The sequence below is a fragment of the Micromonospora sp. DH14 genome (assembly GCF_029809455.1).
In the GTDB taxonomy this organism is placed as follows: domain Bacteria; phylum Actinomycetota; class Actinomycetes; order Mycobacteriales; family Micromonosporaceae; genus Micromonospora; species Micromonospora parva.
Map to the genome: position 1 here is coordinate 57672 of NZ_JARVKT010000013.1, position 115343 is coordinate 173014.

Below are 115343 nucleotides of genomic sequence, written 5' to 3' on the forward strand. Positions count from 1 at the left end.
CTCGGTGACCGCGCACGGCAGCGAGAGTGAGAACCCGGCGATCGACTCGCCGACCCCGAAGACCGGCGGTCGTCCGCGCACCAACCGGGACTGGTGGCCCAACCAGCTCGACCTCTCGGTGCTGCACGCCCACTCGTCCAAGGGCAACCCGCTGGGCGCGGACTTCAGCTACGCCAAGGAGTTCGCGAAGCTCGACGTCGAGGCGCTCAAGCGCGACATCGTCGAGGTGCTCACCACCTCGCAGGACTGGTGGCCGGCCGACTTCGGCCACTACGGCGGCCTGATGATCCGGATGAGCTGGCACGCCGCCGGCACGTACCGCATCGAGGACGGTCGGGGCGGCGCCGGTGACGGTGGTCAGCGGTTCGCACCGCTGAACAGCTGGCCGGACAACGCCAACCTGGACAAGGCCCGCCGGCTGCTCTGGCCCGTCAAGCAGAAGTACGGCCAGCAGATCTCCTGGGCCGACCTGCTCGTGCTCGCCGGCAACGTGGCCCTGGAGTCGATGGGCTTCAAGACCTTCGGCTTCGGCTTCGGTCGCGAGGACGTCTGGGAGCCCGAGGAGATCTTCTGGGGTCCGGAGGACACCTGGCTGGGCGACGAGCGCTACGCCTCCGAGAAGGAGATGGCGGCCGGCGTCGGCTCGACCGAGATGGGGCTCATCTACGTCAACCCGGAGGGCCCGCGCGGTAACGCCGACCCGGCCGCGGCGGCGCACTTCATCCGCGAGACCTTCCGCCGGATGGCGATGAACGACGAGGAGACCGTCGCCCTCATCGCCGGTGGGCACACCTTCGGCAAGACCCACGGCGCCGGCGTCGCCGACAACCACGTGGGTCCGGAGCCCGAGGGCGCCCCGCTGGAGGCGCAGGGCCTGGGTTGGCTGAGCACCCACGGCAGCGGCAAGGGCGGCGACACGATCACCAGTGGTCTCGAGGTGACGTGGACCGACGTGCCGACGCAGTGGAGCAACCGCTTCTTCGAGATCCTCTTCGGCTACGAGTGGGAGCTGACCACCAGCCCCGGTGGCGCGAAGCAGTGGGTCGCCAAGGACGCCGAGGCGATCATCCCGGACCCGTTCGACCCGGCGAAGAAGTACAAGCCGACGATGCTCACGACCGACCTGTCGCTGCGCGTCGACCCGGCGTACGAGAAGATCTCCCGCCGTTTCCTGGAGAACCCCGACGAGTTCGCGCTGGCCTTCGCCAAGGCGTGGTACAAGCTGCTGCACCGCGACATGGGCCCGATCGAGCGCTTCCTCGGGCCGTGGGTGGCCGAGCCGCAGCTGTGGCAGGACCCGGTGCCGGCCGTCGACCACGAGCTGGTGGGTGACGCCGACATCACCGCGCTCAAGGCGAAGGTTCTGGAGTCCGGGCTCACGATCGACCAGTTGGTCTCCACCGCCTGGGCCTCCGCCGCGAGCTTCCGTCACACCGACAAGCGCGGTGGCGCCAACGGTGCGCGCATCCGCCTGGAGCCGCAGCGCAACTGGGAGGTCAACCAGCCCGAGCAGCTGGCGACCGTCCTGACCGCCCTGGAGGGCATCCAGCAGGAGTTCAACGCGGCCGGCGGGGCGAAGATCTCGCTCGCCGACCTGATCGTGCTGGCCGGTTCGGCCGCTGTGGAGAAGGCGGCGCGTGACGCCGGCGTCGAGGTGACTGTGCCGTTCCGGCCGGGCCGCACCGACGCGACCCAGGAGCAGACCGACGTCGAGTCCTTCAAGGTCATGGAGCCGCGTGCCGACGGGTTCCGCAACTACCTGCGCGCCGGCGAGAAGACCCAGCCGGAGGTGCTGCTCGTCGACCGCGCCTACATGCTCAACCTCACCGCGCCGGAGATGACCGTCCTCATCGGCGGTCTGCGTTCCCTCGGCGCCAACGTCGGCGGCAGCCGGCACGGTGTCCTCACCGACCGGCCGGGCGTGCTCACCAACGACTTCTTCGCCAACCTGCTCTCCCCGGGCACCCGGTGGAGCGCGTCGAAGTCCGAGGAGCACGTGTACGAGATCCGCGACCTGGCCACCGATGAGTTGAAGTGGACCGCCACCGCGGTCGACCTCATCTTCGGGTCGAACTCGCAGCTGCGCGCCCTCGCCGAGGTCTACGCCAGCCAGGACGCCCGCGACAAGTTCGTGGCCGACTTCGTGACCGCTTGGACCAAGGTCATGGAGCTGGACCGGTTCGATCTCGTCTGACAGGTAGCACCGAGAGCCCCGGCCGATCCGCTGTGATCGGCCGGGGCTCTTTCGGCATATACGCCCGGTATGGCCGTTTTCCCGTCTGTCAGGTGGCAGGATGGGTACCCCCGGGGGTATGGTTGCCTCCAGGAGGTGCCGATGAAGCTTCGACCGGAGATGACCTCGGATGCCCTGACCCGGCTCAAGCGGGCGCGTGGGCAGCTGAACGCGGTTATCGAGATGATGGAAAACGGTCAGGATTGCCGCGAGGCGCTGACCCAGCTGGCGGCGGTGTCGAAGGCGATCGACCGTGCGGGTTTCAAGATCATTGCGTCGGGCATGCGGCACTGTGGGGCCGCGCGTGACCGTGGCGAGGAGCCGGAGATGACCGAGGAGGAGCTCGAGAAGCTCTTCCTGGCTCTCGCCTGAGGCGTCCCCGGGCCCGCCCTCCCCCGGGGGTGGGCCCGGACCGTCCCGTCGAGGTGTGGCGCGGCGGCGGGCCTGTCGTGCCCGAAGGGCCCGCCGCGCCGACTGGTAATGCGGTGAGCGGGTAACAGCGTGGGTGAAGAACCGGGTAGCAGTGTGTCATCTACATACCCCCCGGGGTATTTTGAAAGGAGCACAGGACATGTCAGTTGAGGTTTCCGTCGTCGCCACGTCCGCCCTCGGCGATCGCAGCTACCTGGCGTCGGACGGCCAGGTAGCGATCGTGGTCGACCCCCAGCGCGACATCGACCGGATCATGTACCTGGCGGGGGAGAAGGGCGTGCGGATCACCCACGTCCTGGAGACGCACCTGCACAACGACTACGTTTCCGGCGGGCTGGAACTCGCGCGGATCACCGGCGCGCACTACCTGGTGGCCGCAGCCGACGAGGTCGGCTTCGCGCGGACGTCGGTCGCCGACGGCGACCAGGTGAGCGTCTCCGACTCCCTGCGGCTGCGGGTGATCGGCACGCCGGGCCACACCTTCCACCATCTGTCGTACGTCCTGGACGTGGCCACCGACGGCGCCTGGGAGGCGACCGGCGTCTTCACCGGCGGGTCGCTGCTGTTCGGCACGACGGGCCGCACCGACCTGCTGGGCCAGCAGCACGCCCACGACTTGGCCCAGCAGCAGCACGCCTCGGCGAAACGGCTGGCGGATCTGCTGCCCGACGGTGCGCAGGTGTGGCCCACGCACGGGTTCGGCAGCTTCTGCTCGGCCAGTCAGGCCGACGCTCCGGAGTCGACCATCGGCCGGGAGAAGGAGAAGAACCCCGTCCTGCGCCTGGCCGCTGACGACTTCGTCACCGAGACCCTCGCCGGCCTCGACGCCTACCCGGCGTACTACGCCCACATGGGGGTGGCCAACGCCGCCGGCCCGGCCCCGGTCGACCTCACGCCGGTGACCCGCGCCGACGCCGCCGAACTACGCGAGCGGATGACCGCAGGGGAGTGGGTGGTGGACCTGCGCCACCGCAAGGCGTACGCCGCCTCGCACCTGGCCGGCACTGTCAGTCTCGGTCTGGACGGTCCGATGGCCACCTGGCTCGGTTGGCTGATCGAGTGGGGGGTGCCGATCACCCTGCTCGCCGAGACACCGCAGCAGGTCGCCGACGCCCAACGTGAACTGGTCCGCATCGGTATCGACCGCCCCGCCGCGCAGGCCACCGGCGACGCCGCGCGGTGGGCGACCGACCCCGGTCAGCTGCGCGAGTTGCGGATGGCGGACTTCGGGGCCCTCGCGGCGGCGCGCAACGGCCAGGTCCCGGCCGGTCTGCCCGGCGTGGACGTGATCCTCGACGTGCGGATGACCAACGAGTGGCGGGCCGGCCACATCGACGGCGCCGTGCACATCCCGCTGCCCGACCTGCCCCGGCGGCTGGCCGACGTACCGACGGGCACCGTCTGGGTGCACTGCGGCTCGGGCTACCGGGCCAGCGTCGCCGCCTCTCTCCTGGCGAACGCCGGCCGCGAGGTGGTCGTGGTCGACGACGCGTTCGGGCACGCCCAGGCCGCCGGCCTGGACCTGGTCACCGCCGCCTGAGCGGAACAGTCCGCACCACCGGCCGACGCCACCGCCGCCGGCCGGCTTCCCCTGCCGTGACAGCTGACACCCCTTCCAAGAAAGAGGAGAAATGAGTACGTCCGAGACCGCGCGCCCTGCCACGCTCGACGCCACCGGCCTTCGCGAACTGATCGAATCCGGTCGTGCGCCCCGGGTGCTGGACGTGCGTACCCCGGCGGAGTTCGAGACGGCGCACATCCCCGGCTCCTACAACGTGCCGCTCGATCTGCTCAGGGAGCACCGCCGGGAGTTGCGCGACCATCTGGACGAGGACGTCGTCCTGGTCTGCCGCTCCGGTGCCCGCGCCAGCCAGGCCCAGCAGGCCCTGGCGGGGGTCGGCCTGACCAACCTGACGGTGCTGGACGGCGGCATCATGTCCTGGCAGGCGGCCGACGCGCCGGTCACGCGGGGCGTGCCCCGCTGGGACCTCGAACGTCAGGTCCGCCTGGTGGCCGGCTCGATCGTGCTGGTCAGCATTCTCGCCTCGGTGTTCGTGCCGCAGCTCAAGTGGGTGGCCGGGGCCATCGGCGCCGGCCTCACCGTCGCCGCCGTCACCAACACCTGCGCCATGGGGATGTTGCTCGGCAAGCTGCCCTACAACCGGGGTGCCAGCCGCGACCTCGACACCGTCATGGGCCAGCTGCGCGGGAGCGCCGTGGAGCGGGCATGACCGCCACAGTGGCGCTGACCGTCGGGATGGCCGTGCTGATCGGGGTCAGCCTCGGGCTGTTGGGCGGGGGCGGCTCGATCCTCGCCGTGCCGCTGCTGGTCTACGTCGCCGACCTGCCCGCGAAGGAGGCCATCGCGACGTCGTTGCTCGTCGTCGGGGCCACCAGCCTGGTGGGCGTCATCCCGCACGCCCGCGCCCACCGGGTGCGCTGGCGTACCGGCCTGATCTTCGGTCTCGCCGGCATGACCGGCGCCTACGCCGGTGGTCGCCTGGCCGGGCTCATTCCCGCCGGAATCCTGCTCACCGGGTTCGCGGTGATGATGCTGGCCACCGCGGTAGCGATGATCCGTGGGCGAAGCGAGGCCGCCGGCACCATGGTGCCGCACGAGCTGCCGGTGCCACGGGTGATCCTCGACGGTGTGGTGGTCGGACTGGTGACCGGCCTGGTCGGCGCGGGCGGTGGCTTCCTGGTGGTGCCGGCCCTGGCGCTGCTCGGTGGCCTGCCGATGCCGGTAGCGGTCGGCACCTCGCTGGTGGTCATCGCCATGAAGTCGTTCGCCGGCCTGGCCGGCTATCTGGCCAGTGTGGACATCAACTGGGGCCTCGCGGCAGCGGTCACCGTCGCTGCCGTCGCCGGCAGCCTGGCAGGTGGACGACTCACCGAGCGGATCCCGGCGGACATCCTGCGCAAGGCGTTCGGCTGGTTCGTGGTGGTGATGGGCGTCTTCGTCCTCGGTCAGCAACTGCCCGACGACCTGCGGACCAGGCCGCTGCTCTGGGCCGGCGTCGGCGTCGTCGCCGCGATCACCGTGACGCTGACCGTCCTGCACACCAGGAGAGCGTCCGAGCCGACCGGATCGTCGCCGCGCCCCTGACACCCGGGCGGCCCGGGCGCGCACGCTGTTCATCCGCTGGTCGACCTCGTTCCACAGCCGTCCACGTAGATGTCATCCGGATGGCATGTCACGAGCCACGTATCCCACCGATGATTTTTTTGTCTGGATGATCGGCTGGCGGACGGGTCCGTTCGTGGCAAGGTGTTGATCTGCCCGGGCGCGGGCGCGCACCTAGTCACGCAGGGAGTCATCGTGGCCTACCCCGACCTGCAGACCGACAATGTGGACCAGGGCACCGGACATCCTGCGATTCCCCGGCAGCGGGGCGAGGGTGTCGCGGCGCGGCAGGCGCTCGACGCGTGGGCCGCCGGACGGGACAGCGGCGCAGCGGACGCGAGCTGGCGTCCGCTGCGGATCGCGATGATCGGCCAGAAGGGGATGCCGGCGACCTACGGCGGGATCGAACGGCACGTGGAGGAGATGGCCAGCCGGCTCGCCGGCTACGGGCACGAGGTGACCGTCTACTGCCGCCGCAGCTACGGCGAGACACCCGCCGACGGCTACCGGGGGGTGCGGCTGCGCCAGACCCACACGATCGCGAGCAAGCACCTCGACGCCATCGTGCACGCGGCGACCTCGACCATGGCGGCGATGACGGCGCGGCCCGACATCGTGCACTACCACGGGCTCGGGCCGGCCCTGGTCGCCCCGCTTCCGCGCGCCCTGTCCCGGGCGCGGGTGGTGCTGACCGTGCATGGACTGGACAACCAGCGGGGCAAGTGGGGGCTCGCCGCCCGGGCGGTGTTGGGCAGCGCCCACTGGTTCAGCGGGTACGTCCCGCACCAGCGGGTGGCCGTCTCCCAGGGGCTCGCCGCCCACTACAGCACCCGGTTCGGCAGCCCGACGACCTACATCCCGAACGGGGTGAACCCGGCCCGAACGGCCCGGACCCGGCAGGTCCAGGACCGGTTCGGGCTGACCCCCGGCGGCTACCTGCTGCTGGTCGGTCGGCTGGTGCCGGAGAAGGCGGCCGACCTGCTGATCCGGGCCTTCCGGCGCACCGAGACCCCGATGCGCCTGGCGATCGTCGGCGGGTCGTCGTTCACCGACGACTTCGTGGACCGGCTGCGCCGTGAAGCCGGGGCGGACGACCGGATCGTCTTCACCGGCTTCGCCTACGGTGACCTGCTCGCCGAGCTGTACTCCGGTGCGGCCGGATTCGTCCAACCGTCCCGGTTGGAGGGGCTGCCGTTGACGTTGCTGGAGGCCGCCGCGTACGGGCTGCCGATCGTCGCGAGCGACATCGCGCCGCACGTCGAGGTGCTGAGCGCCGACGCCCCCGGAGGACGGTTGTTCCGCGACGGCGACGAGGACGACCTGGTCCGGGTGCTGACGTCGCTGCTCGCCGACCTGCCGGGTGAACGGGCCGGTGCGGTGGCGCTGGGCGAGCGGGTCACCGGCAGGTACAGCTGGGACACCGCCGCCCGCGAGTTGGAGCAGCTCTATCTTCGCCTGGCACCGCAGCCGGGGCGACGGGCCAGGGCACGACGCGCGGCGGCCGCCGACTGACCCGGCGGTGTTCGCCGGGGGAGCGGGGGATCAACCCGGCGGAGGACGCAACAGTCGGCGCAACGGCCCCTTCTACCGTCGAGGGGACAGGGCTAGATTGAACCGATCTTGTGCCGGGAGGACATCGGTTGGCCGCGCCCGGCAGCGGCCGGGCAGCGCCGATTCAGTTCAGTGGGATCAGTGGAACAACACACACAGCAGGTCACTCCGCTCATGACCAGGCGGCTCGACCCGACCCGCCTCCTCACCGGCGGCGCGGCGCTGGCCGCCGCGGTCGTGGCGGTGGTCGCCGGTGTCTCCATGGCGGCCGGTGACCGTCGGGGCATGGTGCTGCCGCTCGCGGTGGTAGCGGGGATCGCGGTGGCCGTGCTCGCGTTGACCCGGTTCGCCGGGTACGTGCTGCTGATGCTCGCGGTGCGTTCCTGCGTCGACCTGTTCAAGCTGACCGGACCGAGCGCCGGCCAGGCCAACTCCGCCGGAACGGCCCGGGCCGCCGACCCGTCCACCCTGCTCGCGGTGCTGTTCCTCCTCGCCGCCGGGCTCTGGTTGGCCGCACAGCTCAGCCGGCACGGGCGGCTGCGCGGTTCCCCGCTGAGCTGGGCGATGCTGCTCGTCGGCGCCAGCAGCGTGGTCAGCGCCCTCGGCGCCAGCCGACCGGCGAACAGCCTGTTGGAGGCGCTGCGGATCCTCACCGTGGTGGTGATGTTCGTGGTGCTGGAACAGCTCATGCCGGACACCGCGGCGATCCGTCGGGTCCTGCTCGCCTGCTACGCCTCGCTGGTGCTGGCGTTGGGCTACACCGTCGTCCTGTCGCTGCTGGGCAACCCACCGGCCGAGGTGAAGGGCGACTTCACCCGGATCAGCGGCACGTTCAGCCAGTCGACCACGTTCGGCCGGTACCTGATGTTCATGGTGATCTTCGGGTTCGCGGTGTACCGCTTCCTGGACCGTCGACTGCGGGCGTCCCTCGGCGTGCTGCTCGCGCTCTCGCTGCTGTTCCTGCTGCTCACCAACACCCGAAGCGCCCTGCTCGGCGCGGCGATCGGCCTGATCGTGGTCGCGGTGCTGCATCGCAGCAAGCGGATGCTGGTCACCCTCTGCGTGGTGGCGGTCGCCGGGGTGGCACTGGTGCCCGCCGTCGGCGAGCGGTTCGCCCAACTCGGCGCGTCCCGCGCGGTCGGCGGCGACCCGACCGGAAACACCCTGCAGTGGCGGATCAGCTACTGGACCGAGATCGTCACGCTGGCCGACCGGAACCCGGTGACCGGCATCGGACCGAACATGACGCAGCGCGAGACCGACGAGGCGAAGAAGCCGCACAACGACTTCCTGCGGGCGTACGTGGAGACCGGGCTGCTGGGTCTCGGGGCGTACCTGCTGATGCTGTTCGCCTTCCTGTACACCGCCCGGACCGCGCTGCGGCGGGCCCCTCCGGGCAGCTTCGAGCGTGGCGTCGCGGTCGGGTTCACCGGCTGCGCCGCCGCCTTCGTGGCGGTCAGCGCCGCCTCCAACGTGATATCCAACGTGGTCACCCTCTGGTACTTCGTCGCGTTCGCCGCGGCGGCCAGCGTGATCGCCCGCCAACCGGCTCCGCACCTGACCGGCGAGCAGCCACGACGCACGTCCGTCCCGGTTTGACTGAACGACAGCATTGGGGAAAAAGTGGAGATCGTCGACTACCTGCGGGTCGCCCGGCGGCGCCTCTGGGTACTCGTGGGGGTGCCGGTACTCGCCACCGGGGCCGCGGCCGCCATCGTCCTGCTCGCGCCACAGCAGTTCAGCGGGACCGCGTACGTGGCCGCGCCGGCCCTGGTGGGTGGCACGGCCGGGACGCAGTACACCGGTACGCAGGCGGCGAACCAGTTCGTCGCGGCGTTCGGCGCGGCGGTCACCTCACCCCGGGTCCTCGCCGACGTGGGCGCCGACACCGGGGTGCCGCCGGAGCGGCTGCGTGACGGGCTCGCCATCAGCCAGGTCGGCGCGAGCAGCCAGTTGGAGGTGACGTACACCGCCGGTGACCGGGCGACTGTCGCGCCGGTGCTGACCGCCACCACCACCCGGGCGCTGGCGTTCCTCTTCTCCTCCCAGGTCGGCATCGCCACCGGTGAGGTCGAGGCGGCCAACGCCGACGTCACAGCGGCGACCAGGGCGATCGGCGAGTGGGAGAAGGCGAACAAGGTCTCCCAGCCGGACCGGATCTACCAGGCGACGCTGGGCGAGCTGACCAGCCTGCGCCAGCAGCAGCTCTCCATGCAGGCGGTCGGCAACGGCCGAGGCGTCGACGCGGCGACGACCGCGATCACCGCCGCCCAGAAGAAGCTCGACGAGCTGGGGCCGAAGCTCCCCGACTACCAGGCGCTGCTCGCCCAACGGGACGCGGCGACCAACGCGCTGTCCCAGGCGCGGGAGGGGTTGCAGGCGGCGCGGGCGCAGGCCCAGGCCGCCGACCCGAAGCAGGTGACCAGCATCGGCGAGGCGCACGAGGTGAGCCGGCTGGCCGAGCTGGTGCGTACCGCCCTGCCGGTGGGCGGTGCGGGTCTGCTGCTCGGCGTGCTGCTGGTGGGCGTACTCGAACTGCTCTCGCGGGGTCGAGCCGCCACCCGCCCGGCGGCCGCGAGCACCGCGGCCCCCGCGCTGCCGGCGGAGACCGTGACCGCGGCACGGCCGTGACCATCGGCGAACGGGCCGCCGGGTGCGCGAGGTGACCGGCCGCCCGCCGGCCGCGCCGGAGGCCGGCGACCAGCAGGTACGCGGCATGGCCCGCGGCGGTGTGCTGAACCTGGCCAGCGCCGTGCTCAGCCAGGTGGCGCTCTTCCTGGTCATGCTGGTGCTGGCCCGGGCCCTGGGGGTACCCGAACTCGGTCGGTACGCCCAGGTCTACGCGGTGTTGTCGTTGCTGGGGTTGCTCTCGCTCTCCGGTTTCCGGGCCGGGCTGACCCGGTTCGTGGCGGTGCATCTCGCCGACGACGAGCCGGCCGCCCTCCGGGGCGCGGTCCGGCTCGGGATCGGCATCTCGGCCGCCGCGTCCACGGTGATCGCTCTCGGCCTGGCGGTCGGCGCGCCGTGGCTCGCCGACGCCCTGCACGACCCGCAGCTCACCACCGGGCTACGGCTGGTGGCGCTGTGCCTGCCCGCCAGCACGGTGTGCGAGGCGGCGCTCGCGGCCACCCGGGGGTGGCGCACCCAACGGGCCTACGCGCTGATCGGCCAGGTCTACGAGCCGGCCGCCCGGTTGGCGCTCACCGTGCTGGCGCTCGCCCTCGGGGCGGGCCTGACCGGCGCGTTCTGGGCACTGGTGGTGGCGAGCTGGAGCGCCGCCGCGTTCGCCCTGGTGGCGCTCGCCCGGATGGTGCGCCGGGTGCCCGCCGCCCGGCCCGCGTACCGGCCGGGGGAGCTGTTCCGGTTCTCCACCGTCAGCTGGGTCTCCTCGCTGTCGTCCACCGGGCTGATCTGGGTGGACGCGTTGCTGCTCGGTTTCTTCGACTACGGTCCCGACGCGATCGGCGTCTACCACGTGGCGACCCGGCTGGTCACCATCGCGGTGTTCGTGCTGGCACCGGTCAACGCCTCGTTCGGTCCGCACCTGGCGCACCTCTACCACCAGGGTCGACTCGACGAGGTGCGCCGCATCTACCGGGTCGCCACCGGTTGGGTGCTGCGGCTGTCGCTGCCGGCCTTCGTGGCGTTGCTGGTCTTCCCGGAGCAGTTGCTGCGGCTGGTCGGCGGGCCGGGCCTGGCCGGCGGCGCGGCGGTCACCGTGGTGCTGGCGCTCGGTCAGCTGGTCAACGCCGCGACCGGGCCCTGCGGGACGTTGCTGAACATGTCCGGCCGGGTGTCGGTGAACATGATGGACAACCTCGCCGCCCTGCTGCTCAACGTGCTGCTCAACCTCTGGCTCATCCCGGCGTACGGCATTCTCGGCGCGGCGGTGGCCTGGGCGGTGTCGTTGGCGGCGGTGAACGTCGCCCGGGTCTGGCAGGTGCGATCGCAGGTGCACACGGTGCCGGTGACGGCGGGCATGGTCAAGGGCCTGTTCGCCGCGCTGGTCGCGATGGGTGTCGGGTTCGGTGTGCGCTGGCTGGTCGAGGGGTGGACCGCGCAGCTCGCCGTCGGCCTCGCCGCGATCGTGGTGGCGTACCTGGCCGTGGTGGTCGCCCTCGGGCTCAGTCGGGAGGACGTCATGGTGCTGCGCGCGGTGACCCGCCGAGGCGGTCGACGTGCCGCCGCCGACGCGGCCGACCCCGCCGACGGGGTGGGTGCCGCTGCGGGTGCCGGCCAGCGCGGGGCGCGCTCGTGAGCGGCGGCGCGCGGCGTCAGGTCACCGACCGGCTGCGCCGGGGGGTACGCACGGCGCGGGCCTGGGCACGGGCGGCGCGACCGGGGGAGCCGGGGCCGCTGCCGGACTTCCTGGTGATCGGCGCGCAGCGCTGCGGCACCACGTCGCTGTACCACCACCTTGCCGCGCATCCCCGGGTCCGGGTGCCCACCGGCAAGGAGTTGCAGTACTTCAGCGTCCACCACGCCCGTGGGGTGCGGTGGTACCGGGGGCACTTCCCGCGCCTCGCCCCGGGGGAGCGCACGTTCGAGGCGAGCCCCTACTACCTGTTCCATCCGAGCGTGCCGGCCCGGGTCGCGGCGACCCTGCCGCAGGCCCGCTTCGTCGTCCTGCTGCGCGACCCGGTCCAGCGGGCCTACTCGCACTACCTGCACACCCGCTCGTACGGCGCGGAGCCGCTCTCCTTCGCCGACGCGTTGGACGCCGAGGAGGAGCGGCTGGCGGGGGCGACGCGGCGCGGCCCGGACAGCCCGGCCGCGCACCGGGCGTTGCGTAACCACTCGTACGCGGCCCGGGGCCGCTACGCCGAGCAGCTGGACCGGTGGTTCGCGCACGTCCCCCGGGAGCGGATCCACGTTGCCCGCACCGAGGACCTGCACGCCGACCCGGCCGGCACGTACGGCGACATTGTGCGTTTCCTCGGCCTGCCGGCCTTCATCCCGGAGGCGTTCACCCGGCACACCCGCCGGGTCGACCCGGGTGTCTCCGAGCTGACCCCGGCCCTGCGGGAGCGCCTGAGCGAGCAGTTCGCGCCGCACAACGCGCGCCTGGCCGCCCTGTTGGGCTGGCCCGAAACCTGGCCCGGCTAGCGGACGGCGGCGAGGATGCGGTCCACCGGCTGGTCGGCGCGGAGCAGGACGGGCACGTCGGTGACCGTGGTGCCGCCGCCGGCCACGCCCAGCGGGGAACCCACCGCCCCGGCCCGGGCGCCCGGTGCCGCCGGCACCGTCACCGGCGTGTTCGACGCCGACCAGAGCACCAGCGTGCTCTGTCCACCTCGGACGAACGCGACCCCGTTCAGCCTGCCGGCCACCGAGGCGGGTAGCGGCGTGACGGTGGCGTCCCGGGCGGCGTCGGCCAGGGCCGCCAGCATCCGGCCGGCCTCCCGCTCGGTGCCGTCCGGGTCGAGCAGGCCGTAGCGGACCTCGCTGCCGGCCGCGTTGTTCGGGTTGTACGCCAACGGCAACCAACTGATCTCGCCGATCCCGCCGGCCACCAGCAGGGTGACCGTCTTGACCATCTCCGTGGCCCGGCTGGCCGGGTCGCCGTCGCCGTCGCGCCAGAACTGACCGACCTCCCACGCCTGGATCGGGGTGCCCGGAGGTGTGGCGGCGCGCAGGTAGTCCAGCAGCGGGGCCACCCCGCTGAAGTGCTCGTAGAAGTGCACCTGCCGGACGTCGGCGGTGCGGTCGGTCAGCAGCGACTCGGTCACCGCCAGGAAACGCAGGTTGCGGCTGTTGGTCTCGGTGCCGAGCGCCCGGCGTAGCTGCGCCTCCCCGGTCACCGCCGGGATCTGCTGCCCCCGGGTGCCGACCCGACGCTGGAAGTACGCCTGATAGGCGGCGACGGCCTCGGGCACCCGGTCGGCGCGCAGCAGCCGGTCGGCGACACCCATGCCGTACGCGACACTGCTGATGCCGGAGTCGACAACCCGCGCCTTCGGGTCGGTCGCGCGGATCGTCTCGGCGGCGGCCCGGACCAGCCGCGCGTAGTCCTCGGGGCTGCCGGCCCAGTAGCTCGGCGCGTTGACCTCGTTCTCGATCGCGTACTCCCGTACCCCGTACGGGCCGTAGCGGCGCACCACCTCGCTGACGAACCGCTGGTACGCGCCGAGGTCGGTGGGCATCGCCGACTCGGTCTTGTTGGCCGCGCCCCGGGTGTAGCGGGCGGTGCCACCGGTCGCCCAGCACACGCCGGTGCGGATCTTCAGGTGCAGTGTGATGCCCAGTTCCCGGCTGCGCGTGGCGATCTCGTCCAGCCCGGCCCAGTCCGCCTTACCCGGGGTCCGTTCGATCTCGCACCAGGAGATCTCCTCGTACGTCGCCGAACCGGCGAGCCGGCGCAGGTACGGCCCGAACTGCTGGAACCGCGACCAGTCCCAGTGCGCGCCGAACGGGTTGCTCACCTGCTCGCCGGTGCGTGCCGGCGCGCCGGTTGCGGGTGCCGCCGTCGCGGAGGGGGTGGCGGCCGGCGGCGGATCGTCGCCGCCGCCGGTGCAGCCGGCGGTGAGCAGAACGGTGGCGGCGATGGCGGCGGTGGCGATCGCGCGCCACCGGCCCGGGCGGGTCACCGGTAACCCAGGGCGCGCAGGGTCGGACCGGAGAAGACCCAGACCAGCAGGCGCAGGAACGGGTCGAGTTCGCGGCGGTAGGTGCCCACCCGGGAGCCGTAGATCGGTTCGGTGACGCTCGCCGCCGCCCGTCGTCGCTCCGCCTCGGTGGTGTACTTCTGGGCCACGTCGTGCTGCTTGCTGTCGTAGTCGAGGATGCCGTCCTCCCACGGTTCGCCGAGGAACTCGAACAAGGCCCGCATCGTCTTCTCCGGCTCGCTGACCGCCTGCTCGTAGCGCAGCTCGTAGTAACGGTCCGCCGGCAGGGTGGCGCCGACCTCCCGCGCGGCCCGGATGTAGCGCGGCCACTTCACCACGCACTTCACGGCGGACCAGTAGCCGAACCGTTTGCGGTGCGAGACCACCACGTCCCGGCCGTCCCGGATGAGGTGCACGATCTGGGCGTCCGGGAAGACCTCGGTGACGAAGTCCAGCGACATCGCGTACAGCGGGGTCTTGTCGGCCCACCGGGCCTTGCCCCGGGCGGCGGCGTAGTCGGCGTGCACACCGCCGAAGAAGTCCCGGATCCGGCGCAGCCAGTCCTCGCGCGGAAACCCGAAGCGGGCCAGCCGTTCCCAGTCCCGGCCGACGATCCGTCGCAGGTCGGGCAGGAACCGGGTCTCCGGGCCGCAGCTGATCCGCGAGTGTGAGTCCAGGACGAGGCGCACCATCGTGGTGCCCGACCGCTGGCAGCCGACCAGGAAGATCGGCGCGGTACGGGTTCCGGTCTCAGCCACTGTCGGCCGCCTTCGTGGTCTCGGGTCGGGCGTCGGCCGCGGCGCGGTCGAGCCGGTCGGTCAGCTCGTCGCAGCGGGCCCGCACGCGCCTGTCGATCGGCAGCCGCCGGTGCTCCGCCGGACCGTGTGACTGACGGGGGCCGATGTGCGCGTGCAGCCGTGGGTGGTACGGGAAGTCGAGGAAGGCGCAGAGCCGGCGGAGCTGTGCGGCGGGGTCCGCGACCAGGCTGTCGTAGCGGCAGAGCAGCACGTCGGCGCGCCGGTCGAGGCCGAGCTGGAAGACCAGCGAGTTGCGGACGTACCAGAACAGCGCCGCGCCGCTGTGCGGATCCAACCGCTGCGGGTCGTGGGCCCGGATCAGCTCGACGGCGTCGGCGTCGAGGCGCTGCCCCTGCCACCGTCGGCCGATGCTGCCGTCGGCGATCGCCCGCAGCGCCAGCAGGTTGGCGTCACCGAACTTGGCGACCTCGGAGCGGGCCCGGTCGTCGACGTCGCGGTAGACCCAGAGCGCGCGCCCGGGGGTCAGCCCCGGCAGGGCCAGCAACTCGTCCACCCGGTGACTCTCGCAGAGCGGCTTGACCAGCACGTACGCGTGGCGGCTGCGCTTGATGACGGCGGTCAGCACCGGGTCCGGGCGGAGTTGGAAGCGGTGGAAGAGGGTGCTGTCGTTCTCGTTGCGGACCTCGACCTCGGGTGCGGCGTCCAGGCCGCGGACCAGCATGTTCGTGCCGGAGCGTTGCAGACCGACAAGGTAGACCGGCATCGCCGAGCCGGGCGTGCGTCCGGCCCGCCGCCGCCAGCGTCGCTTCGCCAGTGCCGTGCCGATCCGGTCGACCGGGTTGAGGCGGTCCTCCTCGATCAGCCGTCCGACCCCCTCGGTACGCGCCCAGCGCAGATGCCGCCGGACCCGCCGCGCGGTGTACGCGAGCGCGGAGACCTCGTCGTCGGCTGCCACGGGTCCTCCTTGTCGGGGCACCGGCCCGAGCCCGCGGCAGAGCGGGTACGACCGGCGGCAGCCAGGCTATCGGGAGATCATGGCGGGAGGCCAGGCTGCGGACCGCACGGGCAGACGAAGATCACCCGTTCAGCCACATGGCCAATGTGAACTGGACTCGCTGACCCGGCCTGCATACCGTGGGCCGTGGCCGGGGCGGGCGGATCTCGGTCATCACCTCCGGGCCCGATTCGCCCGATCGACGTGAGCAGGCCGAGTCGATGCGCGTGCTGCATGTGAACAAGTTCCTCTACCGCCGTGGCGGCGCCGAGGGGTACTTGCTCGATCTCGCCGACCTGCAACGGGCCGCCGGCGACACTGTCGCCTACTTCGGCATGAGCCACCCGGAGAACGAGTCGCCCCTGCCGTACGCCGCGCGGTTCCCGTCCGAAGTGGAGTTGGAGCCGGCGCCGAGCGGGGTTCGGCCCCGGGCGGTGGCCGCCGGGCGGATGCTGTGGTCGCCGACGAGCCGGCGCGGGCTGGCCCGGGTGATCGACGACTTCCGGCCGGACGTGCTGCACCTGCACAACATCTACCACCAGCTCTCCCCGTCGGTGCTCGCCGCGGCCCGCGCCGCCGGGGTGCCGTGCGTGCTGACCATGCACGACTACAAGCTCGCCTGCCCGAGTTACCAACTGCTGGACCGGGGTCGGCCCTGCCAGGCGTGCGTCACCGGTGGCCCGTTGCAGGCGGCCCGCCGTCGCTGCAAGGACGGCTCGCTGGCGCGCAGTGGGCTGCTCGCCGTCGAGTCCTGGTTGCACCGGCAGCTCAACGCGTACGACCCGGTGCAGCTCTTCGTCAGCCCGAGTGGGTTCCTGGCCGACGTGATGCGCCGCGCGGGCGTCTACCCGGACCGGTTGCGGGTGGTCAACCACTTCGTCGACCTGACCGGTGTCACAGCCAAGCAGACGCCCGGCGGCGGTGTCGTCTTCGCCGGCAGGCTGGCTCCGGAGAAGGGCGTCGACGTGCTGATCGAGGCCGCCGCCGCGCTGCCCGACGGGGTCGGCGTGGACGTCGCCGGGGACGGCCCGGCCCGCCCGGAACTGGAGGCGCTCGCCGCCCGGCGGGTGCCCGGCCGGGTCCGGTTCCACGGTCGGCTCGACAAGCCCCGCCTGCACGAGCTGATCCGGTCGGCGGCGGTGGTCGCCGTCCCGTCCCGGTGGCACGAAAACCAGCCGATGGCGGTGCTGGAGGCGTTCGCCTGCGGTGTCCCGGTGGTGACCACCGATCTGGGTGGGCTGCCCGAGCTGGTCGAATCCGAGGTGGACGGGCGCATCGTCGCCGCCGACGAGCCCACCGCCCTCGCCGCCGCGCTGACCGACATCCTGGCCGACCCACAGCGGGCGTACCGGATGGGTCGGGCCGGCCGCACGAAGATCGCCGCCCAGTTCGCGCCGGACCGGCACCTGGACCGCCTTCGCGGGCTGTACGCCGAGGCCGCCGCGGCGCTGCCGGCGCGGCGGCGGACCGGCCGCGCCACGGCCGGTGGGGGAGCGGCCCGGTGAGCCGGGTACGGGTGCTCTACCTCGCCGGCAGCGGTCGCAGCGGCAGCACCCTGGTGACCACCGTCCTGGGCCAGTTGCCGGGCTTCGTCGCGGCCGGCGAGCTGCGGTACCTGTGGCGGCGCGGCATCCTGGAGAACCGGCAGTGCGGCTGCGGTTCCCCGGTGGTCGACTGCCCGCTCTGGGCCCGGGTGCGCGCCGACCTGAGCGACGCCGACCCGGCCGGGATCGCCGCCCGGTTGGCCCGGCGCCTGCGGCTGCGGCGGCTGCCAGCGCTGCTGCGCCGCCACCGACGCGGCCAGTCGCCGGTCCCCGGCCACCCCGATGACGGGCACCTGGCCCGGCTCTACGCCTCGATCGCCGAGCACGCGCTGCCCGGCCGGTCCGACGGTGTCATCGTCGACTCCTCCAAGCTGCCGCCGTACGGCGCCCTGCTCGGCAGTCTGCCCGGCATCGACCTGTACGTCCTGCACGTGGTGCGTGACCCGCGCGCGACCGCGTACTCCTGGCGTCGTCGACGCCTCCTGGACGGTCCCGCCGACGACCAGCTGATGAGCCGGCCACCCGTCGGCAAGGCCGCGCTGCTCTGGCTGGTCTGGAACACCGCGACCGTACGCCTGTGGGGTGGTCGCCGCGGCGCGCCGGGCCGCTACCTGCGGGTGCGGTACGAGGACTTCGTGGCCGACCCGGCGGGCACCACCGCCCAGATCGCCGGCTTCGTCGGCGCGACCCCCGACGAGCTTCCGTTCCCGACGCCGGCCACGGTGCGGCTCCGGCCCACCCACTCGGTGGCCGGCAACCCCTCGCGGCACCGCACCGGGCTGGTCGAGGTGGTCGCCGACACCGAGTGGCTGACCGGGCTCACCACCCGCGCGTACGCGGTGGTGACCGGGCTGACCGCCGTGGCCCTGACCCGCTTCGGCTACCCGTTACGCCGCCCGGCGGCCACCTCCTCAGCCGTCCGCCGCGCCGCGGACCCGGCCGTCTCCCCGTCACCCGCCACCCGGCAGGAAGGCTGAACGATGCTCTCACTGGTGGTGGGCACCGGTCGCTGCGGTTCGACACTGGTCCAGGAGTTGCTCTCCCGGCATCCCGCTGTCGGCTTCGTCTCCGGCCTGGACGACAAACTGGCCCGGCTCAACCCCAAGGGCAGGTTCAACGGCCTGCTCTACCGGCGCTCGGCACCACGCCCGGCGGGGATGACCTCGCTGCGACACAGTCGACGGTTGCTGGAGCGGGGTCGGCTCCGGGTGGCGCCGTCGGAGGCGTACCACCTGCTCGACCGGCAGGTGCTCGCCGGCTTCTCCCGGCCGTGCCGGGACCTGGTCGCCGAGGACCTGACGCCGTTCGTGTCCCGGCGGTTGCGGGCCTTCTTCGACGAGCGGATCGCGCGGCAGGGCTGTCAACAGCTGGTGCAGCACGTCACCGGGTGGCCGCGCACCGGTCTGCTGCACGCCGCGTACCCGGATCTGCGGGTGGTCAACGTGGTCCGCGACGGCCGGGCGGTGGCCAACTCGTGGCTCCAGATGGGCTGGTGGGACGGGTGGCGCGGGCCGGACAGCTGGATCTACGGCCCGCTGCCGTCCGACCTGCGGGAGGAGTGGATCGAGTCCGGCCGTTCGTTCCCGGTGCTCGCCGCGCTGGGGTGGAAGATGCTGATGGAGGCCTTCGCCCAGGCCCGGCTGCGCCACCCGGCCGACCAGTGGCTCGACGTGCGCTACGAGGACCTGGTCGAGCAGCCGCGTGAGCAGGTCGCCCGGATGCTCGACTTCCTCGGTCTGCGCTGGTCGACCGCCTTCGAGAAGGGCTTCTCCCGGTACGACTTCACGGTGGGCCGGGCGGAGGCGTACCGGGACGAACTCAGCCCGGCGCAGGTCACCGCCATCGAACGGGTGCTGGAGAAGCCGTTGGCCGAGTGGGGCTACCCGGTCTAGACCCCCGCGGCCTGCGCCGCCCGGCGGACCTATCGACGTACGCGTTGGAGGACCGCTACCCTGTGGCCCCCAGACCATCGATGTGAGGAGATGCGATGGCGCGTCGCACAGGCCGGCCTTCCTACCTGTCGGACAGAGCCGACGAACGCCGTCGTCGCACAGCGCGCACCGTGGCGGTCGCGGGCGCCATCGCACTGGTCACCGCGCTGCTGGGCGGGCTCGTCGGCTACCAGGTGGGCCGTCCGGACGCCACCGAGGCGACGATCGCGAGCATCCAGGAAGCCGACGCGAAGCGGGACGCCCAGCAGATCGTGGAGCTGACCGAGACGGCCCGCCGCGTCCGCGACCAGATTGCCCCCGTCCTGGCAGCCGTCAAGGAGGAGAAGTCCGCCGGACGGGCGCCGGACGCGGGTCGGGCGCGCACCTGGCAGGAGACCATGCGCAAGGCCGCCGAGCCGTTCGCCGACCCGCCCTCGGGTAGCACCGCCACCAACGTGGCCCGGGGAGGTCTGCGCGGAGCTGTGCAGCAGGCGTCGCTCGCTGTCGACACCTACGCCTTGGCGGCCGGCGTCCCCGCCGCACACCAGGCGGCCCTGCTGGACCTGAGCACGCGGCAGGCGGACGAGGCGGCCACGGTCTGGTCGGTGGCGGCGACCCAGCTCGACCAGGTCAGCGTCGATGCCGGGCACGGCCACCAGCACGTGTTCCTGGACACAGACCCGCACGGTGGGGCCCTCACCCCGGACGGGGCGGCCGAGGGAACCGGTGGTTGAGGCAGGTTGCTGCGTGAGTGTCCGGTTCGCCGGCGGTGACTCGAGTGTCGCGCCGCCCGGGTGGCCACGGCGTGATCTGGGGGCGACGCGCCGGATCGGGTACGGTCGCTTATCGCAAAGTCTATGAACCAGATTGGCTTTCTGTGCAAGGGAAGCCGAACCGGAGGGACACAGCCGTGAGGTTCCCAAGCGCCGTCCGTCAGGCCGGCCTCGTCGTGGCCGTCGCCGCCCTCGCGCTGACCGCGGGTTGCGCGAAGAAGGACGACAGCGAGGTCCAGGCCAGCGGCGTCAAGCTGGTCGCTGCGGGCAAGCTGACCGTCTGCACCCACCTGCCGTACCCGCCGTTCCAGTCCAAGGACGCGAGCGGCAAGGTGACCGGCTTCGACGTCGAGATCATGGACCTGGTCGCCAAGGAGCTCGGCGTCGAGCAGACGATCATCGACACCCCGTTCGAGGGGATCAAGTCCGGTCAGGACCTCAACACCGGCAAGTGCGACGCGGCTGCCGCCGGCATGACGATCACCGAGGAGCGGCGGAAGGTGATCGACTTCTCCGATCCCTACTTCGACGCCACCCAGGCGATGCTGGTGAAGACCGGCAAGACCTACAAGTCGCTCGACGACCTCAGGGACAAGAAGCTCGGCGTCCAGGCGGCCACCACCGGTCGTGACTACGCAAAGAAGCTCGAGGCGGAGAAGGGCCTGAAGCTCGTCGAGTTCGAGGACCTCGCCGCCCTGCAGCAGGCCGTCGCCAACGGCCAGGTCGAGGCCGCCATCAACGACCTGCCGGTCTGGACCGAGTACCTGAAGAAGAACCCGGGCGGGTTCGAGGTCGCCGCCGAGTTCGACACCGGCGAGCAGTACGGCTTCCCGGTCAAGAAGGACGCCAACCCGGAGCTGCTCAAGAAGATCAACGAGGTGCTGGCCAAGGCCAAGCAGGACGGCACGTACGACACGATCTACGAGAAGTGGATCGGCAAGCGGCCGAGCGCCTGAGCCGCAGAGCGGCCGAGTGCCTGAGCACCGCGTAGTACCGGAGGGCGCGCGTCCCGCGCGCCCTCCGTGTCAGTAGACCTCCGGGAAGGCAACGAGCCAACGTGAAGCTGCGACGCCGCCAGCGGGAGCGGCTGTCCCTCGGGATCCAGTACCTGGTCTTCATCGCCGTCATCGCCGTGGTGGCCTTCGCCGCGGACTGGGGCCGGCTGGCCGACGCGTTCTTCCGCGTCGACATCATCAGGTCGATGTTCCCGACGATCATCACCGTGGCGCTGCGCAACACGGTCCTCTACACGCTCGGCGCGTTCGCCTTCGGCCTCGTGTTCGGCACCATCCTGGCGCTGATGCGGCTGTCCCGGGTGGCGCCGTACCGCTGGGTGGCGACGGCGTACATCGAGCTGTTCCGGGGTCTGCCCGCGCTGCTGGTGCTCTTCCTCGTCGGGTACGGCATCCCGATCGCCTTCCCGGAGCGCGAGATTCCGGGCGGTGTGTTCGGTTCGATCGCGATCGGCCTCGGGTTGACCGCCGCGGCGTACATGGCGGAGACCATCCGGGCCGGCATCCAGGCCGTGCCGAAGGGGCAGATGGAGGCGGCGCGGACCCTCGGCATGTCGCACTTCACCGCCATGCGCACGATCGTCATCCCCCAGGCGTTCCGGATCGTGATCCCGCCACTGACGAACGAGCTCATCCTGCTCACCAAGGACTCGTCACTGGCCTACGTGCTCGGCGTGACGGCGCAGACCATCGAGATCACCAAGTTCGGTCGGGACATGCTCAACGACCGGGTGAACGCGACTCCTCTGCTGGTGGCCGGCCTGGCCTACCTGGTGATCACCCTGCCGCTGTCGCAGGTGGTACGACGCCTCGAACTCCGCTACGCCAAGGCCCGGTGACCCCATGACGACCACCCCTTCCCGCCCCGCCGTGGAAATCCGGGACCTGCACAAGTCGTTCGGGCCGCTCGAGGTGCTCAAGGGCATCGACTTCGAGGTCGGCCAGGGCGAGGTGGTCTGCGTCATCGGGCCGTCCGGCTCCGGCAAGTCGACACTGTTGCGCTGCGTCGACCTACTGGAGCAGCCGACGGCCGGCACGATCTGGGTGAACGGGGTCGAGATGACCGACCCGGACGTCGAGATCGACCAGGTCCGCCGTGGCATCGGCATGGTCTTCCAGTCGTTCAACCTGTTTCCGCACCTGACCGTCCTGAACAACCTCACCATCGCCCAGCGTCGGGTGCTCCGGCGGGGCCGGGCCGAGGCCGAGCGGATCGCCCGGGCCAACCTGGAGCGCGTCGGGCTGACGGACAAGGCCGACGCCTTCCCGGCCCAGCTCTCCGGTGGGCAGCAGCAGCGCGCGGCGATCGCCCGGTCGCTGTCGATGGAGCCGAAGCTGATGCTGTTCGACGAGCCGACCTCCGCGCTCGACCCGGAACTCGTCGGCGACGTGCTCACCGTGATGCGCAAGCTGGCCGAGGACGGCATGACGATGATGGTCGTCACCCACGAGATGGCGTTCGCCCGTGACGTCGCCGACCGGGTCGTCTTCATGGACGGTGGGGTGGTGGTCGAGCAGGGGCCGCCGGAAGAGGTGCTGGGCGCGCCGAAGCACGAGCGGACCCGCGCGTTCCTCTCCCGGGTCCTCGACCCGACCCACGTCGCGCAGCTCGGCCAGCCGGACCAGGCGCCCGAGCCACCGCAGGCCCCGAGCCTGCCCGCGGACGACCGCCACCAGCTCTGACAGACATCTTCCGTACGGCTGACGCCGGGTTGCCGCAGTGACGGCAGCCCGGCGTCCGCTTGTGTGTCAGCTTCATGTCAATCGACCGACGTCGTGATGTCAAGGTAATCTTTTTGCAATCAGAGCTGTACTTTCGTCGATGGATTACATAAGTTGCTGTCATCCATCGAAAGCTTTGAGTCTTCCGAGCAAAGTACGCGACGAGCCTCACCCTCAGTCGTGCCACCGCCCCCGTGCTCGGGTCGATGCACCCTGTCCTCGTCGCGTCTTCGCCCGGTCGGGAACGGAGACCAATGGACGATCACGCTGGTGGCCCTCACCGCCACCTGTCCCGTAGATCGCTGATCGCCACCGGTGCGCTCGCCGCCGGGGCACTGGGCGCGTCCGCCCCGGCGATCGGCAGCGCGTTCGGCGGCAGCCCCGCCCGGGCCGCCGCCGGTGTCACCAAGAAGGTCACCATCTACGCCGAGCAGCTGCCCGGCAACCTGTTCGGCTACGGCCTGGCACCCGGTCAGGCCACCGTTCCGGGCCCGGTCCTGGAGATGTACGAGGGTGACACGCTGGAGATCACCCTGGTCAACACCACCGACCAGCGGCTGTCCATCCACCCGCACGGGGTGGACTACAGCACCGAGTCCGACGGCAGCCCGTTCAACGCCTCGTTCAACAATCCCGGCGAGACCCGGACGTACGTCTGGCGCTCGCACGAGATGGTGGCCGCGGCGGGCCGGCGGTACATGCCCGGCAGCGCCGGCTACTGGCACTACCACGATCACGCGATGGGCACCGACCACGGCACCGGCGGTGTCGCGAAGGGACTGTACGGCGCGCTGATCGTCCGGCGGCGCGGCGACATCCTGCCGTCGAAGCAGTTCACCGCCGTGTTCCACGACATGATGATCAACAACAAGATGGCACCGGCGACCCCGATGTTCGAGGCGAACCTGGGTGAGCGCGTCGAGTGGATCGCCATCGGCCACGGCAACCTGTTCCACACCTTCCACCTGCACGCGCACCGGTGGGCGGACAACCGCACCGGGATGTTGGAGGGGCCGAGCGACCCCAGCCTGGTGGTCGACAACAAGGACCTCAATCCCGGCAGTTCGTTCGGCTTCCAGGTGCTGGCCGGGGAGGGTGTCGGACCCGGCGCCTGGATGTACCACTGCCACGTGCAGACGCACTCCGACGGCGGCATGGCCGGGATCTTCCTGGTGCGCAACGCCGACGGCAGCATGCCGCCGGGCGCCGAGGAGGCCATCCACCGGTTCCAGGGCCACACCCACACGCACGGAAGCTGACCGAACCGAAAGTGGGGACGGGCATGACCAGAAACCTACGACGAACCCTCGCCGCGGTAGCGGCCTTCGCGACACTGATCCCGGCGACGAGCGCTGCGGCGGCACCACGACCGGCGGCCGCACCGCAGGCGGCGCAGCCCCAGAAGACCGCTGTCCTGGTGTTCCACGGGCCGGTGGCCGAGCAGCAGGACCCGGTGTCCCGTGCGGTGGACACCATCAAACAGCTCGCTGCCGGTCATGACATCGATGTCACGGCCACCACGGACCCCGGTGTGTTCACCACGGCGGGGCTGTCCGCGTACCGCAGCGTGGTTTTTCTCTCCGCGACGGGCGCCGCGCTCAACCGCGACCAGGAGTCGGCGCTGCAGAGCTACATGAAGGCCGGCGGCGGTTTCGTCGGCATCGCCGACGCCGCCCGCGCCCAGGTCGACTCGACCTGGTTCACCGGCCTGATCGGCACCCGACCGGCCGGCGCCATCCCGGTGGCCGAGCCGGTGGCCCGGGTGACCGCCAGCGGTGAGAACCCGCCCAACGAGACCAAGGAGAAGCTGACCGACGGCGACGCCAACACGAAATGGCTGGTCCGCACCCCGACCGGCTGGGTGGCGTACGAGTTGGCCGCGCCGAAGCGGGTTACCGGGTACGCGCTCACGTCGGCCAACGACTCCGCCGGCCGCGACCCGAAGGACTGGACCCTGCAGGGCTCCACTGACGGGCAGAGCTGGACCGACCTGGACCGTCGCACCGGGCAGACCTTCCCGGACCGGTTCCAGACCCGCCGGTTCGACATCGCGACGCCGCAGGAGTTCACCCGCTACCGGCTCAACGTCACGGCGAACAGTGGAGAGCCGCTGGTCCAACTCGCCGACCTGCGCCTGTTCACCGGCAGCACCACCGCCCCGGAGCCGCCCGCGGTGAACCGCGCGGTGGTGAACATCCTGGACCGCAAGCACCCGGCCACCGCGTCGCTGCCGATGACCGTCACCCGGTCCGACCGCTGGGAGAACTGGGACCCGAACCCGATCGGTACGGTGCACACGCTCGCCCAGGTGGAGGAGCGGCACTACAACCCGGGGGCGGCCGCCAACGGCCCGTTCCACCCGGTGTCCTGGTGCCGGGACTACGACGGCGGTCGGTCGTTCTACACCGGCATGGGCCACACCGAGGGCAGTTACGGCGAGGAGGCGTTCCGCGCGCACCTCTCCGGCGCGCTGAACTGGACCACCGGTCGGGTACGCGGCGACTGCCAGGCCACCATCGCGTCGAACTACAAGGTGGAGCGACTCACCGCCGCCAACCAGACCGGTCAGCTGGACCAGATCGGCGAGCCGCACGGGCTCACCATCACGCCCGACGGCACCGTCTTCTACGTCGGCAAGGCGGCCTGCCCGAGCGGCCCGATCGCGGACTGGAACAACCCGAAGGTCGGCCTGGGCTGCGGCACCATCCACTCCTGGGACCCGCGGACCAAGCAGGCCAAGCTGCTCACCACCCTGGAGGTGATGGGCAACCGGGGCAGCGGTTCCGAGCTGGTGAAGAACGAGGAGGGCCTGCTCGGCATCGTGCCCGACCCCGCGTTCGCCGAGAACGGCTGGCTCTACGTCTACTGGATGCCGCACGACTCGGTCGACCGGGTGAAGCGGGTCGGTCAGCGCACCATCTCGCGGTTCACCTACGACCGTCAGGCGCAGACCATCGACCAGGCCACCCGCAAGGACCTGTTGCAGTTCCCCGTGCAGGTCCACAGCTGCTGCCACGCCGGTGGCGGCATGGCGTTCGACGCCAAGGGCAACCTCTACGTCGGCTCCGGCGACAACAACTCCTCCGAGGGGTCGCAGGGCTACGCCGGCAACAACTGGACCCAGGAGTACGAGGGGATCTCGTTCCAGGACGCCCGCCGCACCTCGGGTAACACCAACGACCTCGCCGGCAAGATCATCCGGATCCATCCGGAGGCGGACGGCACGTACACCATCCCGGAGGGCAACCTGTTCCCGCCGGGCACCGAGAAGACCCGACCGGAGATCTACGTGATGGGCGTGCGCAACATCGCCCGCCTCCAGATCGACCCGAAGCACCAGTGGCTGACCGCCGGCTGGGTCGGCCCGGACGCCTCGTCGCCCAGCCCCACCCTCGGCCCGGCGAAATACGAGACGGCCACCATCATCACCTCGGCCGGCAACCAGGGCTGGCCGTACTGCATGGGCAACCGGCAGCCGTACCGTGACCGCAGCAACACCGACGCCACGGTGCTCACCGGCTGGTACGACTGCGACAACCTGAAGAACACCTCGCCGCGCAACACCGGACTGGTGGACATCCCGGCGGCCCGGGACAACATGATCTGGTACTCACCGGACGGCGGCGGCCCGGTCTTCCCGAAGCGCACCGACGGCAGCGGTCTGCCGACCTACGTCGCGGCCGACGCCACCTACACCCAGCCGTACCTGCGCGGCGGCGGCCAGGCCATCATGTCCGGCCCGACGTACCACCGCGACCTCGTCGACACCGACAGCGGCGTGGCGTGGCCGGAGCACTGGGACGGCAAGTGGTTCATCGGCGACCAGTCGAACGCCGCCAACCGGGTGGCGGTCACCGTCGACCCGGCCGGCGTGCCACAGGCCGCCCCACCCGTGTACGCCGAGTCGCTGCGGGCCATCATCCCGGGCGGCAACGGCGACACCAGGTTGCAGAGCTGGATGGACGCCAAGTTCGGCCCGGACGGCGCGCTCTACCTGCTCGACTACGGCGGCGGGTTCTTCAGCCTGCACGCCAACCAGAAACTGATCCGGATCACCTACACCGGCGGGGCGCCCACCCCGGCACCGGCGGCGACCTCGGTCGCCGTGCAGAACAAGCCGCTGACCGTGGCCTTCACCGGTTCCCGCTCCGGCGGCGTCAGCCACCGCTGGGAGTTCGGCGACGGCACCACGTCGACCGAGGCGGACCCCCGGCACGTGTACGCCCGGGTCGGCACCTACACCGCGAAGCTGACCGTCACCTACGCCGACGGTGAGACGGCGACGGTGCAGAGCACTGCCACGGTGGGCTGCGCGGTGCCCGACGACCGGCCCACGGTGTGGCTCGGCGACACGGACAGCGGGGTGCCCAGCCGCACGGTCGGGCAGGGCTGCACGGCCAACGACCTGATCGACGACGAGAGCACCTGGGCCGACCACGACGGTTTCGTCCGGCACGTCAAGGCGGTGGCCCAGGCGTTGCAGGACGACGACCTGCTCAGCGCCCGGGAGGCCGGCACCCTCACCCGCCTGGCCGCCGCGTCGGAGATCGGCCGGGACGGCCACACCGGGTACGAGCCGCTCTACGACGGCACCGCCGAGTCGCTGCGCGGTTGGCAGCAGGCGCCGACCGGATCGTTCGCGATCCAGCCGGACGGTTCGCTGCGGCCCAGCGGAGGTCTGGGCATGCTCTGGCACACCAGGGAACTCGGCGACTTCTCGCTGCGGCTTCAGTTCAAGGACATCGCACCGGGCACTGGCCGGGCCAACACCGGCGTCTTCACCCGGTTCCCCGACCTGCGAACCCCCCTGGAGCAGCGACCACCGGGCAGTTGCGGAACCGTCGGCTCGGCCCGGACCTCGACCGCGTGGATGGCGATCTACTGCGGACACGAGATCCAGATCTACGACGGGGACACCGGTGAGCCGCAGAAGACCGGCTCGGTCTACAACTTCGACCCGGTGCCGCTCGCCCAGGCCGGCATCACCCCGAAAAACGAGTGGAACGACTACGAGATCCGCGTCGTCGGGCAGCACTACACGATGATCCGCAACGGCGTGGTGATCAACGAGTTCGACAACACACCCGGCAAGCAGTCGTCGCGTGCCGGCGACCCGCCGACCGACCTGCGGCAGTTCCTGCGTGGCTTCATCGGTCTGCAGAACCACGGTGACAACGACCTGGCCGAGTTCCGCAACGTCCGCGTACGGGAACTCTAGGAGAGACGATGACCCGACGACTGAAGGCCGCGCTGGCGGCGCTCCTGCTCACGGTGATCCCGTTGGCAGCGGTGCCCGCCTCCGCCGCCCCGCGCGTCGCCGCCGACCAGGTGCTGACCTGGACCGCCGACGACAGCATCACCCGCTACAAGTCCGCGCCCACCACGGCGGTGGCCGGGGCGACCACGATCATCTGGGAGAACAGCGCGGCCACCGGCAACACCACCGGGATGCCGCACACCCTGACCTTCGACACCAGCACCGAGGGCTACAACCACGACGTCACAGTCAACATCCTGGCCAGCCCGTTCGATGCCAACGACGGCCGCCACCAGGCGACAGTGACGCTGACCCCGGGACGGTACCGGTACTTCTGCTCGATCCCCGGCCACAGCGCGATGGTCGGTGAGCTGGTGGTCACCGACGACGGTGGGGGCGGCGACACCACTGCGCCGACAGTGACCGGCACCGTCTCCGGCGACCAGGACCCCGACGGCAACTACCTCGGCGCGGCCACCGTGACGGTGACGGCCACCGACGCCGACTCGGGGGTCCAGACCGTCGAGTACCAGGTCGACGACACCAGCTTCCACCCGTACACCGAACCGGTGCGGGTGACAGCGGTCGGCGACCACGCGGTGCAGTTCCGCGCCACCGACCAGGCCGGCAACACCAGCGCCGTCGGCTCGGTGCAGTTTCGGATCGTCGAACCGGGTCAGGAGGACACCACCCCGCCGGAGGTGAAGGCCACGCTGGCCGGTGACCGCGACGGCGACGGCAACTACGTCGGTACGGCCACCGCCACGCTCACCGCCACCGACGCCGGATCCGGTGTCGCCACCATCGAATACTCGCTGGACGGCGCCGCCTTCACCGCGTACACGAACCCGATCGTGGTGAACACGGTCGGGATGCACATGCTGCACTTCCGGGCCACCGACGTCGCCGGTAACACCTCGGCCGAGCAGATGTCCCACTTCACAGTCGTCGAGCCGCAGGCCGAGGACACCACGCCACCCACCGTCACCGCCACGGTGGCCGGCGACCGGAACGACGACGGCGCGTACGTCGGCGCCGCGACGGTGACGATCACCGCCACCGACGCCGACTCGGGTGTGGCGACCGTGGAGTACGCGCTCGACACCGGCGCCTGGACCGCGTACTCGGCTCCGGTCACCGTCCGCGCCACCGGGGCGCACACGGTGCGCTTCCGGGCGACCGACACCGCAGGGAACGCCGCCGCCGAGCAGTCGACGACGTTCACCGTGGTGGCCGACGGCACTGACGCCTGCCCGGAGTCCGACACCCGGGCCACGGTGGTCATCGACGGTGACGACACCGGGGTCCGCAACGTCGACACCGGCAACGGCTGCACCATCAACGATCTGATCGACGAACACGCCGACTACCCCGGCCACGCCGAATTCGTCCGGCACGTCGAAGCGGTCACCACCGCGCTGGTGACCGGTGGCACGCTCGACCGGCGGCAGCAGGGCGCCATCGTCCGGGCCGCGGCCCGATCGGACGTCGGCGCATGAGTCCTCGAACCTCATCGACAGGGAGAAACACGATGCCCGGACGTACCGTCGCCAAGCTGGCCACCGTGAGCGCCGTCATCGCGGCCTCGGTGCTGGCCGTGGCGCCCACCGCACACGCCGACCTGGTCACCCACTGCATCGGCACCGGCGGTGCGGTCACCGTGCCCAACGACCTGCTCGTGCCCGCCGGCGAGTCCTGCGCGCTGACCGGCACCACCATCACCGGCAACGTCACCGTCGCGGCCGGCGGCAACCTGGTGGTGACCGGTGGCCGGATCAGCGGCGAGGTACGCGTCGCGGCCGACGGGTACCTCGACGCGACCGAGACGACAGTCGCCGGTCAGGTGGTGCTCGCCGCCGGGGGCTACGGGATCTTCCTGAAGGACGCGAGCACCGGCACCCTCACCGTCCGGCCGAAGGGCTCCACAACCATCGACAGTTTCCTCTTCGCCGAGGCGTCCACGGTCACCGGGAACGTCAACGTCAGTGCCGGTGAGGTCCGGCTCGACCGGGGCACCCAGGTGCAGCGCAACCTGAGCAGCACCGGCACCTACTACACGGACCTGCACGACTCGTTCGTCGATGGCACGCTGTCGGTGCTCAACAGCGCCACCGGCAGCGTGGTGTGCGGCAGTGCCGTCCAGGGCCGGGCCACCTTCGCCGGCAACCTGGGTGGTGTGCAGCTCGGCCCGAACGGCACCCTCGACAGCTGCGCCTCCGGCGGTTACTGGGGTGGGGACGTGAGCATCACCAGCACGACCGGTGGCGTCACGGTCGACGACAACATCATCAACGGTCAGCTGGCGGTGACGTCCAACGACCCGGCCGCACAGGTCGCCGCGAACAACCGGATCCGTGGCGGCGTGACCGGTGACCAGGCCGCGGCCACCGCCAACCGGGCGGCGCGGGTGGCCGCCCCGGACCGCGAGGAGGCCGGCGACGAGCGCGCCGAGGTACGCCGTACCTCGGCCGTACAGGAGGCCACCGAGGCGGGCGCCGCACGGCTCTAGCTCATCGACGCGACGGTGGCCGGTGACCCGATAACGGGGGTGACCGGCCACCGCCGTCGTATCGGGCCGGACCGTCGCGAGCTGCGCTTGCGTGGTGTTTCCAGGGACTTGGTGATCGGCGTGGAGGGTGGTGTTGGCAGCGCGCGGGTTGTGTCGGGCTATCAGGCGGCGGACAGCCCGCTAGTGTTTGGTGACGGCGGCCTGGCCGCCGATGGTCTGTCCTGCGCTACGAGGAGGCCCGTGATGGATTCCTTGCCGGAGTTGACTTTCGGGCAGCGGTTGAAGGTCTACCGGGAGCGGTCGGGGAAGACCCGTGCGGTGCTCGGCGGGTTGGTGGGGCGCAGCGCCGAGTGGGTCAAGGCAGTGGAGACCGATCGCATCCTGCCGCCGCGTGTGCACATGCTGGATCGGATCGCGCGTGCACTCAAGGTCGAGGTGGCTGCCCTGGTCGGGGAGTTGAGCGCTCGGTCTGCTGTGGTCAATGGGCCGGAGCATCCGGCGCTGGCGTCGGTCCGGGATGCGGTGAACCGCTTCGCGGTTTCCGACGAGGTTTCCCCGGAGTCGTTGACGAGCCTGAGAGGTCGGCTTGCGATGGCATGGCGGGCGCGTCATCAGGCGTCGGATCACCGTACGGTGCTGGGCGGGTTGTTGCCGGGGCTGTTGCGCGACGTGCAGCGCGCCGCGTTGGCGTACGAGGGTGATGAGCGTCGGCAGGCTCAGGCCCTGTTGGCGGAGACGTTCGGGTTGACGCAGATGTTCCTTGCCTACCAACCCGCTGCGGAGTTGTTGTGGCGGGTCGCGGACCGGGCGATGGTGGCGGGGCAGGAGTCCGGCGACCCGGAGGCGCTGGCGTGCGCGGGATGGTTCCTGTGCCAGGTGCATCGGGATGCCGGTGACTGGGACACCGCGATGGCGGTGACAGTGGATCTTCTGTCGGTGCTGGAGCCGCGTACGGCCGATGGGAACACCAACCTGTTGGCGCTGTGGGGTGCGTTGAACTTCGAGGCTGCCTACACCGCCGCCCGTGCTGGTGAGGAGGGGCGGGCCTGGCGATACTGGGATCGAGCGGACCGGGTGGCGCAGCGCCTGCCGCAGGGCTTCTACCAGCCGCAGACGTCGTTTTCGCAGGTCATCATGGGCGCTCACGCGGTGACCGTGGCGGTGGAGTTGCAGAAGTCGGGTGAGGCGGTTCGGCAGGCGCGCCGCCACGATTCGGCGGCGATTCCGTCGAGGCCGCGCCGGGCACGCCATCTCATCGAGGTCGCGCGGGCGCACTACGGCAAGGACGACACCGAAAGGACCGTGGCGACCCTCCGGGAGGCGTACGAGTCGGCGCCGGAGACGATCCGCTTCAACGGGTACGCCCGACAGATCACCCTGGACCTGCTCGACGGTCCGCGGTCCACCCGCGATGATGCCCGTGACCTCGCGGTGAAGGTTGGCCTGGTCGCGTGATCTAGGGGGTAGGAACCTTACCCATTCCGCACTGCGACGGTACGTAGCGTCGCCCTCACGGGATGCGGCGGGCGGTGCGGCAGTCGCCTGGTCGCCGCGTCCCCCTCAGCAGAGGGCGATGATGCCGCCCTCCTGACCGACGAGGGAGGGCGCATGCGACGCGTCTCGTACGACGAGTACCTCTCGGCCACGGCGTTGACTTTTGCCCGGCGGCATCGGCCGGTGTGGTCGTGGCAGCTCTGGCGGCGTATCTGCCGCTGCGGAGCCGACCTGCCCTGTCGTGGCCGGCACCGGATTCCGATCAGTCGGGGTCACTGGCCGCAGGTGGGCGAGCAGTGAACAGCGGCCAGGAGCAGACGATCCTCGCGGTGCACGTCCAAGGGTTGGACGGCATGTGTGTTGGTTGCCGGGCGTGGTGGGCACGGCTCACGCCGTACCCGTGCTGGCAGGTGGACTGGGCGACCAGCCGGCAGGCACGGGCGATCACGGATCGCTTCCTGGTGGGTGTGCGGTGACCGTCCACGGCCCGGTCCTGCCGATCTGGAGCTGCGGTGGCTGCGGCCTGCCCTGGCCCTGCCGGACCCGCAAACGCGAGCTGCGCGCGGAGTATGCGGATGCCCCAGTGTCGCTGGCTCTCTACCTCGGGTCCTACCTCGTGCAGGCGACCGAGGACATGCCGTGGACACCGGCCGGCGTGCTGCACCGCCGGTTCCTCGGCTGGACCAGGGATGCCGAGCTGCCGAATCCAGCAGTACCGCAACAGTGCCGGTCCGCCCGAGCCGAGCCCTAGTCGACCGACGCCCTGGCCGGGCCCGTGCCGCCGCCACCCAGCCTGTGCTTGTGTGGCGGTGCCGGCATTGGAAGAATCCCGGGTCATGTCGGAAGATCATCAGCCGGAGCCCGGCGAGGACGAGACGGACATCGAGAGCTGCGTCGCCGAGTGCCCGATCGACGCGGAGTTGGCCGGTCAGCTCATCGGGCTGGCCGACCTGCCGTGGCACGACCCGGGTGTCACCAGCCAGGCGATGCGGGACCTCGGCTGGACCACCGACGGGGTGCCGACCGACGAGGCGCGATTCGTCACCGCGGCCGGTCACGCCGTCTACACCGACTACGGGCTCTACCTGCCCTTCGTCCACTACTACGTGGTCGGCGGAGAGCTGTGGCCGGACGACTTCTGGGGCTCGCAGCCGGGCTGGTCGAGCCATCGGGGCGCCGGCCGTCCGGAGTTCGAGGCGTCCGTCGACGCGGCCATCGACCGGTTTGCCGAGCGGCTCGGCCCACCGGAGTGTGACGTCCGGACCGAGGGCAGGTACCTCGCCATCGGCAGTTACTCCTGGCGGTACGCCGCCTGGCGACGGGGCGGCACCATCCTCGTGGTCGGGCCGGCCCTGGACGGCTACTCGTACGGCCAGGACGAGGAGGCCGTCGTCTACGTCGGCGAGTTCGCCCCGGACAGGCCGTTCCCGGCGGCCGCCGACTTCCTCAACCTGCTGCGCAAGTAGGTCGGCGGGGCTCAGGTGCTCCGGCGGCGGATAACCTGATCTGCGGTGTCTCGAAACGGGTGACCGGAGGAGTCGATGCGGGGATGACGACTGGGCGACCGATCCCGACTGAGGACGACGTGCTCGGATACTTCGACACGCTGTCGAACTGGGGACGGTGGGGCGACGACGACGAGCGCGGAACGCTGAACCACATCACCGACGACGTGCGGCTGGCGGCGGCGCGGGCCGTACGCCACGGCAGGAGCGTGTCCTGCGCGTGGGAGGTCGCCGTACCGAGCGACATGGACCGGTCGACGACGGTCTGCCCGTGCGCCGCCGACATGCCGGGCGCCGAGAACATGCCGGCGCACTTCCACGCCGACCGGCGCTGGGGTTTCTCATCCGAGCGGCTCGGCATCACGTTCCACGGCAACACCCTCACCCACCTCGACTCGCCGTGCCACATCTTCTGGGACGGCGCCCTGTACAACGGACGGCCGCACTCGTCTGTCGACGCCGCGACGGGTTCGGCGTGGGCGGCCGTCACGGCGGCGGCGGACGGGATCGTCACCCGGGGTGTCCTGCTGGACGTGGCGGCGGCCCGCGACGTGCCGTGGCTGGCACCGGGGCAGGGGGTGTTTCCCGACGATCTCGACGAGGCCGAGCGTCGCCAGGGCGTGCGGGTGCGACCCGGCGACGCGGTACTTCTGCGCACCGGCTACGGCCGTTTCCGGCACGAGAACGGTGCGGCCAGCGGTTTCACCCAGGCGGGCTGGCACGCGTCCTGCCTGCCGTGGCTGCACGAACGCGGCGTCGCGCTGATCGGCGCCGACACCCCACAGGACGTTCAGCCGTCGGGGTACGACGCCGTGTTGATGCCGGTCCACGCCGTGAGCCTGGTGGCGATGGGCCTGTGGCTGCTCGACAACTGCGATCTGGAGGCGTGCGCGGCGACGGCCACCGAACTCGGCCAGTGGGACTTCCAACTGGCGGTCGCGCCGGTCCGCTTCGCCGGCACGTCCGGCAGCCCGGTCAACCCGATCGCCACCTTCTGACCCGGCGACGCGAGGTCTCCGGCTCGCGTTTCGGCCTGGTCGCCGAACCGTCCACCGGAGACCTCGCTACTCTCGATCGCCAGCCGGCGACGATTCGCGGGTCAGGTCAGAAATTGCCGGCCGAGTTGCACTTCACGCCCTGGTCGAGGCAGTTGCGCACCCGTGCGGCGAGCGCCTCGTCCTTCCACGCGTTGAAGAAGTCCGCGTGCATGGAGAAGGACGTGCCGGAGGCGAGGGTGATGCCGTCGGTGTTCGCGCTCAACGGGTACGAGATCACGAAGGAGACCGACGGGACGGGCACCGGGTGGCTCTTCGGGCACGCCCCGGTGTGGTCACCGTTGGCCATGTGCGCCTTGTGGTCCGGGCTGTCCAGGTGCTTGCCGTCCCAGCAGTCCGGGAAGGTGATCTGCCGGACGATGTTCGCGGTCTTGGCGCAGACCGGGAACGTCTTGTCGGCGCTGCGGCCGATTTCGCCGCCGATGCCGGCACACCAGAAGTGGTTGCCCTGCTTGTCCGGGGTGTCGACCTGGTTCTTGGCGTTACCGGTGATCATTCGCAGGCCGAACGGGAAGGGCTGGGTCTTGCTCGGATCCTTCAGGCGGGAACCGTAGTAGACGGTCACCTCCTTCGGGTCCACGACCTTGCCGTTCTGGTACATCGTCGGCACCCAGTAGGCGGACTGGTCGTCCGGTGAGTTGCAGGTGGTCGCCTTCGCCGCCCGCAGCGATGCGGCGGTCGAGTTGGCGTCGGTCGACCTGTTACCCCAGAACGTGTGGTTGTGCGAGCCGCCAACCAGCTTGGGCAGCACGATCGGGTCGTCGCTGTTGTGGTGGCTGGTCGTACAGCCGACGTTGAACTCGGGCACTGTGACCGGGTTGCCGGTCACCGGCTTGGGCTTGCGGGCGAAGAAGGCCTTCGTCGCGGCGGCCTGCGCGGCCGCGTCGATGGTGATCCAGCCGCCGGAGACGGTGGGTGGGGCGGTGCTGGTCGCCGGGGTCGCCGGTTTGCCCGGCACGGACGGGGTGGCCGACGGGCCCGGGGCGCCCGGGGTGGCCGACGGGTCGCCCGGTGCGGTGGCCGTCGGCGCGGCCGGGCCGGGCGAGCCGGTGCCGGTGTCGCTGGACGGGCCGGACGCGCCAGGAGCGGCAGGTGTTTCCTTGCATCCGGCGGCGAGCGCCACGCTCACCACCAGCAGGGCGGTGACCCAACGGCGGTGTCGAGGGGTGGATGGATGATTCATCAATGGGGGCGCACCTTTCTTCCGAGCCCGAAGAATACGAGTCGGCCCCCTGCTCGTTTCCCACTGAAACGATTAATTCTCGCTTAAATAGCGCTCAGCGATTGCCTGGTCGGCTTTGTGGAGTCGTTTCGATGTCGACTCCATCTCAATTCTCTGTCTCTCTTCGAAAAACTGTAATCGGCGGCTGCGGCGGCACTCCACCTTCCGGGCCGGTCGGCGGGGCCCGGTCAGCAGCTGTCGCGCGCCTTGCGCAGGAACGTGTCCCGGGAGACGACCTTCGTCGAGTCACGTCCGTGCGGAGCGAGCACCTGGTCCGGCCCGAGGCGCGGCAGGTCCGCGAGGGTGAAGTCCACCGAGATGGCGTCACGGCGACTCGACCCGCTGACGCTGTAGGTGACCTCGGGTCGAAGTTCGGTGAGCGGCTCGACGTCCACGTCCATGCCTGCCTCGGCCGCAGGGAGGTCGACAGGGTCGGCGACCTTCCAGCCCTGTGGCGGTTGGCCCAGCAGGGCGACCTCCACGACCTCGGTCGTGGGCCGGCCGTTGACGCTCCACCTGATCAGGGGGCGAGCGGACGCATCGTTGGGGTGGTCGTTCTCGAACACGCCGAGCTGAGCGAAATCGTCGTCGCAGGTGACCAGCACGCCGACCGGTCGGCCATCCTGGACGGCGAGAGCGACCAGCGGCTCATCTGCCGGGGTGCAGGCGGTCAGCAGGATGAGGGGAAGCGGTAGCAGAATCCATGGACGTCGTCTTCTCCGCATGTCGGCAGCATTCCATGACACCATCACGCTTCGCTGTCCCGCCGGTCACGAAAGGGCGGCGCACCGGCGGATCCGCGTCGGGTGTCTTCCTGCGGCACAGTCCCACCTTCGTTGCGTGATTCCGAGAAACAGCGCACCGCGTCGCCGGCGCGGAGAGAATTGCCGCCACGGAGAACACGAAAGCCGGGGGACGTTGGATGGGGACACGAAGGCGCGTGGCGCTGGTGGCGGTGACCGTCGCGGCGACACCTCTGGTCCTCGGCGGGTGCACCGCCGAGCGGAAGCCTGCCGCCCGCCCCGGCGAGCACGTGGCCCCGGCACCGGAGCTGACCGTCGCGCCCGCCGACCTGTCCCGGGACGTGCCGCTCAGCGCCGAGGTGGTGCCGCTCGTCAGGGGCGGGAAGATCACCGCCGTACGTCTGGTCGACGACACCGGCACGCTGGTCAGCGCGGAGCCACGGGAAGACCAATCGGCCTGGGTGCCGACCGCTGCGCTGCGGCCGCGGCACACCTACACCGCGATGGTGACCGCCACCGCCGACTCGGGGCGGACCACCACCCGCACCACCACCTTCACCACTGCGGCGGCGTCGACGAAGCCGCAGGTGACCAGCACCTTGTCGATCGCCGACAAGCGGACCTACGGCACGGCCATGCCGGTGACCATCGGCTTCGAGCCACCCATCGCCCGCCAGGCCCGCGCCGACGTGCAGCGTCGGTTGTTCGTCACCACGAACCCACCCCAGCCGGGGGTGTGGTCCTGGGTGGACGACGGCAGCCAGGTCTACTACCGGGCTCGCGACCTCTGGCGGCCGGGCACGACCATCAGTGTCCGGGCCGGCCTGGCGGGTCTGCCGATCGGCGGGAGTCACGTCGGTGACGCCGACCGCACCGCGACGTCCCGGATCGGACGGCAGGTGGCGCTCGAAATCGACAACGCCACCAAGCAGATGCGCGTGCTGCGGGACGGCAAGCTGATCCGCACGATCCCGGTCAGCCTGGGCAAGCGGGGCACCCCCACGTCCAGCGGCAAGATGGTGATCATGGAGAAGCACCAGCAGACCACGTTCGACACGCGCGGCGAGCCGAACGGCGGCTACGTGGTGGACGTCGCTGACGCGCAACGGCTCACCTGGGGCGGCGAGTTCATCCACGGGGCGCCCTGGTCGGTGTCGGATCAGGGACACCGGAACGTCTCGCACGGCTGCACGAACATCTCGCCGGCCAACGCCGACTGGCTGATGGGCGTCACCCAGGTCGGTGACCTGGTCACCGTCACCGGCACCGAGGTCCGGCTCCAGGCGGGCAACGGCTGGACGGCCTGGAACACCAGTTGGGGCCAGTTCATCAAGGGCAGCGCACTACCCGTACCCGCGGACCTTCGGGCGGCGCCGCCGCCCCGCGCGGTAGCGGACGGTGCACCGACGCCGGGGCCGTCCGCCGCTGGCGGCTGAACCACCGGCGTCCGGCGGCGGACGCACCGCTTGTCCGGCGGCTCTACCCTCCGGGCCATGACGTACGAGCCGATGATGGTGCCCGGCCCGAGGCCCAACCGGACGCTTCGCACCGTCCTGATCGTCGTCGGCGCCCTGCTGGCGGTGTGCTGCGTGGTCGGCACCTGCGTCGGCCTCTGGCTCTACCGCTCGGTCAGGGGCTCGGTCGAGCCGGTCCGGGCGGCCACGACGGCGTTCCTCGACGACGTGCAGTCCGGCAACTATCCGGGCGCGTACGGGCAGCTGTGCGAGCAGGTGCGCGACACCATGACGCAGGACGACTTCGCCCGGGTTCAGGGCGCGCAGTTGAAGGTCCGCAGTTACGAGATCACCGGGGTGAACGTCAGCAACTACAACGGGCGGGTCACCGCGACCGCCCACGTCGAGGCGGTCCAGGAGGTCACCGGCGCGCAGTTCAGCCAGGTGATGACGCTGGTCAAGGAGGACGGCGAGTGGCGCGTCTGCTGTTGAGGCACCGCGCCGTCGCGGGTCCGCCTGACGGCCTCCGGGCCGGTTGGGACGAGCCGTACGCGAGCTACGGTGCAACCTGACGTTCATGTGAGGGGCAAGGTTGGGTGACTGGCGTCACCAGCCGGGGGAGGGGTCCATGCGGATCGGGGAACTCGCCACGAAGACCGGGGTGTCGGTACGAGCCCTGCGCTACTACGAGGAGCAGGGCCTGCTGACCGCCGCCCGGAGCGCTGGCGGCCAGCGCCACTACCTCGACGAGGCCATCGACCGGGTGTATCTGATCCAGATGCTGTACGCCGCCGGCCTGTCCAGCCGGACCATCCTGGACCTGCTGCCCTGCGTCGACGCGAAGGTCAACACACCGCAGTCGCGGGCCATGCTCCGCGCCGAACGCGACCGCATCGAGCGGCAGATCACCCAACTCCAGCAGGCGCGCGAGCGGCTCGACAGGGTCATCGCGCTCAGCGAGACCCCGGCCAGCGGTTGCGCCTACACGGACACCGACACGTCGGTGTCGTAGCGCTGCGGCGAGCGGGGTGCCGTCCCCGTCGCGGGAGCAGTCGCCGTACGACCAGCCGGCCGATGTGTCATCGACGCGGCTCGGTCTAGGTTGGGGGCATGCTGGTGCGAACCGGATGGACCATGCCCCACCCGGCCGAGGTTCTGTGGCCGGCGCTCTGTGACTCGCGCCTTGAGTTGCAGCCACGCTGCCCGGTGTTCTACCTGGGCACACCCCGACCCACCTCGTGCCGGCTGCCGGACGGCCCGGGCGAGGTCGGCGCCTCCCGGCAGTGTGTCTCGGAGCAGGGCGTGGTGCGGCAGCGGATCACGGTGTGGGAGCCGCCGAGCCGGTTGGCGTTCCAGATGGAGTCGACGGACCTTCACTTTCACCGTTTCGTCGACCATCTCGGCGACCTGTTCGAGCTGGTCCCGGTCAACGGTGGCACCCGGGTCATCCGGACCACGACGGTGACGGTTCGTGGGTACGGTCGCGTGGTGCTCGCACCGGCGCTGTGGGTCGGGCTGAAGTCGGTGCACCGCTTCGTGTTCCGCAACTGGCAGAAGATGGCGTTGTCGCCACCCGCCGTCGCGTGAGACGCCGGCTCCCGGCGCCGGTGGTCGGCGGTCAGCCCGCCGCCAGCGCCGGGATGCCGTAGTGCTGGTCGAGGACCTGTATCGCGGCGCCCGCGGCGATCACGTCCGCGCCCAGGCTGGACACTGTCACCCTCGTGCTGAGCCAGGCCGCGCGCCGTGCGTCGGCCTGCACGGCCCCGGTGACCGCCGAGAGGTAGGTCTGCGGGTGCCGGAGGAGGTCCGCGCCCGCCAGCACCACGTGCGCGAGGTCGAGGGTCTGGAGCAGGTTGACCACGCCCACGGCCAGCACCCGGGCGGCGTGTGCGACGTCCCCGGCCTCGGCGGCGTGCTGGTGCACGATCTCCAGGCACCCGTTCCGGCCGCAGACGCAGCGGGGCCCGGTCAGGTCGACGACGGTGTGGCCGAACTCGCCCGCGTTGGTGTGCGCCCCCCGGTGGGTCGCGCCGCCCAGCCGGAAGCCCGCACCGATGCCGGACTCGACCATGATGAGGGCCGCGTCGCCGAACGTCGCGCCGTGCCGCCAGGCCTCCGCCGTGATCCCGGCGGTGACGTCCTTGTCCAGGTGGACGGGGAGGCCCAGGTGCTTCTCGGCGATCTCACGCAGCGGTACGTCGTGCCAGTGCCGTAGGCCGTGGGCGTCGCGGACCAGGCCGTTGGCGTGGTCGAGTGGGCCGATCATGCCGATGCCCAGCCCGGTGAGCCGGCCCCGCAGGTCGCCGACGCCGGCCATCGTGTCGACGCCGGTGGCCAGGGCGTCGAGGAGCTGCTCCGGGGTGAAGTCGCGGGGCAGCGGGCTGACCGCCGAGTGGTGCACGGTGCCGGCCAGGTCGACCAGGACGAGCCGCAGTGTGCGCCGGGCCACGTGCGCGCCGATGGCGTACCGGCTGTCCGGGACGAGTTCGTAGACGACGGCGGGCTTGCCGATGCCCGGACGTCGGACACCGGCGGGGCGGATCAGGCCGTCGGCGGCCAGCCGGGCGATGACCTTGGAGACCGCCTGTGGTGTCAGGCCGGTGGCCTCGACCACCGTGGCCCGCTCGAAGGTGCCGGCGGTACGCCCCACGGCCATGACCAGTGCCTGGTTGTAGCCGCGTAGGAAGGTGACGTCGGCAGTGACGCGAGTCATCTCACCACCCTATTACGCAACGCTGTTGCTAAATTTTTTCGGTGATCGAGTTGAGCAGAGGTCGGCGGTTGGCGGCACTGGCCGCGCTGGCACTGGGTGGCGTCGCGGTCGGCCTGACCGAGTTCGTGGCGATGGGGCTGCTGCCCGACATCGCCCGTGGTCTGCTTCCGCACGAGTACGCGCAGTCGTCGTCCGACGCGGTCGCCCGCGCCGGCTGGATGATCACCGCGTACGCGCTCGGTGTGGTCGTCGGCGCGCCGCTGATCGCCGCGTTGAGCGCGCGCCTGCCCCGCAAGAAGCTCGTCCTCGGGCTGCTCGTGCTGTTCGCCGTCGGCACCGTCGCCTCCGCGATCGCCCCCACCTTCGACCTGGTGCTGGTGGCCCGGTTCGCGGCGGCGCTGCCGCACGGCGCGTACTTCGGTGCGGCCGGTCTGCTCGCGGCGACACTGATGGGCCCCGGCAACGAGGCGCGTGGGTTCGCCACAGTGCTCGGTGGCCTGACCGTGAGCAACCTGGTCGGCGTACCCCTCATCACGCGGCTCGGGCAGGCGGCCGGCTGGCGGGTCGCGTACCTGGTCATCGCCGGCTTCTTCCTGCTCACCCTGCTGGCGGTGCTGGCGGTCGTGCCGGAGGTCGCCGCGGCGGTCGACGGCTCGCCGGCGGCCGAGCTGCGGGCGCTGCGGACCTCGCAGGTCTGGCTGGTCGCCGCGACCGGCGCGGTCGGTTTCGCCGGCTTCTTCGCGGTGAACACCTACATCGCGCCGGTCACCACCGACGTCACCGGTCTCTCCGCCGCGACGGTGCCGTGGGCCCTGGTGGCGGTGGGTCTCGGGATGACCGTCGGCAACGCCCTGGGCGGTTGGTTGGCGGACCGCGACCTGCGGCGCAGCATGGTCATCGGCTTCGTGGCGATGATCGTGAGCATCGCCGTGTTCAGCCTCGTGGCGTCGACCCCCGTCGGTCTGTTCGTGGGCGCGTTCCTGGTCGGCGCGACCAGCCTCTATCTCGGTCCGGTCCTCCAGGCGCGCCTGATCACCGTCGCACCGGGAGCGCAGTTGATGGGCGCGGCGCTCAACCAGTCGGCAATGAACATCGCGAACAGCCTCGGCGCCGCCCTGGGCAGCGTCGCCATCGCCGCCGGCCTCGGTTACCTCGCGCCGGCCCGGGTGGGCGTCGTCCTGGCGGTCGTCGGGTTGGTGCTGGGGCTGGTCAGCTTCGCCGTCGGGCGACGACAGCGGGTGCGCGTCCCGGCCACCGTCTGACGCCCCCCGGGCGGATCCCGTCCACCCTCGCGGGTCGAGGTGGCCGGGCCGCCCCGGGGGACGCCGTCAGAAGTCGCCAACGGTGACCGTCACCCGGTCGGTGCTCGACTTCCAGTAGACCTCAAGCGTGGCACCGGTGACGCCGTCGGCGGCGCGACGGTCCACGCCTTCCGGTCAGCTGACCTTCGCGGCGAGCAGGTCGCCGACGGCGGCACGGACCGGGTCCGGGTTCGACCAGCTCCAGTTGGGGTGCGCGCGGTTGGTGAGCAGCGCCAGGACGAGTTTGCGGTCCGGCGCGACCAGCAGCGAGGGGCCGGCGAACCCGGTGTGGCCGAAGGTCCGGGCCGAGGCGAGCCTCCCCATGAACCAGCTCTGGTTGAGGACGACCCCGAGGCCGTGTGCCGAGGTCCGGTTGGGTCGCTCAGGGTCGATGGCGGGTTTGCCGGCGTTGTGGTTGCTGAGCATCCGACGCACGGTCGCCGCGGTCAGGATCCGCTTGCCCTGGTAGGTGCCCTCGTTGAGGAGCAGCTGACCGATGGCCGCGAGATCGGCAGCGGAGGCGAAGATGCCCGCGTGGCCAGCGATGCCGCCGAGGTGGTTGGCGACGTCGTCGTGGACGACGCCACGGAGCAGCCCTCGCGACGAGCGGGCGTCGGTGGCGACCAGCCGGCTGGCCTTCGCGGCGGCCGACAGCCAGCTGTTCGGGTTGAAGCCGGTGTCGCGCAGGCCGAGCGGGCTGGTGAGGTTGGTCCGGAGCGCCTGGTCCAGCCGCTGGCCGGTGACCTTCTCGACGATCTTGCCGGCGACCATGAGCCCGACGCTGGAATAGCGGAACGTGTTGCCGGGCACGACGCCGGAGACCAGCGGCGTGCTGAGTACGGCGTTCCACCGGGCCGTGTTGTCGGGCAGGCCGGTGACCTTGGCGCCGACGGGGAGGCCGCTGGTGTGGGTGAGCAGCATCTCGACAGTGATCTGCTCCTTGCCCGTGCCGGTGAAGCCCGGCAGGTAGTCACGCACCGGAGCGCCGAGGTCGACCTTCCCCTTGTCGACCTGCTGCAGCAGCAGGATGGCCGTGTACACCTTGGTGACCGAGGCGAGGTCGAAAATGGAGTCGGGGCGCATCGCGACGCGCTGGCTCGCCGTCAGCAACTTCGGGCCCGCGCCGTAGCGCAGCGCCTCGCCGACCGCGGTGTGCACAGTCATCTTTCCGTCCACCCGGACGAGAGCGACCGCACCGGGGAAACCCTTGTGCTGGAACGTCTGCGGTGTGGCGGGCAGGTGTCGCCGAAGCAGCGCGGTCACGTCCTGCGCGTAGCGGGCCTGACGGGTTGGTGGGTTGCCGCCGACCGGTGCGTCAGGTGCGCTGGGCGGCGACTCGAGGACTCCCGCCGGACCAAATCCGACTCGGGTGCCGCTGGCGCCCGTCCCGGTCGCCGCGACGCCAGGGCCGGCCGAACCGGGGTTGGGCGCACCGTTGTCGCCGCAACCGGTGAGGGTGGAGGTCGCGGCGGCCAGGCCGGCCCCGAGTAGAGTGCGACGCGCAATGGGCATGCCGGAGATCGTGACAGTGGGCTCTCGGGCGCGCCAGCTGACCCGTCCGAACGTCGACACTTCCCGGCTCATCAGTCAACAGGCGGTCATCTGGCGGACACAGCCGGTTGCTGTTCGGGCGGCTGTGCGACGATCGGCGGGCATCACGTCGAACGACCGTCCACCGGCCTGCCCCGCGCACGGACGCGGGCAGTGACCGGGGAGGGCACACACCTCGTTACCCCCTTGGAGAGCACGATGTCCCTCTCCCCATCCCGGGTCTTCGCTGAGCTGAACGCGGCTCGACCCCCTGACCAGCCGGCACCGACGATGGGAAGGGCCGTCGTGATCGGCGGCAGCGTCGCCGGTCTGCTCGCCGCCCGGGTGCTGTCCGACCACGCCGACACCGTCGTCATCATCGACCGGGACGACCCGCAGGTGACCGGCGCGCGTCCCGGCGTACCCCAGGGGACGCAGCTGCACGCGCTGCTGCCCGGCGGCCTCTTCCAGCTGGAGCGGCTGTTTCCCGGTTTCCGCGACGAGGCACTGGCACGCGGCGCGATCGAGGCACCGCCCACGGCCCGACGCAACTACCTCGACGGGCGGCTGAAGGTCGTCGTCCCCGACGACGCCGACAGCCTGGCGGGCAGTCGGCCGCTGCTGGAGGGCCTGATCCGCCAGCAGGTGCTCCGACTGCCCAACGTCAAGACGATCACCGCCCGCGCGACCGGCCTCACGTTCGACGACGACGCGGTCACCGGGGTCCGGTGCGAGGTCGCCAAGGTGCCCGGTGTCGAGCGCGGCGACCTCGTGGTGGACGCCATGGGGCGGTCCAGCAAACTGTCCGACTGGCTGGAGCGGGCCGACTGGCAGCGACCGGTCACCCGGCGGATGACGGTGCACCTCAACTACGCGACAGCCCTGTTCCGTCGTCCGGAGCCCACCCCGGCCTCCACCGTCGTGCTGGCCCTGAACACGCCGGGAACGGGCCTGGACGTGGCCGGGGCGGCGTTCTTCGCCATCGAGGACGGCCGGTGGATGGCCATGATGGCCGGTTACGGCGACAACCGTCCGGGCCGCACCGCGCAGGACTTCGTCCGCCGCCTGCGGGAGCAGTTCCCACCGGAGTTCGGCGACGTCGCCGACCAGGAGATGATCGGCGACGTCCAGACCTACCACCACGCCGACAGCCGGCGACGGGACTTCCACGCGCTCAAGCGGTTCCCGGCCGGCCTGATCAGCGTCGGCGACGCGGTCGCGTCGTTCAACCCGGTGTACGGGCAGGGCATGACGGCGGCGGCCCTGCACGCGGCGTGCCTGTCGACGTACCTCCGGTCCCACCCGGACCTGCGGGCGCCCGCGCGCCACTACCTCGCGCTCCAGAAGGTCGTGGTCGACGCCGCCTGGTCACTGTCGACCTCGGCGGACCTGGCGTTGCCCCACGTCGACGGGCCCTACCCGCGCGGCCACCGGCTCGCCAGCTGGGCCAGCAGGCAGGTCATCGCCGCGACAGTCACCGACGTGCCGACCGCGCGACGGTTCAACGACGTCGTCTCCATGCGCGAGCACCCCAGCTCACTGGCCCGCCCGAGCGTGCTGCTGGGCGCACTGCGGGCCAACCGTCGCGCCCGCTGAACGGTGCCCGGCGGCCTCGTCGAGAGGCCGCTGAACGATGCCCGGCGGCCTCGTCGAGAGGCCGCCGGGACAGCCCTAGCGGGGCAGTTTGCGGAGGATGTCGACCACGAAGCGGTGGTCGTCCAGCTGCGGCAGCCCGGAGACACCGACCCAGCCCACCACACCGGTGCCGCGCACCCGCAGCGGCACCGCGCCCCCGGCAGCCGCGTACCGCGAGGCCGGCAGGCCGAACCGCTCGGCCAGCGTCACCTGCTTGTCCTGGCACAGCCGGGCCATGTAGAGCGAGGAGTGCTCGAACCGCATCACCACCCGCCCCTTGCGGCGCAGCCACGCGTCGTTGTCCGCCGTCGACCCCGGCAGACCACAGTGGAACAGCTGCCGCCCGGCCCGCCACACGCCCACCGAGACCGGCAGCCGCTGCTCGGTGGCGGCGGTGACGGCGAGCATCCCCAGCTCGTACGCGTCGGTCTCGGACAGGCCCGCGAGCTCCAGCTCGCTCTCCTCGCGCAGCAGCTCGTCAAGCGTCGGCCACGACGCACTGTCAGCTGACATGTCTCTTCTCCTCATGGTGCAGAGGCGATCATCGGTCGATCACCAGGCGCAGGGCGCGTAGTCCTTCAGGAAACAGCCGTACAGGTCCTCGCCCTGCTCGCCGCGGACGATCGGGTCGTACACCCGGGCCGCGCCGTCGACCAGGTCCAGCGGGGCGTGGAAGCCCTCGTCGGCCAGCCGCATCTTCGTCGGGTGCGGGCGTTCGTCGGTGATCCAGCCGGTGTCGACGCTGGTCATCAGGATGCCGTCGGTCAGCATCTCCTCGGCGCTGGTGCGGGTCAGCATGTTCAGCGCCGCCTTGGCCATGTTGGTGTGCGGGTGCCCCGGCCCCTTGTAACCGCGGCCGAACTGGCCCTCCATGGCCGACACGTTCACCACGTACTTGCGGCGGGCCGGCGCGGCGGCCATCGCCGGGCGCAGCCGGCTGACCAGCACGAACGGTGCGGTGACGTTGCACAGCTGCACTTCCAGCAGCTCGACCGGGTCCACCTCCTGCACCCGCTGGACCCAGCTGTTGACCGAGTCGAGGTCGGGCACGAGCCCGCCGGCGTCGATGGCCGTGGACGCCGCGATCCGGTCCGGTGAGGCCGAGCCGCTGGTCAGTGCCAGCGCGGTGAGCGCGTGCGGGGTGAGCGCCGTCGACTGTGGCCCGGCGGTCAGGCTGCCCACCGGGCCGCCCGGGCCGTCCGGCTTGGCGAACGTGATCAGCTCCGGCAGCGGACCGTCCGGCAGGGCCGCCGCCTCCGCGGCGATCAGCTGCGCGTACGCCCCGGGGGACCGGCGGACGGTCTGCGCCGCGTTGTTGATCAGGATGTCGAGGGGGCCCTGGCTGCTGACATCGTCGGCGAGGGCGATCACCTGGGCGGGGTCACGCAGGTCGATCCCGACGATGCGCAGCCGGTGCAGCCAGTCCCCGCTGTCGGGCATCGCGGTGAAGCGGCGGACCGCGTCGTGCGGGAACCGGGTCGTCACCGTCGTGTGCGCGCCGTCGCGCAGCAGCCGCAGCGCGATGTACATGCCGATCTTGGCGCGTCCGCCGGTGAGCAGCGCGCGCCGGCCGGTCAGGTCGGTACGGGCGTCGCGGCGCTCCCGGTTGAGCGCGGCGCAGGACGGGCACAGCTGGTGGTAGAACGCGTCCACCTGGCGGTAGCGCTGTTTGCAGACGTAGCAGCCTCGCGGGTTGTGCAGGAAGCCCGCCGTCTCGCCCGCCACCGAGGACGCCAACGGAATGCCCTGCGTCTCGTCGTCGATCCGCCCCGGAGCGCCGGTGGCGGTGGCCTCCGTCACCGCCCGGTCGGCGGCGAGGATGGCGTCGCGCCGCTCCTCCCGCCGCCGCTGCTTGATCACCTTGTAGAGCCGGGCGGTGGCCCGCTGCACCCGCACCACGTCGGGATGGTCGGAGGGAAGTGCCTCCAACTCGTCGAAGACGCTGAGGCAGGCCTCCAGCCGGCTCCGGTCAATACCGTTCTGACCGTTTTCGGTAATGTTGTCCACCGTCATGCGTCGTTGTCTCGTCCCGTATCCCGTGCCGGCTCCAGCCGGCCCGCCCCAAGTCCGACCCGAAACGGTACGCGCCCCACGGCCTCCGACGCACCTCGCGCCTGCCCGGCCGGTGCGCGGCGCGGTCAGCTGACGTCGGCCTGGCCGAGACGCCAGTAGCCCATGAAGGCCACCGCCCGCCGGTCCAGCCCCCGATCGGCGACCAGGTGCCGGCGCAGGGTACGGATGACGCCGGCCTCCCCGGCCAGCCACGCGTACAGCGGCACCGGCGGCACCTCCTCCGGCACCTCCCACAGGATCTCCGTGTCCACGTCCACGTCCGGCACGGGCTGGGCGGCCCTCGACGCGTCGCTGGCCAGCAGCTCCCCGGCCGCGGCGACGACGGCGGGCACCAGCCGGCTGCCGTACCCGTCGGTGCCCCGGGGCAGCCAGCGGACCTCCACGCCGGGCGGCGCGACCAGCGGCAACACGTCGGCCGCGGCCGGCACCTCCAGCACGACAGTGCCGCGCGCGTCCACCGGGAGCCGGGCGCAGATGCCGCTGATCGCCGGCACGGCGGTCTCGTCCCCGGCCAACAGCAGGGTGCTGCCGGCCGACTGCCGGAACTCGACCCCGCCGTGGTTGCCGTCGTAGCCGGCGTCCGGCCCGACGAGTGCGATCTCGTCGCCGACGGTGGCCCGCCGAGCCCAGCGCGTCGCCGGGCCACCGTCGCCGTGCAGCACCAGGTCGACGTCGACCTCGGCCAGGTGTGGTCGGACCGCCCGCACCGTGTAGGTACGGATCGGGTTGCGCAGGTGCTCCGGCAGGGCCCGCCACTGCGCGTACCAGTCCGCGCCGTGGGGCAGGGTCGCTCCGCGCTGACCGGCCAGTGGCAGCGCCAACTTGATCCGCTGGTCATAGCCGTTGTCGGCGAAACGGTCCAGGTCCGCCCCGGTGAAGGTCACCCGGGTGAAGGACGGGCTGAGTCGGCGTACCGCGCGGACGGTGACGGTGAACACGCGCCACGGGGCGATGGGCAGGGTCTCGGTCATGGTGCCTCTCTCGACTCGGGTGGGCGTGCTACCGGGTGCTCGCCACGGCGCGGGAGCGCCACAGCAGCCAGATGAAGTACGGGGTGCCGATCATGGCGGTGACCAGGCCGGCGGGGATCTGGGCCGGAGCGATGACCGTCCGGCCGAGGGTGTCGGCGATGCTGACCAGCGCCGCGCCGAGCAGGGCGGCCACCGGGAGCACCCGGGAGTGTCGGCCGCCGACGAGCGCCCGCGCGGCGTGCGGGGCGACCAGGCCGACGAAGCCGATGACCCCGACGGCCGAGACGGCGGTGGAGGTGAGCAGCGCCGCCGCGCCGAGCGCGATCAACCGGGTGCGTTCCAGGCGTACGCCCAGCACCCGGGGGGTGTCGTCGTCCAGCGCCATCAGGTCGAGTTCCCGCCGGGCGGCGACCACGGCCGGGGTGAACACCAGCAGGGCGATCAGCACCGGCAGCACCTGGGCGGGCATCCGGCCGTAGGTGGAGCCGGACAGCCAGGTCAACGCCTTCCCGGTGTTCCACGGGTCGAAGGCGACGACCAGGTAGGTGATGACCGCCAGGCCGCCCTGCCAGGCGCCGAAGCCGATCAGCACCAGCCGGTCGGAGCTCAGCCCGCCGCGCCAGGCCAGGCCGTAGACCAGCGCGAACGCCACCATCGCGCCGAGCCCGGCGACGCCGGAGACGGCCCACACGCCGGCCAACGGCACGAAGGTGAGCAGCCCGACCGCCCCGAGACCGGCCCCGGCGGTGATGCCGAGGATGCCCGGTTCGGCCAGCGGGTTGCGGCAGACCGCCTGCACCGTGGTGCCGGCGACCGCGAGCGCCGCGCCGGCCAGGACCGCTGCGGCGACGCGCGGCCACCGCTGGTCCAGCACGAAGGTGTACGCCGGCCCGGTGCTGCCGTTGACCCAGTTGAGCACGTCGCCGAGCAGCACCCAGGTGTCCCCGGCGAGCATGCCGACGGTGACGGCGGCGACGGTCAGGACGGCGGTGACGGCGACGACGCCGCGGTGGAAGGCGGCGGAGCGGACCGCCGCGTGCCCACCGGGCGGACGACGGGTGGGACCCGCGTCGCGGTGCCGGCGGGCCAGCCAGATGAGGATCGCCGCGCCGAGCACCGTGGTGACCACGCCGGTGGGGATGTCGACACCGGCCTGCCCGCCCAGCACGGCCCGCAGCAGCACGTCGGAGCCGAGCACGATGATGACCCCGGCGATGCCGGACAGCGGCAGCAGGACGCGGTGCCGGTGTACCCCCGGCACCACCGGCGCGAGCAGCCGGACGATCACCGGGGCGCACAGGCCGACGAAGCCGACCGGGCCGGTGAGGGTGACGGCCGCGGCGGAGAGCAGCACAGCGAGGACCAGCACGGTGACCCGGGTGCGCCGCACGTCGAGGCCGAGCACTGTGGCGGTGTCGTCGCCGAGGGCGAGGATGTCGAGGCGGTGCCCGAGCAGCACGAGCACGACGACGGCGCCGACGATCACCGGGGCGAGTTGGGTCAGCGAGGTCAGGTCGCTCTGCACCAGCGAGCCGTTGCCCCAGGCGAACAGCCCGATGGTGGCCTGCTCGAACAGGAGCAGCAGCAGTGTCGTCACCGACCCGAGCGCCAGCGCGGTCGCCGAGCCGGCGAGGATCAGTCGGGTGGTGCCGGCCTGCCCACCGGAGGACATCGCCATCACCAGACCGGCGGCGGCCAGCCCGCCGCAGAAGGCGAGACCACCGGCGGGCAGCGCGGGCAGCGAGACGCCGAACGCGGCGAACGAGACGATCGCCAGGTGGGCGCCCGCGTTGACAGCGAGGGTGTCGGGGGAGGCCAGCGGGTTGCGGGCGATCGACTGCAACGCCGCCCCGGCGAAACCGAGCGCCACCCCGATGGCCAGCCCGGCGAGCAGCCGGGGCAACCGGGAGGCGACCAGGACGCGGGCCGCCTCGTCGTCGGCGCCGGTGGCGAGCCGCAGCAGGTCGAGGGCGCCGACGTTCGAGGTGCCCTGGGTGAGGTGCACCGCGGCGACCACGAGCAGCAGCAGGACCGCGGCGACGAAGACACCGGCGACGCGGGGCACGGCCGGGCGGCCGCCCGGAGCCGGCCGGGTGGCCGGCTCCGGACGTGGGGGCGCGTTCAGCACGCTCACACCGCGTACGTCTTGACGAGTTCGTCGATGTACTGCTTGCCGGAGAGCGGACCGCCGAAGGTCCAGATGCCGTTGGGCATCTTGTGCAGGTTGCCCTGCTTGACGAAGGGCAGCGACGTCCAGATGGCGTTGCCGGCGAGCCCGTCGGCGAACACGTCCTCGCCGTCGGAGGCGTTGTAGAACAGGTGCGTGTTCGGGTCCTTGAGGACGGTCATGCCCTCGACGTCGGTCTGGCCCAGGCCCCACACCTCGTCGGTCTTGCCGGTCCAGGCGTTGGTGAGGCCGAGCTGGATGCCGATCTGGGAGACCAGCGCGCCCTCGCCGAACATCCGGATGCTGACGGTGCTGCCCTCCTTCCAGCCGTCGGCGATGGCGAACGGACGGCCGGCGGCCCCCGCGTCGGCGATCTTCTTCTTGCCGTCGGCGATGGCCGTGTCGAAGTCGGCGAGCAGCTTCTGCGCCTCGGTGGTCTTGCCGACGGCCTTCGCGATCATGTTGAGGTCGCTGCGCATCCGGCCGAGGTTGTCGGTGGCGTCACTGCCCTTGGCGACCAGGACGGGCACGAACTTCTCCAGCTGACTGACGATGGTGCCGCCCCGGTCGTCCTCCATTACGACGAGGTCGGGCTGGAGGGCGACGATCGAGTCGACGCTGGGTTCGCCGCGGACGCCGACGTCCTTGACGTTCGGGTCGAGCTTCGCGGAGGTGACCCAGGTGCCGTAGCCCTTGGGGTCGGCGACGCCGACGGGCATGACGCCCAGGCTGACCAGCAGTTCGACCTCGCCCCACTCCAGGCCGACGACCTTCGTCGCCGGCGCCTTGAGGGTGATCTCCTTACCCCGGCTGTCGGTGACGGTGACCGGGCCACCGGACGCCGGAGCGGAGGCCTCGGGGTCGGCGGCGTTCTCGGTGGTGCCGCAGGCGCCGAGTGTCAGCGCGGCCACGACGGCGATGAGGGCGGTGAAACGGGTACGGGTCATGACGGTCTTTCTCTGCTGGGGATGAGGGGTGTTCAGACCAGGGCGCGGATCTGGTGCCGCCCGACGGGGCGGGTGGTGACCAGTCCGCTGACCGGATCGGTGGTCACCTCTATGCGGATGCCGTAGGTCTCGGTGAGGGCGTCCTCGGTGAACACGGTGGCCGGGGTGCCGGTGGCGCGGACCCGGCCCTGGTGCAACAGGACCACCTCGTCCGCCACCGCGGCGGCCTGGTTGAGGTCGTGCAGCACGACGCCGACGGCGACGCCGTGATCGTCCGCGAGGTCACGGACCAGGTCGAGGATCTCCACCTGGTAGCGCAGGTCGAGGAACGTGGTGGGCTCGTCGAGGAGCAGAACCGGGGTGTCCTGGGCGAGGCAGGTGGCCAACCACACCCGCTGCAACTCGCCTCCGGACAGTTCGTCGACCGGGCGATCGGCCATCGTGGCGACGCCGGTGACGTCCATGGCGCGTGCGATGGCGGCGGGACCGTCCGGGTCCTCCGTGCGCCAGCGCCCCCGGTAGGGGTGGCGGCCGTAGCCGACGACGTCGCGGACGGTGACCCCGCTGGGCACCGGCCGGCTCTGGGCGAGCAGGGTGACCCGCCGGGCGAACTCCCGGGCGGCGAGACCGGCGGCGGTGACGCCGTCGGCGAGGTGCACCGTGCCGGCCTCGATCGGGTGCAGCCGGGCCAGGGCCCGCAGCAGGGTGGACTTGCCGCTGCCGTTGGGCCCCACGAGTGCGGTGACGGCGCCCTCGCGGAGGTCGATCACGGCACCGTGCACCACCGGCACACCGTGATAACCCAGTCGGAGGCCGACGCCGGACAGGCGGCGATCCCCGTTGGCCGACGCCAACTCGTTCTGCATGAGGTTAGGCTAACCTAACCAAACGATCGCCTGTCAAGCCGGTCGTGGGCGCGTGACCAGCCGGGCGCACCGGTGGTCACCGGGCCCGTGCGCCCGTGGGGGATGCTGGGTCCGTGCAGATCGCGACCCTCGGCCCCCTCGCCGTCGACGGCCAGCCCGTTCGGGGTGAACGGCTCGCGGCGGTGCTCCGCGCGCTCGTCGACGCGCGCGGGCGGGCGGTCTCCGTCACCCTGCTCGTGGACGCCGTCTGGGACGGCGCGCCACCCGACGACGCGACAGGTGCCGTCCAGGCGCTCGTGTCCCGGGTACGCCGCCTCGGCTTGCCAGTGGTCGCGGTGCCGGGCGGATACCGGTTGCCCGCCGAGGAGATCACCGTCGACGCGGTCGAGGCGCGCGCGCTCACCGACCAGGCGCGCACCGTGCTCCGGTGCGGTGACGTCCGGGCCGCCCGGGGCCTGGCCGATCAGGCCCGTGCCCTGTTCCCCGAGGTGCCGGAGTTGGTCGGCGTCGAGGACACCCGCCTGTTCGCCGACGTCGCCGCGCTGCGCGCCGAGGCGGCACTCGCCGGCGTGGGCCCGTTCGACGAGGCCGACCTGGGCCGGCTCGTCGCGCGTACGCCACCGGACGAGCCGTCCGCCGCCCTGCTCGTGCGGGTGCTGGCCGCCCAGGGGCGGGAGGCGGAGGCGCTGGAGCTGGTCGAGCGGCTGCGCGCCGACCTGGCCGACCGGTACGGCACCGACCCGTCACCGGTGATCACCGCCGTGCACCTGGCGTTGCTGCGCGGGGAACTCACCGCCCCGCCCGCCGCCACGCCACCCCGGCAACCGGCGCGGATCACGCTGCCCGCCGCGTGGCGTCGTCCGATGGCCGCCCTCGTCGGGCGGGAGGGGGACGTCGAGACCATCACGGGCGCCCTCACCGAGGCACCCGTCGTGACGATCGTGGCGACCGGAGGGGCGGGCAAGACCCGGCTCGCCGCCGAGGTGGCGAGGCGTACGGCGGCGGCCGGGCGGGCGGTACGCGTGATCGAACTCGCCGGCCTGCGCTCTCCGGACGAGGTGCTGCCCACTGTGCTCGCCGCGCTCGGTGGCGCGGACACCACGGCGACCGGCGGCAACCTGGGCCTGGAACGTCGGGTCCTCAACCCCGGGGAGCGGCTGCGCGCCGTCGCGCCGGACCTGGACGGGTTGCTGGTGCTGGACAACTGCGAGCATGTGCTCGACGCGGTGGCCGCCGTCGTCGCGGACCTGGTGGCCGCCGCCTCGCCGGAGGTCGCGGTGCTCGCGACGAGCCGCGCCCCACTGGGCCTGGTCGGCGAGTTGGTGCACCGGCTGACCGCGCTGCCGGACCCCGACGCGCTCGCGCTCGTCGAGTCGCGGGCACGGGCCGGCGGCGCCGTGCCCACCTGGGACACCGAACGGGCGCTCGTCCTGTGCCACCGGCTCGACAACCTGCCGTTGGCGCTCGAACTGGCCGCCGCGCGACTGCGGCACATGCCGATCGACGACGTGCTCGCCGGGCTGACCAACCGGTTCGCGTTGCTCGACGACGCCCTGCGGGGTCTACCCGAGCGGCACGCGAGCCTGTGGGCGCTGGTCGACTGGAGCCGGGAACTGCTCGCCGACGACGACCGCGACCTGCTCCAGCGGGTCGCTGTCATTCCCGCGCCGTTCACCGCCGACCTCGCCGCCGCCGTCGCCCAGGTCCCGGACGTCCGTCGCGGCCTGGCGACCCTTGTGGAGCAGTCCCTGTTGACCCTGGTCGAGGGGGACGGTCCGCCCCGCTACCGGATGCTCGAAACGGTCCGTGAGTACGGCGAGGCCCGGCTGGACGCGGCCGGTGACCGGGGCCGGGCCATGGCCGGCCTGGTCGGCTGGGCACGGGAACAGGCCGTCGCGCTCGCCGGCCGCTTCATCGGACCCGACCAGGTGGAGGCGTTGCACCGGTGCGCCGCCGAGCAGGACAACCTGGTCGCGGGCCTGCGCTGGGCGATGCGGGAGGACGACGAGCCCGCCTCGGTCGACGTCGCCACCGCGCTGTTCCACCTCTGGTCGGTGCGCGGCCTGCACCTTGAGGTCCTGGGCTGGGCGCGCGGACTGCTGCACATCGACGACCCGCGGCGGCGGCTGCGGTCGGCGATCCTGCGGGGTGCGGCCAGCGGTCGGCCACTGCCCAACGCCGACCGGCTGGCCTGGACATGCGTGGTGATCAGCGTGAACGCCGGTATCAGCGCCGACCTGCGGCCCGCCGTGCTCGCCCGCCGGGCCCTGCGGTTGGTCCAGGCCGAACGACCCGCCGAGGTGTCTTCCCGGTTGACCGCCCTCGCGGCGGCGCTGCCCGGCTTCGACACGTCCGACCTGGAGCAGAGCCTGAAGAACGCGACCGAGCTGGTCGCCCACCCGGACCCGTACGTGCAGGGGCTCGGGTTGTTCGCGCGCGCGGCGGTACGCGAGAACGGCGGCCAGCCGGAGGCGTCGATCAGTGACGCCGAGCAGGCGTACCACCGCTTCGAGGTGGTCGGCGACCACTGGGGCATGGCGATGGCGGCGGGCGCCGTCGGGCAGTTCCTGGTCCCGGGCGGAGACGCCCGGTCGGCCGAGTGGCTGACGCGCAGCGTGCACCACATGGAACTGGTCGGCGCCGCGCAGGACGCGCGGTCGATCCGGCTCCGGCTGGACGTGCAGCTCGCCCTCACCGGCGACGCGGAGGCGGAACGGCGACTGGGCGAGACCGCCACACCCGGCCAGGCCGAGCAGATGGACGCCGCGCAGGCGTTGCTCGGCCTGGCGCACCTCGCCTGGCAGCGCGGGCGCTACGACGAGGCGCTCAGCCACGTCGACGAGATGACCCGCATCCTCGCCGGCTGGGCCGGGCCGCAGCCACAGCCGCGGGCGATGCTCCGGGCGGCGGCGGCCGTCCTCTGCCTGCGGGTGGCCGAGGCGCGACCGGTGCCGGGTGACGACCCGGCCGTCCAGGCGACCGCGATGCTGTCGCTCACCCGTGACGACGCGCTGACCTCACGGGACCTGCCGGTGATCGGGGCGTGGGCGTCGGGCGGCGCGGAACTCGCGGCGTACCGGGGCGGCGTGGACACCGCCCGCGAACTGGCCGTACTCGCCAAGCGGATCGGCACCCACATCGAGATGTTCTTCCCCACCGGGAGCAGCGAACGGCTCAACGCCATCCTCGGGGACGAGGAGCAGCGCGAGCCGTTGCTGGCCGGGTGGCGCGAGCGGCCGCCCGCCGCGGCCATCAACCGGATCCGCGAACTGATGGACGACCTGCTCGCCTGACTCAGATCTTCCTGCGGTACGCCCGCAGCGCCAGCGGCATGAACAGCGCCACGAAGCCGGCGCACCAGGCGAGCGTCCACCACACGTGTGAGCCGAGCGGGGTGCCGAGGAACAGCCCGCGTACCGACGCCACCAGGTGGGTCATCGGGTTGACGTCCACGAACGTCCGCATCCAGCCCGGCAGGGTGTCCGCGTCGACGAACACGTTCGACGCGAAGCTCAGCGGCATGATCAGCGCGAACATCAGACCCTGGACGGCGCCCGGCGTGCGCACCTTCATCGACACCAGCACCGGCAACCAGCTCAGGCAGAGCGCGAACAGCACCGCGAGCAGACACCCGGCGACCGCCCGGAACGGGTCGGTCTCGATCCGGAAACCCATCACGTAGCCGATCGCGAGGGTCGACACGGTGACGATGACGTACCTGACGACGTCGCCGAGGACCGCGCCGACAAGTGGCGCGGAGCGGGGGATGGGCAACGACCGGAACCGGTCGAAGATGCCCTTGGCGATGTCGGTGTTGAGGTTGACGCCGATCGCGATGGCGCCGGTGGCGATGGTCTGCGCCAGGATGCCGGGCAGCAGGAACTGCAGGTAGTCGTGGGTCGAGCCGGCGACCGCGCCGCCGAAGATGTACACGAAGATGACGAGGAACAGCACCGGCTGCAACGTGACGTCGATGAGCGCCTCGGGCGTACGCCAGGTCTTGATGAGGCTGCGTTTCGCGAGCGCCAACGAGTGCCGGACCAGCCGCAACGGCCGCGGGTTCGCAGCCGTCGTCGACAGCCCGCGGCGGGTCGTGGGCGCGGTGTCGGTGAGGGTGCTCATGCCGCGACCTCCGTGGGGCGGGTGGTGTCGTCGTCGGACGCCGTACGCCCGGTGAGGGTGAAGAACACCTCGTCGAGGCTCGGCAGGTGCAGGGAGAGTTCGGTGACGGCGATGCCGGCGGTGGCGAACCGCGCGACGCTCTCGGTCAGGGCCGCGTCGTCGCTGACCGGCACCGCGAGCACGCCCTTGCGGATCTCGTCGGCCTGCGCGCCGGAACCGACCCGGGTCAGGATCTCCGCGGTACGGGGCAGGTGCGCCGGGTCGGACGGGCGGACCTCCAGGGTCTGCCCGCCGACCACCCGCTTGAGCCCTTCCGGGGTGTCGTGCGCGATGACCCGGCCGTGGTCGATCACCGTGATCGCGTCGGCGAGCGCGTCGGCCTCCTCCAGGTACTGGGTGGTGAGCAGCACCGTCGAGCCGTTGTTGACAAGCGACCGGACCACGTCCCACATGTCCTCGCGCTTGGCCGGGTCGAGCCCGGTCGTCGGCTCGTCCAGGAAGATCACGTCGGGGGAGCCGACCAGGCTGGCGGCCAGGTCCAGCCGCCGCCGCATGCCGCCGGAGTAGGTCTTCGCCGGCCGGTTCGCGGCGTCGGTCAGGTCGAACCAGCCGAGCAGTTCGGCGGCCCGTCGCCGGGCACCCGAGCGGCCCAGCTCCAGCAGGGTGCCGAACAGCTCCAGGTTCTGCCGGCCGGTCAGGTCCTCGTCGACCGAGGCGTACTGGCCGGTGAGGCCGATGCTCTGCCGAACCCGCTCGGCGTCCCGGACCACGTCGAAACCGCTGATCCGGGCGGTTCCGCCGTCCGGGGTGAGCAGGGTGGAGAGGATGCGCACGGCGGTGGTCTTGCCGGCGCCGTTGGGGCCGAGCACCCCGAGCACCGTCCCGCGGGGTACGGCGAGGTCCACGCCCTGAAGCGCCCTCGTCTTCCCGAATGTCTTCACGAGGCCCTCGGCCTCGATCACCAGGTCAGCTGTCATGCGCGGAGTCTGCGCGGGCCGGCTGACACCGCCCTGACACGTCACCGACACGGGCTGACACGGGCGCGGCGGGTGAGGGCGGCCGGGGCGTGCACCGCCACGCCGACGGTCGGCGGCACGATATGCTGACCACGGCAGAGCGCCTGCCAGCGCCCGATGTGGTGGCCCACGCCCAACCGCATGCCCGGGGCCAAGAGTCTCCGACTCCGCGCCGATCTGTCGACTCCCGGCGTGCCGGTCGCGCCGCCTGTTCGGTGGAGTGCGTGGGGCTGCACCGGAGGCGTCATGTCTGATTCCACCCCCCGACGGACCCCGGCCCCGGGACGCGCCCGCAAGCGCGCCATCCGCGAACATGCCGCCCGGGCCGGCGTCGCCTACTCGGAGGCCGCCCGGCAACTGGAGTCGGTCGGCCTCCGGCCCGGCGAAACCCTTTCCAGGTACGGGCGGACGATCTATCCGATCGGGTTCGACCCGCATCGCCAACTGCTCGTCGAACGTCGTGAGCGGCGGTCGTTCGCGGAACGGGTGTCGGACAGCAGGCGGGCCGCGATCCTGCCACACGGCCGCGCGCGGCACCTCGTCGAGCGGTTCCCGCCCAGCCGTGGGCGTACGGGCAGCGGAGTCGGCTCGCTCTATCACGGCGAGGGCCGCGAGGAACTGCTCGCGATGCTGTACATCGTGGTCGTGGCGGAGTCGCCAGGGTTGCTGCCCGAGGTGGGGGACCTCGCCTGGATCGCGGAACTCGCCGAGGACACCGCGCTCGACACGGCCTGCGCCGACATCGACCGCGAGGCCCGCCGCCTGCTCGACCAGGAGCCCACGGCCCTCTGGTCGCGCATCCAGAGGGCGCTGGCCACCGCCGAACGGAGCGTGGACGGGCAGGTCCGCCAGGAGGCGATCCGGCAGACCGCGCTGTTGGGCACGATGATGACGCCGCGTCTGGGACACGCGGGCGAGCCGTACGTTGGGGGGCTGCCGGTCGCCGGTGCCCGGCAGATCCTCGACGCGCTGCTCATCGTCGCCGACGACGGACACGCGCCGGGCACCCGGGTACGCCTGCTTCCGCCGCCACACCACGGGGAGTCGGCCACGATCATCGGTGCCCGGTGGGGTCGGTCAGGTCCGCCGGTGGGTTATCTCGTGTGGCTAGACGGGGCGACGGCGTCGCTGTCGGCCGGCCCCGACGACCTGATTGTCCTGGCCGACCAGGAGACCATCCCCCGCTGAGCGGGCCCCGGCCCTCTGACTGCCCCCGGGCGCGGGCCGGCCGGGCTCCCTCGCGGGGAGCCCGGCCGGTGCGGTCGGCGGCGTCGGCGGGCTGTCCGGCCGGCAGTTGGGGGGTGCTGCGGCGGGAGAGGTACGGACGGCGCGACCGCGCTCCGCGCGGTGGGTCACCTGCTCAGCTCGGCAGGCGGCCCCGCGTGGAGACGAAGTGGTACGACATGACGGCGAACCCGGGGTCGCGCAGCAGCCGCCGGAACGCGTTCAGTTGCTGGGGCGACAGCCCGGCGGCCAGCAGGTCCGGTTCCAACTGGCGGGAGTTGGTCTCGTACAGCGACGTTCCGGTCGACCCGCCGGCCCAGCTCTGCGAGTGGGTGATGGTGTCCAGGTCGGTCAGACCGGCGAGGGCCATCTCGGTGTGCACGTCCTGCGCCCAACCCAGGTCGGCGCCGTGGTCCTCCAGGACACCCATCATGGCGTCCATCACCTGTGCGAAGAGCTTCGCGGCGTCGTCGGTCGGAGCGGTGAGCACCCGCTGCGGCGCGGTGCAGTCGAACTCCTCGACCACCAGCCAACCGCCCGGCGCCAGCGCGCCGGTGAGGGTGCGCAGGACCCGGCGGCGGTCGGGGAGGTGCAGCAGCACCAGCCGGGCGTGGATCAGGTCGAACGCGTCACCGGGTGGCGGTTCGGTGCGCACGTCGTGCCGGCGTACCCGCAGGTTGCCCTCGGCCACCAGGTGGGTGGGGTCGATGTCGGTGGCCAGCACGTGGCCGTCGTCGCCGACCGCGCGGGCGATCCGCCGGGCCATCGAGCCGCCGCCCGCCCCGACCTCCCAGCAGCTCGCGCCCTGTCGCAGCACCGGGCCGGCCAGCCGGCGTGTGGTGATCGGATCCAGGAAGGACTCCAGCGCGTGCATCTGCGCGACGGCGTCCGGTGCGCCGTTGTCGAACGTGTACGTGTCATCGCTGGTAGCGGTTGTCATCAGTGTCCACCTCTCCGAGAAGGGTCGGGTTGACTACGGGGTGTCGGCCCACAGCCGAGGGGTCGGTCGGTTGGATGGGGGCGGCGCGACGGCGGCGATGCTCACCATCGCCGCCAGCGGGGCCGGATCGCGGCGGGCCTCCACTGTCGGCCGGTCGTAGACCATCCGGCCGTACTCCAGCACCGCCACCCGGTCGGCGATCTCGATGGCGTGCTGGAGTTGCTGCTCCACCAGCAGCACGGTCAGGCCGTCGGCGGCGAGATTGTTGACCAGCTCGCGGACCCGCGACGCCAGGTCGGGCGAGAGGCCCTCGCACGGTTCGTCGAGCAGCAGCACCCGGGGCTGGCCGAGCAGCGCACGGGCGATCGCCAGCATCTGCTGCTCACCGCCGGAGAGTTCGCAGCCCCGGTGTCGCAGCCGCACCGCCAGCCTCGGCAGCAGTTCCAGGGTCCGGGCGACCGTCCAGCCCTCGCCGCCGGAGGTGCGGGCCCGCCACGGCGCGGCCGCCAGGTGCAGGTGCTCGGCCACTGTCAACCGGGAGAAGACCCGCCGGCCCTGCGGCACCAGACCGACGCCGGACTGGGCGATGCGGTGCGGTTGCCGGCCGGCGACGTGCACCCCGCCGACCTCGATGCGACCGCTGGACGGGCGGACCAGCCCGGCGATGGTGTGCACGAGCGTGCTCTTGCCCGCCCCGTTGCGGCCCACCACGGCCTGGATGCTGCCCTGGCGCACCCGCAGGTTGACCTCGTCCAGGACGGTTCCCCCGCCGTAGCCGGCGCAGAGACGATCCACAGTGAGCATCACGCCACCCCGTCCGCGTAGGCCTGCCGCACCAGCGGCGAGGTACGGATCTCGTCAGGTGTGCCGGCGGCCAGGGTCCGACCGTCGCGCAGCACCGTGACCGTGTCGGAGAGGGCGTACACCAGGTCCAGTCGATGTTCGACGAGCAACACCGCGACGGCCCGGGGCAACGCCTGGAGCAGCTCGACCAGTCGGCCGACCTCGACGGCGGACAACCCGGCCGCCGGTTCGTCGAGGAGCAGCAGGCGGGGCCGACCGGCCAGGGCCATGGCGATCTCCAACTGGCGTCGTTGCCCGTGCGCGAGGTGCCCGGCGGGCACCGCCGCGACGGCGGTGAGCCCCATCTGCTCCAGCAGCGGACCGGCGAGCTGCTGCGCGGCGCGCCGACGTCCGGCCGGCCACCACCGGCGGCGGGGGATGACCCGTGGCAGCGCGGCCACCACCACGTTCTCCGCCGCGGTCAGCGTCGCGAAGACCGCCGGTCGTTGGTGGATGCGGTTGATGCCCCGCCGCGCCCGGGCCGCCGGGCCGAGCCGACCGATGTCCCGCCCGGCGAACCGCACCGTGCCGCGCTGCGGCCGCGTGGAGCCACCGAGCACGTCGAGCAGGGTGCTCTTGCCGGCCCCGTTCGGGCCGATCAGCGCGTGCCGCTGACCGTCGTGGACGCACAGGTCCACGCCGTCGAGGGCGGCGAGTGAGCCGTACCGCACGCTCACCTCCTGGGCGTCGAGCAGGCCGGTCATCGGCGCAGCTCCCCGACGGTGGCCCGCTCCTGGGCGGTGGGCGGGTCCGGCTGCGGCGCAGCGGTCGGCGACAGCCGCGACCGGGCCCGGTTGACCCCGGTGGGCAGCAGGTAGACGGTCGTCACGAACAGTGCGCCCAGCACCAGTGGCGCGTGGCCGGGCAGCACCCCGAACAACCAGTCCCGGACGGCGATGACCAGCGCCGCGCCCACCAGGGCGCCGCCCACCGAGGCGGTGCCCCCGATGACCACACCGAGCAGCAGCAGCGCCGACGTGTCGAAGCCGAAATCGGCGGGGGAGATGTACTGCTGGGCGACGACCAGGACCGACCCGGCGGCTCCGGCGATCGCCCCGGCCGCGATGTGCGCGCCGGACAGGCGCACCGCCACCCGGTGACCGCTGGCGCGCAACCGCGCCTCGTCGTCGCGGCCGGCCCGCAGTACCAGCCCGGCGCGGGTACGCAGCAGCACCAGCACCGCGCCGACAAGCGTGGCCACGACGACCAGGGCGTACAGGTAGCGGCCCTGGTCGCTGGCGAGCGCCGGGAGCCCCCAGAACGGGCGGACCGCGGGGACACCGGCCAGCCCGTCCGTGCCACCGGTCACCGACCGCCAGCGTCCGAGGACGACGACCACGAGTTCGCCGATGGCCAGGGTGATCATCAGGACGATCACCCCTCGGGCGTGCACGACGAGCGGCACGGTGAGCGCGGCCAACAGCGCCCCGGCGCCCGCCGCGACGACGAGCTGCACCACGCCGACGTCGGAGACCCGGCTGCCGACCACGGCGCAGGCGTAGGCGCCCGCCGCGTACGGTGCGGTCTGCCCGAGGGTGGGCATGCCGGCGACGCCGGTGAGCAGCGCCACGCTCACCCCGACCAGGGCCAGCGCCAGCGTCCGGGCGAGCAGCGCCGAGGTGTAGTCGTCGACCACCCAGGGCGCGACGACCAGGCCCACCAGGACGAGCGCCGCGACGGCACCGCGTGCCCGTCGGATCACCTCTCCGCTCATGCCGTCCGCCACCTGACGGCCAGGCCGCGCGCCCGCGCCGCCAGCACCGCCGCCATGGCGGCGAACAGCAGGAACGGCGCGGCGGACGGCAGCAACGCCACGCCCAGCGTCTGGATCTCGCCGATCGCGAGCGCGGCCAGCAGGGTGCCGGCCATCGACCCGAGACCACCGAGGACGACGACCACCAGGGAGAGCAGCAGCACGGTGTCGGCGGTGTCCGTGCCGGGGCCGATGATGGGCGCGCCGAGGACCCCGGCCGCGCCGGCAAGCGCGCCGGCGGCGGCGAGCACACCGGCCCGGATCCGCGCCGGGCTCACGCCCAGACAGGCGACCATCTCCGGGTCGTCGACGGCCGCCCGGACCAGCATCCCGGCCCTGGTGCGTCGCACCACCAGGTAGAGCGCGGCGGCGAGCACCGCCGCGACGACGATGAACACCAACCGGTACGCGGCGTAGCGGTGACCGGCGACCATCACCGACCCCTCCAGCGCGGCGGGCACCTGGACCTGCGGGTCGTCGGGTCCGAAGCCGGCGACGAGCAGGCTGCCGCCGGCCAGCGCCACCCCGAACGTCAGCAGCGCCTGACCCAGGTGGTTGCCGGCGGCGACCGGTGTGAGCAGACCGGCCAGCACAACCCCCGCCGCGGCGGCGGCCAGCACCCCGACCGCCAACGCCACCGCCAGGCTCGCCCAACCACCGTCGAGCAGCGCCGCGGCGGTGTACCCGCCGATCGCGTAGAGCAGGCCGTGCGCCAGGTTGAGGATGTTGGCGACGCCGAAACAGAGGACCAGGCCCGACGCGGCGACGAAGACCAGCAGCCCGTAGGCGACTCCGTCCAACGCCGGGATCAGGTACGGGTCGATCCGGTCCGTGCCGACCGCCACCGCTGTCACCGGCCGACGGTCGCGAGGTCACCCACGACGGTGTTGGACAGCGCCCGGCCGTCCTGGCGGACCTGCCGCAGGTACCACTTCTGCACCGGGGAGTGCGTGGTGGTGGAGAACTGCCAGGTGCCGCGCGGGCTGGCGATCTGGCCGAGCTGGCCGATGGCCGTGTTGATGGCCTCGGGGGTCGGGTCGCTTCCGGCGGCGCCGATCGCCCGGTCCAGCACCGCCGCCGCGTCGTACGAGGCGAGCGCGTAGGTCGTCGGTGAACCGTCGTGCTTCGCCTTCCACGCCGCCACGAAGGCGCGGTTCTCCGCGTTGTCCAGGTCCGGCGAGTAGTTGAGCACCGAGTAGATGTCCCGGGCGGCGTCGCCCTGCGCGTTGAGCACCCCGCCCTCGGTGAGGAACCCGGCCGCGTACAACGGGATGTCCCTGATCTCGGACTGCGCGTACTGCTTGACGAAGTCGACGGCGGCGCTGCCGGCGTAGAAGGTGTAGACGGCCGCCGCGCCGGAGGCCTTGATGCGGGCGAAGTACGGGAGGAAGTTCGTGGTGGCCGGGAACGGCGTGAAGGTCGTCTTGCCGTCGGCGTTCGCGAGCTTCCCGCCGATCTTGCTGAACGCGTCGGTGAAACCGCGCAGCTCGTCCCAACCACCCTGGTAGTCCGGGCCGATCGCGTACACGGAGCCCTTCACGTTGTCGCGGACGTGCTGGGCGATCGCCGCCCCGGGCTCGTCGGACAGGTACGAGGTGTGCCAGATGCGGGAGACGTCCTTGAGTTCCGGCCGACCGTTGGAGCCGACCAGTGGCACCTTGGTCTCGTTGAGCACCGGGGTGACTCCGGCGACCGAGCCGCCGCCGACGATGCCGGTGAGCGCTGACACCCGGTCCTGCTTGAGCAGCTTCGTCGCCGCCGGGACGGCGCTCTGGGCGCCGTTGCCCTCGTCGGCGACGATGAGGTCGACCTGCCGGCCGCCCAACTTGCCGTCGTGGGTGTCCAGGTAGAGCTGGAAGCCGTCGCGGATCTCCGTACCGACGGCCTGGTACGTCCCGGACAGCGACGCGAGCAGGCCGATCTTTATCGAGCCGCCGGCGCTCGGGCCCGGCGCGTCGTCGCCGCAGGCCGTACCGGTGGTGAGCACGGCCGCGAGCAGCGCGGCGGTGAGGGCACGGCTGCGCCAAGGCGTGGTGAGAGGCATGTCTGAACTCCAGAGGAAGGGGAAGGGGGCTCCGGCGTGGGGGCGCCGGGGTGGTCAGCGGGTGCGGGCGAGCGCCGCCCGGGCAGCGGGGGTCAGCGCGTCCCCGATGCGGTTGGCCAGCTCGGTCATCTCGTAGGAGACCTTGCCCACGTCGCACTCGGGGGCGGCGAGCACCAGCAGCGAGGCGCCGTCGTTGAAGGCCATCGAGAACATGAACCCGCCCTCGAGCTGCGTGACGTTGGAGATCACCGCGCCGGCGTCGAAGAAGGCCGCCGCCCCGCGCAGCAGGCTGACCAGTCCGCTACCTGTGGCGGCCAACTGGTCGGCCCGGTCCGGTGGCAGGTCGCGGGTGGCGGCCACCATCAGGCCGTCGCTGGAAATGGCGATCGCGTGGCTGACCTCGGTCGCGCGCGCCGCGAAGTTGTCCAGCAGCCAGCCGAGATCCTGTTGGTCGCTCACGTGCTCTCCTGTCGCGTCATGGGTTGCCGCTGTTGATCGGGGTGCGCCGTCGGTTCGCCACGCCCCGCGCGTACGCGGCCATCGCTGTCGCCACCTGCGCCGGGTCGCGGTACTCGGACCGTTGCTGCTGCTGGGGCACTGTCACACCGCCGGGCACGAGGTGCCGTTGCGGCTGTCGTTTGGGCAGTCCGGAGTTGGTGGTGGTGGCGACCTCGGGGGTCTGCGCCTGGGCGGCGGTACGCCAGGCGTCGTCGGCGGGGCTGGACCACTGCCGGCCGTTCTGACCGTTCTGACCGTTCGGGACGTCGACGACGTCGCTCTGGAACCAGTGGTTGACCTGTTCGAAGATGAGGAGCTCCTCGGTGGGCGCGTCACCCCGGTCCGGGGGTGGGGGAGCCGACCGGAACACCGGCGCCGCCGGCAGGGTCCGCTCGGCCGCCGGGCGTCCGGCGGTGGGTTCGGGGCGCGGCTGGTACGGCGGCGGCGGGTTGGCCGTGCGCGCCGCTCGCCGCGACAGGCGGCCGGGTGCGAGCAGGTACTCCTCCGGTGGCAGGGACCGGATGATCGCCGCGGGCAGTGTCGCCTCGGCGAGGACGCCGCGTCGGGGGCCGCGTCGCAGTTGGACGGTGGCGCCCAGCCGGGCCGCGAGTTGACCCACCACGACCAGCCCCATCGCCCGGACGGCGGCGACGTCGATGGCCGGTGGGTGGGCCAGCAGCTCGTTGAGTTGCTGCATCCGCGGTGCGGACAGTCCCACGCCCTCGTCGCTGATCTGGACGATGACGCGGTCGCCCAGGCTCCGGCCGCTCACCCAGGTCTCACTGCCCGGCGGCGAGTACGCCGTGGCGTTGTCCATGAGTTCGGCGAGCAGGTGCACGACCTCGTCGACGGTCTTGGCGGCGACCGCGACGTCCCCGTCGATCATGCCGAGCCGGACCCGCGCGTAGTGCTCGATCTGGGACAGCGCCGCCTGGAGCACCTGTTGCAGCGGGACGTCGCGCTGGCGTACCCGGCCCACGCCGACTCCGCCGAGCACCAGCAGGCTGGCGTTGATCCGGCCCATCCGGGTCGCCAGGTTGTCCAGCGTGTACAGCTGGTCGAGCCGGTCGGGGTCGGTCTCGTCCCGCTCCACCAGGTCGACCTGGGCCAGGACGGCGTCGACCAGTCGCTGTTCGCGGCGGCTCAGGTGGATGAAGATGTCGGCGGTGTTGGCGCGCATGACGGCCTGTTCGGCGGCGGTCCGCACAGCCGCCTGGTGCACGGCGTTGAACGCCTGGCCCAGCTCGCCGATCTCGTCGTCGCTGGACGGTTCGAGGGCGGCACTGGACTGCTGGTGGGCCAGCTTCTGCGGGTCGACGGTGGCGCTGCCGGGCTGCTGGAGCTGGGCCACCACGGCGGGAAGCTGCTCGAACGCCACGGCGTTCGCCGCGTCCCGTAGGCGGCGTAGCCGTCGGGTGATCTGCCGGGCGACGGCCCAGGTCACCAACGCGGTCAGGATCAGGGCCAGGATGACGCCGGCCGCCTCGGCCACGGCCCGACGGCGCTGGTCGGCGTGCGCGGCCCGGACGTCGTCGCGGACCGCGTCGTCGACCCGGGCGCGCAGGTCGGCCAGGCGGGTGGCGCGCGTCTGGGTGGTGGACACCCAGTCGTCGGTCTCCAGTTTCAGCTGCGAACCCGGCTGTGCCCGGGACACCTCGTCCTGCATCCGTTGCAGGGCGAGCGCCTCCTTGCCGGTGCCGGCCTGTTCCCACCAGAGGCTCCACTCGGGTGGGGCCAGCGCCAGAAACGACAGGCTCGACTCGGTGTAGCTGGTGCGGGCCGCGGTGATGTCCTGCTGCATGGCCGGGGTCAGCTCACCGCCCGCGACGGCGCGCAGCACCGCCACCTGCTGCTGACCGATGGCCTCGGCCGTCTTCGACAGTGCTGCCGAGGCGCGGATCCCGTCGGCGAGTTGGGCGTCCACCACGCCGTGGGAGACGTTCTCCCGCAGGTTGATGAGGTCGGCGATGGCGATGCGGTAGCTGAAGGTCATCGCGGACACCGACGCGTGCGTGGCGGTGCGGACCTGGGTGCGCAGCGGGGCGAGGCCGTTCAGCGCCGCGTCGATGCGCCGCATCAGCTCGGGGTTGGCGTCGTTGTCGGCGGACAGCCGGCCTCGCTGCGCACGGTAGCGGGCGACGGCTTCGTCGGTGGCGGCCACCTCCGCGACGAAGGCGTCCTGCTGCTCCGGCCGGGCGTAGGTGAGCAGGTCGGCGGCGGCGATGCGTTCGCGTTGCAGCCGGTGGGCCAGGTCGCCGGCCTCGGCGCCGACCTGCGTCAGGAGTTGCAGGTCGCTGGCCCGGGCCGTCTGGCGGGCGCTCTCGGTCAGGGCGAGACCGGCGAAGCCGATCACCGCGATGAGCGGGGCTGCCACGATGAGGCGCATCCGACCGGCTATCTTCCAGCCGCGTCGGCGCGTCGGGTAGGGTCTGGCCGCGTGGGACCGGGTGCTCGACGCCAAGATTGACTCCCACGACTCGTCGATGACGGTCTATCCGCACGTTGCCGAATGCAAGTCCCATTCGGCCGGAAGCCGCGCTCGTAGACCAGACCTGGCCGTGGTACAAACTGCCCGTACCAGCATCTGTACCCAACGTCAGCGACCGGTGACGCCGCGCGGTCGCGGCGGATCCGCCGGGTCAGCGCTGGTTGTCGGGGGGCCCGACCGGTGGGTGCCGCCGCTGCGGGTCGTCCGGTTCGGGTTGGCCGTTGAGCACCTGGCCGATCAGTTCGCGCAACTCGTCGATCGCGTCCACCACGGCCTCCGGGTCCCGCGCGTCGCGCCGCCCACGCTGACGCGGCACCCGCCGATCCAGCCGGGCCGGCTCCGGCCCGCGCGGGCCCCGGCGACCGTCGGCCGCCAACTGCTCGGCCGCGACCTGCGGCCAGAGCGCGGCCAGTCGTCCGCCGGTGCCGAGCACGTCGTCGCAGCGCAGCGCGAACTCGTGGCTGCCGAACCGGCGGCCTGACTCGACCGCGGCGACGGTCTCCCGGCTGAACCGCACCAGATCCGCCAGGGCCCGTTGGGTCAGGCCCCGTTTGACGCGACAGTTGCGCAGCTCCCACCGGAACCGCTGACTGGCCGCGGAGTGAGCCGAGCTCGACGGGGACGTGTGCTCCATGCGCTCACCTTCGTGGAACGGACATTCAGCGACCGATGCGGGATCGAGACCGGCCAATGAGCTGGACATTCGCAGAGGGCAATTCTTAACCCAGGATGCGATGGGTGTGAAGACGTTCACCGGCATGGATCGTCGGGCAAAGCGCGAACGGCGCGGGCCGGGCCGGTGTCGGCACCGAGATGCGCCGGGCGGAGCGGACAACCCTCGCGCGTCCCACCCCTCGACCCGTCGGTAGGTCGACATCGCCGGCGCTCGCGGGCGCTCAGCCGGCGCGCACTTCGGCCGTCGCGCCACCGCGTGCCACCGGCTCGTCCGAGGACGCCGGGATATCGATTGTCGCGAGCAGTCCGCGGTGCGCACGAAACGCGACATTGGGTTTGTATGAACGATGTTGCTCCGGCGACAGTCGGAGGCCGGGAATGGTTTGGGCGAGCCGGCTGAGGGCGATGGCGGCCTCAAGTCGCGCCAATCCCGCGCCGATGCAGAAATGTGGACCGTGACCGAACGACAGATGGTTGCCCACATCGGGTCGGTGCGGGTCGAACCGGTCCGGGTCCTGGAATGCCGCGGGGTCCCGGTTCGCCGCGCCGATCAACAGCAGGCAGCGTGCCCCGGCGGGGATCGTCACCGCACCCACCGTGACATCACGGGTGGTCACCCGGAGCCAGCCGTCGATGGCCGGCGCGAACCGGAGCGTCTCGGCCACGAAGGCGGGGACGAGCCCTGGGTCCGCGGCGATCGCCGACCAGCGCAGGGGATCGGACAGGGCCTGGTCCAGAGCGTGGGCGAGCAACCCGGCGGTGGTCTCGTGCCCCGCGACCAGGAGGTTGAAGGCAAGGCTCGCCACCTCGGGCACCGTCAGGACGCTGTCGTCGTCGTCGCGGTAGGCCAGGGCCCGGCTGATGAAGTCGTCGCCCTGCTGTCCACTGTCCACCCGTCGGCGGACCAGCTCTTCGCAGTAGTGCCAGAACTCCAGCAGGCCCTGCGCCAGGCGTACCTGCTCGGCCGGGTCGGGCTGCCCCCAGACGAGGGCGATCTGGCCGTCCGCCCAGCTCCGGATCCGACCGATGTCGGCGTCGGGCACCCCGAGGATGTCCAGGACCACCAGCAGGGGAAGCTCGGTCGCGAAGTCCGGGATCAGGTCGACCTGCTCGCCCCGGCGGGCGGCGAGACGGGACACCAGCTGCTCGACCCTTCGCCGGACGATCGCCCCGTACTCGGCCTCGACCCGCTCGGCGGTGTTCGCGAAGGTCGCCCGCAGGGCCCGGCGGGTGCGTGGGTGCGTTGGTGGGTCGGCGGCGGCCGTCGTGGGTGGCGCGTCGATCTGCATGATCACGCTCAGTGCCGCTGGGCACACCTCGTAGACCGGGACGAGGGTGAGGGCATTGGCGAATGTCGCGGCGTCGGCGAGGGCCCGCCGGACGTGTGCGTGTCTGCTGATCAACCACAGGTCCAGATCTTCGGCGTAGTGCGCGCCGTCGGGATCGTCGAGAATGCGCCGCCACACGCCAGCCGGGTCGGTGAGATAGACCCTACTGAAGGGATTCAGACGCATGGAAAGCCTCCTGACGCACGCGGCGCGAAACCGGCAGCGCCCCCATTTGGCGATCCACTTCGGCGATGCCGATAATGGCGCTCATCTGCCTCTGGCCCTTTACGGTGCGCTGGCCAGGCGGACAAGTCAAGATTGGTTTTCGTCTATTTATTGCGCGGCCTGATTGCGTGTTGCAACAGCCGGGCGAACCTGGCGGGATGCAACTTGCGGCACGGCCCTTGCCCGGAAAAGCCGACCCGGTCGGACGGTGCAATCGACTCGCCGATTCCCCTCATGACCGGGGAAACGACCCCCGGGACGACGAGTGACGCCGCCGGGCCGATGACAACGGTGCGGGGGGTTCCAGCCCAGGCCGGAACCCCCCGCACGTCGGGTCGTGACGACCCGGTCAGGGTGCCCACGGAGCGGCGATGCTCCAGGTGCTGTCGGCGGTCCACAGCGTCGGCGTGTTGTACGCGTCGCCGCCGGTGCCGTTGCTGAGCCAGACCTCCGCGTTGTAGTGCCGCAGGTACTTACCTCGGAAGTTGTACGACTCCAGCGACACGCCGGTGCCGGTGAGCCCGGTGCGGGCGCACCAGGTGGCGTCGGCGCGCAGCAGCGCGGAGCCGTCGTCCGGCGAGTTGCGGACCCGGGAGTTCTGGTGGCGCAGGTACTGCCCGGGGAAGTTGACCGACTCGAACGAGTAGCAACCCGTGCCGGCCAGGCCGGGCCGGATGGTGTACGTGGCATCGGCCTTGAGCAGGCTGGGGCTCGCGGCGTCGACCACCTCGGTGTAGGCCAGGCCGTCCTGGTGGCGCAGGTAACGGTTGGTGAAGCCTGGCGTGGTCACCTGCAACGATCGGCGGGTGTTGGTCGGCAGGGCGACGGGCGCCGAACTACCGATGGTCTTCGAGGCGTTGACCAGTGCGGTGTTGGCGGCGCGCACCCGCGCCTGGTCCATCTTGATCACCCGCCGGTCGTAGGTGAGGAAACCGTTCAGCTCACCCTCCAGGTCGGTGATCTCGGTGTAGATGGAGGCGCTGAGCCCCTTGCCGACCATCAGGTTCTGGCTGCCCTGCACCAGCCCCACGTAACGGTCCGTGAGCGCTGTCGGGTTGGCCTGCCACTCGTAGGCGAAGAACTGACCGTTCGGGCTGTACTCGTGCCCCGGCGTGTGCAGGCCCAGGCCGCCGAACTCACCGAGCACCGCGATCCGGGTGCTCGACGGTACGGGGGAGTCCGGCCCGAGGTAGACGTGCCAGTCGTCGATGTCGCCGTTGCCGGGGTTGCCGAGGGACTGGCAGCAGTTGTGGCCGCTGTGCGGGTTGACCAGACGGGTCGGGTCCTGGTTCTTGATGTTCTGCGCGACCCGTCGGGTGTCGGCGAGGGACCGCTCACCCCAGCCCTCGTTGTACGGCGTGTACGCGATCACGGCTGGTGAGCTGCGGTGCTCGTCGACGATCTCGCGCGCCTCGGCCTCGAACTGCGCCTGCTGCGCGTCGGTGGGGTCGACGTCCTGTGCGGTCAGCGACGGAATGTCCTGCCAGACCAGCAGGCCGAGCCGGTCGGCGTGGTAGAACCAGCGCTGCGGTTCGACCTTGATGTGCTTGCGCACCATGTTGAAGCCCAGGTCCTTGTGCTTCTGCAGGTCGAAGGCGAGTGCGGCGTCGGTCGGCGCGGTGTAGAGCCCGTCTGGCCAGAAGCCCTGGTCGAGGGTGCCGACCTGGAACACGAACTGGCCGTTGAGCTTGGGGCGCAGCACCCCGTTGACGAGGCCGGTGGTGATCTCCCGCATGCCGAAGTAGTGCGTGGTCCGGGCCACCACGGCGCCGGCGGCGTTGCGCACCGTCACCCGGAGGTTGTAGAGGAACGGGTCGTCGGGTGACCAGCGCCGCGCGTTGGGCACGGGCACGTTGAATTCGGTGAAGCCGCCGGTGGCCGAGCCGACCACAGTGGCGCCGTTCAGTGCCTCGGCGAGCACGCTGTGGCCGCTCACGTCGCCCCGGGTGAAGACCCGGACCCGTACGGTGTTGGTGCTCAGGTTCGGGTAGAGGTCCACGCTGCTGATCGAGGCGGCGGGCACCGGCTCCATCCACACCGTCTGCCAGATGCCGGAGCTGGGGGTGTAGAAGATCCCGCCGGGCGTCTTGGTCTGCTTGCCGATGGCGGGCAGGCTGCCGTTCTGCCGGGTGTCGGTGGGGTCCCAGACCTTCACGACGATCTCGTTCGCCCCGGCGGTGAGCTGGGCGGTCACGTCGAAGGTGAAGGCGTCGTAGCCACCGGTGTGCGCACCGACCCGGACGCCGTTGACCCAGACGGTGCTCTGCCAGTCGACGGCGCCGAAGTGCAACAGGGTCCGCCGGCCCGACCAGTTGGCCGGGATGGTGACGGTGCGTCGGTAGAACAGGTAGTTGCGGTTGTCGTTGGCGGCCCGTTGGATGCCGGACAGCGCGCTCTCCACCGGGAACGGCACGTTGACCCGCTCGGGCAGGTTGGTGCCGAACTGCGGGGCGTCGTCGGTGGTCGACTGGCGTAGCTGCCACTCGCCGTTGAGGTTGAGCCAGTCCGGCCGCGTCATCTGCGGTCGCGGGTACTCGGGCAGTGGGGTGCCGGCGAGGGCCTGGCTGGTCCAGGGGGTGGTCAGTGGCGGCGTCTTGGCCGGCGCGGCGGACGCCGACGAGGAGGGCGCGGCGAGAAAGCCGGCCACCACCGCGAGGACGAGCAGCAGTGGCAGGGTGGGGCGGATGGGGACGTGACGTGTCATGCCGTCTCCGAGGGGGCGGGTTGCCACGGGCGGTGCAGCCAGGCCCGAAGCGCGTGGGTGGTGGGCATCGGGTGGTCGTTGACGGGGGACGGGCGTCAGCGACGGACGTCGGGTGGGATCTCCACCCGCCGACGGTGGTCGGCATATTGACATCTGTCTTCGCCTGTATAACGTTATAGAACCGCGTTGGGCGTCCCGTCAATGCTTGTTCGTCGATGCCCGACCGGCCCGCCGGTCGACGTCGCGAAAGGGTGGTGGATGGGCGTCAGCCTGAAGGACATCGCCCAGCGCGCCGGTGTCTCGCTGGCCACCGTCTCGAACGTGGTGAACGGGTACCGCCCGGTGGGGGAGCGGACCCGACAACGGGTGCAGCAGGCGATCGACGAACTCGGCTACAGTCCCAACCTCGGCGCCCGGCACCTGCGCCGCGGTCGCACCGGCCTGATCGCCCTGGCTGTCCCGGAGCTGACCAACCCCTACTTCGCCGAGCTCGCCGAGATCGCCATCGCCGAGGCCGCCGGGCTCGGCTACACCCTCGTCATGGAGAACACCGCCGCCGACCGGGAGGCGGAGCTGGCGCTCCTCGACGGCACCCGGCAGCGCGTCATCGACGGTCTGATCCTCAGCCCGGTGCGCATCGGCCGGGCGGAGGTGTTGGCCCGTGCTACCGGCGGCCCGCTCGTCCTGATCGGTGAGGGTGTCTACGACGTGCCGCACGACCACATCGCCATCGACAACGTCGCGGCCAGCCACGCGGCGATCCGGCATCTCGTGGCGATCGGCCGTCGCCGGATAGCGTTCATCGGCGCCACCGCTGGCGGCGACCGGCAGTCGGCCCACCTGCGGGTCCGGGGCTACCGGGAGGCCCTGGCGGCGGCCGGCCTGCCGTACCGACCGATGTTGGTCGCCCGCACCGAGGCGTTCGGCCGGCTCGACGGCAGGCGGGCCATGCACGACCTCCTCGCTCGCGGTGACCGGCCGGACGCGGTGTTCGCCTACAACGACCTGGTCGCCATCGGCGCGCTGCGGGCGCTGGCCGAGGCCGGCCACCGGGTTCCCGAGGACGTCGCGGTGGTCGGCATCGACGACATCGAGGATGGGCGGTTCAGCGCACCGACCCTCACCACTATCGCCCCGGACAAGAGGGAGATCGGCCGTCTCGCGGTACGCCGTCTCGTCGCCCGCATCGAGGACGCGGAGGTCGTGGGGCCGCTGAGCGTGCAGACACCGTTCCGCCTCATCCGCCGGGAGAGCACCGGCGCCCCGGGCGGCTGACAACCGGTCGCACCGCAGCCCTGCGGCGCACCGCGCGAGATCCATAACGCCGGTGGTACGACCCAGAGAGGATGGCCCGCGAGATCCATAGCTCTCAATATGATGACCGCTATCTCGACTGCGGTGCGCTCACGAGGCGCGCCACCCTGATGCGGAGGAATGCATGGTTCGCTGGCGTACCCTCACTGGCCTGCTGGCCACCGCGTTGGCCGCGGTGACCGCGGCCAGCCTCACCCTCACCGCGCCGGCCGCCGCGGCCGACAGCCCCGTGACGCCGACCGTCGTCGGCGGCACCCGCGCCGCGCAGGGCGAGTTCCCGTTCATGGTGCGTCTCTCGATGGGCTGCGGCGGGGCGCTGTACAGCCCTCGGCTGGTGCTCACCGCGGCGCACTGCGTGGGCTCGACCGGCACCAACACGAGCATCACCGCGACGCTCGGGACGGTCGACCTCCAGTCGTCCAGCCGGATCACCGTCCGGTCCAACTACGTCTACCGGGCCCCCGGCTACAACGGCGCCGGCCGCGACTGGGCGCTGATCCGCCTGGCCAGCCCCGTCACCGGGCTGAGCACGCTGCCGATCACCACCACCACCGCGTACGACAGCGGCACCTTCACCGTCGCCGGCTGGGGTGCCGCGCGGGAGGGCGGCGGCCAGCAGCGGTACCTGCTCAAGGCGACGGTGCCGTTCGTCAGCGACTCCGTGTGCAACGCCAACTACGGTGGCGACCTCATCCCCGCCCAGGAGATCTGCGCCGGCTACGCCAGCGGCGGCACCGACACCTGCCAGGGCGACTCGGGTGGCCCGATGTTCCGCCGCGACGCCACCAACGCCTGGATCCAGGTCGGCATCGTCAGCTGGGGCAACGGCTGCGCCCGGCCCAACTACCCCGGCGTCTACACCCAGGTGAGCTACTTCGCCTCGTCGATCGCCTCGGCCGCGGCGAGCCTCGGCGGCTGACCGCACGACCGCGGCCAGCCTCAGCGGCTGACCGTACGACCGCGGCCAGCCTCAGCGGCTGACCGCACGCCCACTCGGGCGGCCCGGACGGCACGGTCCGGGCCGCCCGTTCGCGCCGTGCCGACGGACGGGCGGCGAGTGGGCCACCCGACAGAAACGGCGGGCCGTCAGTGCGACGCCGGCCGCAGCGGCGATGATGGGCCGGTGAAGATCCTGTCCATCCAGTCGTCGGTCGCCTACGGCCACGTCGGCAACTCGGCGGCGGCCTTTCCGCTGCAACGCCTCGGGCACGAGGTCTGGCCGGTCCTGACCGTGCACTTCTCCAACCACACCGGGTACGGCGCGTGGCGGGGCCCGACGCTCCCCGCGGCGGACGTGGCGGAGGTGATCGCCGGAATCGGGGACCGCGGGGTCCTCGGCGACGCCGACGCGGTGCTCTCCGGCTACCAGGGCGACCCGGCGGTGGGCGCGGTGATCCTGGACGCGGTGGCGACGGTGAAGGCCGCCAACCCGGACGCCGTGTACTGCTGCGACCCGGTGATGGGCGACGCCGGCCGGGGCATGTTCGTCCGGCCCGGAATTCCGGAGTACCTCCGGGACACCGTCGTGCCCCGCGCGGACATCATCACGCCGAACCACTTCGAGCTGGACTTCCTCGCCGGCCGCACGACGACATCGCTGGCCGAGGTGCTCGACGCTGTCGACGTGGTGCGCGCGAACGGGCCACGGCACGTCCTGGTGACCAGCGTGCTGCACGGCGACCTGCCGCCGGACTCGCTGGAGGTGGTGGCGGTCTCCGACGAGGGCGCCTGGGCGGTGACCACACCGCTGCTGCCGATCAACCCGAACGGTGGGGGCGACGTCACCGCGGCGCTGTACCTCGCGCACCTGTGGACGACCGGCTCACCCGCGACCGCGCTGGAACGCACCATCGCCTCCGTCTACGCCGTGCTCGAGGCGACTCTCGCGGCCGGCACCCGGGAGATCCAGCTCATCGCGGCGCAGGACGTGATCGCCGACCCGCCGACCCGCTTCACCGCCCGCCGGCTGCGCTGACGGCGGGTCGGGCCGCGCGGGTCGGCGACGGTCAGCGGCCCTCGGGAACGGCCATCTCACCGAGCAGCGACCAGTCCTCCTGGGGCACCGTGGCGTTCACGATGCGCGGGGTCTCGGCCAGGTGCGGCGGCAGGGTCTCCTGGGCCGTGCGGAAATGGGCGGACTGCACGTGGGCCGCACCGGCCTGGTCGTCGCGGAACGCCTCGACCAGCACGTACTCGGTCGGGTCGTCCAGACTGCGGGACCAGTCGAACCACAGGCAGCCCGGCTCGGCCCGGGTCGCCTCGGTGAACTCGGCGGCGATCTGCGGCCACCGGTCGGCGTGCTCGGGCCGGATCCGGAACTTGGCGGTAATGAAGATCATGGCCTCAGGCTACCCAGCCGGGCGGGCCCCCGCGGTGTGCTGGCCGTCAGCGCAGCCGGCGGATGTCGCCGTACGCGCGGTAGTAGCCTCCGCGGCTGGACTCCCGCACCTCGGTCACCAGGTAGCGGGCGCCCGGCTCGCGGATCCCCTTGGGGAACTGCACGGACCAGTCGCGCCGGTAACCGTCGGACAGCACCTGAACCCGCAGCCGCCCCCGATCGTCCAGGCACTGCACCACCACGCCCGCGCCCGCGTCGCTGGTCACCTCGACCATCGTCGGTTGCACCGGCTGGGGCGCCTGGCGGGGGGCCTTGATGTCGCGCACCTGCGGCACGTCCCCGGCCTGCGCCGCGCGGATCGCCGGCTCGCTCGCGTCGATGCAGGCCAGGTGGCCACCGGTGGTGACGACGTAGAGCCGGTCGTCGTGGTACTGCATGGAGTACGCCGAGCCGCAGCCGGTGCCGAGCTTCCACAGCCGGGTGCCCGCCGAGTCGAAGCAGTAGATCGAGGACTGGCTGTCACCGGCGAAGACGTAGCGGCCGCCCTCGGCGGTGGCGCAGGAGAAGACCGGGGCGTCGCAGCGGTAGGTGCGCTCGTGCCGACCCGACTTGGACAGCCGCACCACCTCGCGGGTGCCCGTCCCGGCGAACACACTGCCCTGCTCCTGCCAGCCGAAGAGCACCGAGCCGGTAGTGGTGTGCCACAGTTCCCCGCCGGTACGCCACTCGTAGCCGGTCACGCCCTGCGAATGGCCGTGGTAGATGGCGTTGTCGTCACAGCGCACCATCCAGGCCGAACGCCCCCGCCCGGGACGTCGCCACAGGAACTCGTCCTCGTGGTCGACGGCGGTGATCCCGCCGTCGGCGTCGGAGACGCCGAGGACGCCGTCGTGGATGTCGAGCCAGTAGATGTCGATCTCCGGGGCGATCGCGTACGCCACCCGGGGCACCTTGCCGGACAGGTCGTAGACGTTGCCGTCGTCGCAGCCGGCGTAAATCCAGGCGTCGTCGGCGACGATGCACTTCACCCCGTCGGGCAGGCGGACCTGGCCGCGCACCTGGGCGTCGTGGTCGAGCGTGGTGATAACGCCGTGCTCGTTGCCGACCATGCAGTGCTGCCCGTCGACGAAGATGCCGAAGGCGGGGGCACCGGAGTCGTAGCGCCAGAGCACCGGGGCGGTGTGGGCGGTGGAGCGGGTGCTCACGATCTGCCGCCGTGACACGGTGCGCTTCTGACGGACGCCGGGGACGGCCGGCGCGTAGCCCTTGCGGATCTTCTCCCCGATCTTCTTCGCCGCGGCGGCCCGGGCCCGGGTGTTGTCCGGATAGGCGCTGGCCTTGACCTGCCCCTGGTCGCCGATCCGGCCGTAGCGCACCGTCAGCGTGGCGTTGTCGACGATGACCTCGTAGAACTTGTGCGCACCGTCCACTTCGGACAGTTCGAGGTAGGTCGTCTCCTGGGACATGGGGGGCCTCCGAGGGTCAGCGAGCGGCCAGATCCGGCCGGCGCGGCGACAGTGACCACACGTTATCGGCGACCTCCGACAGAATCGGCGTGCGGAAATCGCAGCGCGTCGTCGCGCAGGACGGCGTGCGCGCCGACGGTCTGGTTGACGATCTGCGTCACCCGCACGTCGACGGCGATGCTGGCCAGCGCCACCGCGTCCGCGCGGCTGAGGCCGTGCAGCCGCTGCATCAGTGTCAGCATCGACTCCAGGGCGGTGAAGGTGGCGTCGTCGAGGGAGGCGCCGACGCCCAGGGTCAGCCACGCGTCGGGGGTGCGGGCCACCGGGCCGGTGATCGGGAAGTCGTCGCGTACGTCGAAGGTCAACGTCACCTCGTCCATCGGGCACTCGATCGCGGTGCCGCCGACCTCGCCGTCACCCTGTGCGGCGTGACCGTCCCCGACGGAGAACAGTGCGTCGTCCACCGGGATCGGCAGCAGCAGGGTGCTGCCGGCGGTGAGGTCCCGGCAGTCCAGATTGCCGCCCCAGGGTCGCGGCGGGATCGTCGAGTGTCGTCCCGGCTCGGCGGGTGGCATGCCGAGCACTCCCATGAAGGGCCGCAGCGCGACCGAGTGGCCATGCTGGTTGCGGCCGGTCATCGTCTCCGGGTCCAGCGTCCAGGCGTGCACCACCGGTTGTTCCTGCACGCCGTAGCGCTGGTTGAACACGCTCGGCCAGCCGCCGGCCACCGTGGTTCCCCAGGTCGCCGGGGTGATCGCGTCGATGCGTACCGCGAGGGTCTGGCCGGCCCGGGCACCGCGGACCGCGACCGGACCGACCAACGCGTGTCCGTGGTCGGGCCGGTGCTGCGCGACCCGGGGGCGGTCCCGGTTCGGCCCGCCGGGGTACGGGCCGGCGGACCACCAGCAGTCCAGGGTGCGGTAGGTGACGGTGTCGCCGGGGTCGATGGTGAGCACCGGCGGGAGATCGGGGGAGAAGTGGCCGTGCAGGCTGTCATCCCCGGGGATGAGGGTGTGTCGCATCAGTGCAGGCTAGTGGCGGCTGGTCCGCGCGCCGGGCCGCCAGGTGCGCGGTGGGCGCCGGGCGCACCCACCGCGCACGTCTCAACCTGGGCGATGTCAACCCGAGGTGCAGGAGCGGATCTGTGGGCGGGCGCTGCTGTTGCCGTTGGTCATCGTGGTGAAGCCGAAGGTGTTGCCGCTGCCGTTGGACCGCATCGTCATGACGGTGCCGCTGCTGTCCCAGGTGGCGGTGCCGTTCCAGACGGTGGAGATCCGTTGGGGTGAGGTGATGGCCACGACGACCGTCCACGTGCTGGCGCCGCTGACGGTGACCGACGTGTTGTACCGGTCGCCCCAGACGTTCGTGGTCGCGGCGGTCGCGGTGCAGGTTCCGCCGGAGGGCGGCGGGGTGGTGGTGGGCGGCGGGGTGGTGCCGTCCGGCGCGACGGCGCGGCCGGTGGACGGCGAGATCATGCCGGGGCACAGGTTGCGGCTGGTCAGGTTGGCCATGATCTGGGGGATCGCGTCGCGGGTGTTCTGGATCCCGTCGTGCATCAGGATGACCTGACCGGCCTGGAGTCGACTCGCGTTGGCCACGATCTGGCTGACGCTGGCGCCGTTCCAGTCCTGGGAGTCCACGTCCCAGAGCACCTGGCGCATGCCCAGCGACGAGGCGACGGACTGCAGGGTGGAGTTGGTCTCGCCGTAGGGCGGCCGGAAGAGAACCGGTCGGCTGCCGGTCGCCGACTGGATCGCCGAGCTGGTCTGGGACAGGTCCGACTGCATCTGCGCCTGGGACATCGAGGTCATGTGGGCGTGGTTCCAGCTGTGGTTGGCGACCCACATGCCGGCGGACACCTGGGCCTGCGCGGCCGAGGGGTTGTTCTGGACGTTCTGCCCGACGTTGAACATCGTGGCCCGTACGCCGTTGGCGCGCAGCACGTTCAGCAGCGCGCTGGTGTTGCCGGTCGGACCGTCGTCGAAGGTGAGGCCGACGTAGCCGTTGCAGGTGGCGGCGCTCGACGGGGTCGAGGTGGCCGCGAGGACGACACCGCACATGGCGACCGCGGTGGCGAGGACGGCGAGCGCCGCGCGTAACCGCCGGGACCACAGCGCCGTGCGGGGGAAGAGCCTGCTCATCTGGTGCCCCTTCGCGCAGACCCGGACACGCCCTGGATGCGGGCAGCACAGTCCGGACAGGTGTGGATGGGTGGGTAGCTGGAGCCGATACCACAGCGAAGCCGATCGCATTGACCTCAGTGGATCGGAGTATTACAGCGAGAATTCCAACACGTCAACAAGTTCCGGAAACTCCCCGGAACAACTCAGGCGCGCGTCCGGCTGTTGGTCAGGCATGCCGTGATCGGGTCCGAGGTCTCGCGGCATCGCGATCCCGCGGGGTCGACGCGGTCAGGGGCGCTGTGCTCCGGAAAGAGCCTGGAAGTACCGGTCGCCGGTCGCCGGGCCCGCCCCCATCCGGCCACCATCAGAATAGTAAAGAGTGTGAACAGAAGATGTTACAGTCATGCCGGTCGATGTCGGTCCGGATTTCGGCCAGTGAGGTCCCAGGAAGGAGTGATCACATGACAAGACTGCGCGCGCTGGTCGCGCTGGTGGCACTGATCGTCGCCGGTGGACTGGTTGCGGTCATCCCGGCCACCGCCGCGTCGGCGGCGGCCTGCTCGGCATCGTGGCAGGCCTCGGCCGTCTACTGGGGAGACGCCCAGGTCTCCCACAACGGCCGCAACTACCGGGCGAAGTGGTGGACCCAGAACGAGGCCCCGCCGGGTACGACAGGCGTCTGGGAGGACCTCGGAGCGTGCGGCGGAGGCACCACGCCACCCACCGGGGGGACCTGCAGCTACCCGAACTGGACGGCCGGAACCTGGTACGCCGCCGGAGCGATCGTGCGGTACACCAACGGTCTCCACTACATCGCCGAGCACGACAATCCCGGGTACGACCCGATCGTCAGCACCTGGTACTGGGAGCCCTACGCCTGCGGCGGCCAGCCCCCGACCACCCCGCCGCCCACCAACCCGGGCGGCTTCGTGGTGACCGAGGCCCAGTTCAACCAGATGTTCCCCGGTCGCAACTCGTTCTACACCTACTCCGGACTCGTCGCCGCGCTCAGCGCCTACCCGGCGTTCGCGCGCACCGGCAGCGCCACCGTCCAGCGGCAGGAGGCCGCCGCCTTCCTGGCCAACGTGTACCACGAGACCGGCGGGCTGGTGCACATCGTCGAGCAGAACACCGCCAACTACCCGCACTACTGCGATCCCGGCCAGTCGTACGGCTGCCCCGCCGGGCAGGCCGCCTACTACGGGCGGGGGCCGATCCAGCTCAGTTGGAACTTCAACTACAACGCCGCCGGTAACGCTCTCAACCTGCCGCTGTTGACCAACCCGTGGCTGGTGCAGACCGACGCCGCGGTGGCCTGGAAGACCGGCATCTGGTACTGGATGACCCAGAACGGGCCGGGCACCATGACCGCCCACAACGCGATGGTCAACGGCGCCGGGTTCGGACAGACGATCCGCAGCATCAACGGCTCGATCGAGTGCAACGGCGGAAACCCCGCCCAGGTGCAGAGCCGGGTCACCAGGTACCAGCAGTTCGTCGGCATTCTCGGCGTGTCCGCCGGAGCCAACCTCTACTGCTGATTCGTGCCCGGGCCTCGGCGTACGTCCTTACACGGGGTCGAGGCCCGGCACGTCGGCCGCCGGGCCCGGCGCGGGCGGTGGCCGTTTCGACGCGGTCAACCCGTTGACACGGCCGTGTTGCGCCCGGAACTATCAGCGGCAGTCCACCGCCCCGATCTTGTTGCTCACGAACTCTGATGACAACGATGTCAGGGCCTGACCCCCACTCGCTCCACACTGCCCAGACGTTCGACGTACTCGACCCCGTTCGAGTCGAAAGGCCCCGTCCCTCATGTCGCACAGACCACTTGCGAGCCCCCGCTCGCCCCGCCTGATCGCGGTGACGACAGCCGCCCTGCTACCGCTGGGCCTGCTCGTCGCCGCGCCCCTGGCCAACGCCGCGACCCCGGCAACGCCGGGCACCTTCGCGTCCTCGTTCGAGTCCACCGACCCCAAGCCCGCCACCAGCACCGTCGAGGTCGGCGCGAACGGAAAGCCGATCCAGGGCAACCTGAGCGGCACGGTCGCCACCCTGCCCGGCAGCCTGCTCGGCCAGGTCACCGCAGTGACCGCGAGCGACGAGTACCAGCCGCGAGAGATCGCCGCGAACCTCACCGACGACGACCCGTCGACCAAGTGGCTCGTGTTCGCCACCACCGGCTGGGTGACCTACCAGCTCGCCAAGCCGGCGAAGGTGGTCCGATACTCGCTGACCGCGGCCAACGACGCGCCGACCCGCGACCCCAGGGACTTCGTCATCCAGGGGTCGAACGACGGCAGCACCTGGACCGACCTGGACAAGCGCACCGGCGAGAAGTTCAGCGGTCGCTTCGCGACCAACAGGTACAGCTTCACCAACCCGACCGCCTACAGCTTCTACCGGCTCAACGTCACCGCAAACTCCGGTGACACGCTCGTGCAGCTCGCCGACTGGAACATCAGCGACGGCTCGGATGTCCGCCCACCGACCACCCCCATGGTCAGCGTGACCACCGCCGGCCCGAACGGCGGGTACACCACGAAGCCCGACGTCGGTTTCACCGGACTCACCGCGCTGCGCTACGCCGGCGGCGCCCTGGCCGACGGCCGCTCGTACGGGACCAACAAGCTCTTCGACGTCACCATCCCGGTCGGGCCGAAGACCCGGCTGTCGTACAAGATCTTCCCGGAGTACACCGGCGGGGACGCCGGCTACCCGTCCACCTACGCCGCCGTCGACCTGCACTTCACCGACGGCAGCTACCTCAGTGGCCGCTCACCCGCCGACCAGCACGGCAACCTGCTCACCGGCGCCGGTCAGGGCGCCTCGAAGGCGCTCTTCGCCGACCAGTGGAACCTGGTGCGGGCCGACCTCGGCACCATCGCGCGCGGCAAGACGATCGACCGCATCCTGCTCGCGTACGACAACCCCACGGCCACCGAGGGCACCCGGTTCCAGGGCTGGCTCGACGACGTCGAGGTGGAGGGCTCGCCGGCGGCGATTGACGGCTCGAAGCTGACCAACTACGTCGACACCCGACGGGGCACCAACTCGTCGATCGGCTTCTCGCGCGGCAACAACCTGCCGATCACCGCGGTGCCGAACGGCTTCAACTTCTTCACCCCGGTGACCGACGCGGACTCCGACTCCTGGGAGTACGAGTACCACCGCATCAACAACGCGGCCAACCTGCCGATGCTGCAGGGCCTCGCGATCTCCCACGAGCCGAGCCCGTGGATGGGTGACCGCAACCAGATGTCGGTCATGCCGGTCGCCGGCGACCGGTCACTCACCGGTGATCCCGCCAGCCGCGCGCTCGCCTTCAACCACGACGACGAGACCGCGCAGCCGGACCTCTACCGGGTGAAGCTGGAGAACGGCCTGATCGCCGAGGTGTCGCCCACCGACCACGCCGGGATCATGCGGTTCACCTTCCCCGCCGGGCAGGCGACCGGAAGCCTCGTCTTCCACAACGGCACCTTCACCATCGGCGCGGACGGCACGTTCACCGGCTGGGTCGACAACGCGAGCGGCCTGTCGGCCGGTCAGACCCGGATGTTCGTGTCCGGCGCGTTCGACCGGGCGCCGACGGCGAGCGCCGCGACGTCCGCCACCTTCGACGTCACCAGGAGCCGGGAGGTGACGATGCGCCTCGCGACGTCGTTCCTCTCCGTCGACCAGGCGCGCAGGAACCTCGACCTGGAGGTCACCGGTAGGAGCTTCGACCAGATCCACGCCGCCGCCACCGCCGCGTGGCAGGACCGGCTGGGCCGGGTCGAGGTGCGGGGCGCCAACGAGGCGCAGCTGGTCTCGATGTACTCGAACCTGTACCGGCTGAACGTCTACCCGAACTCGCAGTCGGAGAACACCGGCACCGCCGCCGCGCCGCGCTGGCAGTACGCGAGCCCGGTCTCGGCCCCGACCGGCACGTCGACAGCCACCCACACCGGCGCGAAGATCGTCGACGGCCAGATCTACGTCAACAACGGTTTCTGGGACACCTACCGCACCGTGTGGCCCGCCTACTCCCTGCTCTACCCGGACATCGCCGCCAAAATCTCCGACGGGTTCGTCCAGCACTTCCGCGACGGCGGCTGGATCGCCCGCTGGTCCTCGCCCGGTTACTCCGACCTGATGACCGGCACCAGCGCCAACGTGGCCCTGGCCCAGGCGTACCTCACCGGGGTCAAGCTGCCCGACCCGCTCGCCGCGTACGACGCCGCCGTCAAGGACGCGACCGTCGCGTCCGGGCGCCCCGAGGTCGGCCGCAAGGGCATCGAGAACTCCCTGTTCCTCGGCTACACGCCGACCTCCACCCCGGAGTCGGTGTCGTGGGCGCTGGAGGGCTACATCAACGACTACGGCATCGGCAACATGGGTGCGGCCCTGGCCAAGGACCCGGCCACGCCGAAGTCGGAACGCGCCCGGCTCAAGGAGGAGTCGCGCTACTTCCTGGAGCGCGCCCGCAACTACGTGCACCTGTTCGACTCGAAGACGAAGCTCATGCAGGGCCGCGACGCCGCCGGCAACTTCCTCGCCGGTGATCCGCTGGACTGGGGTGGCGTCTACACCGAGACGAACGGGTGGAACTTCGCCTTCACCGCGCAGCAGGACGGTCAGGGCCTGGCCAACCTGCTCGGCGGGCAGAAGGCGCTGCGCGACAAGCTCGACACCTACTTCTCCACCCCGGAGAACGCCGACCGTCCCGGCGGTTACGGCGGCATCATCCACGAGATGGTAGAGGCCCGCGCGGTACGGATGGGGCAGCTCGGCATGAGCAACCAGCCGTCGCACCACATCCCGTACATGTACAACTTCGCCGGCGCGCCGTCGAAGACCCAGGAGGCGGTCCGGGAGATCCTGCGCCGCCTCTACGTCGGCAGCGAGATCGGCCAGGGCTACCTGGGCGACGAGGACAACGGCGAGATGTCGTCCTGGTACATCCTCAGCTCGCTGGGCATCTACCCGCTGCAGGCCGGGTCGTCCGAGTGGACCATCGGCTCGCCGCAGTTCACCAGGATGACAGTGCGCCGCAGCACCGGCGACATCGTCGTCAACGCCCCGAACAACAGCGTCGCGAACGTGTACGTGCAGGACGTCAAGGTCAACGGCAAGAAGCAGCGCGGCCTCTCCCTGGACGTGTCCGCATTCGCCAGGGGCGGCACCATCGACTTCCAGATGGGCCCGAAGCCGTCGTCGTGGGGCAGCGGCAAGAACGACGCACCGCCGTCGCTGACCAAGGGTGGCGAGGCGCCGAAGCCGTTGCAGGACGTCACCGGCCCCGGTCTCGGCACCGCGACCGCCACCGGCGGTCAGGACGCGTCGAAGCTCTTCGACGACTCGTCCACCTCGCAGCTGACCTTCACCTCGGCGACCCCGCAGATCACCTGGGCGTTCCGCGCTGGCAAGCAGAAGCCGACGTCCTACACCGTCACCTCCGGGGCCGGTGCGGGCGACCCGGCGGACTGGCGCCTGCAGGGCTCCAACGACGGCCTCACCTGGACCACTGTGGACTCCCGCACGGACCAGGCGTTCCCGTGGCGCAACCAGACCCGCCCGTACTCGATCGACAAGCCGGGACGCTTCGCGCAGTTCCGTCTCGCCGTGACGAGGACCGTCGGCGCCGCGCAGACCAACCTCGCCGAGGTGGAGCTGCTCGCCGGGGGTGACCTCGACCTCGCGGGCGGCGACATCACCGTCACGGCCACCCAGGGCGTGCACGCGACCGCCGGCGTACCCGTCTCGGTGCCGCTGGCCACCGTCACCGGCGGTGACGCCAACGGCTACCAGGCCACCATCGACTGGGGTGACGGCACGCCGGTCACCGCCGGCACCGTGACGTTGAACTCGCGGGCCGTGTACCGCATCGGTGGTTCGCACACCTACAGCACGCCGGGCTACCACCAGGCGAACGTCACGGTGACCGACGGCGAGAGCCAGAGCTCCGCGACGGTCGGCGTCGAGGTGGCGTACGCCCCGCCCTCCGGTCTCACCGCCGCGTTCGACAACGTCTGCGTCGGCGACGAAGGGGTCCTCGCGGCGGACTGCGACGCCAAGTCGTGGGCGTACTCGCGGGCCGCCCTGGCGGCCGGCGGTGTGACCCAGGGCCAGCCGCAGCAGGTGCCCGGAACCGCGCTGCGGTTCACCCTGCCGGTGATCCCGGCCGGACGGCCGGACAACGCCACCGGTAACGGGGCGACTGTCGTGCTCGACCTTCCGCAGGACGCGAAGAGCATCTCGTTCATCGGCGCCGGCACGCAGGGCAACCAGAGCACCACCGGTACGGCGACGTTCAGCGACGGCAGCACGGCCAGCATTCCGATCCAGTTCAGCGACTGGACGCTGGGCGGCAACGCCAACGGCATCCCGTCCTACGGCAACGTCATCGTCGCCCGGACGGCGTACCGCCTGCAGGGCACGAGCCGGGACGGCGCCCAGCCGTTCCTGTTCGCCACCGCGCCGTACCAGATCCCGGCGGGCAAGACGTTGGTGTCGGTGACCCTGCCGACGCAGACCGGCGACCCTCGCTCGGCGGGTCGGATCCACGTGTTCGCCGTTGCCAACGACGGCACGCCCGCCCCGGCGCTGGCGACCGTCGCCGGGAAGGACCAGACGGCGACCGCCGGGCAGGTCCTCACGGCGAACCTCGGCACGGTGACCGGCGGGGTTCCCGGTACGACGGGCTACCGGGCCCGCGTCCAGTGGGGTGACGGCACCGTTCCGCAGGACGTGACGATCGGCGCGTCCGGCGCGATGAGCGGCACGCACACCTACGCCCGGGAGGGCACCTACACGGTGCGCGTCACCGCGTGGGACACCCTGTCGAGCAGCGCCGGGTCCTTCACTGTGACAGTGGCCCGGGGCGGGTCGCAGCCGGCGATCGCGCTCTCCGCGTCCGGCACCGTCAGCACCGGTGGTGCGATCACCGTCGAGGGCAGCGGCTTCGCCGCCGGCGAGCAGGTGACCGTCAGCGTCGGCACCGACCCGGGCCGGACCACGAAGGTCGCGGCCTCCGCGACCGGAAAGGTCCGCGCCTCGGTGCCGACCTCCGGGGACGCCGATCCCGGCCGGTACGCCGTCACCGCGACGGGCGCGTCCTCGCGTACGCCGGCCACGGCCACCGTCCAGGTGACCGAGCGGGCGCAGGCGCGGACCTACCGGCCGAGGGTGGCGCTCCTGACCACCTCCGGACCGCGCGGCACGTCGATCATGGTCGACGGGTCCGGGTTCGCTCCGAACGAGACGGTCACCATCACCTTCGGCGACGGGCTCGCGGTCAGCACCGTGCGCGCGAACGGTGACGGCGTCATCTCCGGCGCGACGGTCAGCGTCGTGGGTACGGCGAAGGCGGGCGCGACCAGCGTCACGCTGAACGGCGCCACGTCGGCGACGAAGGTGTCCCGACCGTTCACCGTCACCGGTTAACCACCGCCTCGCAGATCATGAAAGGTCGCTCGTTGGACCTGTCGTGATGCGAGACGGGTTGACGAATCACGAGTGGGCTGTGCCGGCTCCCGGCCGGCGCGGCCCACTCGCTCGTCCCTGCTGCGGCCCCACCGGGTCCGCCCGCCGGGCTTGAAGATGGAGAGGATCGTCGCGGCCCACAGCAGGGCGGCGAACAGCCCCATGGCGCCGATCAGCAGCATCCCGGTGGTGCCGGTGTCGATCGGGCCGGATGCGCTGCGGGTCTCGAGTTCCTCGATCCAGGGGCCTTCGAAGACAGCGAGGAACGGTAGGGCGAGCGCGATAACCAGCTTGGCCAACACCCACCTGTGCTTGAGCAGACCCCACGGGGTGCCGAGCGAGACCACGACACCGGTGATGATCGCCGCAAAGGCGCTCGGGATCGCCAGCAGAATTTCGAACGTGTGCAGTAACAGGTAAGCCCCGTGCTGTAGCTCGTGGCTGTCGGCCACCGCCCCGGTGATTGCCAGCAACAGCATGCCGGTCGCGACGCCCAGCCAGCCGACCCCGATACCGACGTGCAGCGTCAGCCACACCTTCCGCGGCGTCCGCCCGAGGCGGGGGAAGCGCGGCTTCAGGCCGACCGCGATCGCCGAGGACAGGGCCATACCGAGCCACGGCATGGGGTGGGCGAGCAGGAACAGGAACTGCGCCGGCACGAAGAGCAGGTGGAAGACGATCAGCACCTGCCGGGTACGGGCGGCGAGTGCGGGATGCCCGAGCGCGAGCCAGCCGCCGAACGACAGCACTGCGGCAAGCGCGTAGCCGAATGTCGCCGCGGTCGTGAAGAGCGGATGCGGTGGGTCGGGACGCAGCGCGGTCAAGGTGCCTGCGGTGAGGGCGAAAACACCGAAGACGAGCTGCATCACTCGCGGGTTGAGATGTCGTCTGGGCATGCCCCCAACCCTCGCCGGGGCGCGCCGCCCGGCGCGTCGGCGGATCCGATAGAACGAATCAATCTCTCGGTGATGACCGGCGTGGTTGGCGTACATCTTTAGGCCGATGCCTGTGCCCGTCGGTCGGCCCTACGCTGGCAGCATCATAATCTCGCGTCTCCTGAACCAGGTTTTGCGCTGGTCCCGCCGCCGGTCGATGATCGACGGGGTAGCGGCGTTCGCCATGGCCGTGTGCGTGGTGACCGGCCAGTTCGGGGTGGATTTCTTCGGTCCCACCCTCGCCGGCTTCGGTCCCGGCCTTCCTCCGTTGTGGCTCGGTATCTCGCTCGGCCTCGCGGTCGGCCTGCTGACCTGGCGGCGCCGACAGGCCCCGACGGTCCTGCTGGCTGGTGCCCTGGCGGCGACCGCCCTCGTGTCGGCCCAGGCGACGGTGGTGCTCGCGCTCTACACGCTGGCAGAGCGCACCAGGGCGTGGCCGAAGGTCGCCGTAAGCGTGCTGGTCTCGGTGGTCCTGGTCGGCACCCCGATATGGCGGTACGCCGGTGCCGATGGAGCGATTCCGGTCACCGTCGCGGTATGCGTTGCTCCGGCGTTCCTTGGGCTGTACGTCGGCACCCGGCGCGAGTTGGTCGAACGGATCCGGGAGCGGGCCGAACGCCTCGAACGCGAGCAGCACCAGCGTGTGGCCCAGGCCCGGAGCGACGAACGGGCCCACATCGCCCGCGATATGCATGACGTCGTCGCCCATCGGGTGGCGCTGATTGTGCTGCAGGCCACCGCCCTGGAGTCGGCCGGGGGCGAGGACGCGGTGGCCCGGGGACGGCAGATCGGAGCGATCGGGCGTGAGGCACTCACTGAGGTGCGCGCTCTGGTCGGAATTCTCCGCAGCGATGATGACGCGCCGCTCGCCCCGCACCCCGGCCTGGCCGATCTGCATGCGCTGGTCGAGGTGTCCCGCCGGCTCGGTGTGCCGGTCACCCTGGATCTGGAGAAGGAGACCGGTGAACGCCTGCCGCTGCTGGTCGAGCACGCTGCCTACCGCATCGTGCAGGAATCCCTGACCAACGTGCACAAGCACGCGCCCGGCGCCCGGACCCGGATACGCATCCGGCAGACACGGCAGTCGCTTCGGGTGACGATCAGCAACGGCCGCGGACGGCCCAGCACCGCCCCGGCTCTGCCGGTCGGCGGCCACGGGCTCCTCGGCCTCGCCGAACGCGTCCATCTGATAGGCGGGGAACTAGCCTCTGGCCCCACAACCGACGGGGGATTCAGCGTGGCCGCCGAGATACCGATCTCACCCGGGAAGGACAATGACCTCACCGACTAAAACGTTGATCGTCGACGACGAATGGATGGTGCGTTCGACGCTGCGCACCATCCTCGACGCAGCCCCGGACATCGCGGTGGTGGGAGAGGCGTCCGACGGAGCCGAAGCGGTCGAGTTCGCACGGACGCTCCGGCCCGACGTCGTCCTCATGGACATCCGCATGCCGCGGACCGACGGGCTGACTGCGACCGAGCGGATCGCCCGGCTCGACCGGCCACCACACGTCGTCGTGCTCACCACGTTCGATCTCGACGAGTACGTGCACACCGCCCTTCGCTATGGCGCCGTCGGCTTCCTGCTCAAGGATGCCTCCGCCGAGGACATGCTCAACGCGGTGCGCAGCGCGGCGCGCGGCGACGCGATGATCTCCCCGCGGGTCACCCGCAGGCTCCTTCGACAATTCTCGGGCCCGACATCCGACCGGCGCAGCAACGCCGAACAACGACTAGCGGTGCTCACAGAAAGGGAACGCGAAGTCCTGGTCGCCGTCGGAGGCGGCCTGTCCAACACCGCGATCGCGGCCACGCTCTACATGAGCGAGGCGACGGTGAAGACCCACGTCAGCCACATTCTGGCGAAGCTAGGCCTGGCCAATCGGGTCCAGGCGGCGATTCTCGCCTACCAGGCCGGCGTGCTGGACTGACCTCAGCCCGCTCGCGGCGTGGTCAGTCGTAGGTGCCAGCGGGTGCCCTGGCTGGTGAGCCGGACAATGGCCAACGGCTCCACGTCCACCTGCCGGTATGTCGCCAAAGGCAGGTCCAGGGCGTGCACGACCGCGACCCGGATCACCAGCGGGTGCGCGATGGCGGTGACCCGTCGGCCGGTGCCTCGTTGCCCGTCCAACCAGCGACCGACCCGATCCCGTAGAGCCGCGACGGACTCACCGCCGTGCGGCGCAGAGTCAGCGCTGGATAGCCACTCGTGCAGCGCCTGCGGCTGCTCGACGGCGATCTCCTCGATCGACCGCCCGGTCCAGTCACCGTGGTCACAGTCCGCCAACGCCGTTTCGATGCTGGGCAGCAGACCGAGTGTCTCGGCGGTCTGGATGGCCGCCGCCGTTGGACTGGACACGCAGGCACCGTCGACACCCGGGCGTCCACCTCGGTCCGGTCCAGCCTGGGCCTGGGCGAGAGCGGCCCGCAGGCCACCCTCATCCAGGCCGTCGTCCGATCCGCCGAAGCGGGCCCGGCGCAGCGCGGCGGTGTGACCGTGGGCGACCAGCCGAAGGCTGGTCGCCCTCACGTGCCCGGCAGCGCGGTGGCGGCCCGGCGACGCCGCTCGTGGTGCATCAGGGCCGCGAAGAGCAGGCCGATGCCGGTCCAGAGCACGACCTGGGTGCCGAGCGAGGCCAACCGGAAGTTCCACAGCAGGGTCGCGGGGAAGGTCGCCGGAACCTCCTCGAAGGACGGCATCACCACGTACGCCACTGCCGTGACCAGCAGGAATCCACCCACCGCCGCAGCGGCGCGCAACCACGGCGGGGCCTGCGCGCCGACCGAACGGTAGCCCAGCGAGCCGGCCCACACGGCCACCAGCCCGAGCACCACCATCAGCAGGTAGGTGACGGTGCGTTGGTTGATGGTGGCCGGGTCGCCGACCGCCGGTGGGTTCGCCGGGTACTTGAGGAACGGCACGATCACCACACCGAGCAGCGCCGCGCCGGCCAGCAGCAGACCCGACCGCCCGTCGTCCTCGGCGCGCCGCCGACGGGACAGCAGAACGTACGCCGTGGCCAGCAGGCCACCCATCGCGGCCCCGAACAGGCCGGTGGCCAGGAACAGACCGCCGCGCTGACCCGTCCGGCTGACCACGGCGTCGCCGTGATCGTGGGCACCCGCCGCGGGCTCGGCGTGCGTCGCGGCCTCCTCGATGGCGATGGCCGCCTCGACGTGTGGCTCGCCGGCCACGTACGCGAACCCCCCGGCGAGCAGGCCGGCGATCAGACCGGCGAGCAGCCCACGGACGAGGACGGCGAGGAACGGGGGAGTGGTGGTGGGGTTCAGTGGCACGGGACGCCCAGCAGGTGCCGGCCGTCGTGCATCAGCTCGTGCAGGTACGTCCCGCTGCGCGACACCGCTCCCTGGTCGAAGGCGACGAGGTAGGTCAGCAGGGCGAGCACGACAACGGTTGCCAGGGCCGTCCACAGCAGACGGGTACTGCCGGCGGGGTGCACCACCGGCTGGCTGGAAGCGGAGCTGGACATGATCACACGAACCTCCCCGGGGATGACGCGTCCCCATCGCAAGGCTGCGGACGACCGAGCGTCCTGGCTCGCGGCCCCCTGTCGGGGAACCGCTCACAGTGGCGCGACCGCGCCGGATTCACACCGGCTTCCCTCGCGTCGCCGCAGATAGTGGCTCGACGGTATCGGTGCGACCTCGGGCGGTCAACCCGGACCCCGGGCACTGACGACGTCCGCGCACAACGGTGTTTGTGGGTTCGAGAGATAGCGGCGGGCGGTGGGATTCGTCAGACCAAAAGACGACTGTGTCGGGAGCCGGCGGCGCCGCGCGTTCCGCCATCTATGAACAGAGTGTTACCGCTAACATGGTCAATCTGCCAGATCGGTGGTGTGTCTCCGGGTCGACCCGTGGGGTTCGATCAGTGGCTGGGGCGGGGCGTGGGGTGGACGCCCGGGCCGCCGCTCGACGTGCAGTCGTGCGCGGTCACGAGCGGGCCGTCTCGATGTTCGCGTCGGCGTCGTCGGGCGACCCTTGCAACGACTCCTCCACACCGATCAGGTGGTTGGCCATCCGGGTGCGGGCCCGCTCCGGGTCGCGCGCCACGAGGGCCTTCAGGATCGCCACATGTTCGTCGTGGGTCCGCAGGTCCGCGCCCTCCTCGTGCAGGCTGCGCCAGAGCCGGCCGCGGATGGTGCGCCCGGCGAAGGCCTCGATCAGGCCGACGAGCACCGGATTCTCGGCGTGCACGGCGATGATCCGGTGGAAGGCGATGTCGATCTCCATGATCCGCTCGTGGTCCTGCGGCGACTGGCCGACCAGCCGGGCCGCCTCGTCGAGCAGGTTTCCCGCCTGAGCCAACGCCTCGTCGGTGATCCTGGTGGCCGCCAACCGGGCGGCCTCGCACTCCAGCAGTCGCCGGACGGTGTGGATGTGCCGCGGGTCGCCCTGACCCTGGAAGTCGACCACGAAACCCATCGGGGCCAGCAGTTGCGGGGCGTCGAGGTTGGTGACGTAGGTGCCGTCGCCCTGGCGGATGTTGACGATGCCGAGGATCGACAGCGCGGACATCCCCTCGCGCAGCGAGCCCCGTGAGACGCCGAGCGACTCGGCGAGGTCCTTCTCGACGGGCAGCCGGTCACCGGGCCTGAACTGCCCTTCGAGGATCATCCGTTTGATGCCGTTGACCACTTCGTCTGTGCGAGACATGCTTCCCCTAGCGGCCGACGGGGGTGGCCTGTCCACCCGCGATCACGTACGCCTCCGGAGATGACACGGTAGTCGGGTCTGCCGCGGCCCAGTAGTGGCCGTCGGGAAACCGGTAGAGCGTGACCGACTCGGGACGCATCCGGGTGGAGTAGCCGGGCTGGCTGGGCAGGACGTAACCGCTTCCCGAGCCGGTGTCGCGGATGATGCACGGGTCGGTGAAGTGTTCGTGCAGGTGGTCGACGAACTCGGTGACCCGGTTGGTGAGATCCCCCGAGATCGCCACGTAGTCGAGCACCGAGACGTGTTGGACCATCTCGCACAGCCCGACCCCGCCGGCGTGGGGGCACACCGGGATGTCGAACTTCGCGGCGAGCAGCAGCACGGCGACGATCTCGTTGATGCTGGCCAACCTGCCGGTGTCGAGCTGGCAGAAGTCGATGGCCTCGGCCTGGAACAGCTGCTTGAACATCACCCGGTTGTGGCAGTGCTCGCCGGTGGCCACGCCGATCGGAGCGACGGCACGGCGGACGGCGGCGTGGCCGAGGATGTCGTCGGGGCTGGTCGGCTCCTCGATCCAGAGCGGCTTGAACCGGGCGAGGGCGGTGACCCACTCGATGGCCTGGCCGACATCCCACACCTGGTTGGCGTCGATCATCAGGTTGCGGTCCGGGCCGAGGATCTCCCGGGCGATCGCGCAGCGGCGGATGTCGTCGTCGAGGTTGGCGCCGACCTTGAGCTTGACGTAGCCGTAGCCGCTGTCCACCGCCTCCTGGCACAGCCGGCGCAGCTTGTCGTCGCCGTAGCCGAGCCAGCCCGCCGAGGTGGTGTAGGCGGGGTAGCCGGTCCGGTCGAGCTCGGCGAGGCGGGCGGCCTTCGTGCCTTCCTTGGCGCGCAGGATGGCCAACGCCTCGTCCCGGGTCAAAGCGTCGGAGAGGTAGCGCAGGTCCGCGATGTCGACGAGTTGCTCGGGGGACATGTCGACGAGCAGCCGCCACAGTGGCTTGTCGGCGACCCGGGCGGCCAGGTCCCACGACGCGTTCAGCACGGCCGCCAGCGACAGGTGGACGACGCCCTTCTCGGGGCCGAGCCAGCGCAGCTGCGAGTCGGAGGTCAGGAGGCGGTAGACGGCGCCCATGTCCGCCGCCATCGTCGCCACGTCCAGGCCCACGAGGCGCTGTGCCTGGTGGACCGCCGCCGCCGCGACGATGTCGTTGCCACGGCCGATGGTGAAGGTCAGCCCGTGCCCCGCGAGCGGCGCGCCCGCGCCGTCGACGCCGTCGGTGTGCAGCACGACGTAGGCCGCCGAGTAGTCGCCGTCCTTGTTCATGGCGTCTGACCCGTCAGCGGTCAGGGAGGTGGGGAAGCGGACGTCCTCGACGGTGACGGCAGTGATCTGCGGCATGCGCTCCTCGCCCGGCTAGGCTAAAGATCAGATGATAACTAGGAGTATACGGACGGCTCGTTGAGCGCGTCAACGTTGTCGATCACTACGGACACCCAGACATATGATGTTTGTGTCGGGTGTCGGTCCACTGACCATTGTCAACACCGGCGCGGAGAATCGTGCCCCCGGTGCCGGCGTCCTCCGGGGCGGCGTGCGCGGCCCGGGTGGTGACGGTGGTCACCGCGCTGGCCGCCGACACGCCCGAAACCGACATGTGGGGTGTGACAACGGCTGCGTCCCTATATATGGTGTCGAGCGCAGCTGGTTCGGCCGCTCATCCGGCGCGGTCGAGGCAACAGGGAACCCGGTGGAAATCCGGGACTGTCCCGCAGCGGTGAGTGGGAACGACCGCCGTCATCAGCACTGGGCCACCCATCGGCCTGGGAAGCGACGGCCACTAGGAGACCGGCGAGCCCGGTCGTGCCCGCGAGTCCGAAGACCTGCCAGCGCGCCGCGTACCCGCACCCGGGTGCGCGGCGGTCCGAGGCCGCGTGGGACGGCTGACGCCACCTGATCCCACGCCGCGCCGGCGTGGCGTCCGTCGGTGTCTGTCTCCTCGCGTCCGGGCCACCAGGTCTCGAACTCCGAGGAGCGAGTGGTGACAGTCACCCAGGTAGTCCCGGCCGCCGCCGACACGCCCGCGCGGCGGACGCCGATGCGGGTCCGCAAGCGCGACGGCGCTACCGAGCCCGTGGACGTGAACAAGATCGTCCGGGCGGTCGAGCGGTGGGCCGACGACCTGACCGACGTCGACCCGATGCGGGTGGCCACCCGCACCATCAGCGGCCTCTACGACGGCGCCACCACCGCCGAACTGGACCGGCTCTCCATCCAGACCGCGGCCGAGATGATCGGCGAGGAGCCGCAGTACTCCCGCCTCGCCGCGCGGCTGCTGGCCGGCTACGTCGACAAGGAGGTACGCCGGCAGGGCATCACCTCGTTCAGCGCGGCGATCCGGGTCGGCCACGCCGAGGGTCTGATCGGCGACGACACCGCCGCGTTCGTCGCCGCACACGCCACGACCCTCGATGCCGCCGTCGACCCGGACGGCGACCGCCGGTTCGAGTACTTCGGCCTGCGCACCGTGTACGACCGCTACCTGCTGCGCCACCCCACCAACCGACTGGTGCTGGAGACCCCGCAGTACTGGCTGCTGCGGGTGGCCTGCGGCCTGTCCCGGACGGCGGACGAGGCGGTCGGCTTCTACCGACTGATGTCCAGCCTGGCCTACCTGCCCAGCTCACCGACCTTGTTCAACTCCGGGACCCGGCACACCCAGATGTCCTCCTGCTACCTGGTCGACTCCCCGCTCGACGAGTTGGACTCGATCTACGCCCGGTACGCCCAGGTCGCCAACCTGTCCAAGTTCGCCGGTGGCATCGGCATCGCGTACTCCCGGGTCCGCTCCCGCGGCGCGCTGATCCGGGGCACCAACGGGCAGTCCAACGGGATCGTGCCGTGGCTGCGCACCCTGGACGCGAGCGTGGCGGCGGTCAACCAGGGTGGCCGGCGCAAGGGCGCCGCCTGCGTCTACCTGGAGCCGTGGCACCCGGACATCGAGGAGTTCCTGCACCTGCGGGACAACACCGGCGAGGACGCCCGGCGCACCCACAACCTGAACCTGGCCAACTGGATCCCGGACGAGTTCATGCGCCGGGTCGAGGCCGACGAGATGTGGTCGCTGTTCGACCCGCACGAGGTGCCCGATCTGCCCGACCTGTGGGGGGAGCGGTTCGACGCCGCGTACCGGGAGGCCGAGGCGCAGGGCCGGTACGTGCGGCAGGTCCCGGCGCGGGAGCTGTACGGCACGATGATGCGCACCCTGGCCCAGACCGGCAACGGCTGGATGACCTTCAAGGACGCGTCGAACCGGCTGTGCAACCAGACCGCCGAGCCGGGCAACGTGGTGCACCTGTCCAACCTCTGCACCGAGATCGTCGAGGTGTCCAGCGACGCCGAGACCGCCGTGTGCAACCTGGGCTCGGTGAACCTCGCCGCCCACCTCGCCGACGGCGGCATCGACTGGGAGCGGCTGCGCGCCACGGTGCGGACCGCGGTGACCTTCCTCGACCGGGTCATCGACATCAACTACTACCCGACCGCGCAGGCGGCGGCGAGCAACCCCCGCTGGCGGCCGGTCGGGCTCGGGCTGATGGGCCTGCAGGACGTCTTCTTCACCCTGCGGCTGCCGTTCGACTCGCCGGCCGCCCGGGAACTGTCCACCCGGATCAGCGAGGAGCTGTACCTGACCGCGCTGGAGACCTCCGCCGACCTGGCCCGCGACTTCGGCGCGCACCCGGCGTACCCGCAGACCCGGGCCGCGCGGGGCCAGCTCCAGCCCGACCTGTGGGGTGTCGAGGGTACCCAGACGGCCCGCTGGGACGCCCTGCGCGAGCGGGTCGAGGCGTACGGGCTGCGCAACTCGCTGCTGGTGGCGGTCGCGCCGACCGCCACCATCGCCTCGATCGCCGGGTGCTACGAGTGCATCGAGCCGCAGGTGTCCAACCTGTTCAAGCGCGAGACCCTGTCGGGGGAGTTCCTCCAGGTCAACACCGCTCTGGTTCGGGAGTTGAAGGCACGCGGTCTGTGGACCGAGCGGATCCGTTCGGCGATCAAGCGGGCCGAGGGGTCGGTGCAGGACATCGCCGAGCTGCCGGCCGGCGTACGGGAGCTGTTCCGCACCGCGTGGGAGCTGCCGCAGCGGGCGCTGATCGACCTGGCCGCCGCCCGCGCCCCGTTCATCGACCAGTCCCAGTCGCTGAACCTGTTCCTGGCCGCGCCGACCATCGGCAAGCTCTCCTCGATGTACCTCTACGCCTGGAAGGCCGGCCTGAAGACCACGTACTACCTGCGCTCGCGCCCCGCGACGCGGATCCAGCAGGCCACCGTCAGCGCCGTCGCCCCCGTCGTCGTCGACGCCGACGCGCTGGCCTGCTCACTGGAGAACCCCGAGTCGTGCGAGGCCTGCCAGTGAGCCCCGCCGACGCCACCACCACCGACGCCGCCACCGATACGAGGACCACGCACATGCTGCTCGACCCCGGGATGGACCTCACCCTGCGCCCGATGCGCTACCCGCACTTCTTCGACCGGTTCCGCGACGCCATCCGCAACACCTGGACCGTCGAGGAGGTCGACCTGCACGCCGACCTCGCCGACCTGGACAAGTTGTCGCCGGCCGAACGGCACCTGGTCAGCCGCCTGGTGGCGTTCTTCGCCACCGGCGACACGATCGTCGCCAACAACCTGGTGCTCAACCTCTACCAGCACGTCAACAGCCCCGAGGGCCGCCTCTACCTGTCCCGGCAGCTGTTCGAGGAGGCGGTGCACGTCCAGTTCTATCTGAACCTGCTCGACACGTACGTGCCCGACGAGACCGAACGCTTCGAGGCCTTCGCGGCGATCGAGAACATCCCCTCGATCCGGCGCAAGGCCGAGTTCTGCTTCCGCTGGATCGACTCCCTGGGCGACCTGCGGGAGTTGCGGACCCGCGACGACCGGCGGACGTTCCTGCTGAACCTGATCTGCTTCGCCGCCTGCATCGAGGGGTTGTTCTTCTACGGCGCGTTCGCCTACGTCTACTTCCTGCGCTCCCGCGGCCTGTTGCACGGCCTCGCCTCCGGCACCAACTGGGTGTTCCGCGACGAGTCCATGCACATGGCGTTCGCGTTCGACGTCGTCGACACCGTCCGCGCCGAGGAGCCGGACCTCTTCGACGACGACCTCGCCGACCAGGTCCGGCAGATGCTCACCGAGGCCGTCGAGTGTGAGGTGCAGTTCGCCGAGGACCTGCTGGGTCACGGCGTGCCCGGTCTGACCCTGGCCGACATGCGGGAGTATCTCCAGCACGTCGCCGACCGCCGCCTCGCCCAGCTCGGCATCCCGGCGCACTACGGGTCGAGCAATCCGTTCGGTTTCATGGAGTTGCAGGACGTGCAGGAGCTGTCCAACTTCTTCGAGCGGCGGGTGTCGGCGTACCAGGTCGGGGTGAGCGGCACCGTCGCCTTCGACGACGAGTTCTAGGCGGCGACCGATCCGGGGGCCTGGCGTCGCTTGGTGAGCCACCGCATCACGTGCAGGGGGTGCGACGCCGGGTCCTGGATCGGGTGGAAGACGTGTTCGACCACGCCGTCGGCGATGATCAACGTCAGCCGCTCGTAGAGCGTCATGTCGCCGGCGGTACGGGTCGGCAGACGCAGCGCGGCGGCCAGGGTCAGCCTCGGGTCGGGGATCAGCGGGTACGGCAGCCGCAGCCGGTGCGCGAGTTCACGCTGGTAGCCGGTCGACTGCGCGGACAGCCCGTACACCCGGGCGGCGCCGGCGGCGCGCAGCTCCGCGTGGTGGTCGCGGAACCAGGCGGCCTGCTCGGTGCTGCCCCGGGCGCCGTGGATCTCCAGCAGCCCATTGGGCAGGTCGACGCCCGGCCGCCCGGTCAGCGGGTAGACGAAGATGACGGTGCGCCCGGCGCCGAGCGCGCCGAGGTCGACCGGGCGGCCGTCGGTGCCGTAGAAGGACAGCGGTGGCACTGTGGCGCCGACCAGCCCGGTGGGGTCGGCGCCCTCCACCTGACTGCCGGGTACGACCTGGGTCGCGGCGGCGTCGAGGCGCGCGTCCAACGCGTCCCGCTGGGCGGTCAACCTGCCGATCCGTTCCTGCAGGTTGGTGATGGTGCTGCGGTACGTGGCCACCGCCGCAGCGCACACGTCGGTGTCGTCGGCACCACCGGCGATCGACTCGACGAACGGTCGGGTCTCCTCGACGGTCAGGCCGAGCGCCATCAGCTCGCGGATCTGGGCCACCAGCCGCACCGCGATCGGGTCGTACTCCCGGTAGCCGTTGCTCAACCGCCGGGGCACGACCAGCCCGGCCGACTCGTAGTACCGCAGTGCCCGGACCGTGGTTCCGGTCCGTCGTGCCAACTCACCCACCCGCATCCCGCGACCCTAAACCCGCACCCCGGGGTACGGGTCAACGTGTCCATCGTCGCGGTGTCAGGGCCGCCGTTTCCTGCCAGTCTGGCGGTGAAACAGCAGCTTGAGCAGGGAGTGTGCGATGACGGCAATCAGTCGGGTGCGGGGTCGGCAGATCCTCGACAGCAGGGGCAACCCGACGGTGGAGGCCGACGTGGTCCTCGCCGACGGGTCGACCGGACGGGCCGCCGTGCCGTCCGGCGCGTCGACGGGGGCCAACGAGGCGGTCGAGCGGCGCGACGGGGACCTGACGCGTTTTCACGGCAAGGGGGTCAGCGCGGCCGTCGCCGCGGTGAACGGGGAGATCGCCGACGCGGTGCGCGGGCTCGACGCGGAGGACCAGGCCCTGATCGACGAGACGATGATCGACCTCGACGGTTCCAAGGACAAGGGCCGACTGGGCGCCAACGCGATCCTGGCGGTGTCCCTGGCGACCGCGAAGGCGGCGGCGTCGGCCCACCGGCAGCCGCTCTACCGCTACGTCGGTGGCGTCGGCGCCCGCCTGCTGCCGGTGCCGATGATGAACATCATCAACGGTGGCGCGCACGCCGACAATCCGCTCGACTTCCAGGAGTTCATGATCGCCCCGGTCGGCGCGCGGACCTTCGCCGAGGCGGTCCGGATGGGCTCGGAGGTCTTCCACACCCTCAGGGCGTCCCTGGCCGCGGCCGGGCACAACACCAACGTCGGTGACGAGGGTGGCTTCGCCCCGAACGTCACGGACGCCGACGAGGCACTGCGGTTCGTGCTGCGCGCCATCGAGGACACCGGTTACCAGCCCGGTTCCGACGTGCTGATCTGCCTCGACCCGGCCAGTTCGGAGTTCTTCCGCGACGGCGTCTACGACTACGTCGGCGAGGGACGTCAGCGCACCGTCGACGAGCACATCGACTACCTGCTGGACCTGCTCTCCCGCTACCCGATCAGCTCGATCGAGGACCCGATGGCCGAGGACGACATCGCCGGCTGGCAGCGGCTGACGGCGGCGGCGGGGGAGCGCGTGCAGTTGGTCGGCGACGACGTGTTCTGCACCGACGTCGACCGGCTGCGTGACGGGATCGACGGCGGTTACGCCAACGCGATCCTGGTCAAGGTCAACCAGATCGGCACGCTCACCGAGACCCTGGCGACGGTGGACGCCGCCCACAAGGCCGGGTACCGGGTGGTGATGTCGCACCGCTCCGGCGAGACCGAGGACACCACCATCGCCGACCTGGCCGTCGGCGTCGGCTGCGGGCAGATCAAGACGGGTTCCCTGTCGCGCTCGGACCGCACTGCCAAGTACAACCAGCTCATCCGCATCGAGGAGGAGCTCGGCGACCGTGCCCGCTACGCCGGCGGCCGGTGACGGCGGTGCGGCTACCGTCGATCGGCGCACGCCACACAGGTACGCGCTGATGGGCGGGCGACGAGACGTTCGGCGGGAATGGGACGCAGACACCGTTCGCACACGCCGTAGCTGCCGTCGTCCACCCGCCGCAGCGCGACGTCCAACTCCGTCAGGCGTCGGCGGGTGGCGTCCAGGACGGCGATGAGCTGCGCGCGTTCGAAGGCGATAGTGCTGCCCTCGGGGTCGTGTTCGTCGTCGGCGTTGGACGACCGGGACGCCTCGAAGAGGCCCCGCAGGTCGCCCTCCAGGGCGGTGGCCTGAGCCTCGGTCTGCGCGCGCAGCCGCAGTAGCGCCTCGCGGACCGCGCCGGATTCGCTGGTCATCGTCGCTCCACCGTACTGCGCGCCTACATGAAGTTGCGGGTGTGCAGGGCGGAGAGCGCCGCCGCCTCGTCGGGCCGGAAACCCAGCCGGACGAGGCGGCGCTGGCGGCCCTGGTCCATGGCGTGTTGCAGAGCTTGCACCCGGTCGAAGCCGGCGGACACGTCGTCCGGATGCCACCCACCCGCCGCGAGCACCACCAGCGCGTCGAAGACGTCCGCGTTGAGCCCCGCGGTGTCGACCAGCGCGTCGTGGCGACGGTGGATGGCCGCGCGCAGCCGGTCGCGCAGCAGCGGATCGAGGTGCGCCTGATGTTCCAGGTGCGCCATGCCGAACACGACGTGCCGCCGTTCGTCCTGCATGGCGAGCCAGCAGATCCGACGCGTCACCGGGTCCGGGGCGTTCTCGTGCAGGAACGCGAGCAGATCGACGAAGCTGCCCTCGCCGAGCACGGAGAGCAGGAACGACGCCAACGCGAAGTCCGACTCCGCGACCAGCGTGAACAGCGACTGCCGGCCGCCGGCCGACGAGGTGCCCAACTCGGCGCCCCGCAGCAGCGCCCGCCGGCTGAAGACCTCCATGTGCCGGGCCTCGTCGGCCATCTGCACGGCGAGCAGCTGCACCACCTCCCGAAAGTGCGGGTGGATGCGCCCCACGAACCGGGCCGGCACGACGAGGGCGGCCTGCTCGTTCTCGACCAGGTAGGTCATCACCTGCACCACAGCGGCTTCGACGTCGGTCGGCAGCGCGAACGGGTCGTCCCACGGCACCGCGGTCTGCGGGTCCCACTGTCGGGCGGCGGCCTGCGCGTACAGCTGCGGGGCGATGTCGGCCCAGACCAGGTCGCGGTCGTCCAGGTCGAACCGGGCCTGCGGGCCTCCGGCTTCGAGGAGCGCGCCCCGGGCGCCGAGCCCCCACCGGGCCGGCGGACGGCTGCTGAGCACCGTCGGCAGGGCCGGCCCGGCCCGCTCGGCGCCGGACCAGCGGTCGTCGTCCGCCGACCCCCGGACCACCACCGCCACCAGATCGCTGCGGTCACCCCGATCCGGCCATTCGACCCGGTGGCCCCGAGCACGACACCAGGCGGGCAGGTGTACGCGCAACGCCGGGTCGCGGCCGGCGACCGCCAACCGGCCGCCGGGTGGCAGCCCACCCAGCGCGCGTTGCACGAGCAGGTGCGCACCCCGGGCGAAACCCAGGTCGCCGAGGTCGACCTCGGCGACGGGCGCCGCGCTCACGGCCGGTAGTCCGGGGCCGTCACCCGCCCGTCGGGGGAGTAGAAGCCGCCGGCGTCGACCGCCTCGGCCAGGGCTGCGTACCCCGTGGCGCGGCCGTCGCGCCAGGCCGTCAGCCCCTCCAGGTCGAGCAGCGGACGCACCTGCGGATCGGCGTACGACATGCCGAGCAGCAGCGCGCCGAAGAGCCGGACCCCGTCGGACTCCGGCGTGCGGACCGTCATGTTGCAGTGGTCGTAGGGGGCGGTCTGCGCCACGATCCGGGTGCCGTCGGGCGGTAACGTGCCCTCCTGGACGAACCCCAGATGGTTGGCGTCGATCATGCAGGCGGCGTCGACCTCCCCGGCCACCAGGGCGCGGGCCGCGTCGCGCTCACCGCCGATGTGGTCGCCGTGCAGGCCGACACCCACGTCGAAGCGACGGACGTCGACAGTCACCCCGGCCGCCGCGAGGTGGCCGAGCGGAATCAGCGTCGCCTGCGGACTGTCCAGCGCGCCGACGGCGACCACCCGCCCGGCGAGGTCGGCGATCTGGCGCACCGGCGACTCCGCACGGACCACCACGACCGAGGTGAGGTCCTGGTCGGTGTCGCGCATGGTGAGCGCGCGTACGCTCGTGCCGTTGGCGGCCGCCAGCCGCTCGGCGCGCAGCCAGGCCAGGGGAGAGTTCCAGGCCGCGTCGATCCGCCCGGCGACGAGGTCCTCGACCTGTCGCTCGTAGTGGGAGTAGAGGACGAAGTCGAAGTTCAGGCCCCGACCGCGCAGCCAGGCGCGGAAGCCCTCCCAGATGGTCACCACCTTCGGGTCGTACGCGACAGCGCCCATCAGAACGCCGGGCGCGGGCATCAGCGGTTCGCCTCGTCGAGCAGTGGCAGCCCGGTGGCGACCCGGCCGACGAAGTCGTGCAGCGCGTCGGTGGTGGGTGCCATCACCCGGGCCGCGCGGGCGTCCCGGAAACGGCGCTCAAGGCCCAACTCCTTGCGGAAGGCGCTGCCGCCGCAGAGTTGCATGGCACCGTCGGTCACGTCGGCGACGGTTTCGCCAGCGAGCGCCTTGACCTGGAGCACCCGCAGCATCGCGTCGTCCCGGCCGGTCTCCAGCGCGGTGAGCGTGTCGCCCAGGAAGGCGCGCAGCGCGTCGGTGCGGATCATCAGGCGTGCGAGGTCGCGTCGGGTGACGGGCGCGTCGCGCAGGGCCGCTCCGGTGTGCGCGAGCGTGGTGCGGGTGAGGTGGCGGCCGGCCTCGGCGACCGCGCTGGCCGCCAGACCGAGGCAGAACGCGGCGTTGAGCACCAGGAACCAGGGCAGGACCGCGCCGAGCGCGGTGTCGAGCCCGGCCCCGTCGGCCGCCATCCGTGCCGTCGACGCGACCCGGAGCCCGTCGGCGGTCATCGGCCGGGAACCGTTGCCGCGCAGGCCCAGCCCGTCGAAGTCTCCGGTCACGCTCAGGCCGGCGCTGTCGGCGGGTACGAGCCACAGCGTCATCGGGCCGGCACCGGGGGCCAGCGGAAGGCTCGACCACACGTAGCTGTTGGCCTCACCGGCCGAGGTGACCCAGCTCTTGCGGGCGTCGAGGCGGACCGTCTCGTCGGCGGCGGCTGTCGCGGTGCCGGTCGGCGACCAGAAGTGGCTGCGCGAGCCGTACTCGGAGAAGGCCAGCGTGGTGAGGTGGTCGCCTGCGGCGATGGCGGCGCGGACGTCGCGTGGGCCGTGGGCCTCGATGACGGCGGTCGCCGCGTAGTGCATCAGCACCACCATCGCGGTGGACCCGCACTCGGCGGCGAGGCGCTCGATGACCTCGGCGACCGCCCGCATGCCGTGGCCGCCGCCACCGATCTCGGTCGAGGACGCCAGGCCGAGCAGGCCGGCCGCGGCGAGGGCGTCGACACCGGGGCGGGGGAAGGCGCCGTCCCGGTCGACGATCGGCGCCTGCGGGCGGATCACGTCGTCGATCACCGGGCCGAGCGCGTCAGTGGGATGGGTGGCGGTCTGGGCGGTGTCCACACTCGTCGTCATGCCGGTACCCCTCTTCGGAGGCCGATGGGACCGCCGTCGACACTATCCGAACGCGAACACGCAGCGCGAGCGTCGAATCACCGTCCGGTGCGGGCGTTGTCCCGGTGCGGTCGGCTGTGCCCGTCGTCCCGGTCGATGCGCAGCTCACGTTCCAATTCGGTGATGACCGCCCGCAGGTCGTCCAGCCGTTGGGTGAGCGCGATCCGGTCCACCTCGTCCGGTACGCCGTCGCCGTCCTCGTCGTAGCCGGGAGCCAGTCGCTCGGTCATCTCCAACCGGCGGGCCTCCTCCATCGAGTTGACGATGACCGCGATGAGGATGTTGAGCAGCAGGTTGACGGTGATGACCACGTAGCTGACGTAGTAGAGCAGCGTCCACGGCGAGATCGCCATGCCCTGCTCGATGAGGTCCGGCAGCGTCTCCAGCGACAGCAGCACGAACAACGTCAGCAGCGACCGGCCGATGTCGCCGTACTCCTTCGGGTACGTGTTGCCGAAGATCAGCCAGCCGGCCATGCCGTACACGTAGAGCGTCACCACGGCCAGGGCGAGGAACCCGGTGACACCCGGCAGGCTGCGCCACAGCGCGGAGACGATGGTCCGCAGGCCCGGCGAGAACCGCACCAGGCGGACCATGCGGGCGACCCGCACGACCCGCAGCAGCGCCGGGTCGCCGTGCAGGCCCGGGATGAAGATCGCGGCGATCACCACGAAGTCGAAGACGTTCCAGCCGTGCCGGAAGAAGTCCTGTGGGCGCTTGCCGTACGCCGCCAACCGGATGGCGATCTCGACGACGAAGACGGCCCGGAAGAACACCTCCAGCCAGTGCAGCGCGGTGCCCGCCGGGCTCAGGTTGTCGTAGGTCTCCAGGCCGAGAACGATGCCGTTGGCGAGGATGACCACGACGATGGCGATCTCGAAGGGGCGGGACCGGGCCAGTCGGTCGCAACGGTCGGCCCAACCCGGCTGGTGCCGCTGTGGAGTGGCCGGCCCACCCCGTGGGGCGGGCACGGGTGCGTCGCTCACCAGGTGGCCGGCTCGATCGGGCGCGCCGAGCAGGTGACCCACCTCCGGCCGTCGTCGTCGCGGTGCCGATGGTGTGCGGACATGCCCACCAGCCTAGCCAAGATCAATGACAGTGGTCGACCACGCCGCCTCGCGGCGACGACCCGACCGGCGAACGGCGGTTGCCGTTTAGTGTGGATCGGTGAGTGACGTACCGCCGCGCGTCGGCGACGGCGACCGGCAGCCGATCTGGAGCAGGCCCGAACGGGGCAGCCGTGGCCCCGCCCCGGCGCGCAGCCGGGACAGCATCGTCGCCGCCGCCATCGCGCTGGCCGACACCGAGGGGCTGGCCGCGGTGTCGATGCGCGCCGTGGCCGCCGCGCTCGGCACCGGCGCCGGCTCCCTCTACCGCTACCTGTCGTCCCGCGACGACCTGCTGGACCTGATGACCGACCGGGCCGTGCGGGACCTGCGCCCGTACCCGCGGGTGGAGGGCGACTGGTTGGCGACGATGGTGCTGTTGGGCCGCCGGCAGTTGGCGCTGTTCGGCGCCCACCCGTGGTTGCTCGACGTGTTCCACCGGCCGTCCGGCATCGGCCCGGAGACCCTGGCCTGGTTCGACAACTGCATCGACGTCCTGGAACCCGTGCGCTGCCCGGTGGCCGCCAAGTTCGAGGCCATCGCGATGATGACCGGCGTGGCCAGCCTCTTCGCCCGTCAGGAGTCCGCCGCCGGGGCGTTCAGCTTCGCCGGGGTGGACCTCACGGCGTACCCGCACCTGGTCGCGGCGTTCGGTCAGCCCTCCGGGCCGACGCCCCGCGCGGACCTCGTCGAGCGGACCCTACGCGGTCTGCTGACTGGCCTGCTGCTCACCGAGCCGACCGAGGCGGGCTGACCGGGTCACGAAGCGGTGGTGAGGTACCGGCGGTAGCCGAGGGCGGACTGCGTGAAACCGACTGACGCGTAGAACTCGTGGGCGTCGGTGCGCGCGGCGTTCGACACCAGCTGGACCTTGTAGCAGCCGGCCGCCGTCGCGTCGTCGAGGGCCGCCAGCACCAGGGCCCGGGCGACGCCGCGACGGCGCCATCCGGGCGCGACCACCACGTTCTCCACCACCATGTACGGTCGCGCGCCGTGGGTGAGGTTGGGGGCGACCAGGGTGTCCAGGGTCCCCACGAAGGTGTCCCCGGCGACGGCCAGCAGGAGGCGGCGACCAGCCTGCGCGTGCAGGTCGCGCCAGGCGCTGGCCAGCCGGGAGGAGTCCGGCCGCGCGTCGCCGGGAGCGAGCTGCCACAGCACGTCGAAGACCCGCTCGGGGTCGTCCTGCTCGACGGCGGCGCGGACGACGACGTCGCCGCTCACCGGACCGACCCCCAACGGTCCGGGTTGGACCGCGCGGGGTCCCGACGTGGCGGCCCGGCGTGCCGGCGGAACCGGTCATTGACGTGCCTGAGCATGCCGCCGAGGATACGTGCCCGGCCGCACCAGGTGGCGGCCGGCGGGGATCTGCCCCGCCGGCCGCTTCGCTGGTGACCGGTCAGGCCCGGGGGGCCCGGATGGCGTCGCGCAGCGGGGTGCTCGGCCGGCCGAGCAGCCGACTGAGGTCGTCGCTGTCGGTCGCCAGCTCGCCGTCGGCGATCGACTGGTCGAGCGCGGCGACGAAGCCGGCGGTGCCGGCGTCCAGGCCGACGTTCTGCAGGGCCGAGGCCAGTTCGGCGGCCGACATGTCCTGGTGGACGACTGTGGTGCCGGTGACCTCGGTGACGGCCTCGGCCAGCTCGTCGAAGGTGAACGCGGTGCCGCCCAGTTCGTGGACGGCGTTGCCGTCCTCGTCGCTGGTCAACGCCGCCACCGCGGCCCCTGCGTAGTCGGCCCGGGTCGCCGCGGAGATCGTGCTGCCGCCGGTGGCGCCGAGGATGGTGCCGGACCCCAGGTACTGCGGCAGCTGGTCGGTGTAGTTCTCGGTGTACCAGCCGTTGCGCAGCACTGTGTAGCTCAGTCCGGACGCGGCGAGGACCTCCTCGGTGGCCTTGTGCTCCGGGGCGAGCGGGTTCGCCGTGGTGTCGGCCTTCAGGATGCTGGTGTAGACGAGACGCTCGACCCCGGCGAGCTTGGCGGCGTCGATGACAGCGGTGTGCTGTGCGACGCGCTGACCGGGGGTGTCGCCGGAGATGAGCAGCAGTCGGCGTACGCCGGCCACGGCGCCGGGCAGCGTCGACGGGTCGTCGTAGTTGGCCTTGCGGATCTCGACCCCGCGTGCGGCCAGATCGGCGGCCTTCTCCGGACTGCGGACGATGGCGGCGATCTCGACGGCGGGTACGCCGTTGTCGAGCAGTTGCTCGATCACCAGCCGGCCCAGTCGGCCGGTGGCGCCGGTGACGGCGTAGGTGGGCATGGGAACCTCCGAAGGGGTGATGACGAATCAGCAGGCACTTACGAATCTACAGCACTAACCAAGAATGGGGCATGAGATAGGCTGGTGAGGTGAGCGACAGGCCGGCCCAGGATCCGGCGGGGCCTACCCAGGAATTCGTCAGCGATGTCTTCGCGCGGGGTTGCACCTCCCGTGCCGCCTTCGAGGACGTCACCTCGAAGTGGGCCTCGCTGGTGCTGTTGGCGCTCGGCGAGGGTCGCTACCGGTTCAACGCGCTGCGGCGTCGCATCGACGGGGTCAGCGAGCGAATGCTCTCCCAGACCCTGCAGACCCTCGAACGCGACGGAATGCTCACCCGCGAGGTGCTCACCGCGATCCCACCGCGCGTCGAATACTCGTTGACCCCCCTCGGCGCCCGGGTCGCCGAGCAGCTGCGGGGTCTCGCCGATCTGCTGGAGGCGTCGGTGCCCGAGTTGCAGACCGCCCGCGACAGAAACGAGCGCGACCGAGGCTGACTCTCAGGTATTCAGCGTCTCGCGCGGCGGCACGCCGTAGCTGGCGTGGTACCGCGCGGTGAACCTGCTGTGGCTGGCGAACCCCCACCGGCTGGCGATCGCCGAGACCGTCTCCTGGCGTGGGTCGGCGCGGACCAGGTCGTGGTGTGCCCGAGCGAGCCGGAGCCGACGCAGGTAGGCCATGGGGGTGGTGCCGAGGTGACGGCGGAAGGCGAGTTGCACCGCCCGCAGCGAGACGCCGGCCGCGCCGGCGATGTCGGCCGCGCTGATGTCACGATCGGCGTGCTCCTCCAGAAACGCGATCGACCGCCGCAACGTGGCGGTGGTGGCGTCGTTCCGGTCCGCGGCGGTCGGTTCGGTGAACGCCGTGTTCGGGAAGACCGCGAGCGCCGCCGCGGCCAGCATCCGGGCGGCGTTGCCGATCACCAGCGATTGCGCCCCGTCGGTCGGGCTGTTCAACACGACGTCGCGGACGAAGCTCGTGGTGTTGCGCCACTGCCGGGCGAGGGCCGGACCGGCGGCACCCAGTTCGGTGAACTCGATCCGACCGGGCCGGCGGGCCGGCGCGGTGGTGGCCACCTGCGCCAGCACCGACAGATCCAGTACGCACAGCTCCACCTCACCGGGGTGCCACTGGACGGTGCACGGCTCGTCCGGCCTGGTGACGAGGAAGACCTCGCCGGGGCCGAACCGGTGGGCCGATCCGGCGCAGGCCCGGTCGACGCGCGCGCTGCGGGAGCGACCGATGACCAGCCCGCCGAGGGTGCTGGCATCGATCTCCAGGTGCCCGGTCTGGCTGGTGCTCGCGAGGGCGAACGGACCGGTGTCGACGCGGCGGTGGGTGAGCCGATATCCGTTCCTGCTGTGAATGCGCAGCTTCGGGTCGTACGTGGCGGAGAGGAATTCCTGGATGGCCGCCGGGTCACGACTGTCGAACTGGCGGGTCTGCACTGGCGATGACGTCATCCGCTGTCTCCGTCCGGTGGAGGTGCCGCCGGGTCGTGGAACGGGTGCCGACGGCAGGATCGGGACGTGCCGGGGTGCGCGGCGGTGACCCGGCACGTCGGTGGCCGGCGGTGCGGTGAGGTGGAACGTCGCGAGCGGGACGGCGGCGACCGGTCGAGGGCGTCGGATCTGGTCTGACCTCCCGTAACGCAGAGGCGCAATATCTGTAGATGGGAATGTCACCATACGGCAATCACCGACGTGCCGTCCTGCGAATCACTGTGCGGTGTCGGCAGCTCGACTTCGTTTTCCGGCTAACCCGCCTAATGGTTCTACGCCTGCTGTCCTAGCCACCCTCACCGAGGACAGCGAAATCTTGTTCATGATTCGTTCCGGGGGCGACCGGATCACCGCCGGGAAACCGGCCATCAAAGGGGGGAAGCGTTGGACAGTACTGATCCTGACCGCATCGTTCGGGTCGCCGTCGGCGAGGCGCTGGCCCGGGTGGCAGACGAGGACAGTCTGGGTCTGGGCGAGAGCGACGCGCTGGAAAGGCTCGGAGCCGGGCTGCGCGAGGTGCTGCGCCGCGCCATCGACGACCGGGTGCCACTGAGCACGCCGGACTTCGTCGACCTCTGCCGTGACCTCGGTCTGCACCGGGACGCCTTCGACCTGCTCGGGCACTACCTGATGACCGCCCTGCTGACCCAGCACGTCGGACCGGATGCCCTGATCCGCGTCGGGGTGCTCCTCGGCACCGTCGGACGGTACCTTCCCGGCGCCCGTCCGGCGCCCCACCGCAACGAGGGCCCCGCCACCCGGCGACACGACGTGCGCTCGGACAACAGCGTCGTCGGCCGGTACCGCCGCGCCAAACTGCCGGAACACCTGCCCAACCCGCCAGGTTGGACCTGCACCGGCTGCGGCCGCGAGTGGCCCTGCGCCACCAAGCAGAGTCAACTGCTGGCCGAGTTCGGCGGCGCGCGCGCCTCCCTCGCGGTCTACCTCGGCTCCTGCCTCGTCGCCGCCGCCGAGGACCTGCCCACGCTGCCGCTGCCTCGGGTCCGGCACCGGTTCCTCGGCTGGTTGCCGCGCGCCCGGATCTGACCGGCTCGCTGCCACCCGCCCGGCTCCCCACCGGTCGGAGCAGGGTGTTCATCGTGAGCACCCGCTGCGTACGGCGGGTGTTCACCGGCCTCTTCAAGGCTCCTTGATCGAAAGATCATTCGCTTGATCGAGGAGAGGTACCCACGTGTCAGACAGGCATTCCGAAGAGACCGAGCACCCGCAGCTGTCCCGGCGCAAGCTGGTCAAGTATGCGGGCGTCGGCGCGACGCTGGCCGCGGCCAGCCCACTGGTCGGCGCCGGAGCGGCGTGGGCCGACGAGGACCGCCGGCCGGCCGACCACGACAAGCCCGACCGGGGTGACTCCAAGAACCGGGTGTGGCGGGCGGGTGACCACCACGTCCACTCCGAGTACAGCGGCGAGTTCGACACCACGAAGTCCCCGGTCGTCTTCCACAAGGGCGCGGACGCGGTCTACCCGATCGTCACCAACGCCATCATGGCGAAGAACTTCGGCCTGACCTGGGCGATGTGCACCGACCACGGTGGACCCACCCACTCGAAGGTGAACATCGAGCAGGCGTACCCCGACCTGCTGCGTTCCCGCAAGCTGGTCCCCGAGGTGCTCCAGTTCTGGGGCATGGAGTTCGACGCGCCCTCGCTGGACCACCACACGCTGATGATCCCGCGCCACGACGACGAGGCGAAGCAGCTCTTCGAGTTGGAGAGCCGGTTCGCCAAGTACGACGCGTTCCCCACCGACCCGACCCGGGACACCGAGGCGAAGATGGTGGAGTTCCTCAAGGTCGCCCGGGGCATGCCGCACAAGCCGCTGGTGATCGCCCACCACGCGTCCCGTTCGGCGCCCGGCCTCGGCGTGTACGGCCAGGACACCCCGCGCGAGTTCCGCAACGGCAACAATGCCGCGCCGGACGTCTACATCGGCTTCGAGGGCGCACCCGGGCACCAGGCCGGCCCGCTCAACGGCGGCGCGCGCGGCGGGTACGGCAACCACCCCACCTACGGCGGCTTCGACCAGATGACCGCCCGGGTCGGTGGGCTGTGGGACTCACTGCTCGGCGAGGGTCGGCGCTGGTGGATCACCGCCACCTCGGACTCGCACGTGCACTGGACCCGTGGCGGGTCCGACTTCTGGCCGGGGGAGTACAGCAAGACCTACGTGCACGCCCGCCAGGACTACGGCGACATCATGGACGGCCTGCGCAACGGCCGGATCTGGGTCACCACCGGTGACCTGATCCGCAGCCTCGACGTCACCGCCACGTCCCAGGGCAAAACCGCCGAGGTGGGCGAGACGATCACGGTGAGCCGTCGGAGCCGTACCGACGTCGACATCGAGATCACCTTCCGCCCGCTGGGTGGGGTGAACGCGAACGGCGACCGGCCCGAGGTCCGCCGGGTCGACCTGATCGTCGGCCAGATCACCGGCCCGAGCGCCAGCCTGGACGCCGACACCAACCCCACCACCAAGGTGGTGGCCCGGTTCGGCCCGCGCGACTGGCGTCGGCAGGGCGACAGCTACGTCATCCGGCACACCCTGCGCAACGTCGAGGCGGACACCTACGCGCGGGTGCGTGGCACCAGCACGGACGAGGCCGAGCCGCTGGCCGACGGCCTGGAGAGCCCGTGGGACGACCTGTGGTTCTACTCGAACCCGGTGTTCGTGCACGTGCGCTGACCGGGCGCGGTAGCGATACCGCGGGGTCGCCCGGCACCGCTCGACGAACGACGTCGGGTGGTGCCGGCCGCCCGCGGTCAGATATCCACTGGTCAACCGGTGCTTCGGCGGGTTCGGGGGGAGGCGGTTCGTCCGCTTCGCGCCGCCGCGGCACCGGTCCGGCGGGCGGTGGGCGACGCCGGCTCGGCGTGCACCTCGGTCACCACCTCACAGAGGTCACGCAGCGGGTCCGCCGCCTGGGCCGAACAGGCGACCTTCTGCAACAGGGACCGCAGCGTCGCCGACTCGGGAGGCGTGAGGGCACCCAGCAGATGCGACTCGACCTGCCGCAGTGCCGCTCGCCGCTGCTCCCACGCGGCACGACCGGCGTCGGTGACCTCGATCAGCCGGTTGCGTCGGTCGGCCGGGTCCGCGCGACGGGCCACGAAGCCGGGCCCCTCCAGGTCATCGATCAGGTACGTGAGGACGGTGCGGTCGATGCCGATCTCCTCGGCGATCGCGCCCTGGTTCCGGGCCGGTCCGTTGATCGCCGCGGTGAGCAGCTGGTAGCCACGAGGGCCGCCCGGGAAGTCGGTGAGCGCGTGCTCGGCCGCGCGGATGTAGCCGCGGAAGACGATCCCGAGCATCCAGCCCAGGTCGTCGTCGAGCGGATCGGGCCGGCCCGGCCGGTGAGTGGCACCCGTCATCCCCCGAGAATAGCGCAGTGAGCCAGACCTTGATGGCAGCAGATGTTCTGTGTGGCATAAGGTTAAGGTCACGACGCATCAGCCGACGCGTCGGGCGAATCGGGAGGCTCGCAGATGAGCGACTACGGCCACGACCTGGTCTTCGGATCCTTCGTCACGCCCAGCGCAGGCGATCCGGACCGTACGGTCGGCGTCGCCGTCCTGGCCGAGCAGGTCGGGCTGGACCTGGTCACCTTCCAGGATCACCCGTACCAACCGGCGTTCCTCGACACCTGGACGCTGCTGAGCTTCGTCGCGGCCCGTACCCACCGGGTGCACCTCGCGGCGAACGTGACGAACCTGCCACTGCGCCCGCCCGCGGTGCTCGCCCGCAGCGTGGCCAGCCTCGACCTGCTCAGCGGTGGCCGGGTCAGCCTCGGCCTCGGGGCGGGCGCGTTCTGGGACGCCATCGAGGCGATGGGCGGCCGGCGGTTGACCCCCGGCGAGGGCGTGCGGGCGCTGACGGAGGCCATCGAGGTCATCCGTCAGCTCTGGGACGTCGAGACGCGCGGCGGAGTGCGGGTCGACGGCGAGTTCTACCGGGTGGTGGGCGCCAAGCGCGGTCCCGCCCCGGCCCACCACACGCCGATCTGGCTGGGCGCGTACAAGCCCCGGATGCTCCAGCTCACCGGCCGTCGGGCCGACGGCTGGCTGCCCACGCTGGGCTACCTCCAGCCCGGCGACCTGGCCAAGGGCAACGCGATCATCGATGACGCCGCGCGGGAGGCCGGCCGGTCACCGCAGGACGTGCGCCGGCTGCTCAACATCGCCGGACAGTTCTCGGCCGTCGGGCGCGGCCCGCTGGACGGGCCCGCCGAGCAGTGGGCCGAGGAGCTGGCCGAGCTGGCGGTGGAGGACGGCGTCGGCACCTTCATCCTGGCCAGCGACGACCCCGACGACCTGCGCCGCTTCGCCGGCGAGGTCGCCCCCGCCGTCCGTGAGCTGGTCGCCGCCGAACGGGAGAGGGGCGCGGCGCCAGGGCGTACGCCAGCACAGCCGGACCCCGAGCCCGAGCCGGCGGCGGTCGTCGCGGCGCCGGTGCGGGGGAGCCGCGCCACCGCGACTGGCGGCGCGTTCGCCGTGGTGCCGACCCCCGACGACGGTGTACGGCGAAGCGAGCGGCGGGTGTGGGACGAGTCGACCCGGCCGAGCGGGCCCGCGCCCGACCCGGAGCGCACGTACACCCCGCAGGAGCAGGCCACCGGTGCGCACCTCGTGCAGATCCACGACGGTCTGCGCGCCGAGCTGGCCCAGATTCACGACCTGATCGACCAGGTGGCGGCCGGCGAGATCGATGCCGGCGCGGCCCGCTCCCACATCAACACCATGACCATGCGGCAGAACAGGTGGACGCTCGGCGTCTACTGCGAGTCGTACTGCCGCATCGTCACCACCCACCACACCATCGAGGACCAGTCGTTCTTCCCCCGGCTGCGGGCGCGCGACCCTCGACTCGGCCCGGTGGTCGACCGGTTGGAGCAGGAGCACCACGTCATCCACGACGTGCTCGAGGGCGTCGACCGGGCGCTGGTCGCGTACGTCGGGTCTCCGGACGGCCTCGCCGAGCTGCGGGCCGCTGTGGACCTGCTGACCGACGCTCTCCTGTCGCACCTCAGCTACGAGGAGCGGGAGCTGGTCGAGCCGTTGGCGCGGTTGGGCATCGCCTGATCGGCGGGGCGCCGTCGCGGCGGGTCGAGGGTTCCCCGATCTGATCTGAGAGGCTACTCTCGAAACATGTCTCTCAAGAACCCGTACGGGGATTTCGAGATCACCGAGCCGCAGGCCCTCCGGGCGCTGGCCCATCCGGTCCGGCTGGCCATCCTCGACCGCCTCCAGCGGCACGGCCCGGCCACCGCCACCGGGCTCTCGCCGCACGTCGGGGCCACCCCGTCGGTGGTCAGCTGGCACCTGCGACACCTCGCCACGTTCGGCCTGGTCGTCGACGCGGAGGGCACCGCCAGCAAGCGTGAGCGCTGGTGGCAGGCCGCGGCCCGGGGCTTCCGCTTCGAGCTGCCCGACGACGCCGAGGGGCAGGCCGCCGGCCGTCAACTCCGCGGCGAGATGTTCGCCAGGACCGCCGAGGCGCCGCAACAGTGGCTGCTGCACGACGAGCCCCGGCTGGACGCGCAGTGGCGCGGCGTGGCCGGAGTGGCCGACACCCGGTTCGTGGCCACCCCCGAGGAGCTGCAACGGCTGGAGGCCGCCATCGAAGAGTTGCTCGCCCCGTACGTGCGGCGCAAGGACGACGACACGTCGCCGGCCGACGCGCGAACCGTGCGGATGCTGCGCTACCTGCTGCCCGAACCCGGCGACGACCCGGCCGCGTCATGACCGCCACCGCCACCGCCACCGCGCCGCCCCTGCACCGCGACCGGCGGTTCCGCACCTTCTGGATCAGCGAGACGATCTCCCAGTTCGGTGACCGGATCAGCGAACTGGCCCTACCGCTGATCGCCGTCACCCTGCTCACCGCGACACCCGTGCAGGTCAGCGTCCTCACCGCGTTGATCTGGCTGCCCAACCTGCTGGGCCTGATCCTGGGTGCCTGGGTGGACCAGCGCACCCACAAACGCCGACTCCTCATCATCGCGGACCTGATCCGCGCCGCGGTGCTGCTCAGCCTGCCGGTGGCCTACCTGTTCGACGCGATCACCCTCACCCAGCTCTACCTGGTGGCACTGCTCACCGGCGTTGGGGCGGTGCTCTTCGCCATGGCGCGTCAGGCATTCTTCGTCGCCCTGGTGCCGCGCTCGGCGTACGTCGACGCGACCAGCAAGCTCAGCATGAGCCGGTCGCTGTCCTTCATCGCCGGCCCGGCCGTCGGCGGTGGACTGGTCCAGGCGCTCAGCGCCCCGGTCGCGATCGTCGTCGACGCGGTGTCCTTCCTCGGCTCCGCGGTGCTGCTCAGCCGCATCCCGGTGACCGAGCCGCCGCCCCCGCCCCGTCGGACGTCGACGTTCGGCCTGGTCCGCGAAGGGCTGGTGCTGGTGCTGCGGCACCCGGTGCTGCGGGCCGCCCTCGGCTGCACCAGCACCGTCAACTTCTTCACCTTCATCGCCAGCGCGTTGCTGGTGCTCTACGCCAGCCGTGACCTCGGCCTGTCGGCCGGCGCGATCGGCATCGCCTTCGGGTTCGGCGCGCTCGGCGGGTTCGCGGGCGCGGCGCTCGCCCCACGGATCTCGCGCGCGATCGGCCTGGGCCGCACCGCCATGATCGGCGCGATGCTCTTTCCCGCACCGCTGGCACTGACCGCTCTGGTGTCCGGATCCACCTGGGCGAAGGTGGCCATGCTGGCGGCCATCGAGCTGGTCTCCAGCGTCGGGGTGATGCTGATGGACGTG

95 protein-coding genes, 1 pseudogene and 2 riboswitches (2 of these 98 cut by a window edge) are annotated in these 115343 nt (G+C 71.5%); of the genes and pseudogenes, 50 read left to right on the forward strand and 46 right to left on the reverse strand.

Annotation, left to right across the window (positions count from 1 at the left end; all coding sequences use genetic code 11):
• From katG to QCZ28_RS18625, 10 genes are all read left to right on the forward strand, one after another.
• Nucleotides 1–2194, forward strand: partial view of a catalase/peroxidase HPI gene (katG, locus tag QCZ28_RS18580; protein WP_279517834.1) — the 3' portion only. Its footprint begins 83 nt before the window's first position; 2194 of the gene's 2277 nt are visible here — the last part of the coding sequence; the start codon falls outside the window, past its left edge; the stop codon is at nt 2192–2194.
• A 141-nt stretch (nt 2195–2335) separates the two neighbouring features.
• Nucleotides 2336–2605, forward strand: coding sequence for a metal-sensitive transcriptional regulator (locus QCZ28_RS18585; RefSeq protein WP_030337683.1), 270 nt, complete (start codon nt 2336–2338; stop codon nt 2603–2605).
• 199 nt (nt 2606–2804) lie between these two features.
• Entirely contained in the window at nt 2805–4205 is a 1401-nt protein-coding gene (locus QCZ28_RS18590) for an MBL fold metallo-hydrolase (RefSeq protein ID WP_279517835.1), read from the forward strand.
• A 91-nt stretch (nt 4206–4296) separates the two neighbouring features.
• Nucleotides 4297–4896, forward strand: coding sequence for a rhodanese-like domain-containing protein (locus tag QCZ28_RS18595; RefSeq protein ID WP_279517836.1), 600 nt, complete (start codon nt 4297–4299; stop codon nt 4894–4896).
• Nucleotides 4893–5771, forward strand: coding sequence for a sulfite exporter TauE/SafE family protein (locus tag QCZ28_RS18600; RefSeq protein WP_279517837.1), 879 nt, complete (start codon nt 4893–4895; stop codon nt 5769–5771). The genes QCZ28_RS18595 and QCZ28_RS18600 overlap by 4 nt, the downstream gene beginning before the upstream one ends.
• Nucleotides 5772–5984: 213 nt before the next feature.
• Nucleotides 5985–7301: a glycosyltransferase family 4 protein gene (locus tag QCZ28_RS18605; RefSeq protein ID WP_279517838.1), complete on the forward strand. Its 1317-nt coding sequence runs from the start codon at nt 5985–5987 to the stop codon at nt 7299–7301.
• 213 nt (nt 7302–7514) lie between these two features.
• Nucleotides 7515–8939: an O-antigen ligase family protein gene (locus QCZ28_RS18610; RefSeq protein WP_279517839.1), complete on the forward strand. Its 1425-nt coding sequence runs from the start codon at nt 7515–7517 to the stop codon at nt 8937–8939.
• A 24-nt stretch (nt 8940–8963) separates the two neighbouring features.
• Nucleotides 8964–9971 carry a Wzz/FepE/Etk N-terminal domain-containing protein gene (locus QCZ28_RS18615; RefSeq protein ID WP_279517840.1) on the forward strand — a complete coding sequence of 336 codons (1008 nt, stop codon included), beginning with the start codon at nt 8964–8966 and terminating at the stop codon, nt 9969–9971.
• 22 nt (nt 9972–9993) lie between these two features.
• Nucleotides 9994–11598: an oligosaccharide flippase family protein gene (locus tag QCZ28_RS18620; protein WP_279517841.1), complete on the forward strand. Its 1605-nt coding sequence runs from the start codon at nt 9994–9996 to the stop codon at nt 11596–11598.
• Nucleotides 11595–12446: a sulfotransferase gene (locus tag QCZ28_RS18625; RefSeq protein WP_279517842.1), complete on the forward strand. Its 852-nt coding sequence runs from the start codon at nt 11595–11597 to the stop codon at nt 12444–12446. Before QCZ28_RS18620 ends, QCZ28_RS18625 begins: the two co-directional genes overlap by 4 nt.
• On the opposite strand, the gene QCZ28_RS18630 is transcribed toward QCZ28_RS18625, so the two are convergent.
• From QCZ28_RS18630 to QCZ28_RS18640, 3 genes are read right to left on the reverse strand one after another with little or no spacing between them, the layout of a single operon-like run.
• Entirely contained in the window at nt 12443–13927 is a 1485-nt protein-coding gene (locus tag QCZ28_RS18630; RefSeq protein ID WP_279517843.1) for a hypothetical protein, read from the reverse strand. The two genes, QCZ28_RS18625 and QCZ28_RS18630, sit on opposite strands and share 4 nt — an antisense overlap.
• Nucleotides 13924–14703 carry a sulfotransferase gene (locus QCZ28_RS18635; protein ID WP_279517844.1) on the reverse strand — a complete coding sequence of 260 codons (780 nt, stop codon included), beginning with the start codon at nt 14701–14703 and terminating at the stop codon, nt 13924–13926. The genes QCZ28_RS18630 and QCZ28_RS18635 overlap by 4 nt, the downstream gene beginning before the upstream one ends.
• The gene (locus QCZ28_RS18640; protein ID WP_279517845.1) at nt 14696–15658 is read right to left on the reverse strand and encodes a hypothetical protein; all 963 of its coding nucleotides are present in this window, start codon (nt 15656–15658) and stop codon (nt 14696–14698) included. The genes QCZ28_RS18635 and QCZ28_RS18640 overlap by 8 nt, the downstream gene beginning before the upstream one ends.
• 260 nt (nt 15659–15918) lie before the next feature.
• Between QCZ28_RS18640 and QCZ28_RS18645 the strand changes: the two genes are divergently transcribed.
• The 15 genes and pseudogenes from QCZ28_RS18645 (at nt 15919) to QCZ28_RS18715 (ending at nt 34443) form a co-directional block, all read left to right on the forward strand.
• Complete coding sequence (locus QCZ28_RS18645) at nt 15919–17202, forward strand: glycosyltransferase family 4 protein (RefSeq protein WP_279517846.1); 1284 nt, start codon at nt 15919–15921, stop codon at nt 17200–17202.
• Nucleotides 17199–18218, forward strand: a complete 1020-nt coding sequence (locus tag QCZ28_RS18650; protein ID WP_279517847.1) for a sulfotransferase — start codon at nt 17199–17201, stop codon at nt 18216–18218. Before QCZ28_RS18645 ends, QCZ28_RS18650 begins: the two co-directional genes overlap by 4 nt.
• Nucleotides 18219–18221: 3 nt before the next feature.
• Entirely contained in the window at nt 18222–19133 is a 912-nt protein-coding gene (locus tag QCZ28_RS18655; RefSeq protein ID WP_279517848.1) for a sulfotransferase, read from the forward strand.
• A gap of 95 nt (nt 19134–19228) precedes the next feature.
• A complete protein-coding gene (locus QCZ28_RS18660) occupies nt 19229–19906 on the forward strand; it encodes a hypothetical protein (protein ID WP_279517849.1) in 678 nt (225 codons plus the stop codon).
• A gap of 176 nt (nt 19907–20082) precedes the next feature.
• Entirely contained in the window at nt 20083–20901 is an 819-nt protein-coding gene (locus tag QCZ28_RS18665) for a basic amino acid ABC transporter substrate-binding protein (protein ID WP_279517850.1), read from the forward strand.
• A 101-nt stretch (nt 20902–21002) separates the two neighbouring features.
• Nucleotides 21003–21797: an amino acid ABC transporter permease gene (locus QCZ28_RS18670; protein WP_279517851.1), complete on the forward strand. Its 795-nt coding sequence runs from the start codon at nt 21003–21005 to the stop codon at nt 21795–21797.
• 4 nt (nt 21798–21801) lie between these two features.
• Entirely contained in the window at nt 21802–22641 is an 840-nt protein-coding gene (locus tag QCZ28_RS18675) for an amino acid ABC transporter ATP-binding protein (RefSeq protein ID WP_279517852.1), read from the forward strand.
• Nucleotides 22642–22934: 293 nt separating this feature from the next.
• Nucleotides 22935–23939, forward strand: a complete 1005-nt coding sequence (locus tag QCZ28_RS18680; RefSeq protein WP_279517853.1) for a multicopper oxidase domain-containing protein — start codon at nt 22935–22937, stop codon at nt 23937–23939.
• A 23-nt stretch (nt 23940–23962) separates the two neighbouring features.
• A complete protein-coding gene (locus QCZ28_RS18685; protein ID WP_279517854.1) occupies nt 23963–27898 on the forward strand; it encodes a ThuA domain-containing protein in 3936 nt (1311 codons plus the stop codon).
• An 8-nt stretch (nt 27899–27906) separates the two neighbouring features.
• On the forward strand, nt 27907–29436 hold the full coding sequence (locus QCZ28_RS18690; RefSeq protein ID WP_279517855.1) for a plastocyanin/azurin family copper-binding protein: 1530 nt from the start codon (nt 27907–27909) through the stop codon (nt 29434–29436).
• Nucleotides 29437–29468: 32 nt separating this feature from the next.
• Nucleotides 29469–30446: a hypothetical protein gene (locus QCZ28_RS18695; RefSeq protein ID WP_279517856.1), complete on the forward strand. Its 978-nt coding sequence runs from the start codon at nt 29469–29471 to the stop codon at nt 30444–30446.
• 243 nt (nt 30447–30689) lie between these two features.
• Nucleotides 30690–31901, forward strand: a complete 1212-nt coding sequence (locus QCZ28_RS18700; RefSeq protein WP_279517947.1) for a helix-turn-helix transcriptional regulator — start codon at nt 30690–30692, stop codon at nt 31899–31901.
• Between the two features lie 155 nt (nt 31902–32056).
• A pseudogene (locus QCZ28_RS34535) lies at nt 32057–32416 on the forward strand (hypothetical protein); the annotation flags it as partial.
• Nucleotides 32417–32776: 360 nt separating this feature from the next.
• On the forward strand, nt 32777–33406 hold the full coding sequence (locus QCZ28_RS18710) for a hypothetical protein (RefSeq protein WP_279517858.1): 630 nt from the start codon (nt 32777–32779) through the stop codon (nt 33404–33406).
• 83 nt (nt 33407–33489) lie between these two features.
• Nucleotides 33490–34443, forward strand: coding sequence for a cyclase family protein (locus QCZ28_RS18715; RefSeq protein ID WP_279517859.1), 954 nt, complete (start codon nt 33490–33492; stop codon nt 34441–34443).
• Between the two features lie 106 nt (nt 34444–34549).
• Here QCZ28_RS18715 and QCZ28_RS18720 read toward each other — a convergent pair whose 3' ends face one another.
• On the reverse strand, nt 34550–35683 hold the full coding sequence (locus QCZ28_RS18720) for a DUF1996 domain-containing protein (RefSeq protein WP_279517860.1): 1134 nt from the start codon (nt 35681–35683) through the stop codon (nt 34550–34552).
• 227 nt (nt 35684–35910) lie between these two features.
• A complete protein-coding gene (locus QCZ28_RS18725) occupies nt 35911–36447 on the reverse strand; it encodes a hypothetical protein (protein WP_279517861.1) in 537 nt (178 codons plus the stop codon).
• Between the two features lie 197 nt (nt 36448–36644).
• On the opposite strand from QCZ28_RS18725, the gene QCZ28_RS18730 reads away from it, so the two are divergent.
• The 4 genes from QCZ28_RS18730 (at nt 36645) to QCZ28_RS18745 (ending at nt 39506) form a co-directional block, all read left to right on the forward strand.
• Nucleotides 36645–37901 (forward strand): Ig-like domain-containing protein, encoded by a 1257-nt coding sequence (locus QCZ28_RS18730; protein WP_279517862.1) that lies wholly within the window; start codon nt 36645–36647, stop codon nt 37899–37901.
• Between the two features lie 57 nt (nt 37902–37958).
• A complete protein-coding gene (locus QCZ28_RS18735) occupies nt 37959–38411 on the forward strand; it encodes a nuclear transport factor 2 family protein (RefSeq protein ID WP_279517863.1) in 453 nt (150 codons plus the stop codon).
• Between the two features lie 136 nt (nt 38412–38547).
• Nucleotides 38548–38931 carry a MerR family transcriptional regulator gene (locus tag QCZ28_RS18740; RefSeq protein ID WP_279517864.1) on the forward strand — a complete coding sequence of 128 codons (384 nt, stop codon included), beginning with the start codon at nt 38548–38550 and terminating at the stop codon, nt 38929–38931.
• A gap of 98 nt (nt 38932–39029) precedes the next feature.
• Nucleotides 39030–39506 (forward strand): hypothetical protein, encoded by a 477-nt coding sequence (locus tag QCZ28_RS18745; RefSeq protein ID WP_279517865.1) that lies wholly within the window; start codon nt 39030–39032, stop codon nt 39504–39506.
• 31 nt (nt 39507–39537) lie between these two features.
• Here the strand turns inward: QCZ28_RS18745 and QCZ28_RS18750 are convergent, their stop codons facing one another.
• Nucleotides 39538–40632 carry an ROK family protein gene (locus QCZ28_RS18750; RefSeq protein WP_279517866.1) on the reverse strand — a complete coding sequence of 365 codons (1095 nt, stop codon included), beginning with the start codon at nt 40630–40632 and terminating at the stop codon, nt 39538–39540.
• 41 nt (nt 40633–40673) lie between these two features.
• Here QCZ28_RS18750 and QCZ28_RS18755 point away from each other — a divergent pair, with 41 nt between their 5' ends.
• On the forward strand, nt 40674–41894 hold the full coding sequence (locus tag QCZ28_RS18755) for an MFS transporter (RefSeq protein ID WP_279517867.1): 1221 nt from the start codon (nt 40674–40676) through the stop codon (nt 41892–41894).
• A 174-nt stretch (nt 41895–42068) separates the two neighbouring features.
• On the opposite strand, the gene QCZ28_RS18760 is transcribed toward QCZ28_RS18755, so the two are convergent.
• Entirely contained in the window at nt 42069–43445 is a 1377-nt protein-coding gene (locus tag QCZ28_RS18760; RefSeq protein ID WP_279517868.1) for a serine hydrolase, read from the reverse strand.
• A 237-nt stretch (nt 43446–43682) separates the two neighbouring features.
• Here QCZ28_RS18760 and QCZ28_RS18765 point away from each other — a divergent pair, with 237 nt between their 5' ends.
• Nucleotides 43683–45059 carry an FAD-dependent oxidoreductase gene (locus QCZ28_RS18765; RefSeq protein ID WP_279517869.1) on the forward strand — a complete coding sequence of 459 codons (1377 nt, stop codon included), beginning with the start codon at nt 43683–43685 and terminating at the stop codon, nt 45057–45059.
• A gap of 75 nt (nt 45060–45134) precedes the next feature.
• On the opposite strand, the gene QCZ28_RS18770 is transcribed toward QCZ28_RS18765, so the two are convergent.
• From QCZ28_RS18770 to QCZ28_RS18795, 6 genes are all read right to left on the reverse strand, one after another.
• Nucleotides 45135–45611, reverse strand: a complete 477-nt coding sequence (locus QCZ28_RS18770; RefSeq protein WP_279517870.1) for a heme-degrading domain-containing protein — start codon at nt 45609–45611, stop codon at nt 45135–45137.
• Nucleotides 45612–45650: 39 nt separating this feature from the next.
• A complete protein-coding gene (locus tag QCZ28_RS18775; RefSeq protein ID WP_279517871.1) occupies nt 45651–47111 on the reverse strand; it encodes an SDR family NAD(P)-dependent oxidoreductase in 1461 nt (486 codons plus the stop codon).
• A gap of 125 nt (nt 47112–47236) precedes the next feature.
• A complete protein-coding gene (locus QCZ28_RS18780; protein ID WP_279517872.1) occupies nt 47237–48142 on the reverse strand; it encodes a siderophore-interacting protein in 906 nt (301 codons plus the stop codon).
• Between the two features lie 28 nt (nt 48143–48170).
• Complete coding sequence (locus QCZ28_RS18785; RefSeq protein ID WP_279517948.1) at nt 48171–50267, reverse strand: iron ABC transporter permease; 2097 nt, start codon at nt 50265–50267, stop codon at nt 48171–48173.
• A 5-nt stretch (nt 50268–50272) separates the two neighbouring features.
• A complete protein-coding gene (locus QCZ28_RS18790) occupies nt 50273–51256 on the reverse strand; it encodes an ABC transporter substrate-binding protein (RefSeq protein WP_279517873.1) in 984 nt (327 codons plus the stop codon).
• A gap of 32 nt (nt 51257–51288) precedes the next feature.
• Nucleotides 51289–52122, reverse strand: coding sequence for an ABC transporter ATP-binding protein (locus QCZ28_RS18795; RefSeq protein WP_279517874.1), 834 nt, complete (start codon nt 52120–52122; stop codon nt 51289–51291).
• 113 nt (nt 52123–52235) lie between these two features.
• On the opposite strand from QCZ28_RS18795, the gene QCZ28_RS18800 reads away from it, so the two are divergent.
• A complete protein-coding gene (locus QCZ28_RS18800; RefSeq protein WP_279517875.1) occupies nt 52236–55415 on the forward strand; it encodes a BTAD domain-containing putative transcriptional regulator in 3180 nt (1059 codons plus the stop codon).
• 1 nt (nt 55416) lies between these two features.
• Here QCZ28_RS18800 and QCZ28_RS18805 read toward each other — a convergent pair whose 3' ends face one another.
• Nucleotides 55417–56244 carry an ABC transporter permease gene (locus tag QCZ28_RS18805; protein WP_279517876.1) on the reverse strand — a complete coding sequence of 276 codons (828 nt, stop codon included), beginning with the start codon at nt 56242–56244 and terminating at the stop codon, nt 55417–55419.
• Nucleotides 56241–57221 (reverse strand): ATP-binding cassette domain-containing protein, encoded by a 981-nt coding sequence (locus tag QCZ28_RS18810; protein WP_279517877.1) that lies wholly within the window; start codon nt 57219–57221, stop codon nt 56241–56243. The genes QCZ28_RS18805 and QCZ28_RS18810 overlap by 4 nt, the downstream gene beginning before the upstream one ends.
• Nucleotides 57222–57506: 285 nt before the next feature.
• Between QCZ28_RS18810 and QCZ28_RS18815 the strand changes: the two genes are divergently transcribed.
• Nucleotides 57507–58448 carry a hypothetical protein gene (locus QCZ28_RS18815; RefSeq protein ID WP_279517878.1) on the forward strand — a complete coding sequence of 314 codons (942 nt, stop codon included), beginning with the start codon at nt 57507–57509 and terminating at the stop codon, nt 58446–58448.
• A 172-nt stretch (nt 58449–58620) separates the two neighbouring features.
• On the opposite strand, the gene QCZ28_RS18820 is transcribed toward QCZ28_RS18815, so the two are convergent.
• The 11 genes from QCZ28_RS18820 to QCZ28_RS18870 form a co-directional block, all read right to left on the reverse strand.
• Nucleotides 58621–59424 (reverse strand): class I SAM-dependent methyltransferase, encoded by an 804-nt coding sequence (locus QCZ28_RS18820; protein WP_279517879.1) that lies wholly within the window; start codon nt 59422–59424, stop codon nt 58621–58623.
• 33 nt (nt 59425–59457) lie between these two features.
• The gene (locus QCZ28_RS18825; protein WP_279517880.1) at nt 59458–60228 is read right to left on the reverse strand and encodes an ABC transporter ATP-binding protein; all 771 of its coding nucleotides are present in this window, start codon (nt 60226–60228) and stop codon (nt 59458–59460) included.
• On the reverse strand, nt 60228–60971 hold the full coding sequence (locus QCZ28_RS18830; RefSeq protein ID WP_210859933.1) for an ABC transporter ATP-binding protein: 744 nt from the start codon (nt 60969–60971) through the stop codon (nt 60228–60230). Before QCZ28_RS18830 ends, QCZ28_RS18825 begins: the two co-directional genes overlap by 1 nt.
• Nucleotides 60968–61981, reverse strand: coding sequence for a branched-chain amino acid ABC transporter permease (locus QCZ28_RS18835; protein WP_279517881.1), 1014 nt, complete (start codon nt 61979–61981; stop codon nt 60968–60970). The genes QCZ28_RS18830 and QCZ28_RS18835 overlap by 4 nt, the downstream gene beginning before the upstream one ends.
• Nucleotides 61978–62874 carry a branched-chain amino acid ABC transporter permease gene (locus QCZ28_RS18840; RefSeq protein WP_279517882.1) on the reverse strand — a complete coding sequence of 299 codons (897 nt, stop codon included), beginning with the start codon at nt 62872–62874 and terminating at the stop codon, nt 61978–61980. Before QCZ28_RS18840 ends, QCZ28_RS18835 begins: the two co-directional genes overlap by 4 nt.
• Entirely contained in the window at nt 62871–64064 is a 1194-nt protein-coding gene (locus tag QCZ28_RS18845; RefSeq protein ID WP_279517883.1) for an ABC transporter substrate-binding protein, read from the reverse strand. The genes QCZ28_RS18840 and QCZ28_RS18845 overlap by 4 nt, the downstream gene beginning before the upstream one ends.
• 54 nt (nt 64065–64118) lie before the next feature.
• Entirely contained in the window at nt 64119–64523 is a 405-nt protein-coding gene (locus QCZ28_RS18850) for a roadblock/LC7 domain-containing protein (protein WP_279517884.1), read from the reverse strand.
• A gap of 16 nt (nt 64524–64539) precedes the next feature.
• A complete protein-coding gene (locus tag QCZ28_RS18855) occupies nt 64540–66948 on the reverse strand; it encodes a nitrate- and nitrite sensing domain-containing protein (RefSeq protein WP_279517885.1) in 2409 nt (802 codons plus the stop codon).
• Between the two features lie 253 nt (nt 66949–67201).
• Nucleotides 67202–67684, reverse strand: coding sequence for a helix-turn-helix transcriptional regulator (locus QCZ28_RS18860; protein ID WP_030336264.1), 483 nt, complete (start codon nt 67682–67684; stop codon nt 67202–67204).
• Nucleotides 67685–67946: 262 nt separating this feature from the next.
• Complete coding sequence (locus tag QCZ28_RS18865; RefSeq protein ID WP_279517886.1) at nt 67947–69239, reverse strand: cytochrome P450; 1293 nt, start codon at nt 69237–69239, stop codon at nt 67947–67949.
• Nucleotides 69240–69627: 388 nt separating this feature from the next.
• Nucleotides 69628–71982 (reverse strand): AbfB domain-containing protein, encoded by a 2355-nt coding sequence (locus QCZ28_RS18870; protein ID WP_279517887.1) that lies wholly within the window; start codon nt 71980–71982, stop codon nt 69628–69630.
• Between the two features lie 258 nt (nt 71983–72240).
• Here QCZ28_RS18870 and QCZ28_RS18875 point away from each other — a divergent pair, with 258 nt between their 5' ends.
• The 3 genes from QCZ28_RS18875 (at nt 72241) to pdxY (ending at nt 75271) form a co-directional block, all read left to right on the forward strand.
• Nucleotides 72241–73257, forward strand: coding sequence for a LacI family DNA-binding transcriptional regulator (locus QCZ28_RS18875; RefSeq protein WP_279517888.1), 1017 nt, complete (start codon nt 72241–72243; stop codon nt 73255–73257).
• 163 nt (nt 73258–73420) lie between these two features.
• Nucleotides 73421–74215 carry a serine protease gene (locus tag QCZ28_RS18880; protein WP_279517889.1) on the forward strand — a complete coding sequence of 265 codons (795 nt, stop codon included), beginning with the start codon at nt 73421–73423 and terminating at the stop codon, nt 74213–74215.
• Between the two features lie 204 nt (nt 74216–74419).
• Nucleotides 74420–75271, forward strand: a complete 852-nt coding sequence (gene pdxY, locus QCZ28_RS18885) for a pyridoxal kinase PdxY (RefSeq protein WP_279517890.1) — start codon at nt 74420–74422, stop codon at nt 75269–75271.
• A gap of 31 nt (nt 75272–75302) precedes the next feature.
• Here pdxY and QCZ28_RS18890 read toward each other — a convergent pair whose 3' ends face one another.
• The 4 genes from QCZ28_RS18890 to QCZ28_RS18905 all read right to left on the reverse strand — a co-directional run bounded on the left by QCZ28_RS18890 (nt 75303) and on the right by QCZ28_RS18905 (nt 79241).
• Nucleotides 75303–75635, reverse strand: a complete 333-nt coding sequence (locus QCZ28_RS18890) for a putative quinol monooxygenase (protein WP_279517891.1) — start codon at nt 75633–75635, stop codon at nt 75303–75305.
• Between the two features lie 46 nt (nt 75636–75681).
• The gene (locus QCZ28_RS18895; RefSeq protein WP_279517892.1) at nt 75682–77100 is read right to left on the reverse strand and encodes a PQQ-binding-like beta-propeller repeat protein; all 1419 of its coding nucleotides are present in this window, start codon (nt 77098–77100) and stop codon (nt 75682–75684) included.
• 62 nt (nt 77101–77162) lie between these two features.
• Nucleotides 77163–78122, reverse strand: a complete 960-nt coding sequence (locus QCZ28_RS18900; protein WP_279517893.1) for an acetamidase/formamidase family protein — start codon at nt 78120–78122, stop codon at nt 77163–77165.
• Between the two features lie 96 nt (nt 78123–78218).
• Nucleotides 78219–79241 carry a polysaccharide deacetylase family protein gene (locus QCZ28_RS18905; RefSeq protein WP_279517894.1) on the reverse strand — a complete coding sequence of 341 codons (1023 nt, stop codon included), beginning with the start codon at nt 79239–79241 and terminating at the stop codon, nt 78219–78221.
• A gap of 443 nt (nt 79242–79684) precedes the next feature.
• On the opposite strand from QCZ28_RS18905, the gene QCZ28_RS18910 reads away from it, so the two are divergent.
• Together QCZ28_RS18910 and QCZ28_RS18915 are read left to right on the forward strand one after the other, a co-directional pair.
• A complete protein-coding gene (locus QCZ28_RS18910; RefSeq protein WP_279517895.1) occupies nt 79685–80764 on the forward strand; it encodes a glycoside hydrolase family 19 protein in 1080 nt (359 codons plus the stop codon).
• Between the two features lie 319 nt (nt 80765–81083).
• A complete protein-coding gene (locus QCZ28_RS18915; RefSeq protein WP_279517896.1) occupies nt 81084–86648 on the forward strand; it encodes a GH92 family glycosyl hydrolase in 5565 nt (1854 codons plus the stop codon).
• On the opposite strand, the gene QCZ28_RS18920 is transcribed toward QCZ28_RS18915, so the two are convergent.
• The gene (locus tag QCZ28_RS18920; protein WP_279517897.1) at nt 86645–87553 is read right to left on the reverse strand and encodes a hypothetical protein; all 909 of its coding nucleotides are present in this window, start codon (nt 87551–87553) and stop codon (nt 86645–86647) included. The genes QCZ28_RS18915 and QCZ28_RS18920 overlap by 4 nt on opposite strands.
• Before the next feature lie 142 nt (nt 87554–87695).
• On the opposite strand from QCZ28_RS18920, the gene QCZ28_RS18925 reads away from it, so the two are divergent.
• Nucleotides 87696–88913 (forward strand): histidine kinase, encoded by a 1218-nt coding sequence (locus QCZ28_RS18925; RefSeq protein ID WP_279517898.1) that lies wholly within the window; start codon nt 87696–87698, stop codon nt 88911–88913.
• The gene (locus tag QCZ28_RS18930) at nt 88897–89556 is read left to right on the forward strand and encodes a response regulator transcription factor (RefSeq protein ID WP_279517899.1); all 660 of its coding nucleotides are present in this window, start codon (nt 88897–88899) and stop codon (nt 89554–89556) included. Before QCZ28_RS18925 ends, QCZ28_RS18930 begins: the two co-directional genes overlap by 17 nt.
• Nucleotides 89557–89558: 2 nt before the next feature.
• On the opposite strand, the gene QCZ28_RS18935 is transcribed toward QCZ28_RS18930, so the two are convergent.
• The 5 genes from QCZ28_RS18935 to QCZ28_RS18955 all read right to left on the reverse strand — a co-directional run bounded on the left by QCZ28_RS18935 (nt 89559) and on the right by QCZ28_RS18955 (nt 93704).
• A complete protein-coding gene (locus QCZ28_RS18935) occupies nt 89559–90155 on the reverse strand; it encodes a histidine phosphatase family protein (RefSeq protein WP_279517900.1) in 597 nt (198 codons plus the stop codon).
• A complete protein-coding gene (locus tag QCZ28_RS18940) occupies nt 90152–90922 on the reverse strand; it encodes a CbtA family protein (protein WP_279517901.1) in 771 nt (256 codons plus the stop codon). The genes QCZ28_RS18935 and QCZ28_RS18940 overlap by 4 nt, the downstream gene beginning before the upstream one ends.
• On the reverse strand, nt 90913–91116 hold the full coding sequence (locus tag QCZ28_RS18945; RefSeq protein WP_030336294.1) for a CbtB domain-containing protein: 204 nt from the start codon (nt 91114–91116) through the stop codon (nt 90913–90915). Before QCZ28_RS18945 ends, QCZ28_RS18940 begins: the two co-directional genes overlap by 10 nt.
• A gap of 58 nt (nt 91117–91174) precedes the next feature.
• Nucleotides 91175–91248: riboswitch (cobalamin riboswitch) on the reverse strand.
• A 331-nt stretch (nt 91249–91579) separates the two neighbouring features.
• On the reverse strand, nt 91580–92302 hold the full coding sequence (locus tag QCZ28_RS18950; RefSeq protein WP_279517902.1) for a FadR/GntR family transcriptional regulator: 723 nt from the start codon (nt 92300–92302) through the stop codon (nt 91580–91582).
• Between the two features lie 7 nt (nt 92303–92309).
• Entirely contained in the window at nt 92310–93704 is a 1395-nt protein-coding gene (locus QCZ28_RS18955; RefSeq protein WP_279517903.1) for an enolase C-terminal domain-like protein, read from the reverse strand.
• 287 nt (nt 93705–93991) lie between these two features.
• Nucleotides 93992–94209: riboswitch (cobalamin riboswitch) on the forward strand.
• Nucleotides 94210–94401: 192 nt separating this feature from the next.
• Here QCZ28_RS18955 and QCZ28_RS18960 point away from each other — a divergent pair.
• Both QCZ28_RS18960 and QCZ28_RS18965 read left to right on the forward strand, forming a co-directional pair.
• A complete protein-coding gene (locus QCZ28_RS18960; RefSeq protein WP_279517949.1) occupies nt 94402–96720 on the forward strand; it encodes a ribonucleoside-diphosphate reductase subunit alpha in 2319 nt (772 codons plus the stop codon).
• Between the two features lie 53 nt (nt 96721–96773).
• A complete protein-coding gene (locus QCZ28_RS18965) occupies nt 96774–97769 on the forward strand; it encodes a ribonucleotide-diphosphate reductase subunit beta (RefSeq protein WP_279517950.1) in 996 nt (331 codons plus the stop codon).
• On the opposite strand, the gene QCZ28_RS18970 is transcribed toward QCZ28_RS18965, so the two are convergent.
• Complete coding sequence (locus QCZ28_RS18970) at nt 97766–98680, reverse strand: MerR family transcriptional regulator (RefSeq protein WP_279517904.1); 915 nt, start codon at nt 98678–98680, stop codon at nt 97766–97768. The two genes, QCZ28_RS18965 and QCZ28_RS18970, sit on opposite strands and share 4 nt — an antisense overlap.
• Before the next feature lie 118 nt (nt 98681–98798).
• On the opposite strand from QCZ28_RS18970, the gene eno reads away from it, so the two are divergent.
• On the forward strand, nt 98799–100064 hold the full coding sequence (gene eno, locus QCZ28_RS18975; RefSeq protein WP_279517905.1) for a phosphopyruvate hydratase: 1266 nt from the start codon (nt 98799–98801) through the stop codon (nt 100062–100064).
• An 11-nt stretch (nt 100065–100075) separates the two neighbouring features.
• On the opposite strand, the gene QCZ28_RS18980 is transcribed toward eno, so the two are convergent.
• The 5 genes from QCZ28_RS18980 to QCZ28_RS19000 all read right to left on the reverse strand — a co-directional run bounded on the left by QCZ28_RS18980 (nt 100076) and on the right by QCZ28_RS19000 (nt 104700).
• A complete protein-coding gene (locus QCZ28_RS18980; RefSeq protein ID WP_279517906.1) occupies nt 100076–100429 on the reverse strand; it encodes a TraR/DksA C4-type zinc finger protein in 354 nt (117 codons plus the stop codon).
• 23 nt (nt 100430–100452) lie between these two features.
• The gene (locus QCZ28_RS18985; protein WP_279517907.1) at nt 100453–101664 is read right to left on the reverse strand and encodes a ferritin-like domain-containing protein; all 1212 of its coding nucleotides are present in this window, start codon (nt 101662–101664) and stop codon (nt 100453–100455) included.
• Nucleotides 101661–102506 (reverse strand): PhnD/SsuA/transferrin family substrate-binding protein, encoded by an 846-nt coding sequence (locus tag QCZ28_RS18990; protein ID WP_279517908.1) that lies wholly within the window; start codon nt 102504–102506, stop codon nt 101661–101663. The genes QCZ28_RS18985 and QCZ28_RS18990 overlap by 4 nt, the downstream gene beginning before the upstream one ends.
• Nucleotides 102506–103675 (reverse strand): acyl-CoA/acyl-ACP dehydrogenase, encoded by a 1170-nt coding sequence (locus QCZ28_RS18995; RefSeq protein ID WP_279517909.1) that lies wholly within the window; start codon nt 103673–103675, stop codon nt 102506–102508. Before QCZ28_RS18995 ends, QCZ28_RS18990 begins: the two co-directional genes overlap by 1 nt.
• Before the next feature lie 77 nt (nt 103676–103752).
• A complete protein-coding gene (locus QCZ28_RS19000; protein WP_279517910.1) occupies nt 103753–104700 on the reverse strand; it encodes an ion transporter in 948 nt (315 codons plus the stop codon).
• A gap of 181 nt (nt 104701–104881) precedes the next feature.
• Between QCZ28_RS19000 and QCZ28_RS19005 the strand changes: the two genes are divergently transcribed.
• On the forward strand, nt 104882–105574 hold the full coding sequence (locus tag QCZ28_RS19005; protein ID WP_279517911.1) for a helix-turn-helix domain containing protein: 693 nt from the start codon (nt 104882–104884) through the stop codon (nt 105572–105574).
• Between the two features lie 5 nt (nt 105575–105579).
• Here QCZ28_RS19005 and QCZ28_RS19010 read toward each other — a convergent pair whose 3' ends face one another.
• Both QCZ28_RS19010 and QCZ28_RS19015 read right to left on the reverse strand, forming a co-directional pair.
• A complete protein-coding gene (locus QCZ28_RS19010) occupies nt 105580–106041 on the reverse strand; it encodes a GNAT family N-acetyltransferase (protein WP_279517912.1) in 462 nt (153 codons plus the stop codon).
• 175 nt (nt 106042–106216) lie between these two features.
• Nucleotides 106217–107074: an SDR family oxidoreductase gene (locus QCZ28_RS19015; RefSeq protein WP_279517913.1), complete on the reverse strand. Its 858-nt coding sequence runs from the start codon at nt 107072–107074 to the stop codon at nt 106217–106219.
• A gap of 89 nt (nt 107075–107163) precedes the next feature.
• On the opposite strand from QCZ28_RS19015, the gene QCZ28_RS19020 reads away from it, so the two are divergent.
• On the forward strand, nt 107164–107568 hold the full coding sequence (locus QCZ28_RS19020) for a helix-turn-helix domain-containing protein (protein ID WP_279517914.1): 405 nt from the start codon (nt 107164–107166) through the stop codon (nt 107566–107568).
• A 3-nt stretch (nt 107569–107571) separates the two neighbouring features.
• On the opposite strand, the gene QCZ28_RS19025 is transcribed toward QCZ28_RS19020, so the two are convergent.
• A complete protein-coding gene (locus tag QCZ28_RS19025) occupies nt 107572–108534 on the reverse strand; it encodes a helix-turn-helix transcriptional regulator (protein WP_279517915.1) in 963 nt (320 codons plus the stop codon).
• 423 nt (nt 108535–108957) lie between these two features.
• Here QCZ28_RS19025 and QCZ28_RS19030 point away from each other — a divergent pair, with 423 nt between their 5' ends.
• Nucleotides 108958–109620 (forward strand): hypothetical protein, encoded by a 663-nt coding sequence (locus tag QCZ28_RS19030; protein ID WP_279517916.1) that lies wholly within the window; start codon nt 108958–108960, stop codon nt 109618–109620.
• Nucleotides 109621–109765: 145 nt separating this feature from the next.
• Entirely contained in the window at nt 109766–111277 is a 1512-nt protein-coding gene (locus QCZ28_RS19035; RefSeq protein ID WP_279517917.1) for a phosphoesterase, read from the forward strand.
• 92 nt (nt 111278–111369) lie between these two features.
• Here QCZ28_RS19035 and QCZ28_RS19040 read toward each other — a convergent pair whose 3' ends face one another.
• The gene (locus QCZ28_RS19040; protein WP_279517918.1) at nt 111370–111963 is read right to left on the reverse strand and encodes a MarR family winged helix-turn-helix transcriptional regulator; all 594 of its coding nucleotides are present in this window, start codon (nt 111961–111963) and stop codon (nt 111370–111372) included.
• A 114-nt stretch (nt 111964–112077) separates the two neighbouring features.
• Between QCZ28_RS19040 and QCZ28_RS19045 the strand changes: the two genes are divergently transcribed.
• The 3 genes from QCZ28_RS19045 to QCZ28_RS19055 all read left to right on the forward strand — a co-directional run.
• Entirely contained in the window at nt 112078–113670 is a 1593-nt protein-coding gene (locus QCZ28_RS19045; protein ID WP_279517919.1) for an LLM class flavin-dependent oxidoreductase, read from the forward strand.
• A gap of 66 nt (nt 113671–113736) precedes the next feature.
• Entirely contained in the window at nt 113737–114333 is a 597-nt protein-coding gene (locus QCZ28_RS19050; RefSeq protein ID WP_279517920.1) for a helix-turn-helix domain-containing protein, read from the forward strand.
• A protein-coding gene (locus QCZ28_RS19055; protein WP_279517921.1) for an MFS transporter crosses the window boundary here: on the forward strand, nt 114330–115343 show its 5' portion. Its footprint extends 243 nt past the window's final position; the window shows 1014 of its 1257 coding nt (coding positions 1–1014); the start codon lies at nt 114330–114332; the stop codon falls past the right edge of the window. Before QCZ28_RS19050 ends, QCZ28_RS19055 begins: the two co-directional genes overlap by 4 nt.

What these genes read in the sequence shown, in the direction of transcription:
- QCZ28_RS18740 (WP_279517864.1), top strand. Translation starts at nt 38,548, where the DNA reads ATGCGGATCGGGGAACTCGCCACGAAGACCGGGGTGTCGGTACGAGCC.
- QCZ28_RS18995 (WP_279517909.1), bottom strand. Translation starts at nt 103,675, where the DNA reads ATGACGACGAGTGTGGACACCGCCCAGACCGCCACCCATCCCACTGAC.
- QCZ28_RS18675 (WP_279517852.1), top strand. Translation starts at nt 21,802, where the DNA reads ATGACGACCACCCCTTCCCGCCCCGCCGTGGAAATCCGGGACCTGCAC.
- QCZ28_RS18590 (WP_279517835.1), top strand. Translation starts at nt 2,805, where the DNA reads ATGTCAGTTGAGGTTTCCGTCGTCGCCACGTCCGCCCTCGGCGATCGC.
- QCZ28_RS18695 (WP_279517856.1), top strand. Translation starts at nt 29,469, where the DNA reads ATGCCCGGACGTACCGTCGCCAAGCTGGCCACCGTGAGCGCCGTCATC.
- QCZ28_RS18865 (WP_279517886.1), bottom strand. Translation starts at nt 69,239, where the DNA reads ATGCGTCTGAATCCCTTCAGTAGGGTCTATCTCACCGACCCGGCTGGC.
- QCZ28_RS18815 (WP_279517878.1), top strand. Translation starts at nt 57,507, where the DNA reads ATGTCTGATTCCACCCCCCGACGGACCCCGGCCCCGGGACGCGCCCGC.
- QCZ28_RS18890 (WP_279517891.1), bottom strand. Translation starts at nt 75,635, where the DNA reads ATGATCTTCATTACCGCCAAGTTCCGGATCCGGCCCGAGCACGCCGAC.
- QCZ28_RS18990 (WP_279517908.1), bottom strand. Translation starts at nt 102,506, where the DNA reads ATGCCCGCGCCCGGCGTTCTGATGGGCGCTGTCGCGTACGACCCGAAG.
- eno (WP_279517905.1), top strand. Translation starts at nt 98,799, where the DNA reads ATGACGGCAATCAGTCGGGTGCGGGGTCGGCAGATCCTCGACAGCAGG.
- QCZ28_RS18600 (WP_279517837.1), top strand. Translation starts at nt 4,893, where the DNA reads ATGACCGCCACAGTGGCGCTGACCGTCGGGATGGCCGTGCTGATCGGG.
- QCZ28_RS19050 (WP_279517920.1), top strand. Translation starts at nt 113,737, where the DNA reads ATGTCTCTCAAGAACCCGTACGGGGATTTCGAGATCACCGAGCCGCAG.
- QCZ28_RS19025 (WP_279517915.1), bottom strand. Translation starts at nt 108,534, where the DNA reads ATGACGTCATCGCCAGTGCAGACCCGCCAGTTCGACAGTCGTGACCCG.
- QCZ28_RS18730 (WP_279517862.1), top strand. Translation starts at nt 36,645, where the DNA reads ATGGGGACACGAAGGCGCGTGGCGCTGGTGGCGGTGACCGTCGCGGCG.
- QCZ28_RS18735 (WP_279517863.1), top strand. Translation starts at nt 37,959, where the DNA reads ATGACGTACGAGCCGATGATGGTGCCCGGCCCGAGGCCCAACCGGACG.
- QCZ28_RS18700 (WP_279517947.1), top strand. Translation starts at nt 30,690, where the DNA reads ATGGATTCCTTGCCGGAGTTGACTTTCGGGCAGCGGTTGAAGGTCTAC.
- QCZ28_RS19045 (WP_279517919.1), top strand. Translation starts at nt 112,078, where the DNA reads ATGAGCGACTACGGCCACGACCTGGTCTTCGGATCCTTCGTCACGCCC.
- QCZ28_RS18845 (WP_279517883.1), bottom strand. Translation starts at nt 64,064, where the DNA reads ATGCCTCTCACCACGCCTTGGCGCAGCCGTGCCCTCACCGCCGCGCTG.
- QCZ28_RS18765 (WP_279517869.1), top strand. Translation starts at nt 43,683, where the DNA reads ATGTCCCTCTCCCCATCCCGGGTCTTCGCTGAGCTGAACGCGGCTCGA.
- QCZ28_RS18820 (WP_279517879.1), bottom strand. Translation starts at nt 59,424, where the DNA reads ATGACAACCGCTACCAGCGATGACACGTACACGTTCGACAACGGCGCA.
- QCZ28_RS18870 (WP_279517887.1), bottom strand. Translation starts at nt 71,982, where the DNA reads ATGACACGTCACGTCCCCATCCGCCCCACCCTGCCACTGCTGCTCGTC.
- QCZ28_RS18805 (WP_279517876.1), bottom strand. Translation starts at nt 56,244, where the DNA reads ATGAGCACCCTCACCGACACCGCGCCCACGACCCGCCGCGGGCTGTCG.
- QCZ28_RS18770 (WP_279517870.1), bottom strand. Translation starts at nt 45,611, where the DNA reads ATGTCAGCTGACAGTGCGTCGTGGCCGACGCTTGACGAGCTGCTGCGC.
- QCZ28_RS18930 (WP_279517899.1), top strand. Translation starts at nt 88,897, where the DNA reads ATGACCTCACCGACTAAAACGTTGATCGTCGACGACGAATGGATGGTG.
- QCZ28_RS18895 (WP_279517892.1), bottom strand. Translation starts at nt 77,100, where the DNA reads ATGTCCCAGGAGACGACCTACCTCGAACTGTCCGAAGTGGACGGTGCG.
- QCZ28_RS18660 (WP_279517849.1), top strand. Translation starts at nt 19,229, where the DNA reads ATGGCGCGTCGCACAGGCCGGCCTTCCTACCTGTCGGACAGAGCCGAC.
- QCZ28_RS18760 (WP_279517868.1), bottom strand. Translation starts at nt 43,445, where the DNA reads ATGCCCATTGCGCGTCGCACTCTACTCGGGGCCGGCCTGGCCGCCGCG.
- QCZ28_RS18680 (WP_279517853.1), top strand. Translation starts at nt 22,935, where the DNA reads ATGGACGATCACGCTGGTGGCCCTCACCGCCACCTGTCCCGTAGATCG.
- QCZ28_RS18875 (WP_279517888.1), top strand. Translation starts at nt 72,241, where the DNA reads ATGGGCGTCAGCCTGAAGGACATCGCCCAGCGCGCCGGTGTCTCGCTG.
- QCZ28_RS18710 (WP_279517858.1), top strand. Translation starts at nt 32,777, where the DNA reads ATGTCGGAAGATCATCAGCCGGAGCCCGGCGAGGACGAGACGGACATC.
- QCZ28_RS18715 (WP_279517859.1), top strand. Translation starts at nt 33,490, where the DNA reads ATGACGACTGGGCGACCGATCCCGACTGAGGACGACGTGCTCGGATAC.
- QCZ28_RS18780 (WP_279517872.1), bottom strand. Translation starts at nt 48,142, where the DNA reads ATGACCGAGACCCTGCCCATCGCCCCGTGGCGCGTGTTCACCGTCACC.
- QCZ28_RS18945 (WP_030336294.1), bottom strand. Translation starts at nt 91,116, where the DNA reads ATGTCCAGCTCCGCTTCCAGCCAGCCGGTGGTGCACCCCGCCGGCAGT.
- QCZ28_RS19040 (WP_279517918.1), bottom strand. Translation starts at nt 111,963, where the DNA reads ATGACGGGTGCCACTCACCGGCCGGGCCGGCCCGATCCGCTCGACGAC.
- QCZ28_RS18880 (WP_279517889.1), top strand. Translation starts at nt 73,421, where the DNA reads ATGGTTCGCTGGCGTACCCTCACTGGCCTGCTGGCCACCGCGTTGGCC.
- QCZ28_RS18725 (WP_279517861.1), bottom strand. Translation starts at nt 36,447, where the DNA reads ATGCGGAGAAGACGACGTCCATGGATTCTGCTACCGCTTCCCCTCATC.
- QCZ28_RS18610 (WP_279517839.1), top strand. Translation starts at nt 7,515, where the DNA reads ATGACCAGGCGGCTCGACCCGACCCGCCTCCTCACCGGCGGCGCGGCG.
- QCZ28_RS18835 (WP_279517881.1), bottom strand. Translation starts at nt 61,981, where the DNA reads ATGAGCGGAGAGGTGATCCGACGGGCACGCGGTGCCGTCGCGGCGCTC.
- QCZ28_RS18955 (WP_279517903.1), bottom strand. Translation starts at nt 93,704, where the DNA reads ATGCCGCAGATCACTGCCGTCACCGTCGAGGACGTCCGCTTCCCCACC.
- QCZ28_RS18795 (WP_279517874.1), bottom strand. Translation starts at nt 52,122, where the DNA reads ATGCAGAACGAGTTGGCGTCGGCCAACGGGGATCGCCGCCTGTCCGGC.
- QCZ28_RS18720 (WP_279517860.1), bottom strand. Translation starts at nt 35,683, where the DNA reads ATGAATCATCCATCCACCCCTCGACACCGCCGTTGGGTCACCGCCCTG.
- QCZ28_RS18960 (WP_279517949.1), top strand. Translation starts at nt 94,402, where the DNA reads ATGCGGGTCCGCAAGCGCGACGGCGCTACCGAGCCCGTGGACGTGAAC.
- QCZ28_RS18980 (WP_279517906.1), bottom strand. Translation starts at nt 100,429, where the DNA reads ATGACCAGCGAATCCGGCGCGGTCCGCGAGGCGCTACTGCGGCTGCGC.
- QCZ28_RS18855 (WP_279517885.1), bottom strand. Translation starts at nt 66,948, where the DNA reads ATGCGCCTCATCGTGGCAGCCCCGCTCATCGCGGTGATCGGCTTCGCC.
- QCZ28_RS18750 (WP_279517866.1), bottom strand. Translation starts at nt 40,632, where the DNA reads ATGACTCGCGTCACTGCCGACGTCACCTTCCTACGCGGCTACAACCAG.
- QCZ28_RS18690 (WP_279517855.1), top strand. Translation starts at nt 27,907, where the DNA reads ATGACCCGACGACTGAAGGCCGCGCTGGCGGCGCTCCTGCTCACGGTG.
- QCZ28_RS18970 (WP_279517904.1), bottom strand. Translation starts at nt 98,680, where the DNA reads ATGCGGGTGGGTGAGTTGGCACGACGGACCGGAACCACGGTCCGGGCA.
- QCZ28_RS18920 (WP_279517897.1), bottom strand. Translation starts at nt 87,553, where the DNA reads ATGCAGCTCGTCTTCGGTGTTTTCGCCCTCACCGCAGGCACCTTGACC.
- QCZ28_RS18595 (WP_279517836.1), top strand. Translation starts at nt 4,297, where the DNA reads ATGAGTACGTCCGAGACCGCGCGCCCTGCCACGCTCGACGCCACCGGC.
- QCZ28_RS18965 (WP_279517950.1), top strand. Translation starts at nt 96,774, where the DNA reads ATGCTGCTCGACCCCGGGATGGACCTCACCCTGCGCCCGATGCGCTAC.
- QCZ28_RS19015 (WP_279517913.1), bottom strand. Translation starts at nt 107,074, where the DNA reads ATGCCCACCTACGCCGTCACCGGCGCCACCGGCCGACTGGGCCGGCTG.
- QCZ28_RS18685 (WP_279517854.1), top strand. Translation starts at nt 23,963, where the DNA reads ATGACCAGAAACCTACGACGAACCCTCGCCGCGGTAGCGGCCTTCGCG.
- QCZ28_RS18790 (WP_279517873.1), bottom strand. Translation starts at nt 51,256, where the DNA reads ATGACCCGTACCCGTTTCACCGCCCTCATCGCCGTCGTGGCCGCGCTG.
- QCZ28_RS18900 (WP_279517893.1), bottom strand. Translation starts at nt 78,122, where the DNA reads ATGCGACACACCCTCATCCCCGGGGATGACAGCCTGCACGGCCACTTC.
- QCZ28_RS18655 (WP_279517848.1), top strand. Translation starts at nt 18,222, where the DNA reads ATGCTCTCACTGGTGGTGGGCACCGGTCGCTGCGGTTCGACACTGGTC.
- QCZ28_RS18950 (WP_279517902.1), bottom strand. Translation starts at nt 92,302, where the DNA reads ATGTCTCGCACAGACGAAGTGGTCAACGGCATCAAACGGATGATCCTC.
- QCZ28_RS18830 (WP_210859933.1), bottom strand. Translation starts at nt 60,971, where the DNA reads ATGACCGGCCTGCTCGACGCCCAGGAGGTGAGCGTGCGGTACGGCTCA.
- QCZ28_RS18825 (WP_279517880.1), bottom strand. Translation starts at nt 60,228, where the DNA reads ATGCTCACTGTGGATCGTCTCTGCGCCGGCTACGGCGGGGGAACCGTC.
- QCZ28_RS18745 (WP_279517865.1), top strand. Translation starts at nt 39,030, where the DNA reads ATGCTGGTGCGAACCGGATGGACCATGCCCCACCCGGCCGAGGTTCTG.
- QCZ28_RS18585 (WP_030337683.1), top strand. Translation starts at nt 2,336, where the DNA reads ATGAAGCTTCGACCGGAGATGACCTCGGATGCCCTGACCCGGCTCAAG.
- QCZ28_RS18910 (WP_279517895.1), top strand. Translation starts at nt 79,685, where the DNA reads ATGACAAGACTGCGCGCGCTGGTCGCGCTGGTGGCACTGATCGTCGCC.
- QCZ28_RS18775 (WP_279517871.1), bottom strand. Translation starts at nt 47,111, where the DNA reads ATGACGGTGGACAACATTACCGAAAACGGTCAGAACGGTATTGACCGG.
- QCZ28_RS18905 (WP_279517894.1), bottom strand. Translation starts at nt 79,241, where the DNA reads ATGAGCAGGCTCTTCCCCCGCACGGCGCTGTGGTCCCGGCGGTTACGC.
- QCZ28_RS18810 (WP_279517877.1), bottom strand. Translation starts at nt 57,221, where the DNA reads ATGACAGCTGACCTGGTGATCGAGGCCGAGGGCCTCGTGAAGACATTC.
- QCZ28_RS18860 (WP_030336264.1), bottom strand. Translation starts at nt 67,684, where the DNA reads ATGGAGCACACGTCCCCGTCGAGCTCGGCTCACTCCGCGGCCAGTCAG.
- QCZ28_RS18645 (WP_279517846.1), top strand. Translation starts at nt 15,919, where the DNA reads ATGCGCGTGCTGCATGTGAACAAGTTCCTCTACCGCCGTGGCGGCGCC.